Raw genomic sequence first — 115,343 nt, forward strand, 5'->3', positions numbered from 1 at the left:
CGCGTAGGCCCGCGGATTGTCGACGCTGCCGGTGTCGGTGCGGGCCCAGCGGATGTAACTCTCCTGCAGGACGTCCTCGCTGTCGGCGACACTGCCGGTGATCTCGTAGGCGATCGAGAACAGCAGTCCCCGATGCTCGGTGAAGACGTCGTCGCCGGTCATACGTGAGCCTTCTCGCGTGCGGCGGTGTCCGGTCCGCGTCGGGACGGCAGGGCACGTCCGCGCGCCTGGAGTTGCATGGTGTGGATGGTCCCACGAACGACGGCTTCCTTCACCGGTGCTGCGAGCCGACCGCGCAGGGCCCACCTCGACGGGGTGTCGTCGCGTGCCGACAACTGCACGACGCCGCGATCGCGGCCGAGAGAGATGCAGGTCGTGACGAAACCGAGCGAGAGCGGTGCCGGCTCGCGTCCCTGCAACAACTGCCACACCGTGTCGGCGCCGTGGATGCCGAGCGGCATCGCCGCCTGGCAGCTCATGCGCAGGTGGTCGTTGCCGTCCACCACCACTGCGTCGCCCACGCCGACGACCGGCATGACGTCGCCCACGCCGACGACCGGCATGCCGTCGCCCACGCCGACGATCGGCGAGCCGTCGACCGCCTGCAGGGTGTCGCGCACCCGGAGACGACCGTCGTCGTCGACCGGCAGGCCGCTGCGACGGGCCAGGTCGGGCACGGAGAAACCGGCCGTGCGGACCACGAGGGTCGCGGGGATCTCGGAGCCGTCGTCGAGGACGACCGAGCCGTCGTCGATGTGGGCGACCCGCGTTCCCGACCGGACCTGAACGCCCAGTTCGTCGAGCCGGTGGCGGATGTAACGCTGCGTGTTCACAGGAAGGGCCGCTCCCGGATCGCCGACGAGGACGAGGGTGTGCCGCGGATGCGACTGTGCGAGTTCGGTGACGGTCTCGAGACCGGTGAGCCCGCCACCGATCACGACGACGGAGGCGTGATCGTCCGCCTCGATGAGCGCGTCGCGCAGGGCAGTGGCGGAGTCGAGGTCGGCGACGGAGAACGCCTTCTCCGCACCGGGGATCGCGCCGGAGCCCGTGGTGCTGCCGACGGCGTAGACCACCGCGTCGCATGGCAGGACCGTGCCGTCGGCGAGGGACACCGCGTAGGGCTCGATCCGTACGGCCGTGCCGACGTGCAGCGTCACCCGCGGGTGCAGGAGATCGGACAGTTCGTGTGTGGCGGTTCCGGATCCGGCCGCCACCTGGTGGAGCCGGACGCGTTCGACGAAGACCGGTCGCGGGTTCACGACGGTGACCGCCACCTCGGGGTGTTCGGCGAGCAAGCGGTTCGCAGCCATCACTCCGGCGTAGCCCGCCCCTACGACCACCACATGGAATTGCGTCGTCATCGCTCTGTTCCCTTCGCTTGTCGGAAGTGGTGTCACCGATAGGACACCGCTCGTGGCAGGGATGTGACACGGCGCCACCGCGAATTCCTGTGACGCCCGTCTCCTGCTGTCGACCTCGTCGGTGATCGATCCGGTCAGCGACCGACCGTGCGGAATTCCGTTGTCAGCGAGGCGGTCTCGGCCGCATCCCGACCGGCGTGGAAGCCGTCGGCGTCGACCCCGCGGCTACGCGAGTCGCGGGTGACGGGGAACAACCGCCGGAACTCGGTGTCGACGGCGTCGGAGCGTCTGGCGAGGATGGGTGCGAGTTTCGTGATGGGCATCTGCGCGTCGGCGGCGGCGTGGGCGGTGGCCCGGACGTCCGCCTCGCGGAGACGTTCGCCGATCCGGTGCGCGTAGCCGGTGAGGAAGGCGCGGCGGAAGGAGGTCGCGGACGATCCGCGCCGCCCCGCCGTTCCGGCCGCCTGCACGGCCCGTCCGGCCTGCACGAGCAGCGAGGTGTACAGCATCTCGGCCTGCTGCAGGTCGGTGGCGGTACCGACGATCGTCGCGATCTGCACCCGGGTGAACCACACCGTGCGCACGCGGTTCGCGTCGCCGATGGCGGTGAGGAGCAGGACCTTCTCGCGGATGTACGGGCTGTCGAGGTGGATGCGCCGGCCGACGACCGGGTCTGTGCCGGAGTCGGGTCCGGCCAGCAGCGCCGCACCCACGGCGTGACGCGAGACGAGTTCCTGCGCCTTCGCGGTGAGCGCTTCGGCCTCGTCGGGGAAGTCGGTGGACTCGGCCTTCGACAGCAGTGCCCGGATGCGTTCGAGGATCCGGGTGTCGGGCGGGGCGGGCGCAGACGGGTCGCCGGACCGGACGGACGGCCATCGCGACGGCGGGGGTGTGAGGATCGCGAAGGACGGCAGGTACTTCCAGGTGAAGGCGAGCCCTTCGATCTCGAAGCGGGTGACGTCGGGGAACGCGCGGAACAGACCGTCGGCCAGGGTCGGGGCTCCGGCGGCGTGGGCCGGACGCGGGTGCCGGCGGGTGATCTCGTCGAGCTGCCGTACCCACTCGACGGGGGCGCGTTCGGCCGCGCGCCGGATCTGCGCGTCGAACAGCATCGTGGCCGCCGTCAGTGCGACATCGGAGGGACCACCCGAGCGGGCCGTCACGTGGAGCACGTCGGCGGGCTGCCATCCCCGCTCGTAGGCACCGCCCAGCTCGGCGAGCAGGGAGTGCTCGTTCAGGCCATCGGATCGAACATGTGTTCTATCGCTGCGCATGCGCCGCAGTGTGGCGCACGGCACCGACAGGTTTGCGCGGCGACGGAGAACACGCAGGTGAAGCTCTCCGTCGCCGGATCGGACGCTCAGTCCTCGTCGACGTAGCGCGGGAACACCGGTGCCGGGGCGGGCAGGGTCGTGCCCGGAGCCAGGCGGGTCGCGACGGCGTCGAACTGCCGTGCCTCGGGTGTCTGACCGAGGAGATCGAGGATGTTCGCGGCGGCATCGGGCATCACCGGCTGGACGAGCAGACCCACGATCCGAACGACCTCGAGCGTGACGTACAGGACCGTCGCCATCCGCTCGGGATCGGTCTTGCGCAGCACCCACGGCTGCTGCGCCGAGAAGTAACGGTTGGTCTCGCCGAGGACGTGCCAGATCGCTTCGAGACCGAGGTGCAGGGCCTGCGCGTCGAACTCGGCGCGCACCTTCGCGAGCAGCGCGTCGGCCTGGGCGAGCATCGCCTCGTCGTCGGCGGTGAACTCGCCCGGCGTGGGCACGGTGCCCTCGAGATTCTTCGCGACCATCGTCAGGGAGCGCTGCGCGAGGTTGCCGAGGTCGTTGGCGAGATCGGCGTTGATGCGGGTGACGATCGCCTCGTGGCTGTAGCTGCCGTCCTGGCCGTAGGAGATCTCGCGGAGCAGGAAGAAGCGCAGCTGGTCGAGGCCGTACCGGTCGACCATCTCGAGCGGGTCGACGACGTTGCCGACCGACTTCGACATCTTCTCGCCCTTGTTGAACAGGAAGCCGTGGACGAAGACCCGCTTCGGCAGTTCGAGCCCCGCCGACATGAGGAAGGCCGGCCAGTAGACGGTGTGGAACCGCGTGATGTCCTTGCCGATGATGTGCAGGTCGGCGGGCCAGTAGCGGCGGTAGGACTCCGATTCGGTGTCGGGGAAGCCGGCGCCGGTGAGGTAGTTGGTCAGCGCGTCGACCCACACGTACATGACGTGATCGGGGTGATCGGGGACCGGCACACCCCAGTCGAAGGTGGTGCGGGAGATCGACAGGTCCTTCAGGCCGCCGGAGACGAAGCTGACGATCTCGTTGCGGCGGGTGGCCGGGGCGATGAAGTCGGGCTGCTTCTCGTAGAGCTCGAGCAGCTTGTCCTGATAAGCCGACAGCCGGAAGAAGTAGGTGGACTCCTCGGTCCACTCCACGGGGGTGCCGGTGTCGGTGGAGATCCGCGAGCCGTCTTCGAGCAGGGTGGTCTCGCCGTCGGTGTAGAACGCCTCGTCGCGGACCGAGTACCACCCCGCGTAGGTGTCGAGGTAGATGTCGCCCGAGTCGACCATGCGCTGCCAGATCGCCTTGCTCGCCTCGAGGTGATCGGCGTCCGTGGTGCGGATGAACCGGTCGTACGAGATGTTCAGCCGCTTGTCCATGGCCTCGAACACGTCCGAGTTGCGGGACGCGAGTTCGGTGACCGGGATGCCTTCCTTCGCGGCGGTCTGCTGCATCTTCAGGCCGTGCTCGTCGGTGCCGGTCAGGAAGCGCACGTCGAAGCCGTCGAGTCGCTTGAACCGCGCGATCGCGTCGGTCGAGATGTACTCGTAGGCGTGCCCGATGTGCGGGGCGCCGTTCGGGTACGCGATCGCGGTCGTGACGTAGAACGGCGGGCGGGTGGGATCGCCGGCAGCCGGGCGGGAGGAATCAGGCGCAGTCATGGTGGCCAGTAGTTTATAGGGCGTGAGCGCAGCCCGTCCCGCCCCCGAAGCCCCGCAGCCGTTGAGTCCCCTCGTCGACGCCCACACGCACCTCGACGCGTGCGGTGCCGAGGACGCCGCGACGACCTCCGCGATCGTCGATCGTGCCGCCGCGGTGGGGGTCGGACGCATCGTCACCGTCGCCGACGATCTCGAGGCGGCGCGTTTCGCCGTGCGGGCTGCGCACTGGGACGACCGCGTCCACGCGGCCGTCGCCATCCATCCCACCCGCGCGAACAGTCTCGACGACGCTACCCGCGCCGAGATCGAGAAACTCGCCGCCGACCCGCGCTGCGTCGCGGTGGGGGAGACCGGCCTCGACCTCTACTGGCCCGGCAAGCTCGACGGGTGCGCCGAACCGGCCGAGCAGGAGGAGGGCTTCCGCTGGCACATCGACCTCGCGAAGCGACTCGGCAAGCCGCTGATGATCCACAACCGCGAGGCCGACGCCGACCTGCTGCGTGTCCTGCACGACGAGGGCGCACCCGAGAAGGTGATCTTCCACTGCTTCTCGTCGGATGCCGACATGGCCCGCCGCTGCGTCGACGCCGGATACCTGCTGAGCTTCTCGGGCACCGTGAGTTTCAAGAACGCGAAGGCCCTGCGTGAAGCGGCGCCGCTCGTGCCCCGCGAGCTGGTGCTGGTGGAGACCGACGCGCCGTTCCTGACCCCGCATCCCTTCCGGGGCGCGCCGAACGAGTCGTACTGCCTGCCGTACACCGTGCGCGCGCTCGCCGAGGTGCGGGGCGAGGACGCCGAGGAACTGGCGGCGGCCACCACCGCGAACGCCGAGCGGGTGTACGGACTTTCGTAAAGGGCACGCGCGTCCCCACTCCCGTCGTGAGAATACGGGCATGCGCTCCTTCGTCTACAACTCTCATCCGGTACGTGTGATCTTCGGCCCCGGTACCGCCTCGCGGGTCGCGGACGAAGTACGTCGACTCGATCGTTCCCGCGTTTTGCTGCTCGCCGGCGAGCACGTGCGGCACCAGGCGGAACTGGTCGAGAAGTATCTCGGCGATCTGCAGGTCGCGCGTATCGACGGCGCGGTGATGCACACGCCGGTCGAAGTGACCGAACGGGTCCTCGGCCGGGTCACCGAGCACGACGTCGATGCGGTCGTCGCGGTGGGTGGCGGCTCGACCACAGGACTGGCCAAGGCACTGGCACTCCGCACGGGGATCGATCAGGTGATCCTGCCGACGACCTACGCCGGGTCGGAGGTGACGCCCGTTCTCGGTGAGACCGCCGACGGGGTGAAAACCACGCGTTCGTCGCCCGACATCCTTCCCGAGACCGTGATCTACGACGTCGAGTTCACCACCTCGATGCCCATTCCGTTGGCGGTGACCAGCGCGATCAACGCGATGGCCCACGCGGTCGAGGCCCTCTACTCCGAACAGGCCAATCCGATCGTCGACGCCCTCGCGCTCGAGGCCGTGGCCGCGATCGCCCGGGGTATCCCGGCGCTCGGTGCGGATTCGGCCGATCCCGAGGGGCGTTCGGATCTGCTGCTCGCGGCGTGGCTCTCCGGAACCTGTCTCGCCTCGGCAGGAATGGGGCTGCACCACAAGCTCTGTCACGTGCTGGGCGGCTCGTTCGACCTGCCGCATGCCGCCACGCACACCGTCGTGCTGCCCCACGCGCTCGCCTACAACGAACCGTCGGTACCGCACGTCATGGTGCGGGTCGCGCAGGCGCTCGGCACGGATTCGGCGTCCGCGGGCGTCTACGACCTCGTGGCGGCGGCCGGTGGGCCGACGAGTCTCGAGGAACTGGGGTTCCGGGAGTCCGATCTGGACGAGGCGGCACGACTGGCGACGGCGAAGCCGTATCCGAATCCCCGGGAGGTCACGGAGGTGGGCGTGCGACGGTTGCTGGGGGAGGCGTTCGCCGGTACCCGTCCGGAACCGGCGCAGAAGTCTGGTTGAAGCTACAACCAAGGGTTGCTACCTTAGTTTTCGCTTCAACTAGGTGGGGCTCTCCGGCCTCCTACCCGAAAGGCTCGACATGAAGACCCCTCTCGTCCGCGACCTCGGCATCCTCGTGGCCCGACTCGTACTCGGCGTCATCTTCCTCGCGCACGGACTGCAGAAGTTCAATTCGTGGGGATACGAAGGCACCAAGGCCGGCTTCGAAGGAATGGGCGTGCCCGCCCCGGCCGTCTCGGCGTTCGTCGCCACCTGGATCGAGATCCTCGGCGGTCTCGCGCTCATCCTCGGTGTGCTCGTCCCCGTCTTCGGCGTCCTGCTGTTCCTGCTCATGCTCGGCGCGTTCTTCATCGTGCACGTGGAGAACGGAATCTACGTCGGCGACGGTGGTTTCGAGCTCGTGGCCGCGCTCGGCGCAGGGGCCCTCCTACTCGCCGCGGTCGGTGCGGGAGCGTTCAGCGTCGACCGATTCCTCGCGCGGAAGGTTCCGCTCCTGCGCACGGCCTGACCTGCGGTTCCGCGGCGCTGTGGACGATTTCCCCCGATCGTCCTCAGCGCCTCTTCCGTCCGATGACGCGCGCTCAACGCATATGTCTTGTTATTCTCCTGTACGACATACGCGTTCACGGATCTCTCCGACAGGACCGATATGACCGTGCAGCAGGCTGTTCCGCGTCGCGACACCACGTGGAATGTCAATCGACGGACCTTCCTCGTGGGCGCGGGTGCGCTCCTCGCTGCCGGCCTCGTGGGCGCCGGATCATCTGCGGCACAGCCTCGGACACCGCAGCGTCCCAACATCCTCATCATCATGACCGACCAGGAGCGCCAGCCGATGCACTGGCCGGCCGACTGGGCGCGCAACAACCTGCCCAACCGGCAGCGTCTGGCCGACACCGGGCTGACCTTCACGCGGTCGTTCTGCAACGCCGCGATGTGCTCGCCCAGTCGCAGCACGTTCTTCACCGGCCTCTATCCCGCCCAGCACGGGGTGGTGAGCACCCTCACCGAGGGTGGCACGCTCTCGCCCACCGAACCCGTGCTGCCGGTGGACGGCCAGAACATGGCGAAGATGCTGCTCTCCGCCGGATACGACGTCCACTACCGCGGCAAATGGCACATGAGCAAGGGCGCCGACGGCGGCGACCCGTCGCCCGACGACATCGCGCGGTACGGCTTCGCGGGGTGGGAGCCCCCGGAGGCGGGGCAGGACACAGCACCCGAGAACTTCGGGGGTGGCTGCGCCGACCGCGACGGCAAGATCGCCTCCGACGCCGCCGAATTCCTGCGGTCGCGCAGCGCCTCCGACGACAGGCCGTTCGCGCTCATCGTGTCGTTCGCCAATCCCCACGACATCCTCTCGTACCCGAAGACTTGGGATCAGGTCGACGGCGACTGCAACAACTACGGGGCCTTCGCACCCGAGGCCTTCGAGCAGGGAATCGACCTGCCGCCCACCATCGACGAGGACCTGCTCCGCAACTTCAAGCCCACCGCCCAGGCCGAACTGCTCCTGCTGCTCGCAGGTGCGCTCGGTCCGCTCGTCGGTCCCGAAGCGGCACGGCAGTACGTCAACCTGTACGCCTACATGCACAAGGTCGTCGACCAGCACATCGGGACGGTTCTCGATGCGCTGGAATCGGTTTCGGGCATGCGCGAACGCACCGTCGTCTTCCGGGTGGCCGACCACGGTGAGATGGGGCTCTCCCACGGCGGACTCCGCCAGAAGGCCTTCAACGCCTACGAGGAGACGCTCAATGTCCCTCTCGTGGTGAGCAATCCGGTGATGTTCCCGAGGCCGGTCTCCACCGACGCGCTCGCGTCGCTGATCGACGTCATGCCCACCCTCGCGACGATGGCCGCCGTGCCCGACCGTTCGGCGTGGACGTTCAAGGGCGTCGACCTCACGCCCGTCATCGAGGGCGCGTCGTCCGGTGGCACGCCGCCACAGGTGCAGGACACCGTCCTGTTCACCTTCGACGACGAGAACGCCGCCGCGGCCAACGGGCAGACGACGGTGAAGCAGCCCAACCACATTCGTGCCGTCCGGCAGGACAGGTGGAAGTACGCGATGTACTTCGATCCGTCGGGACGCGCGCTGCCGCAGTTCGAGCTCTACGACCTGCACGACGATCCGCTCGAGACGCGCAACCGCGCGAACCCGCTCGATCTCGCGAACTTCGACCCGGTGCAGGTCGCGGCCATGCACGCCGTCCTGATGGACGTGATGGCCCGCACGGGCACCACCCCGGCTGTGACGATTCCGCAGTTCCCCGTACCGAGCGGATCCGCCGATCTCCCGATTCCCAGCGGGTCGGCCGGACGCTGACGAAGCCGATCACCGGCAACCGCGACCATCGGTAGGCGGTCCCGGAAACCGCTGCGCCCGCGAAGCCGGCCGCTCCGTCCGAGCCTGTGGGCATCGGCACCTCGAACGCCCCCGCATGGGGCAGGGCACAGCTGCGCGCGCTCCTCGGCTACCTCACGGAATCCATGTCCTTGCCGCCCGAATCGCGAGGAAGTTCTTCTTCCGAGTGTCGATCGAAAATGGCGATTTCGGACACTCGAAAATGATCGAGCTAATATCGATCCGATATCTGTGACGTGCGTCGTGATCTGACAGAAATCATGATCTGTGCAGGTAAAGGCGATGAAGTTGCGATAACAATGCCGTCTCGTTACCGTGCTGTGATCACAGTTGTCGTCCGTCTGGAAATAATCGTGTCACCTTTCACCAAGATCAATCGCCTCAAGTCGCCGGTGTTCTACTCGGTGGTCGCCGCCGTCTTCGTCACCCTCGGTGCCGGTGGCGCCACTGCTGTGGTTCAGCACAAGGACGTCGTCCTCGACGTCGACGGTGAGCAGCGTGCCTTCGGCACGATGAACTCCAACGTCGGCGACATCCTGGCCGCAGCCGGCTACACCGTCGACGAGAACGACGTCGTGGCCCCGGCCGTGGACTCGTCCGTCTCCGACGGCGACACCATCGTCCTGCGACAGGCTCGCGAGCTGCGCCTCACCGTCGACGGTGAGGAGCGCTCGGTGTGGACCACCGCGCTGACCGTCGACGAGGCGCTCGACCAGTTCCGCCTCTCCGACGACGCCTACGTCTCCGCCTCCCGTTCGCACCGCCTCCCGCTCGACGGTGCCGATCTCGAGGTCGTCAACCCCAAGACGGTGCGCTTCGCCGACAACGGCGCGCCCGCCGCCGAGGTGCGCGTCGCAGCGCCGACGGTCGCCGAGTTCCTCGAGGCCCAGGGCGCGAAGCTCGAGCAGGCCGACAGCGTCACCCCTGCCCTCGACGCGGAACTCGCGGAGGGCATGGAGGTCGTGGTCACCCGCGACCGGACCGAGTCGCGGACCGAGAACCTGCCGATCGCCCCGCCGGAGAACCGCGTGGACGATCCGAACATGCTCGAGGGTGAGGCCGCCGTGAGCGACCCGGGTGCTCCGGGCGAGCGGTCGGTGACCTTCGACGTTCACACCGTCAACGGTGTCGAGGTCGGACGCGCCGAGACCGCTTCGAAGGTCCTCGTCGAGCCGCGGCCCGTCGTGGTCCGCGTCGGCACCAAGCCGAAGCCCGCCGTGCCGGCCTCCGGTCGCGGCTCCACCTGGGACGCTCTCGCGCAGTGCGAGGCGACCGGCAACTGGGCGATCAACACCGGCAACGGTTTCTACGGTGGCCTGCAGTTCACGCAGCAGACGTGGGCCGGCTTCGGCGGCACCCAGTACGCGCCGCGTGCCGATCTCGCGACGCGCGAGCAGCAGATCGCCGTCGCGGAGAAGGTCCAGGCGGCCCAGGGCTGGGGCGCCTGGCCATCCTGCACCAGCAAGCTCGGTCTGCGCTGACCGGCGCGGGTGTGCGCGGTGTGACCTGCTCCCGAGTGCGCTAGGTTCACCACGTGTCAGCAGACGATCCCGAAACCACTCCGAGGGCCACTCCGGCTTCTCCGCGCGGCCTCGCCGCGCTGCTCGGGCCCGCCGAGGTCCGCGCACTCGCGGAGGAGTTCGGGGTGCGCCCGACGAAGCAGCTCGGCCAGAACTTCGTGCACGACGCGAACACGGTGCGCCGCATCGTCAACGTCGCCGGGGTCGGCCCTGAGGATGTCGTGCTCGAGGTCGGGCCGGGCCTGGGTTCGCTCACCCTCGCCCTGCTCGACGTCGTCGACCGTGTGGTCGCTGTCGAGCTCGATCCCGTTCTCGCGCAGCGTATTCCCGTTACCGTGCGGGAGCGGGCCCCGCAGCTCGCCGACCGCTTCGACGTCGTGCACATGGACGCGATGAAGGTGCTGCCGAAGGATCTTCCCGTCACGCCCACCGCGCTGGTCGCGAACCTGCCCTACAACGTCGCGGTGCCGGTGCTGCTGCACCTTTTCTCTGAATTCCCTACTCTGCGAACCGCTCTCGTGATGGTGCAGGCCGAGGTCGCCGATCGGCTCGCAGCAGAACCGGGCGGTAAGATCTACGGCGTACCCAGCGTGAAGGCGCGGTTCTTCGGCGACGTCCGCAGGGCCGGCGCCGTCGGGCGTGCGGTCTTCTGGCCCGTTCCCCAGGTGGAATCGGGCCTCGTGCGTGTCGACCGCTATGCGGAGCCACCGTGGCCCACCGACGCCCGGACACGCGCCCGGGTCTTCGCCGTCGTCGACGCGGCCTTCGCTCAACGGCGAAAGACGTTGCGCGCAGCGTTGAGTGGATGGGCAGGTTCGCCCGCGGAGGCCGAGAGGCGCCTGCTGGCGGCCGGTATCGAGCCGTCGACCCGCGGGGAGAAGCTCGACGCCGCAGCCTTCGTGCGGCTCGTAGGGGTGGAGTGATCCCGGTCACTCGTCCTGGCGGTCGGATGCGATGTGTGGTTAAGTTGTCCTCGGTCGTTAGGTAGTGTGTTCGTGGTTTACCCCTCGCACATTTCTGGTTGCGAGCGGATGCGATAGCCACGATGGAATCGTTTCAGCCGTGTAGTGACAGACCCGGGGGCCGAAACCGACTCCCGACGAGACGGAACGTCTACATCCGTTCTGCCTGCAAGTGAAGGACAGCAACATGGCTGAAGGTACTGTGAAGTGGTTCAACGGCGAAAAGGGCTTCGGCTTCATCGCTCCCTCGGACGGCTCCGCTGACGTCTTCGTGCACTTCTCCGAGATCCAGGGCCGCGGCTTCCGCACCCTCGAGGAGAACCAGCGCGTGAGCTTCGAGATCGGCCAGGGCCAGAAGGGCCCGCAGGCCACCGGCGTGAACGTCATCGGCTGATACCGATAATTCTCCGAATCCGGGCCGGCACCTCAGGGTGCCGGCCCGGATTCGTTCGTCCGGTCAGCCGATCATTGCCCCGTAACCGGTGATGCCCAAGTTCGACGAACCGGTCGACGAGCCCGCCGAGTCGGCGGAGCCGGTCGCCATTCCGGCGGAGCCCGTGGGAGGGGTCACGCAGTCCACGAGATTCAGCGAGCGCAGGACCAGGTCGCCGAGCGAGCAGACGCGCGGCGGAGCCGGTTCGGCCGAGGCGACGCCGGCGGTTCCCATGGTGGCCGCCACGGCGACGGCGCAGACGGCGACCGCATTACGTACGGAACGAGTCACATTTCCTCCAGAGTGTTCAGAGTCGATCGATCGTAGAGCGTGGCCGCGGCGGTCGGGAAGCATCCGTATCCCGAGTAAGCTCTGTACTCGTGCTTTCCGTCGTGCCGACCCCCGTGACAGTGAGGGTCCCGTCCAAGGTCAACCTGCATCTCGCGGTGGGTGACCTCCGTCCTGACGGCTACCACGACCTGCACACCGTCTTCCAGGCTCTGTCCCTGTACGACGAGGTGTCGGTGGTCCCGGCCGACACCCTGAGCGTGACGGTGCGCGGCGCGGGCGCCGAGTCGGTACCTACCGATTCGACGAACCTGGCGTGGCGCGCCGCCGAGATGATGGCGGAACGGGCCGCACGTACACCCGACGTGGCGATCACGATCGACAAGGGCATCCCCGTGGCCGGCGGAATGGCCGGTGGCAGCGCCGACGCTGCCGCGACGCTGGTCGCGCTCGACACACTGTGGGGCATCGGGGCGCCCCGGGAGGACCTCGCGGATCTCGCCGTCCGCCTCGGCAGCGACGTGCCGTTCTGCCTCCACGGCGGAACGGCGATCGGAACAGGGCGGGGCGAGCGCCTCGTCCCCGTCCTCACCCGCGGCACCTTCCACTGGGTACTGGCCCTCGCGAAGGGGGGCCTGTCCACACCGGTCGTCTTCCGTGAACTCGACCGGCTGCGTGCCGAGGGAGAACCTCAGCGCATCGGCAGCGCGGATGCCGTGCTCTCCGCGCTCGGCTCCGGCGACGCCCACCAGCTCGCGCCGCTGCTCGGCAACGACCTGCAGGCCGCGGCCCTGTCCCTCGACCCGATGCTGCGACGCACGCTCCGGGCGGGTGTCGAGGCCGGGGCCCTGGCGGGCATCGTCTCCGGTTCCGGCCCCACCTGCGCGTTCCTCGTCGAGGACCAGCACGCCGCCGTCACCGTGAGTGCCGAACTCGCCGGTGCCGGTGTGTGCCGTACGGTGCGGGTCGCCTCCGGTCCGGTGCCCGGAGCCCGTGTCGTCGGCGACGCCGATCCCGCACACTCCTGATCCTGTAGTACATCTCCGCAATTCTCGGAAGGCGTTCCTCCACGTGGCGAATCTGATCAACCTCGAACAGGTCTCGAAGTCGTTCGGCATCAAGCCGTTACTCGACTCGGTGTCCCTCGGCGTGAACGAGGGGGAGCGGATCGGTGTCGTCGGCCTCAACGGCGGCGGCAAGACGACGATGCTCGAGGTGCTCGCCGGCATCGAGGAGCCCGATTCGGGCCGGGTGAGCCGCGTGAACGGTCTGCGCATGGCCGTCGTGACGCAGCGCGGCGGTCTGCCGGAGGGCTCGACCGTCGGCGAGGTGGTCCTCGGGCCGCTCGATGTGGCCGAGCACGAGTGGGCCGGTGATGCGCGCATCCGCTCGGTGCTCACCGGTATCGGCATCGACAATCTCGGTCTCGACGCGGTTGTCGACGGTCTGTCCGGTGGTGAGCGTCGCCGGGTCGCCCTCGCCGCAGCCCTCGTGCAGGATCTCGACCTGCTCGTCCTCGACGAGCCCACGAACCATCTCGACGTCGAAGGCGTGCAGTGGCTCGCCGAGCACCTGCTGTCGCGGCGCAGCGCGCTCGTCGTCGTCACCCACGACCGCTGGTTCCTCGATACCGTCGCGACGCGCACCTGGGAGGTCGTGAACGGCCGGGTCGAGAGCTACGAGGGCGGCTACAACGACTGGATCTTCGCGCGCGCCGAGCGTGCCCGCCAGGCCGACGCGATGGAGGAACGCCGCCGCAATCTCGCGCGCAAGGAACTCGCGTGGCTGCGTCGCGGAGCTCCGGCCCGCACGTCCAAGCCGAAGTACCGCATCGAGGCCGCCGAAGCGCTGATCGCGAACGTGCCGCCGCCGCGCGACTCGGTGGCGCTGGCATCGTTCGCGAAGCGCCGCCTGGGCCGCGTCGTCATCGAACTCGAGGACGCCACCCTCACCACCCCGGACGGGCGCGAACTGGTCCGCGACCTCACCTGGCGTCTCGGTCCGGGCGAGCGGATCGGTCTCGTCGGCGTCAACGGTTCGGGCAAGACGACCCTGCTGCGCACGCTCGCGGGCGAACTCGAACCGGCGCAGGGACGGCGCGTCCAGGGGCAGACCGTCGAGATCGGCTGGCTGCGGCAGGAACTCGACGACCTGCCCACCGACATGCGGGTGCTCGACGCCGTCAAGGACGTCGCCGAGCGGATCACACTGGGCGACAAGGAGATCTCCGCCGGTCAGCTCGCCGAACGTCTGGGCTTCACACCGGCGCGGCAGCGCACCCCCGTCGGCGACCTGTCCGGTGGTGAGCGTCGCCGGTTGCAGCTCACGCGCGTGCTCATGGCCGAACCGAACGTGCTGCTCCTCGACGAGCCCACCAACGACCTCGACATCGACACCCTCCAGCAGCTCGAGGACCTGCTCGACGGCTGGGCCGGAACCCTCGTGGTCATCAGCCACGACCGGTATCTCGTCGAACGCATCTGTGATTCGACGTGGGCCCTGTTCGGCGACGGCCGCCTGACGAACCTTCCCGGTGGCATCGAGGAGTACCTGCGCCGGCGCGCGGCCATGGGCGACGTCGACGTGCCGTCGGTGGCGTCGACCGTCTCGAAGACCGGTGACGCCGCCGAGCAGCCGAAGAAGCGCGACGGTGCCGCCGAACGCACCGCGCGCAAGGAACTGTCGCGCCTGGAGCGTCTCGTCGCGAAGCTGACCGAGAAGGAGGAGAAGCTGCACCACGACCTCGCGGAGGCGGCGACCGATCCTGACCGGCTGCAGAAACTCGACGCGCAGTTGCGTGAGGTGGTCGCGGAGAAGGAAGCGGCCGAGGAGCAATGGATGGAGCTCGCCGAAGATCTCGACTGAATCCTCTTGACCTCGAGTCGGCTCGAGGTCGCAGGATGGGCGTCGTCAGAAGGAACGCCCATCAGGAGGATCCATGTCCGTCACCGAAACATCCGGTACCTCTACGCATCTCCCGCAGTCCCGGCTCGCGCGTTCCGCCGTGGTGGTCGCCGTGTCCGTCGTGACCGCACTGGTGATCGACCTCGCGCTGTGGGCCGTCGGGCTCATCGCGGGTGGCTCGTTCGAACACACCGACGCCGGTGAGGTGGTGAGCGCGGCGCCCGGTGGCGTGGTGCTCATGTCCGTTGTCCCGCTCACCGTCGGTCTCGCCGTCGCGGCCCTGCTCACCCTGTGGTGGAACGGTTTCGCGCGGATCGCCCAGGTCGTCGGGGCGTTGCTGCCGCTGGCGACGATCCAGGGCACGATCTCCGCGGACTTCGACACGCCGAGCACCGTCGCCCTGACGCTGATGCACGTCGTGATCGCCGTGGTGGTCGTCGTGGCCCTGGAGATGCTCCGTGCGCGTGACTGACACGAGTAGGGGGAGGAAATATGCGCTTCCGCAAGGAAAGTCGCACATTTCCTCCCCCTGATTCGGGCAGAGGCCTACGGTCAGGTCGAAGCAGCGCTGAGCGCGGGACGCGCGAACCGCTCGATCAGGTCGAGTTGCCCGACGAGACGATGTGCGGGGTGGCGATGCCGTGGCTGAACAGCGCCGAGATCAGGCCCGACGAACCCCTTCGGTGGTGGTCATGCCTATTCGCCCTTCCAGACGGGTTCGCGCTTCTGTATGAAGGCCATGACGCCTTCGAGGGTGTCGGCGCTGGTGGTGAGACGTGCGAGGGCTTTGTCGGTGAGTTCCCAGGGCAGGTCCTCGGCGGGGACGTTGCCGTCGATGATGCCGCGGGCGACGGTCTTGCTGGCCTGCACGGCGAGCGGGGCGCCCTTCGCGATGTCGGCGGCGAGAGCGAGAGCGGTGTCGAGGACCTCGTCCTGTGGGACGACCCGGTTGACGAGGCCCCAGCGCAGCGCGTCGGCGGACGACATCGGCTTGCCCGTCAGGACGAGTTCCATCGCGACGGCGCGGGGGATGGCCTGGCCGATGCGGAACACGCCGCCGGCACCGGCGATCAGGCCGCGGTGCACCTCGGGCAGACCGAATTCGGCGGTTTCGGATGCGACGACGAGATCGCTCGCGAGGGCGAGTTCGGTGCCACCACCGAGCGCGGTGCCGTTGACCGCGGCGATGACGGGATTGGAGATGTGGTGCTTGACGACACCGGCGAAGCCCCAGTGGGCGGTTTCGGGCGGGGTGACGCCGTCCGGTCCTTTGGTGCCGAGGGCCTCGAGGTCGGCGCCGCCGCAGAAGACGGCGCCGCCTGCGCCGGTGAGCACCACGACGCGCACGTCGCGGTCCTCTTCGGCGCGGTCCCAGGCCTCACCGAGTGCCTGGTGCACGTCGGCGTTGATGCTGTTGGCCGCCTTGGGGCGGTTGATGGTGACGAGCAGGACGTGCTCGCGCTTCTCGACGTGAACGACGGGTTCGCTCACGACCGGTACTCCTCGGGGCACAGGTGTTCGATGCGGGTGACGGTGAGAATGCCGCCGTCGTCGGTGACGTGGACGGTCTCGCCGACGATGTCGGCTCCGGCGGCGAGGACTGCGGCGCCGGTGGCGTCGGTCTGGCCGGAGACACGCCGGCCGTCGGGGGTGAGGCCGACGAGGAAACCGATCGACGGGTTGCCGTCGCGACCGAATTCGGCCGTGGCGGTGACAATCTGGACCTCGCCGCTGTAATCGGTGGCTGTCTCCGGCGCGGACGGCTCGAGCAGCACGTGCTCGGGGTCGCCGACGTAACCGTCGGTGTGCGGCGCGCAGCCGAGGACCACGACGTGCTGGTAGGTCAGGTAGCCACCGTTGCCGTGCACGAGGGCGAGCTCGCCGTCCTGGCGCAGCCGCTTGGCCACCGACACCACCGAGTGCAGCGTGTAGCTGTTGAGCGGGCCGCCGAAGAAGGAGTGGCCGCCGGTCACCGACGGGACGGTGTCGCGGGGGAGGCCGAGCTGCTCGATGAGCAGCTTCGGGACCACGGGGAAGCAGCTGTAGGCGTCGATGATGTCGAAGTCGCCGGGACGCAGGTCGCTCGCCGACAGCGTGCGCCGCAGCGCATCGTCGAGTGCGGCGGAGCGTCCGAAGTCGCCGCGGGCGAGCACGTCCGAGGGCTCGGTCGCGCCGGCGCCGCCCCACACGTAGAGCAGGTGGTCGTCGGGGACACCGAATTCGCGGGCCACGGCGAGCGAGGTGACGACCACGGCAGCGGCCTGGTCGACGAACGGCATCGCGTTGACCATCAGCGGGTACGGGTCGGTGACGAGGCGGTTCTTGGCGGCGATGGTGCGGATGTCGTCGGCGGTGCGGCGCTCGGGGTTCCAGGACGCCGGGTTCTCGGCGGCGAACTCGGAGAAGGCGGCGTACAGCGTCGCCGACCAGTCGAGCGACTTCTCGCGCGAGTGCCCGAGATCGTGGCTGAGCCGATTCTCGAACAGCGGGTAGACCCGCGTGGGGACGATCATCCCGGCGCGCTGCATCGCGGGGCTGCCGAGGTCCTTGTTGCTGATAGGCGCGGGGCCGCCCGGGGCGGTGGTCCATCCCAGCGTGACCGGATCCGTTCCGGCCTTGTACGAGTTGGTCGCCGAGGCCTGCGCCTCGCCGCCGACGAGCAGCGCGACGGTGCTGGTGCCCGCGGCGATGTCGTGGCCGATGCGATCGAGCAGGGCTGCCGGCCAGTGGCCGCCGATCGGCGTGGTCGACGTGTGCTCGGGCGTCGCGCCGAGACGTTCGGCGAGCAGGCCCGGCAGGTCGTCGTAGTTCCAGCTCGCGGTCTTGATCGCGTGGATGGTGTCGATCCGCGTGGCGAGATCGGCGCCGGAGTCGGCGATCGCGGCGAGGGTGGCCTCGTGGATGAGGTCGAGCGGTTCACGCGGGTCGGCGGGCGCACCGGCACGGCCGGAGCGCAGGTCGCCGACCCCGATCACGACGGGAACCCGAGTGGGGTCGGTCATGGCGTTCCTTCGGTCTGCTCTTGGGGGAGGAGGACGCCGCCAGCCTAATGCGGACGATTTCAGTCTGTAAATCGAGGAGTGGTCTGGCACACTTTTCCGACGTGACCGAAGCACCCGCACCGCGCCGCCGCGGACGCCCCCGCGACGCCGACCTGGAGGACCGCGTGTTCGACGCCGTGCTCGAGGTGTACTCCGAGACGAGCTGGCGTGGTTTCACGCTCGACGCGGTCGCACGACGCGCGCGGGTGGGGCGCGCCGCCCTCTACCGCCGGTGGTCGAGCAAGGACGACCTGCTGGTCCAGGCCCTCGAAGCGCGCAGCCCGCTGCCCGTGCCGATCGACACCGGCGCGCTCCGATCCGATCTCGTCGAACTCGCCCGGCAGCTGTTGCGCGGTTACCGGACCACCCCCGGCCTGGCGAGCCTGCGCGTCGCGCTCGACGCCCGTGCCAACCCCGAACTGCTCGCCCGGCTGATCCACACCCTCAACCGCAGCCGCGTGCTCGCGGCGCGCACGATCGTGCACCGCGCCGTCGAGCGCGGCGAACTCCCCGCCGACACCTCGGCGACGCTGCTGCTCGAAATGGTCACCGGCACCGTGCTCAGTCATGCCCTGTTCGCGTTGGCCACCCCGGCCCAGAACGTCGACGACGACTACGCCGAACTCGTCGTCGACGCGACCATCCGCGCGCTGCGTCGTCCCGAGTCGTGACCGGCACGCCCTCCCGTGACCGAATCGCGATCGAATGCTGCCTGGTAACAGTGTGATTCCGGCCGTCTGCGCCGGTCGTCCGGGCTAGCCTGGAATGCGAATACTCGCAGGGGGGCGCCAATGGGAGGCCGACGATGGATGTGCAGGCGGTAGCGGAGATCACGCGGCTCAAATACCGCTATGCGCGAGCGCTCGATACGAAGGACTGGGACGAGCTGGCGAACACCCTCACCCCCGACGCACACGCCGTCTACGGGGAGCATCTCGTTTTCGACTCACGCGACGCCTTCATAGGTTTCCTCGAGAACACGCTGGGAACGCGCTTGATCACGGAGCACACCTGTTCCCATCCCGAGATCGACATCGCCGACGACGGCCGCAGCGCCACCGGGGTGTGGTTGCTGTCCGACACCGTGATCATCCCCGAGGACGGGATGATGTTGCGCGGCTCGGCCTACTATCACGATCGGTACAGCCTCGGCGACGACGGATGCTGGCGGATCAGCCGCACCGGATATCAACGCAACTGGGAGACGGTCACATGCATGGGCGACTCGCCTTCGGTCCGGTTGACGACCAATCGATGGGCGCTGCTGCAGCAACCGAAAGCGTCCTGAGCGGGAACGACGAGATGGTCTCGGAGGGTTCCGGCGATTTTCCCCGTCCGGGGGCGCTGCCCTATCTGACGGTGCCGCGGGCCCACGAGGCGATCGAGTGGTACACCCGGGTCTTCGGAGCCTCGCTGACCGCCGAACCGGTCGTCATGGACGACGGTCGCGTCGGGCACGCCGAACTGCGGTTCCCCAGCGGAATGATCTATCTCGCAGACGAGTTCCCCGAACTCGGACTCACGGCGCCGCAGGAGGGGGCGGTCTCGGTGAGCCTGATGCTCGAGGTGGCCGACACCGACACCGTGCTCACCCGCGCCCGTCTGGCCGGCGGTTCGGTCGAGAGGTGGATCAACGAGGCCCACGGTCATCGCAACGCCACCCTGCTCGACCCCTTCGGGCATCGCTGGATGCTCGTCGGCCCCCTGACCGGCAAGCTGCCGCCACCTCGGGAGTGAGCTCCCGAATCGGTACCATGCGGCGATGAGTGAGATCGCGCGTCGCAGTGAGTTTCCCGATACCCGCGGCTGGATCCGGGCCCTGCCCACCCTCACGGCGTCCGCGCCGCCGTTCGCACCGGCCGCGACGCCGCAGGAGACCTTCCTCCGCTGGCTCACCGAGGCGGCCGAGGCCGGCGTCGCCGAGCCGCACGCAGCGACCCTGTCGACCGTCGACCCGTCCGGGACGCCCGACGCGCGCATGCTGCTGATCAAGGACGTCACCGACGACGGCTGGTGGTTCTCCGGCGACGACCGTTCCCCGAAGGGCCGCCAGCTCGACGCGACACCGGCCGTCGCGCTCACCGTGTACTGGCGCGAACTCGGCCGGCAGGTACGCGTGCGCGGACCCGTCCTGGCCGGCCCACCCGAGGTGTGTGCCCGCGACTTCCGGGAACGGTCGGTCTTCGCCCGTGCCGTCGCATCCACGGGACACCAGAGCGAGGTCCTCACCGATTCCGCCGAGTACGACGACCTCGTACGGGAACGCCTGACCGCGCTCGAACACGATCCGGACCTCGTCTCGCCGCACTGGACGGCGTGGTGCGTCGCCGCTGAGGCCGTGGAGTTCTGGCAGGCGGATCCCGGCCGGCGGCACCTGCGGTATCGCTACCGGCGTGCGGGGGACCGGTGGGTCACCGAGGAACTTCATCCGTGACGTGTCGCGTGGCCGGGACGAGTCGCCCGCGACCGGTAGGCTCCCGCCCGTGAACGAGTCCTTCATCCGCACACGCGTCGCCAACGGAGTCGGCGAAGTGCAACTCGACCGTCCCGGTGCGCTCAACGCGCTCGACCGGTCGATGATCCGCGACATCCGCTCGTCGCTTCTCGCCTGGCGCGACGACCCGGCCGTCACGGCCGTGCTCGTCACCAGCACGTCCGACCGCGCGTTCTGCGCCGGTGGCGACGTCAAGCCGGTGCGCGAGCTGGCCCTCGAGGGGTGCTTCGACACCGTCCGCGAGTACTTCGCCGACGAGTACCGCCTCGACGAGCTGGTCGCCACCTACCCGAAGCCGTATCTCGCGGTCCTCGACGGCGTCACGATGGGCGGCGGGCTCGGTATCTCGGTGCACGGCGCGGTGCGCGTCACCACCGAGAAGACCACGATGGCCATGCCCGAGACGGCCATCGGGTTCGTTCCCGACATCGGGTCGAGCCACTTCCTCCCGCGCCTGCGCGGCACCACCGCGCGGTGCGATGCGGTGGGGATGTATCTCGGACTCACCGGCGCCCGCATCGATGCCGGCGACGCGCTGGCCGTCGGCCTGGCCACGCATTACGTGCCCAGTGCCCGCATCGACGACTTCGCCGACCGCATCCGCGCCGGGCAGTGGCGCGACGCCCTCGACGAGTTCGTCGAACCGACCCCCGAATCCTCCCTGGCGCAGCGTTTCCCCGACATCGAGACGGTGTTCGGCGACGGTACGGTGCTCGACATGGTGACCCGCCTCGACAGCCTCGCCGACATCGACGCCGAGTGGGCCGAGCAGACTCGCACGGCCCTGCGGTCGTTGTCGCCGACGAGCGTGTGGGCCACGGCCGAACTGATGCGACGCGGTGCCGAGAGCACGCTCGAGGAATGCTTCGCCCGCGAACTCGACGTCGCCGTGCGCGTCGCTGCGACGCCGGACTTCATCGAAGGTGTGCGCGCCGTGCTCGTCGACAAGACCCGCGACCCGCAGTGGTCGCCCGCGACGCTCGAGGACGTCGATCCGGCGGCGATCGCCGCACTGTTCGGCGACGGATAACCCGCGACCTGCCCGTCTCTACCGGGCGTGACCTCTACCGGGCGTGACGCTGCGGTACCTGCAGGTCGACGACGATCGGCTGCCCACCGAGGGTCGCGTGGATCTCGGGCTTCTCGAGTCCACCGGCCAGCAGGTACTCGCCGAGCAGCGTGAGCAGTTCATCGTTGTCCGCTATCGGGTCGCCGTGCGATCCGGTGCTACGCGGGTCGCCGTGCGCTCCGGTGCTGCGGGAGTCGCGGGAGGTCAGTTCGTTCTGTGCGAGTCGCGCGGCGATACGCACCGACGCCACGCCCATCGAATTGCGCCGTGACGGGACCGGACCCGGTGCGGTGATCGTGCCCAGGCTCTCGGTGGCCGTCGGGGTCGTCGTGGTGGTGGCGGGCCCACTCGCGGAGCCGTTCGTGCCGGTGCTGCTCACCAGGGTCGTTCCTTCCTCGGAATTGCCGGCGCCCACCCCGCCGGCCGGGTCACCTTCGAGCGACGATGCATCCCCCACGCTCATGCGGTGTGTTCCGGGATCCGGCGTGCTCGTCAGCGGGGTACTGCTCGGAAGAGGAGTGCTCGGCAGCGGGTAGACGAAGGTGCCCGAGCGCTTCGCGCGTCCGGATCGCCTGCTCGTATCCGCCGTCCCACCGGACGACAGGTCCTCACCGGCTGCGGCCGGTACGTCGTCGTTCATCGACACAACTCCTGATTCCACCCGAATACGTCGGATCGACGAAAGGGAAAGTATCAGTAAAATCCGCTGGACGCACTACCCGTCCGGCATTGCCGGGACGCTCAGTCGGTCGCCGCGACCAACGGTTCGAGAGTCAGCTCCGGCAACTCCTTGAGGATGTACTGCAGCCGCCACTTGTCGCTGACGAGAGCGAGGAGCACGCCGTCCGACCGGGTGAACACCTCCACGCCGCGCTGGCGGTTCAGTTCGTCGGCCGAAGCCACATCGGTGCGACGCGCGAGCGAGTAGCCGAGATGCTCGATCTTCGGGTCGACGTTGTACTCGGCCTTCATCCGCGCCGCGACCACCTCGAACTGCATCGGACCCACGGCCGCCATCACCGGCGACGCGTCGCCGCGGACGTCGTTGCGGAGGATCTGCACGACGCCCTCGGAATCCAGCTGGTCCACGGCCTTGCGGAACTGCTTGTACTTCGAGGCGCTCTCGGCCCGCAGGATCGCGAAGTGCTCGGGCGCGAACGACGGAATGGGCGGGAACTCCACCTTCTTGTCGATGTAGAGGGTATGCCCCGGCGCCAGCGCGGTGGCGTTGACCAGGCCGACGACGTCGCCGGGATAGGCGTTCTCCACCGTGGAACGTTCGCGGCCGAAGACCGTCAGCGCATACTTGGTGGCGAAGGGCTTACCGGTCTGCGCGTGCGTGACGACCATGCCGCGCTCGAACACACCCGAGACGACACGCATGAACGCGAGCCGGTCGCGGTGGGCGGTGTCCATGCCGGCCTGCACCTTGAACACGACGGCGCTGAACGGATCGTCGACCTCGCGAGCGGTCTCGTCGATGGCGAGACGGGCACGCGGTGGCGGTGCGAGCGTGACCAAGGTGTCGAGGATCTGCCGCACACCGAAGTTGAGCATCGCCGACGCGAAGATCACCGGCGAGGTCTGCCCGGCGAGGAACAATTCCTGATCGTGATCCTGGCCGTTGGACGACAGCAGTTCGGACTCCTCGGCGGCCTCGACCCAAGTGTCGCCCTCGAGGGCGAGCGCCTCGGCGGGGGACAGATGCTCCTCGGGCGCGATCTTGGCGCCACCGGCCGTGCGGGTGAACTTGATGTACTCGGCCGCGTCTCCGTCCTCGCCGCGACGCAGCAGACCGCGGAAGTCGCCGGCGATGCCCACGGGCCAGAACAGGGGAGTCGGCATCAGGCCGATGCGCTCGTCGATCTCGTCGAGCAGTTCCAGCGGCGTCCGGCCCGGTCGGTCCCACTTGTTGATGACGGTGACCACGGGGATGCCTCGGTGGCGGCACACCTGGAACAGCTTCAGGGTCTGCGGCTCGAGACCCTTCGCCGCGTCGATGAGCATGACGGCGGCGTCGACGGCGGTGAGGACGCGGTAGGTGTCCTCCGAGAAGTCGGAGTGACCGGGGGTGTCGACGAGATTGACGACGTTGACGACCTCGTCGTCGGTGCCCGCGACGTCCGAGCGGGTGTAGTTGAACTGCAGGGCCGTGGAGCTGACGGAGATGCCGCGGGCCTTCTCCATCTCCATCCAGTCGGAGACCGTCGACTTGCGGCCGGCCTTGCCGTGGACCGCGCCGGCCTCGGAGATGACCTTCGCGTGCAGGGCGAGCGCCTCGGTGAGCGTCGACTTACCGGCGTCGGGGTGGGAGATGACGGCGAAGGTGCGTCTGCGCTCGGCTTCGGCTCTGACCTCCTTCGCGGCCCCGGGCTTCGCTGTGCCGGAGGACTGCGCAGGCTCCGTCGTGCCGGTGGATTGACTGTCGGCCGAAGCGTGCGGGGTGCTCAACGGGAAAAACCTCTCGAAGGGGGCAGGGAGTAGGGGCGCTATCGCCGCCAACTCGTCCATGTTACTCGGCGATTCGGTGTCGATTTCCGCCAGATTCGATCACGTTTCCCCGAGGCCGCCCCATACCGACCACTCGACGGCGCACGCTGATGTGCAACTACCGGATCTTGATCGAGGTCGTGCACCACCGGACGAGGAGCGGGTCGTGAGCAGGTTCACCGAGGAGATGTACGCGACGGCGGAGTCGGACACCGGGGCTCTGGTCACCGGCGAACCGGATACGCCGTTGCGGCAGAACTGGGGAGAGATCCACCGGCAGGCCCGCCGCATGGCCGGCGCACTGGCCGCGGCGGGTATCGGACCCGGCGACGCGGTGGGTGTCCTCGCAGGACAACCGGTGGACATCGCACCGGTCTGCCAGGCCGTGTGGATGCGCGGCGGAAGCGTGACGATGCTGCACCAGCCCACGCCGCGCACCGACCTGCAGATGTGGTCGCGCGACACCGAGGTGGTCCTGCGGATGATCGACGCCCGCGCCGTCGTGCTCGGCGCACCCTTCGAGATCGCGGAGCCGCTGCTGCGCGAGCGGGGCGTCTCCGTCGTCACCGTGGAGCGGATGCGGGAGGGGAGGCCCGTCGATCCCGTCGACACGGCGGAGTCCGACATCGTGCTCCAGCAGCTGACGTCCGGGTCCACCGGCTCGCCGAAGGCGGTGCGGATCACGCACGGCAACTTCTACGCCAACGCGACGGCGATGATGGACCGCGTCAAGTTCTCGCTCGACGACGACGTCATGATCAGCTGGCTGCCGCTGTTCCACGACATGGGCATGGTGGCCTTCCTCAGCGTCCCCATGCAGGTGGGCGCCGAGGTCGTGTCGGTCACGCCGCTGGACTTCCTGCGCTCTCCGATCCTGTGGGCGGAGCTGATCAGCAAGTATCACGGAACGCTCACTGCAGCACCGAATTTCGCTTACTCGTTGCTGGCTCGGAAGTTGTCGCAGGCGCCGGACGGCGCGCTCGACCTGTCGTCGATGCGCTGGATGTGGAACGGCGCCGAGCCGGTCGATCCCGACACGATGGAGGCCCTCGCGGAGGCCGGGGAGCGCTTCGGTCTCGACCCGTCCGCCCTCGCGCCCTCCTACGGGATGGCCGAGACCACGCTCGCGGTGTCGGTCCCCGATCCGGGACGCGGGATGGTGCTCGACGTGGTGGACCCCGACCTGCTCGAGGCCGGCGGGATGGCCGTGCCGACCAACCGCACCCACACGCGCCGCATGCCCACCCTCGGCCGTCTCGTGGCCGGTCTCGAGGGCCGGGTCGTCGGCCGTGACGGACAGGTGCTGCCACCCCGCGGCGTGGGCATCATCCAGTTGCGCGGCGAGGCCGTCACGCACGGCTATCTCACCGTGGACGGACCCGTACCCGCGCAGGACGCCGACGGCTGGCTCGACACCGGCGACGTGGGTTACTTCACCGAGGAAGGTCTCGTCGTGGTGTGCGGCCGGGTGAAGGACGTCATCATCATGGGCGGCCGCAACATTTATCCCACCGACATCGAGCGAGCGGCGGGGACCGTCGACGGGGTGCGTCCCGGCAACGCCGTCGCCATCCGGCTCGACGCGGGGGACAAGCGCGAATCGTTCGCGGTGGCCGTGGAGACCAAACTCTTCGACCACCCCGACGAGGTGCGCCGCATCGAACACGACGTCGTGCACGCGGTGGTCGCCGAGGTGGGCGTGCGGCCCCGCACGGTCGCGGTACTCGGTCCCGGCAGCATCCCGAAGACCTCCTCGGGCAAGCTGCGTCGCGGCACCTCGCTGGCACTGCTGACGCGGGCCTGACCACCGCGCCACGCGACGCCGCTGCGACCGCGCCGGCCTCGGCGGAGGCGGGCGGTCAGTGGATGCGGTTCTGGGCGCCCTCGAGGCCGAGCCTCAGCAGCAGTTCGACGGCGTCGGCGCCTTCCTCGCACCACACGTCGAGTTCCTTGCGTTCGGTCGCCGAGAACGGCTTGAGCACGAAGTCGGCGGGATCCTGGCGGCCGGGAGGGCGGCCGATGCCCATCCGGACCCGCAGGTAGTCCTTGGTGCCGAGCGCCGACGAGGTCGACCGCAGGCCGTTGTGCCCGTTCTCGCCACCGCCGAGCTTGAGCCGAATCGTGCCGAAGTCCAGGTCGAGTTCGTCGTGTAGGACGATCACGTTCGAGGGATCGACCGAGAAGAACTTGGCCAGGGAGGCGACCGGACCGCCGGACAGGTTCATGTAGGTGCGCGGCTTCGCGATGATCACCTGCCGCCCGTCGAGCCGGGCCTGCACGATGTCGGCGTTGCTGCGCTTGTGCGCGGAGAACTTGCCGCCGACGCGTCCGGCCAGCACGTCGGCCACCATGAATCCGATGTTGTGCCGGGTGTTCTCGTACTTCGGGCCGGGGTTGCCGAGACCGACCACGAGCGCGGCGTCGTCGCCCACGAACTGATCCTTCCGTGCATTCGAACGACGTGCGGCGCGCCACCCCGAAGGGATGACGCGCCGCACGAGTGACTTCACAGGGAGCCGGTGAAGGCTCAGGCCTCCTCGGAGGCCTCTTCTGCGGTCTCTTCGCCCTCGGCGCCTTCCAGGGCGTCGGCGGAGGGAGCCTCGACGATGTTCACGAGCAGCAGCTCGGGATCGTCCTGCAGGGTCGCGCCGGCGGGCAGCTCGACGCCACCGGCCAGGATCTGGGTGCCGGCCTCGGCGCCCTCGATCGAGACGGTGATCTCCTCGGGGATGTTCAGGGCGTCGGCCTCGAGCTTGATCGTGTTGACCTCGTTGACCACCAGCGTGCCGGAGCCGGCCTCACCGGAGAGGACGACGGGCACCTCGACGGTGACCTTCTCGCCCTTCTTCACGACGAGCAGGTCGGCGTGCTCGATGTAGCGACGGATGGGGTGGACGACGACCGACTTGGTCAGCGCGAGCTGATCCTCGCCGTCGACGTCGAGGGTGAGGATGGCGTTGGTGCCGTGGTTACGCAGCACGGCTGCGAACTCGAGGTCGGGGAGGGCGAGGTGCCGGGGCTCGGTGCCGTGGCCGTAGAGGACGGCGGGGACCTGGCCGGCGCGACGGGCGCGGCGTGCGGCACCCTTGCCGAACTCGGTGCGGACGCTGGCTACGAGACGATTCTCGTCGGACATGATGTGACGGCTCCTACGCTGGTGGCACTTGGTGGTCGGGTGTTCTCGAACGAACGGATCCGACACGTGCGACCGGGGAGCACATTGCTTCCGTCGCAGCCGCGTCGATCACGGTGATCCAGCGATATTGCGGTTCACCCTCGCCGAGACAACTCGAACCACTTTACCGGACGACGTCGATCAGGGACAAACAGCCCTGTCGTCGACGCGCGTGAGCTTCACGACCGGGCGATGTCGTGCACCGAGGCGAGGAACCTGTCGACGTCGGCGGGGGAGACGAAGTAGTGCGGCGACGCCCGCACCACCGACTGCAGGTCGCGCGAGGTCATGTCCAGCAGCGTCGAACTGCGGCTGCTGACCGTGACCGTCACGGACCGCTCGGCCAGGGCGTCGCGGACCTCCCGCGGGTCGCGGCCGTCCACGGTGAACGAGACGATGCCGCTGCGCTGCTCGCCGAGGTCGGTGACGGTGACGCCGTCGATGCCCGCGAGCCCCTCGCGCACGTGCCCGGCCCGGTAGGCCACCGCCTCGGCCACGGCGTCGACACCCAGATCGAGGAGATAGTCCACGGCCGCGCCGAGCCCGAGCCGGGCCGCCACTCCGGCCTCCCACATCTCGAAGCGGGTGGCGTCCGGAGCGAGTTCGTAGCTGTCGGCCGAGGTCCACGAGGCGCTGTGCAGGTCGAGAACGGCCGGTTCGAGTTCGCTCACCAGGCGCGGCCGCACGTAGAGGAAACCGGTGCCGCGCGGCCCACGGAGCCACTTGCGCCCGGTGCCCGACAGTGCGTCGACGTCGAGTTCGGGCACGCTCACCGGCAGCTGCCCCACCGACTGGCACGCGTCGAGCAGCACGAGCGCCCCGACCGCGTGCGCGGCGTCGGCGATCTCCCGCACCGGGTTGACGAGCCCGCCGTTGGTGGGGGCGTGCACGACGGACACCAGCCGCACCCGTTCGTCGAGCATCCCCTCGAGCGCCTCGACGTCGACGCGGCCGGACGGATCGGACGGAACGACCTCGACGGTGGCGCCGGTCGCCCGCGCGCGCTGCAGCGCGGCGATCGCGTTTGCGGCGTATTCGGCCTGCGAGATCAGGATGCGGTCGCCGGGTCGCAGCGGCACCGCGTAGAAGAAGGACGTCCACGCCCGCGAGGCGCCGTCGGACAGTGCGAGGGAGGTCTCCGGCACGTCGAACAGGCGGCCGAGCGAGGTCTTCACGGCCGTCAGGTCGTCGAGCCGTTCGTCGGCCGCCACGTACCCGCCGATCTCGGCCTCGCGGCGCAGGTGCGCGAGCATCGTCTCGAGCACCGGTGCCGGGGGCAGCGACGAGCCGGCGCTGTCGAGGAAGACCCGGTCGAAGCATCCCGGTGTGTCGCGTCGGGCCGCCTGGAGGTCCAGCACGGGCCGCTCACCTCCTCCGTCGTCCGTATCGTCGGGGTCGAGCCTGCCCGGTGGAGTGCGTTCGCGCACGCACCGGTGCGTTATCCGCGCGTCGTGTCCCCCGGCGGGTTAGTCTCGACCGCAGACCTGGCGCACCGGCCGAGGGGGTGGACGAATGGCAATGGCAGTCGATGCCGCAGCCTCCCGTGCCCGCAAGGACCTCGGCTCCCGAGCAGCAGCGGAGGACCACGTCCGCAGCAGGGCATTCCGGCTGGGAATCCCCAGGCTGATCGGGGTCGAGCTCGAATGGCTCACCGCGCGGGCCGACGGCACCGAATCGCGTCCCGAACTCACGAGGCTCGTCGAGGCCCTCGGGCCCCACGCGCCGCGCACGGTAGCGCCGTCGTCGTCGGCCCGTCCCCTGCCGTCGGGCAGCGCGGTCAGCGTCGAGCCGGGTGGTCAGATCGAGCTGTCGAGCGTGCCGTGCACTTCGGCACGGCAGGTGTGCGATCGGCTCACGGCCGACCTCCGCATGCTCCGGGCGTTGCTGGCCCGCCGGTCGGTGACCATGCTCGACCGCGCCGCCGACGAGGTGCGGCCTCCCCACCGTCTGCTGCGCACCCCGCGCTACGGAGCGATGGAACTCCGCTACGACCGGATCGGCCCGATGGGCCGGTTGATGATGAACAGCACTGCGTCCATACAGGTTTCCGTCGACGCGGGACGCGACGAGGCAGAGGTGGTGCAGCGCTGGGAGTTGCTCCACGCCATCGGCCCGGCGATGATCGCGGCCTTCGCGTGCTCGCCCCGGCTGCGAGGTGCTCCGGAGGGCGACTGGGCGTCGCAGCGGATGCGCACGTGGCTCGAACTCGATCCCGCACTCGGTCACGTCGACCATCCCGCCGACTACCCCGCATGGGTGCTCGACGCACCGCTGACCTGCGTGCGTTCGGAAATGCCCGAATGGTACGCACCGCCCGGCGCCACCTTCGCGGCGTGGCTCGCGGGCGAGCTCGACGCCGACATCCACCGTCGACCCACCATCGACGACCTCGACTACCACATGACGACGCTGTTCCCGCCTGTTCGTCCGTGCGGGCATCTCGAGGTGCGTTATCTCGACGCCCAGCCGGCCGAGTCGTGGCAGGTGCCCGTCGCGGCTCTCGAGGCGTTGCTGTCGGCGCCCGAGGTCTCCGCGGAGGCGTGCGCGATCGCCGCGCCGGTGCGCGACCAGTGGTCCGAGGCGGCCCGCGTCGGTCTCGCCTCGCTCGAATTGCGTGCTGCCGCGGCGGGTTTGCTCTCGCTCGCGGCGGAGTCCTCCCGCGACATGCGGTTCACCGCGGCGCTCGACGCGGCCGCGGCACGGTGCCTGCGCGGTCTGGCGCCGGGTGAGGAGGTGCGGTGACACCTGCTCGTGTTGCGCTCAGGCGGCACCTCGAGCGGGCGCGTGCCCGCACCGAGGTACTCGCCTCCGTGCCGGAACAGGATCTCACCGCACAACATTCGCCGTTGATGAGCCCGCTGGTGTGGGATCTCGCGCACATCGCCAACCAGGAGGAGCGCTGGCTCGTGCGGGTCGCGGGCAGGCGCCCTGCGGTTCGCGGCGACATCGACGATCTCTACGACGCGTTCCGGCATCCGCGCGCGACCCGCACGGGGCTGCCGCTGCTCGACCCCGACGCCGCCCGCCGTTACGCGCGTGCCGTCCGCGAGCTCACCTGGGATGTGCTCGAAGACAGTGCATTCGACGACGATCTGACCCGCGAGGGTTTCGTCTTCGCGATGGTCGCGCAGCACGAACAGCAGCACGGCGAGACGATGCTCGCGACGCACCAGTTACGGCAGGGTCCACCCTTGCTCGACGCGCCGGAAGCGCCGCGCACCGGAACCGTCCGCGACACCGAACGTGTCCGGATCCCCGCCGGCGCATTCGAGATGGGCACGTCCACCGATCCGTGGGCCCTCGACAACGAGCGCCCGGCACACGTCGTCGAGGTGCCGGAGTTCGAACTCGACGCGGTGCCCGTCACCAACCGCCGTTACCTCGGGTTCGTCGAGGACGGCGGGTACGAGCGGCCCGAACTGTGGAGCGAGGCAGGTTGGCAGCACCGCCTCGACGCCCGTCTCGAGGCCCCGCAGTTCTGGAGTCGCGACGAAACCGAATGGAGCCGAACGGCCTTCGGCCGCACGATGCCGCTGCACCCGGACGAGCCGGTCGTGCACGTGTGCTTCCACGAGGCGGAGGCGTTCGCCCGCTGGGCCGGTGGACGTCTTCCGACCGAGGCCGAATGGGAGAAGGCGGCACGCTGGGATCCGGCCACCGGGCTCAGCCGCCGATTCCCGTGGGGCGACGAGGATCCCGGTCCCGACCACGCGAATCTCGGTCAGCGTCATCTCGGTCCCGCCGTCGTCGGCGCGTATCCGCAGGGAGTGTCACCGCTCGGGGTGCACCAGCTGATCGGCGACGTCTGGGAGTGGACGTCCACACCGTTCACCGGTTATCCGGGCTTCCGCGCGTTCCCGTACCGCGAGTACTCGGAGGTCTTCTTCGGCGACGGACACCGGGTTCTGCGCGGAGGCTCGTTCGGAACCGACGAGGTCGCGTGCCGCGGAACCTTCCGCAACTGGGATCTGCCGATCCGCCGTCAGATCTTCTCCGGGCTCCGCGTCGCGTACGGGACGGGCGATGTGTAGACATCTGGCGTACATCGGGCCGGAGACGAACGTCGCGGCACTGCTGTCCACCGGAACCAACTCGCTGCTCCGCCAGTCGTGGGCGCCCACCGACATGCGTGGGGGAGGCACGATCAACGCCGACGGATTCGGTGTCGGATGGTGGAGTGCCGAGGGCACCTTCGGGCGCTACCGGTCGGCGTTGCCGATCTGGTCCGATCCCTTCGTCGGTGAAGGCCTGACGTCGATACGGTCGCGCACCGTCGTCGCCGCGACCCGCTCGGCCACCGAGGGGATGCCCGTCGAACGGTCGGCGGCCGCGCCCTTCTCCGACGACCGGTGGGCGTTCAGTCTCAACGGTGTCGTCCGGGGCTGGCCGGGATCGCTCGTCACCCTCGCCGGCGCGCTTCCCGTCGCCGAACTGCTGCAGCTCGAATCACCGACCGATGCTGCCACGCTGTGGCTCCTGCTCCAGTCGCGCCTGCGCTCGGCCGATCCCGAGCCGGCGCTGATCTCACTCGTCCACGACGTGCTGGAACTCGCACCGGAATCACGGTTGAACATGTTGCTGTGCAACGAATCCGGGATCTGGGCCACCGCCTGGTACCACTCGCTGTGGACGTTCGTCGACGAGCAGGTCGCGATCGTGGCGTCCGAACCGTTCGACGACGACAGCCGCTGGAAACCCGTACCCGACCGGCATCTCGTCGCCGCGATGCCGGGCAAACTCATCGTCTCACCACTGGAGGTCGGTTCACCGTGATCGTCGACGTGCATCTGCGCCCCGAGGACCTCGACGCCAAACTGCGCGAGGACGCACGGCGCGGACTCACGTCCGATCCCAAGTACCTGTCGCCGACCTGGCTGTACGACGCGCGGGGCAGCGAACTGTTCGACGAGATCACGCGACTGCCCGAGTACTATCCGACACGCACCGAATTCGCACTGCTGCGACAGCACGCCGCCGACTTCGCCGATGCCGCCCGCCCCGAGATGCTCGTCGAACTCGGCTCCGGGTCGTCCGAGAAGACGCACGTGCTGCTCGACGCCCTCGAACCGTATCTCCACACCTACGTGCCGCAGGACGTCTCCGAACCGGCGTTGCGGTCGGCCGTCACCCGGCTGGCGGCGGAGTATCCGAACCTGACGGTGCACGGGGTTGTCGGCGACTTCACCGATTCGCTCACGCATCTGCCGGCCGGCGGGAAACGCGCGATCGCGTTCCTCGGCGGCACGATCGGCAATCTCGTCCCGAGCGAACGCGCACAGTTCCTCGCCGGGACGGCCGCGATCCTCCATCCCGGCGAGTGGCTGCTCCTCGGCGCCGGTCTCGTCATCGACCGCGACACCCTGATCGCCGCCTACAACGACGCGGCCGGCGTGACGGCGGAGTTCGACCGGAACGTCCTGCGGGTGCTCAACGACCGGCTCGGCGCCGACTTCGATCCCGCCCGGTTCGTGCACCGCGCCGTCTGGGACCCGGAGAACGAGTGGATCGAGATGCGCCTCGAGGCGACCGAGGCGATGGACGTGACGATCCCGGGTCTCGACCTGCAGATCTCCTTCGCCGAGGGTGAGCAGATCCGGACCGAGATCTCCGCGAAGTTCCGCCTCGTCGGAATCTCGCAGGAACTCGCCGACGCGGGATTCGTGGTCCGGCACGAATGGGTGGATCCGGACGGACGGTTCGTCCTGCTCGCCGCATCCCGGGAGTAGTCCTCGAAAGGCGGCCGACGAGCCGATTCGACTTCCGCCGCGCCCACACGGGACGCTGGAGGACATGGCGTCCTCCCGTCCCGTCCTGACGACCCCGGTCCTGTTGCTCATGGCCGTGGCGACGGGTCTGTGCGTGGGTGGCAACTACTTCAACCAGCCGCTGCTCGACTCGATCGCCGAAGCACTGGACACCTCCCGATCGGCCGCCGCCTCCACCGTGACGGTCGCGCAGGTCGCCTATGCTCTCGGCCTGCTGTTCCTCGTGCCGCTCGGCGACATGTTCCCGCAGCGGCGGCTGGCGGTGATGCTCATGCTGGCCGCGGCGGCGGGGCAGGGGCTGAGCGGATTCGCGCCGAACATCGGGGTGCTCGTGGTGGGCACCGCTGTCGCCGGTCTGTTCTCGGTGGCCGCGCAGGTGCTGGTGCCGTTCGCGGCGACCCTCGCGACGCCGGAATCGAGGGGTCGCGCGGTCGGCACCGTGATGAGCGGTCTGCTCGTCGGGATCCTCGTGGCCCGGAGCGTCGCGGGCATCCTCGCCGAACTCGGCGACAGTTGGACGACGGTCTACCGGGTGAGCGCGGTCGCGATGGTGATCGTGGCGCTCGCGTTGTGGCGGGTGCTGCCGGCGACGCCACCGGTGGTCCGTCAGGGTTACGGCAGCACGCTGCGATCACTCGGGACGTTGATCGTCACGCATCCTCGCCTGCGCACCCGGACCCTGCTCGGCGGGCTGGGTTTCGCGTCGGTGGGCGCGCTGTTCTCGACGATGGCGTTTCTGCTGTCCGACCCGCCCTTCGGCCTCGACGACCTGCAGATCGGGCTCGTCGGGCTGGCCGGGGTGGCCGGTGCGTTCGCCGCGACCGCGGCGGGCCGGCTCGTCGACCGCGGTTACGGACCGCCGACGACGGCGGTGGGCGTGTTCACGCTGATCGCGTCGTGGGCGGCGCTCGCGGCGGGTGCGAGTTCGCTGGTGTGGTTCGTCGTCGGGATGCTCGTCGTCGACCTCGCGCTCAACCTCGTGCACATCACCAACCAGAACATCGTGTACGCCCTCGACCCCGACGCCCGCTCGCGCGTCAATTCCGTCTACATGACGGGCTACTTCATCGGTGCGGCGTCCGGTTCGGCGCTCGGCACGATGGCGTGGAGCGCCGGCGGGTGGACCGCGGTGTGTGTGCTCGGTGTCGGACTGGCGGCGCTCGCGGGTGTCGTGTGGGCGCTCGATCTTCGGCTCACCGCCCGGATGCGTGCGCGTTCGGCTACAGCGAGCGGCGGACCGGCAGCAGCCTGAGATCGCGCGCCCGGCCGATGGCTTCCACCCGCGTGTGCACGCCGAGCTTGCGGTAGATACTGCGCAACTGGGTCTTGATCGTGTTGTGCGAGACGAACAACTTCTTCGCGATGTCGGCGTGCGTCGATCCCAGCGCCAGCAACTCCAGCACGTCTGTCTCCCGCCGGGACAGTTCGACATGGGTGACCGGTTCGGTGAAGACGGACCCGATCTCCTCGTCCGGGACGGTGAGACCGCCGGGCTCCGCGAGACGCCCGGCGACACCCTCGGCCAGAGTGGTGAAGGCGCGGCGGTTGCCGAGGGCCTCGGCGAGCGTGCAGGCCCGCTGCCAGCTGCGGACCGCGGCGTCCTTCTTGTCGAGATCGAGGTGGGCGCTCGCCTCGATGAGCAACGCCTCGACATGTGCGCGCGGGAAGCCGCACTCCGTCCACGGAACACGCTTGAGCTTCTTGAGCGCGATCTCCGGATGACCGGTGAACAGTTCGACACGCGCGTTCGTCACCACGAGCATCGGATGGGTCTGCGGCGACTCCTCGGCGAGGGCGCGCGCGAGGTTGCCGTTGCCGAGCGCCAGCTGCAGGTCGATCTCGGCGGCCCCGAGCAGGATGCGCGAGAACGCGCCGCGGTCGAACAGATCGTGGTGTGAAGCGATGAGCCGGTGCAGTTCGGTGAGTCCGTCGTAGGCGTTGCCCGCCGCCAGGTTGTAGTAGGCCCGGCCGTAGGCGACGAATCCCCAGAGTTCCTCCGAAACCCGCGGGACACCGAGCTCGTCGAGATATCCGACGGCACGGTCGAGCTCGAGCGAGTCGAGGTGGACGAGCGCGGACGCCACGCGACCACCCACCTTGACCATCTCGCCCCAGCGACCCTCGGTGGGCTCGGCGTTGCTCTCGATGCGCAGCCATTCCCGGGCGCGCGGATTGTCGCCCGTCACCGCCCAGTTCAGCGCCGAGCTGCCCGCGGCGTTCTGGATGACGAAGGCGATGTTCACGGCGTACGCACCGCGGTAGGCGCGGCGGAAGACGGTGGTGGACTCGGTCAGATATCCGGCGAGCTGGAGCGTGATCGCCCACTGCACGCGCAGCAGCGGCAGTTGCGGACCGAGATCGTCGGGCCGGTGTTCGAGGATCGAATCGACGAGCGGACGCAACAGCAGCGTCAACCGCGCGGCCTCACCGAATTCGCCCGAGACCCGCAGGGTCAGGGTCTGCACCGTCGCGACGTAGAGGGCCTGCGCGGCGCCGGGTGTCTTCCCGAGCTCGGTGAGTTCGTCGGGATCCGCGGGCAGGGAGGCGTGCAGGATCGAATGTTCGTCGAGCATCTGTGTGAACAGCGCGCGACCTGCCTGGACCGACGGATGGTCGCCGAGCTCCTGGTCGGGGATCTGCCGAAGCACCTTGACGAGAACGTCGAAAGAACTGTCGACCATGCGCGCCCAGGATTCCTCGACGATCGCCACGGCGGTCTCCCAGTCGCCGGCCTCGACGGCATAGATCGACGCCTCGGCGGGCCTGCCGGCGTCGCGATGGGCCCGGGCGAGTTCGACGAGCAGGGCGTCGACACGTCCGGGTTGCTCTCGGCGGGAGATGTCGAGCACGCACGAGCGGACGGCGTCGGGCCACCGCCATGTCCGGGGATCGTCGAAGGGCGAATCCATCAGGAGGCCGGCCGCGGCGAGCGTCGCGAGTGCGGCCTCGGGGTCCGCCGCGCCCGTCAGTTCGGCCGCCCGCTCGGCGGTGACGCTGTGGGCAGCGGCGACCGAGAACGCGAACTCGCGGTGCGCGTCGTCGAGTTCGTCGAGCAGGCTCTCCACATACGTCCGCACGAGGCGGGCCAAGGCCGGGGTCGGCAGTCCGCGGGAGTCGATCAGGCGCTGGGGCCGGCTCCGGGCGACGGCCGCGGCCGCCGAGACCAGGGTGGGCACACCACCGAGCACGCGACACACGACCTCGCACTCGCTGTCGGAGCGCTCCGGTCCGGCGTCGCGCAACAGCGTCGTCGTCTCCTCGATGGTGAACGCGAGATCGGCCGCCGGGACGTACGTGGAGTCGATCCCGCGGAGGACGACCTCGGTCATGTCGGTGCTGTTTCCCGGCAGGCAGACGATCGCATCGAGCAGGGGGCACCGGTCGAGCAGCCGAAGGGTTGCTTCGAGCACCTCGGCCGAGTTCTGCGGCGACACACAGGCGAGCACGAGCAGGCAGGGCGACCCCAGATCGCGGAAGGTACGGACCACGCGCTCGAACGGGGAATCGTCGGGACCGTCGTCGGCGACCTCGACGGCCGGGTGATCGGCGAGGACCGCGAGCACATGCTCGGGCAGGTCGCCGTCGCCGGACGTCGTGAGTTCGGGAACCCAGACGATCGTGTGGTCGGGTGCGCCGCCCCGATGGAGCCATCCCGCGACGAGCGTCCGCTTGCCGAAACCCGGGGGAGCGTCGATCACCGTCAGCGTGGAGCACCGGTCGAGACACGCGAACAATCGGGGTCGCGCCAGAGCCGAGGACAAGGAACGCCACGCGGGTGCACCGACGCGAGGGGAGTCGGAAACACTCACGCGCACTCCTTCGGAAGGCTTCAGCCCGGATCTGCACAGGCGGGAAGGCCCGAGCAGTGCCCCCGACAGGCTCTTGGTCGATCACAGACTACCTGGTCCGTAGTCGTGAGGTGCGGTAACGACAACCGTCGTGACGTGCGGTAACGACGGCAGCCCCGGCACCGGACCGTCGAGCGGACTCGACGGAGCGGGACGGGGCTGCGGTGGTGTGAGCCGGCGACTAGCTGCCGGATGCGCTCAGACGTGCCTTCTCGAGTGCGGCGAGGGTGCGCAGGATCGTCGCCTTCTGCTTCTCCAGATCGCTGCGGCGGGCGCGGGCGGCGAGGCCGTTCTGCTCGGCGACGAGCGCGAGCTGCGCGTCGATCGCGGAGAGCTGATCGAGCAGCGCGAGGGCCCGGGTCTGGATCTCCTCGACGTCCACGGCGCCCGTCCGGACCGGAGCCGCGGACTTCGCCGGCTTGGCCGAAGCGGACGAGCTGCGGGTCGCGGAGGCCGGACGCGTCGACGTCTGCGCGGAGGAACCGGTGTGGCCCTCCGTGATCGCGGCGGCGCGGGGACGCAAGGCCTTGCGCACGAGCGCCGGGTCGGGCTGCTCGGCGAGACGGATGTCGTTGAGGGCGCGGCGGGCCTCGCGGGCGGCGAGGCGGTGCTCGTATTCCTCCTCGTCGTCGGACTGCAGGGTGCCGCCGATGGGGCGCAGGCCGTACATGCCCATGAACTTGCGGGCCTCGTCGATGACGGCTTCGTGCTTACGGCATGTGGCACAGCGAGGTTCGTTGCGGAAGACCTCGACAGAGTCGGTGTCGCCGCACCAGACGCACGCACCCGGCGACCATCGTCGGACCGTTCGGATTGTCGCGTTTTCCGTAGGGGCTTCGAGAGTTTGCGCGTCGGTCACGAGGTGCCACTTTAGGTGAAAGCCGAGTTACGCAGGGGAGGGGGGTCTCGCACGACCTGCGACGATTTCACGCGGCGTGACGAAGATCATCCCCGTCCCGGCGCGTCCTTCAAACCATTGCGCCACACAGCATTTCCATACCACCCGGTCTGCCGGATCACGTTGTGGTAGCAGCGGTGAGCCAGCGCACCAGCGGCCGGAACTCACGCCACGCCGAACGCACCTCCTCGAGGGTGCGCGGACTGTCGATCCACGGCGGGGAGATCTCGGTGCGACCGGCCCACAGCGACCGGTGACGCATGAGTTCGATGCGGGGATGATCGGCGCCCACGCCGCGCGGCCGGGACTTCAACCGGTCGCCGCCGATCTCGTATCCCGCGCGTTCGAGCTTGCGCACGATCCTCCCGAGCTCGGGACCGCGACGGTCGTGATCGACCCCGGTCCGGTAACCGGCGATCTGATCGGACGAGCCGTGGAACAGGCCGGCGGCGACCCGCAATCCGGCGGCGTTGATCTCGACGTAGTAGCCGACGCTCTGCGCGACGGAGGCGAATCCGCCCTGGTGGGTCTTGTACGGCAGCTTGTCCTTGCTGAACCGCACGTCGCGGTACGGGCGGAAGGCCTTGCCCTCCCCGAACTCCTCCTCGAGTTCCGCAAGTAGGGCAAGCATCGGGCCGCGCACGCAGTCGTCGTAGACGGCCTTGTGCGCGGCCCAGAATGCTTTGCTGTTGTCGGCCTCGAGATCGTCGTAGAAGTCGAGGGCCGCGACGGGAAATCCGGTGAACACCCGGACAAGTCTGCCCCGTCGTCGAGCGGAAGGTCAGGCGACCCCGTTGAACAGCGAGGTGACCGAGCCGTTCTCGAAGACCTCGCGGATCGTCTGCGCGAGCAGCGGAGCGATCGACAGCACGGTGAGGCAGTCGAACTGCTTCTCCGGCGGGATCGGCAGCGTGTTGGTGACGATGACCTCCTTGGCGCCGCACGAAGCGAGGCGCTCGGCGGCCGGGTCGGAGAGCACACCGTGGGTGGCGGCGATGATGACGTCGCCCGCGCCGGCCTCCTTGAGGATCTTCACGGCGCCGGCGATGGTGCCACCGGTGTCGATCATGTCGTCGATCAGGATGCAGGTGCGGCCCTCGACCTCACCGACCACGCGGTTCGACTTGACCTGGTTGGGCACCAGCGGGTCGCGGGTCTTGTGGATGAACGCCAGCGGCGCGCCACCGAGGGTGTCGGCCCACTTCTCGGCCACCCGCACGCGACCGGAGTCGGGGGAGACCACGGCGATGTTCTCGACGCCGTACTTGCCGCGGATGTACTCGGCGAGCTGACCCTGTGCGTGCATGTGGTCGACCGGACCGTCGAAGAAGCCCTGGATCTGATCGGTGTGCAGGTCGACCGTGATGATGCGGTCGGCGCCGGCGGTCTTGAGCAGATCGGCGATCAGGCGGGCGGAGATGGGCTCGCGGCCGCGGTGCTTCTTGTCCTGACGGGCGTAGGGGTAGAACGGCAGGATCGCGGTGATGCGCTTGGCCGAACCACGCTTGAGCGCGTCGATCATGATGAGCTGCTCCATGACCCACTGGTTCAGCGGGAACGGATGGCTCTGCAGCACGAAGGCATCCGAACCGCGCACCGACTCCTCGAAACGCACGAACGTCTCACCGTTCGCGAAGTCCCGTGCCGTCTGCGGGGTGAGGGGGACGCCCAGTTCCTTCGCGACCTGCTCTGCCAGCTCGGGATGGGCCCGGCCGGAGAAGAGCATCAAGTTCTTCTGGTTGTCGATCCAATTGGTCACTGGTTCTGGCCGTCCTTCTGGCGATCGTGGTCGTGCGGCTGCTGTGCTCTCGATGCTGCCTCGGCAGCGGGGGTACCGGCGCGATTTCGCTGAACCCACCCGTCAATATTGCGCTGTGGCGTACCCGACACCGCCAGCGCCCCCGGAGGAACGTCGCGACGGAGTACTGTTCCGGCGCCCGTGTAGGCGCCGTCGCCCACCGTGAGGGGAGCGACGAACATAGTGTCCGACCCGGTCCGGACGTGCGATCCGACGACCGTGCGGTACTTCTTCACCCCGTCGTAGTTGACGAACACGCTCGATGCCCCGATGTTGGAGTGCTCGCCGATCTCCGCGTCGCCGACATAAGTGAGGTGGGGGACCTTCGAATGCGCTCCGATCTGCGCGTTCTTCGTCTCGACGAAGGCGCCGAGCTTGCCGCACGCGCCGAGTTCGGTGCCGGGGCGCAGGTAGGTGAACGGGCCGACGGTGGCCTCCGCGCCGATCACGGCGTCGGAGCCGTGGGTGCGCATCACGGTGGCGCCGGCGCCGACCTGCACGTCGGTCAGCGTCGTGTCGGGGCCGACCTCCGCGTCGTCGGCGATCACCGTGCGGCCGCGCAACTGCACACCCGGGTGGATGGTGACGTCGGCGCCGAGCACGACGTCGACGTCGATCCACGTCGAAGCCGGGTCGATCACCGTGACACCCTCGCGCATCCAGTGCTCGAGCAGGCGCCGGTTGAGTTCGGTGGTCAGTGCGGCGAGCTGGACGCGGTCGTTGACGCCGGAGACCTGCACCGCGTCGTCGGTGTGGAGTCCGCGGACGGTGTGGCCCTCGTTGCGGGCGATCTTCACGACGTCGGTCAGGTACAGCTCGCCCTGCGAGTTGTCGGCGCTCAGCTTGCCGAGCGCGGATCGCAGCGCGGCCGCGTCGAAGGCGTACACGCCCGTGTTGATCTCCTGGATCGCGCGCTGCGTCGGCGAGGCGTCCTTCTCCTCGACGATCCCGGCGACGTCGCCGTCGGTGGTGCGCACGATGCGTCCGTAGCCGGTCGGCTCGGACACCGTCGTGGTGAGGACGGTGACGGCGGCAGGTTCGGTGTCGAGGTGCGCGTCGAGCAGTTCCTGCAGGGTGTCGGAGCGGAGCAGCGGGACGTCGCCGGCGGTGACGACGACCGTGCCGTCGAAGTCGTCGGGGAGGGCACCGAGGCCGCACTCCACGGCGTGGCCGGTGCCGAGCTGTTCCTCCTGGACGGTCACCCGGATCTCGCGGTCGAGATCCGCGGCGACGGCGCTCACCTCGGCGGAGACCTCCTCGCGGCGGTGCCCGACGACGGTGACGAGATGGGCGGGTCCGAGTGCGGCGGCGGCGTACAGGGAGTGAGCGAGCATCGTGCGTCCACCGAGGGTGTGCAACACCTTCGGTGTCTTCGACCGCATCCTTGTTCCTGCTCCGGCTGCCAGCACGACGATCGCGGTCTGCACCTGCATGTAGCTCCCTCGACACGTTTCTGTACGCCGGTCCGTGCGTACACCGGGGAAGCGCTGAGGCTCCCCGGGACGGTTCCCGCTCCGCCGCCAGGACTCGAACCTGAACTATCTGAACCAAAATCAGAGGTGCTGCCGATTACACCACGGCGGATTGCCACACCCCCGCGGCGGAACCGGCGGGCGTGCGCCCCTGATCCTCGCACGAGACGGCGTCGACGTCGAACCTGGGGTGGCGCGATCGGGAATGGATAGGCTGTCGAACGTTCGAGTACGTCCCGCCGCCGAAGGAGGACCTGTGTCGCAGGCGTCGCAGAAGCGAACCGAGCGCACTCCGCGGATCCGGATGACGGGCACGCAGCGTCGGGAACAGCTCATCGAAATCGGTCGCGCCCTGTTCGCCGAGCGCGGCTACGAGGGCACCTCCATCGAGGAGATAGCCCAGCGGGCGCAGGTCTCCAAGCCGGTCGTCTACGAGCACTTCGGCGGTAAGGAAGGTCTCTACGCGGTGGTCGTGGACCGCGAGATGACCGTGCTGATGTCGATGGTCACCGAGAGCCTCACCCGCAACCGGTCGAGGATCCGCGTCGAGCGGGCCGCGCTCGCTCTGCTCACCTACATAGAGGAGCGCACCGACGGCTTCCGAATCCTCGTGCGCGACTCGCCGATGTCCGCCGAGGAAGGCACCTATTCGAGTCTGCTCAACGAGGCGATGCGTCAGGTGGGGAAGCTGTTGACCGGCGACTTCTCCCGGCGGGGGCTCAACCCGGAGTTCGCTCCGCTCTACGCCCAGGCTCTCGTCGGCATGGTCGCCACCACTGCGACGTGGTGGCTCGACCGCCGCACTCCGTCGAAGGAGGACGTCGCGGCCCACCTCGTGAACCTGTGCTGGAACGGCCTCATCGGTCTGGAAGCGGACCCGAAGCTCGGGGAACCCCCGGTTTCCGAATAGTCCTCTCGTTTCCGGGACCGTCTGCTCTCTACTTTCAGGTAAGTGGCGTTATCGTTGGGATACCCGTGAGAAGGCAGGCTGTGGTGGGACGACAAGTACGCGCAGAGGTGACACGCGAATCGGTGCTGCAGGGCGCAGCGACGATCTTCGTGCGCGACGGGTACGCGGACGCGAACCTGGGCGACATCATCGAGGAGGCCGGCGTCACCAAGGGTGCGCTGTACTTCCACTTCGGTTCGAAGGAAGAACTGGCGCGCGGGGTGATCGACTCCGGCTATCTCCGCTTCGAGGCCGCCGCCGAGTCCAAGATGGACCGCCGTTCCCCGGCGCTCGAGACACTGATCGACCTGTCGGTCCTGCACGTCGACATGTCCGAGACCGATTCCGTGGTGCGGGCGATGTTCCGGCTGCTGGTCGAGATCGGCGACTACCAGGGCACCGAGCACCGGCCCTACGAGATCTGGCAGAACAACCTGCAGGAGCTCGCGGCCCGGGCCGCCGACGAGGGCGACCTCGTCGAGGACGTCGACGTCCACGCGGTCTCCCTGCTGCTGCTCGAACAGGCGATGGGCGCCCGGATCATGGCGAACGCTCTCAAGGCGACCGAACGGCTCGCAGAGCAGACCGGTGCGATGTGGCAGATGATCCTGCCCGCGCTGGTGCCGGCGAACAAGCTCGAATACTTCCGGCAGTTCGTGGAGCGCCGTCTGCGGCTGCAGTCGTGACCTTCGGGCCGTTCTCCGCCGAGGAGGCCCCCGCGGCGCTGGCGGGTCTGCTCGACCGGTTCGGGTCCGACACCGCCGTGACGATCGGTGTCGTGCCGTCGTTGCTCACCATCGCCCAGGCCGCCGACGTCCTCGGCTGCTCCCGCCGGCACGTCGCGCGCCTGGTCGACACGGGCGCACTCTCCGCCGACTTCCACGGCCTGCACCGGCGGGTGTTGCGCTCCGACGTCCTCGACCTCGCGAAGCAGCAGGCGGAGGTGGTCACGACGGTCCTCGACGGACTCGCCGATCTCACGCGGCGCGAAGGACTGTACGACCCGTTCTGACAGCATGACGCGGCCCGCCGCGGCAGCACGGTACGGTCCGTTCCGACGGTTCGACGAAGGGTGACGATGCCGGTTCGAGTGGTGCTCGATGCGACGGTCCTCGCCCGCCCCCGCCTGCGCGATGTGGCGCTCGCCCTTACCGAAGACGGCCTCTACCAACCCTTCTGGAGCGACGGAATCATCGCGGAAGTGGACCGCCGACTGCCGCAGGAACTGCTGCGTCCCGCCCGCGACTTCCTCTTCGCCGAACTCGACCGCGCCTTCCCCGACGCCCGGGTGGTCTGGCCCACCACCGTGCTCCGCGAGGTGCCGCACGTGACGGGACCGAGGGAGGCACACGTGACCTCGGTGGCGCTGCTGTGCCACGCCGACGCCGTCGTCACCGCCGACCCCGAGCTCACCGGGGCACTGGAACGATCGGGTATCGAAGCGTGGACACCCGACGCTTTCGTCACCTTCGCGCTCGACGCCGATCCCGTCCGCACCCGCGCGGCACTGCTGAGAATGGTGCGCCGTCGCTGGCTCGCCGACGATGACACCCGGCGCGAGGCGGACGACGACGAACTGTTCGCACGGCTGGCCGAGTGGGCCGCGCGCGACCTCGGTGCAAACAGCGCCGACCTCCTCGCGCCCCCGGCGCGGTAGCGCGTTTCACGCCCCCGGCGCGGTAGCGCGTTTCACGCCCCGGCGCGGTGACGCGCGGGGAACAGCGGAATAGACTCGACAAGGTTCTCGTCCCACACTCAGGAGCGCCTTCCTTGTCTGCTGTGCCCCCGGCCGCTGTCCCACTGTCCGGATTGGCGCGGATCGCGCTGGCCGACGACAGACTGCGCAGGATCGGCGAGCTCGCCGGTTCCGCCGAACAGGAGATCGTCGCCCCACCCGCCGCGCGGCCGTTCGTCGCGGCGGCGCTGGCCGAGAAGACACCTCTGCTCGTGGTCACCGCCACCGGACGCGAGGCCGACGATCTCACCGCCGAACTCACCGAGATGTTCGGCGAGGGCGTCACGCAGTTCCCCTCGTGGGAGACCTTGCCGCACGAGCGCCTGTCGCCGAGCGCCGACACGGTCGGCCGTCGCCTGCACGTCCTGCGTCGCCTCGCGCGTCCCGACGATCGCGATCTCGGGCCCGCACTGCGGGTCGTCGTCGCCACCGTGCGGTCGCTGGTGCAGCCGATGGCTCCCGGACTCGGCGAGATCGACCCCGTCACGCTGCGGGTCGGCACCGAACACGACTTCGAGGAACTCGTCGAGCGGCTCGTCGAACTGGCGTACACCCGCGTCGACATGGTCGGCAAGCGCGGTGAGTTCGCGGTGCGCGGCGGCATCCTCGACGTCTTCCCGCCCACCGCCGACCATCCGGTCCGCGTCGAGTTCTGGGGCGACGAGGTCACCGAACTTCGCTGCTTCTCCGTCGCCGACCAGCGTTCGATCTCCGAGGTCGACGTGCCGGTGCTCGTCGCGCCGCCGTGCCGCGAACTGCTGCTCACCGACGAGGTCAAGGCCCGCGCCGCGCAGCTCGCCGAGGACAACCCGGCCGATGCGGCGCTCGTCGAGATGCTCGACAAGATGGCCGGCGGCATCCCCGTCGAGGGCATGGAAGCGTTGCTGCCGGTGCTGCAGCCCGGCGAGTTGCAGTTGCTCACCGACGTTCTGCCCGCCGGGGCGCACGTGCTGATCTGCGACCCGGAGAAGGTCCGCACCCGTGCGAGCGATCTCGCCCGCACCGGGCAGGAGTTCCTCGAGGCGTCGTGGACGGCCGCCTCGATCGGTGGTGCGGCGCCGCTCGACACCTCGAACCTCAACGGGGTGGACGGCCGGAAGCTCGATCTCGGCGCGTCGGCCTACCGGTCGCTGCGTCAGGTGCGCGAGGCCGCGCAGGCCGCGGGCAGACCGTGGTGGACGCTCAGCCCGCTCGCCTCCGGTGCCGACACCGAACTCGTCCTCGACGTGCAGCCGGCCCCCGAGGTCCGCGGCTCCGAGGACCTGCTGTCGATGCTGTTCGTGAACCTGCGCGCCCACGTCACCGCGGGGGGCCGCGCGGTGATCGTCGTCGCCGGTGCGGGCACCGGACAGCGCATCCTCGAGCGGCTGAAGGAGAACGAGGTCCCCGCCGCGAAGCTCGAACCGGGCACCGAACCGGTGCGCGGGCAGGTCGGCGTCATGCGCGGTTGCCTGCACGAGGGCGTCGTCCTCCCCGGCAACGACGACAACGTGGTGCCGGGGCTGGTGGTCGTCACCGAGGCCGACCTCACCGGTAACCGCGTGGTCACCGAGGGCCGCAAGACTCCAGTCAAGCGTCGCAACCAGGTCGACCCGCTCGCCCTGAACGCCGGTGACTTCGTCGTCCACGACCAGCACGGCATCGGCAAGTTCGTCGAGATGGTCGAGCGCACGGTCGGTGGTGCCCGCCGCGAGTATCTCGTCATCGAGTACGCGCCCGGCAAGCGGGGCCAGCCCGGCGACAAGCTGTTCGTGCCGATGGAGCAGCTCGACCAGCTCTCTCGGTACGTCGGCGGTGAGCTGCCGTCCGTCAGCAAGCTCGGCGGATCCGACTGGGCCAACACCAAGCGCAAGGCGCGCAAGGCGGTTCGCGAGATCGCCGGCGAGCTCGTGCGGCTGTACGCGGCGCGGCAGGCCTCGCCCGGCCATGCCTTCGCGCCCGACTCGCCGTGGCAGAAGGAGATGGAGGACGCCTTCCCCTTCACGGAGACACAGGACCAGCTCACGGTGATCTCCGAGGTCAAGGCCGACATGGAGAAGGCGGTGCCGATGGACCGCGTCGTGATCGGCGACGTCGGCTACGGCAAGACCGAGATCGCGGTGCGTGCGGCCTTCAAGGCCGTGCAGGACGGCAAGCAGGTCGCGGTGCTCGTCCCCACGACCCTGCTCGCGCAGCAGCACCTGCAGACCTTCACCGAGCGGATGGCGGCTTTCCCCGTGACGGTGAAGGGGCTGAGCCGGTTCACCGACGCATCCGATTCGCGCGCGATCACCGAGGGCATGGCCGACGGCACCGTCGACATCGTCGTCGGCACCCACCGCCTGCTCCAGACCGGGATCCGCTGGAAGGACCTCGGTCTCGTGATCGTCGACGAGGAGCAGCGTTTCGGCGTCGAGCACAAGGAACACATCAAGGCGCTGCGCACGCACGTCGACGTGCTCACGATGTCGGCCACACCGATCCCGCGAACCCTCGAGATGAGCATGGCCGGGATCCGCGAGATGTCGACCATCCTCACCCCGCCCGAGGAGCGGCACCCGATCCTCACCTATGTGGGTGCCTACAACGACAAGCAGGTCGCCGCGGCGATCCGTCGAGAGCTGCTGCGCGACGGCCAGGTCTTCTACGTCCACAACCGGGTGAGCTCGATCGACAAGGCCGCCAAGCGACTCCGCGATCTCGTCCCCGAGGCGCGGGTCGCGGTCGCGCACGGGCAGATGAACGAGGAGACGCTCGAGAAGACGGTGCAGGGCTTCTGGCAGCGCGAGTTCGACGTGCTGGTGTGCACGACGATCGTCGAGACCGGCCTCGACATCTCGAACGCCAACACGCTCATCGTCGAACGTGCGGATTCGCTCGGTCTGTCGCAGCTGCACCAGTTGCGCGGCCGCGTCGGGCGTTCGCGTGAGCGCGGCTACGCGTACTTCCTGTACCCGGCGGAGAAGCCGCTGACGGAGACCGCCTACGACCGACTCGCCACGATCTCGCAGAATTCCGATCTCGGCGCGGGTATGGCCGTGGCCATGAAGGACCTCGAGATCCGCGGCGCCGGTAACGTTCTCGGTGCCGAACAGTCCGGCCACGTCGCCGGGGTGGGCTTCGACCTGTACGTGCGGCTCGTCGGCGAGGCCGTCGAGGCGTACCGGGCCGCGGCCGACGGCCGCACGGTCACCACCGACGAAGCGCCCAAGGAGGTGCGGATCGACCTTCCCGTCGATGCGCACATCCCGGCCGACTACGTCGCATCCGACCGGCTGCGCCTCGAGGCGTACCGCAAGCTCGCCGCCGCGAACGACGACGCCGCGATCGCCACGGTCGTCGACGAACTCGTCGACCGTTACGGTCCGCTGCCCGATGAGGTGCAGCGGCTCGTGTCCGTCGGCCGGTTGCGGTTGCTGTGCCGCGAGTACGGCCTCGAGGAGGTCGCGGTCACCGGCACCCAGATCCGGATCTCGCCGATGGAGCTGCCCGACTCGAAGCAGATGCGGCTCAAGCGGTTGTACCCGGGAGCGCAGTACCGCGCGACGAGCGGTCTCGTGCAACTGCCGATCCCGCGGACCGGCGGGGTCGGATCGGATCGGGTGCGCGACGTGGCGCTGCTGCAGTACATCGCCGACTTCCTGCTCGCCCTCGACGGCAAGCCGCAGGGCTCGGTGGACCTGAACAGCGCGGCGACGGTGAATGCATGACCGACTACACCGCTCTCGCCGAGGCGGCGGCCGTGATGGACAGACTGTGGTCGTTCGGGGGATGGGAGGTCACCCAGACCCACGAGAGTCTGCGCCGCTATCTGATCGAGGAGACCTACGAGGTTCTCGACGCCGTCGAGTCGGGTGATCCGGACGAGCTCCGCGAAGAACTCGGCGACCTGCTGCTGCAGGTGCTGTTCCACTCCCGGATCGCCGAGGCGAACGGGCAGTTCACGGTCGACGACGTGGCGGCGACGCTCGTCGCCAAGCTGGCCGCGCGCAGCCCGCACCTGACCAACGGGCACACCGGTCCGCTCGACGTCGCGGAGCAGGAAGCGGCGTGGGAGATCGCGAAGAAGACGGAGAAGGCACGCACGTCGTGCCTCGACGGGATCGCGATGGCGCAGCCCGCACTCTCCCTGGCCGACAAGGTGATCGAACGCGCGATGCGAGCGGGTTTCCCGGAGGACCTGGTGCCCGAGACGTTGCGGGTCGTCCGGATCACAGGCACGGGCGACACGGAGTCGACGCTCCGATCGGCGATTCTCGCGTTCGCCGGATCGATCCGGGCGGCGGAGAAGGCCGCGCACACCGACGGAGTTCCGCACGGCGGGCTCGACGAGGATGCGTGGCGTCGCTACTGGGCACCCGCCGGCGAGCACCGCGGGGGACCCGCAGACGAGCACCGCGGGGGACCCGCAGACGAGCACCGCGCCTGAATGTGTCTCACCCGACCCACCGGCCCCCGTGCCGGCTGTCGGGTGGAATACACCAGCGGCCCTCGAACTCCGGGAACTGCGCCCGCACTTCGGGGAGCAGATCGGGGATGGTGAGCAGGATGCAATCGGGGGATGCATCGCGCAGAGCGGTGAGGTCGACGATCGGGACGTCCGTTCCCGGCATTCGCCGTCCGGCCTTCGCCGGTGAGCCGTCGGCGACGGCCTCCATGACGGAGCGGTCGACACCCGCACGAGCGAACAGTGCCACGGCCCGGGAAGCCGCGCCGTAGGCGAAGACCCGTCGGTGTTCGGCGGCCGACTTGCGCAGCCAGGAGACCAGTTCGTCCACCTGGCGGTCGGCCCGCCGTTGCAGGGTGCGGAGTGTCGCAGCGCTCGTGATGCCGGTCGCCCGTTCGGCGGCGAGGATCCGGCGTGCACTCAGTCCCGCATTCTACAGATCGGTGGTGACCGGCTTCGAGCTGTTGGTGCTCGTGATCGCCCACGTGGTCGTCACGGTCGGATACCACTGCTTCGACCAGATCGACTCGTGGCGTACCCCCGTTCTCATCGGCGCCTCGACGACTGCGGCGATCGTCTCCCTCGGAATCCAGAAGGCCTGGTACGAAAGAATTCTCGGAACCGGCACAGAGGAGTACCGGAGGGTCGCCCGCGGATACGTCTTCGCCGTCGCCGCCCTGGCCGTCGCCGGATACGGATGGGGGCACCTCGGCCGGTCAGTCCTGGACGTTCGGTTCGCTGCTGATCGCTCTCGTGCTCACCCTGTTGGGGCGGACGCTGCTCCGCCGTCACCTCTCGAAGGCCCGCACCGAGGGTCGATATCTGCACTCGGTGCTCGTGGCCGGAGACGTGGAGTAGGTGCACGAGGTGGTCGCCCGGGCCGACTGCCTCCGACGCGCCGGATGGCGGGTCGACGGCATCTGCCTCGCCGTCGACCGCGGCGCCGACTCCCTGCCGGTGGCCATCGACGACATCCCCGTCCTCGGCACCGACGAGATCGTCCTGGCCGTCGCCGAGCAGCACAACTTCGAGGCCGTCGCACTCCTGCCCTCCGGTTGGTGGCCGCACGCGCGGACACGCAGACTCGGCTGGGACCTCGAGAAGATCGGTGCCGAGCTCCTCATCGCCCCCGTGCTTATGGACGTCGTCGGCCCGCGCCTGCACATCTCCCCGCTCGAGGGGCTGCCCCTGTTGCAGATGAGCGCCCCCAGCTACAGTGGCCCGGCCTGGATCGTGAAGAACGTCTTCGATCGGGTCCTCGCGGTGCTGATCCTGATGGTGATCGCGCCGGCACTGCTCGCCGTCGCGGTCGCGATCAAGGTCGGCAGCAGAGGACCGATCCTCTTCCGTCAGCAACGGGTGGGACGCGGCGGAACCCCGTTCACGATGTACAAGTTCCGCAGCATGGTCGTCGGCGCCGACGAGCACAAGGACGACATCGCCGATCACGACATCGGTGCCGGAGTCGGCCCGCGCCCACCGCTCGAATGCGAGGTCGCCCGGTACGGAGAGGACGGCGCGGCGCGGCGGTTGTTCGTCAAACCGGGTGTGACGGGACTGTGGCAGGTCAACGGACGCAGCAATCTGTCCTGGGACGAGTCGGTACGGGCCGATCTGCGGTACGTCGAGAACTGGACCTTCATGCTCGACCTGTCGATCCTGCGTCGCACCATCCGGGCGGTCCTCAGCGGGGACGGCGCGTATCGAGGGACATCGCTGCCGAAACAGCGGTGGAGTCCGACCCCTCGCGGATTCCACCCTCCGAGGCCGGCGCCGACGATCAGGCGGGATCGTCGGCGCCGGTGCGTCTACATGGGGTTTTCGTCCCGTATGGAATATGGAGGGGTGCCGTCCGATCGAGAACCCCGACGCTGGCTGTGGCCGGTGGTCCTGCTCAGTGCACTCGTCGCCGTCGTCTTCGTGGCGGTCGAGTCCGCTCTGCACTCACCCCGGCGACCGTCCGTCGAGATCCCCGACGGCGTTCCACCGGCTCCCGGTCTGCCCGTTCCTCCCATCGACGTGAACGGTCCCGGCCGCACAGCGGCGCAGCTCGCCGACTGGGCCGAATCACAGTCCCGCGAACTGGGCATCCCCACCACCGCACTCGAGGCGTACGGGCACGCGGCGGCCGTCCTGGCCGTCGGCACCCCCGACTGCGGCCTGTCGTGGACGACCCTCGCCGGCATCGGCAACGTGGAGAGCAGCCACGGACGGTTCGGCGGCGCCTCCCTCGGATCCGACGGCAACGTCTCACCGCCCATCCGGGGTGTCCCGCTCGACGGCACCCGGGGCAACGCCGAGATCCGCGACACCGACGGTGGCCGCCTCGACGGCGACCCGGTGCTCGACCGGGCGGTCGGGCCGATGCAGTTCATCCCCGAGACCTGGGAACGATGGGGTGTCGACGCGAACGGCGACGGCATCGCCGACCCCGACAACATCGACGACGCGGCCCTGACCGCAGGCCGCTATCTGTGCGACCGCGGAGGCGACCTGACCACCGCGGAGGGCTGGACGAACGCCCTGATGGCTTACAACCGCTCCACCGAATACCTGATGCTCGTCCGCGACCGCGCCGCCGCCTACGGCGTGGGAGTGCGGCCGTAGACAGTACCGCGCCGGGCCTCGAGCGCGCCTGTACCTCACACGCAGGTCGCGACCGTTAGGCTGTCCCCAGCGTGCAGACACCGCAGCGTGACAGTCCATCGAAGGAGAATCAGCCAGTGGCCATCATTGAGCAGGTAGGAGCCCGCGAAATCCTCGACTCCCGTGGCAACCCCACGGTCGAGGTCGAAGTGCTGCTCGAGGACGGAAGTTTCGCCCGCGCTGCAGTGCCGTCGGGCGCCTCCACCGGCGAGCACGAGGCCGTCGAGCTGCGTGACGGCGGCGAGCGTTACCTCGGCAAGGGTGTCGAGAAGGCCGTCGAGGCGGTTCTCGCCGAGATCGGCCCGGCCATCATCGGCCTCGACGCCACCGAGCAGCGCACCGTCGACCAGGCACTCCTCGACGCCGACGGGACCCCCGACAAGGGCCGCCTCGGCGCGAACGCCCTGCTCGGCGCGTCGCTCGCCGTCGCGAAGGCCGGCGCGGAGTCGTCCGGACTCGAGCTGTTCCGCTACGTCGGCGGCCCGAACGCCCACATCCTTCCCGTTCCGATGATGAACATCCTCAACGGCGGCGCCCACGCCGACACGGGCGTCGACGTCCAGGAGTTCATGGTCGCCCCGATCGGCGCCCCGACCTTCAAGGAATCCCTCCGCTGGGGTGCCGAGGTCTACCACTCCCTCAAGTCCGTGCTCAAGAGCAAGGGCCTGGCCACCGGCCTCGGCGACGAGGGCGGCTTCGCTCCCGACGTCGCGGGCACCAAGGCCGCGCTCGACCTGATCAGCGAGGCGATCTCCAAGACCGGCCTGAAGCTGGGCAGCGATGTCGCGCTCGCGCTGGACGTCGCGGCCACCGAGTTCTACACCGAGGGCACCGGCTACAAGTTCGAGGGCCAGAACCGCACGGCCGCCGAGATGGGCGCCTTCTACGCCGAGCTGCTCGGCCAGTACCCGCTGGTCTCCATCGAGGATCCGCTCAGCGAGGACGACTGGGAGGGCTGGGTCGCGCTCACCGAGGAGATCGGCGACAGGATCCAGCTCGTCGGCGACGACCTGTTCGTCACCAACCCGGAGCGCCTCGAGGACGGCATCGTCAAGGGCGCCGCGAACGCGCTGCTCGTGAAGGTCAACCAGATCGGCACCCTCACCGAGACCCTCGACGCCGTCGACCTCGCACACCGCAACGGCTACAAGACGATGATGAGCCACCGGTCCGGCGAGACCGAGGACACCACCATCGCCGATCTCGCCGTCGCCGTCGGCAGCGGACAGATCAAGACCGGCGCGCCCGCCCGCTCCGAGCGTGTCGCCAAGTACAACCAGCTGCTGCGCATCGAGGAGTCCCTCGGTGACGTCGCTCGTTACGCCGGCGAGCTCGCCTTCCCGCGGTTCTCCGTCGAGGGCTGATCGCCGGCATGAGTCAACGCGGTAGATCCCGTCCCGGCGCGAGGCGCACCCGCACCGAGGGTGTGTCGGGCGTCCGGCGTCCGGGCCGGGTCCGGCCCACGGGATCTACCGCCCCGGCCGAACACTCGGCCGAGAACGCGGGTGCGCGGCCGGCCGGCCGCGAGGACCCCGTTCATTCGTCGCCCGGCCGCGGCCGGCCCGGTGGTTCGGGGCGAGCCCGCCCCACCCGGGTCGGCGCCCCCCGCGACTCCCGCCGCCCCCGCACCGAACGCACCGTCCTGGGCCTGTCCACCGGCCGCGCCGTGGTGCTCGCCCTCGTCGTGTGCGGTCTCGCCCTCACCCTCGCGGTGCCGCTGCGCACCTACGTGAGCCAGCGTTCCGAAGCCGAGCAGCTCGCCGCCGAACGCGTGCAGCTCGAACAGGAGATCGCGGCCCTCGAAGAGCAGAAGGCCCGCATGGAGGATCCGGCCTGGGTCCGCGCCCAGGCCCGCGAGCGACTGCGGTTCGTCGTCCCCGGCGACATTCCCTACCAGGTACAACTGCCGGGCGACGCCCCACCCGAACGCGAGCAACGCGAACCCGAGCGGCCGACGACCGGCGCCTGGTACAGCGACCTGTGGTTGTCGGTGTCCGAACCGGCACCCGAACCCGAGTCCGAACCCGTGCCCCAGCAGATGCCTGTGGCACCCCCAGAACCAGGAGATGTTCCCGGGTGACCGATCACGTCACGCAAGAAGACCTCGACGCCGTCGCCGCCCAGCTCGGGCGCGAACCCCGCGGCGTCCTGGCCATCGCCTACCGTTGCCCCGACGGTGCGCCCGGAGTGGTGAAGACCGCGCCCAAGCTGCCCGACGGCACGCCCTTCCCGACGCTGTACTACCTCACCGACCCGCGCCTCACAGCCGAAGCGAGCCGGCAGGAATCCGCCGGGGTCATGAAGGAGATGACCGAGCGCCTCGGCACCGACGAGGAACTTGCTGCGGGCTACCTGCGCGCCCACGAGTCGTACCTGGCCGAACGCGACGCGATCGAGTCGCTCGGCACCGACTTCACCGGCGGCGGCATGCCCGAACGCGTCAAGTGTCTGCACGTGCTGATCGCCCATTCGCTCGCGAAGGGACCGGGCGTCAACCCGCTCGGCGACGAATCCGTAGCCCTCGCCGCCGACGCCGGTCTGCGTGGCACGGCGATCCCCGCCGACTGGCCCACCTACGCCGAGCTGCGCGGAGAAGAACAGTGAGGGTCGCGGGAATCGACTGCGGCACCAACTCCATCCGCCTTCTGATCGCCGACATCGCGAAGGACGGCACCCTCACCGACGTCACCCGCCTCATGAAGGTCGTGCGGCTCGGGCAGGGCGTCGACGCCACCGGTCGTCTCGCACCCGAGGCGATCGAACGCACGCGGGTCGCGCTGGTGGAGTACGCCGACCTGATCCGCGAAACCGGCGCCACCGCCGTTCGCATGGTTGCCACCTCGGCCACGCGCGACGCGAGCAACCGTGAGGACTTCTTCGCGATGACCCGCGAGGTGCTCGGTGCCGTGATCCCCGGAGCCGAGGCAGAGGTCATCACCGGCGACGAGGAGGCGCGTCTGTCCTTCGCTGGTTCGGTCGGCGAACTCGACTCCGCGCGTGGGCCTTTCGTCGTCGTCGATCTCGGTGGCGGATCCACCGAGGTCGTGCTCGGCGACGCCGACGGTGTGCACGCCGCCTACTCCACCGACATCGGCTGCGTCCGGCTGACCGAACGGTGCCTGCACGACGACCCGCCGACCGCCGCGCAGGTCGCTGCGGCACGGGAGGTCGCGGCGGACAAGATCCGCGAAGCGCTCGAGCGGGTGCCGGTCGAGCAGGCCCACACCTGGGTGGGTGTCGCGGGCACCATGACCACCCTCGCCGCGATCGCCCTCGAACTCGACGAGTACGACTCCGAGAAGATCCACTTGTCGTCGGTGCCGTTCGACCGCCTGCGCGAGGTGTGCGACGGTCTCGTCGCCGCGACCCGCGAGAAGCGCGCGGCGCTCGGCCCGATGCATCCCGGCCGCGTCGACGTCATCGGCGGCGGCTCGATCATCACCACGGTCCTCGCCGAGGAACTCGGCCGCCGAGCCGGCATCACCGAGCTGGTCGTGAGCGAGCACGACATCCTCGACGGCATCGCCCTGTCCGTCGCCCGCTAGTTCTTTGATCCGCACTACTCGGAGATCCAGTCGGGCGGCTACCGCAGCCTCGACGAGAACCAGCGCGTGCGCTTCGAGATCGGCCAGGGTGCCAAGGGTCCCCAGGCCACCGGTATCACCGTGATCTGATTCGATCTCCCGTCCCCCCAGGGGATCCGAGACACCATCAGGCCCGCCTCGTCATTCGAGGCGGGCCTGATGCATGTCCTGGCCGGATCGAGCGGAAACGATTGTGACGACCGGAAATCCCGTCAGGGCACCGTGAAACGAGTGGTGAACCGGGCGGGGTCGAGATAGGTCGTGTTGAGGCCGTCCGTGGTCACTGTCATTCCCGCATCGCCGGAACCGATGTCGATACTGATCTGTCCGCTGGGAGCGTGTCCGGGTTCGCCGGGAGCCGACGTCAGCTCGAGGGCGCGTACGCCGTTCCTCTTGCTTCCCCAGTGGTTGACGAATGCGGTGATGGTGCACGAACCGCCCAAGAACGTCGACCAGGACAGATCGATGAGGATCGTTCCCGGTCGATGGTGCGGGGCGAACACGTGGCCGGTCAGCTGCCCGCTGCACGGTACCGAGTGGTCCCGCCCCAACGAGTATGTGGTCGGCAGGGGAACGAACTCCTGGTGGTGCGCGGACGCCGTGCCCGGAAGAACCGCGAGCAGGGCAAGCGACATGCCGCCGACCGCGAACGTCCGACGGAATTGTCGTCCAGTCACGCTCCGAGCGGTGTTCATACCGTCCCGCAGTCCGACGACGGCGCAACGCCGGCGAATCGGCCGTCGAGGAAGTCCAGCGCACCCGGCAAGCCGATCACGGCGGCAGTGATGTGATCCGGGCTCGGCACGAGTTCGGTCCGCACCGCCACCCCGGCGTCGCAGTACCTGCGCAGCGTCGTGGAGATCGCATCGAGAGGAATCAGCACGTCGGTCGGTGAATGCCACTCGTACACCGGGGCATTCGGCACCGTCGCGACCTTCTCGACGCTGTTCTCCATCAGCACCTCCTGCACGGTCGGGCTGTCGAGCAGGGCAAGGCCCGCCGCCGCGTCGGCGACGTCGGCCATGCTGCGACCGGCACCGGCGAGCAGGATTTCGTTGGTGCACGCGTTGGCGATGCGGTCGCGCAGTTCCCGCCCCGCACCGTTGAGCTGCTCGCTGACCGGCATGCGGTCCGGGTACTCACGTTCGAGGCCGAGGGCGGCCGCCATCGCCAATCCGAAGGCGGGATGAGCGGATTCGCCGAGTTCCCGGGCCATCTCGCCGATGTCCATCGGGACGCCACCGTAGGCGGAGCCGACGATCGGGATCTCGGGCGCGTAGGTCGGGGCGAGTGCTGCGGCCATCGCTGTCGCCATCCCGCCGCCGGAGTAGCCGGCGATGCCGACCGGACTGTCGGCGAGTTCGAGCGGTGCGTAGCGTTGCGCGGCCCGGATGCCGTCGAGGGTGATCTGCCCGCCGACCTTCGCGGCGCCGTAGGCGCTGTTCGGTCCGAGATGATCGGGAACGGCCAGCGACCAGCCGCGCTGGATCGCGATGAGCAGGCCGGGAGACTCCCGGATCCCTCGCAGCGGGTTCGGTGCGTACAGCGCCGTCGACGGCGCGCATTCGAGCCCGAGTGCGTTGATGATGGCTTGGTACGAGACGAGCGGACGACCCGGCGCCCCACCCTGAGGGGACAGCACGGTGGTCACTGCGGAGATCGGTTCGCCGGCGGAGTTCGTCGACCGGAACTTCAACTGGACGGCGTCGGTGCCGGGAAATCCGAGCGGCGGCGGAAGGACGCGCGCGGCGAGGGCGTCACCGGGCTGCCGATCGGCGATGTCGTCGGGGGTGCTGTAGAAGGAGTCGTTCACGGACGCGGGGTAGACGATGCCTTCGGCCTGTGCGGAGGGTGCGGCCACCAGGCTCGGCGTCGCTGCCAGGGCCATGACGGCTACTGCGGTGGCGAGTCGCCCGGTCAGTGGGCGTGCGGTCGTGAAGCGCATCCATGGTCCTTCTCTTCGTGCCCGGTTCACCACCCGGCTGTCCGCTGTGTACTTGTCTCCCCGCAGGATGTCGGCCGGAAATCGAGGTGCGTTACAGCCCGGGCGAGGAGCACATTCGAAGTCGGATCCGAGGAGGTCGAGGAGCAATGAGGATCGAACCTTGCACGGCCGAACGACGAAGTGACGTACTCGATCTCTCCCTCCGGGCGTGGCGTCCCGTCCTCGGGCTGTACCGGCCTCCGTCTACGAGGGGACAGGATACGAACGCCGTCCCCTCGCACGGTACTTCAAGAACCTCGCGCCCCGGCGCGGTGGTGGACAGTCGTGAACGCTAATGTGATCCCCACGCCCCTATAGCCCAATTGGCAGAGGCAGCGGACTTAAAATCCGCACAGTGTGGGTTCGAGTCCCACTGGGGGCACAGGTCCGGGGTCGTCCCCGATGCATCCGCTACCGCTCTCGCTATCCCCTACAGCAATTTGCCGTAGCGGATAGCGAATCTTGTAGCGGATGCACTGGTGGCGAACAGTTCGGCCGGCGACTATCCCGAGGGCAACCTCTGCTGCTCCTCGTGTCGTGACCGGTGCAGGACCTCCATGAGCTCGTGTTCGAGCGCCACGAACTCGCTCGACACGCACGTCTCCAGGGTTCGAGGTCGGGGCAGGTGCACACGCACCTCGTGCTGCACCCGCGTCGGTCGCGGACCGAGGACGACGACCCGATCGGACAGCAACACCGCCTCGCGGACGTCGTGCGTCACCATCAGCACCGTCCACCGATGCTGCTGCCACACCTGCTGCAACCACAGTTGCATCTCGGTGCGGGTCAGCGAATCGAGTGCGCCGAACGGCTCGTCGAGCAGGAGCACGTCGCGCCCCTGCAGCACCGTGCGTGCGAGCGACGCGCGTTGACGCATACCGCCCGACAGTTGGTGCGGGGCAGCGTCCTCGAAGCCGGCCAGGCCGAAGGTCGGCAGCAGTTCGCGGGCGCGGGCACGAGCGTCGGATCGCTGTACACCCTGCACCTCGAGCCCGAGTGTGCAGTTGTCGAGCACCGTCCGCCACGGGAACAGCAGGTCCTTCTGCGGCATCAGCGCGACCTGCCCGGGTGCCGCGGGGGAGTCGCCGACGAGAACCTCTCCGGTGTCGGGTTGCTCGAGTCCCGCGACGATCGAGAACAGCGTCGACTTGCCGCACCCACTCGGCCCGATGAGGGACACGAACTCGCCGGGCTCCACAGCACAGTCGATGCCGTCGATCACCGCCCGGTCGCCGTACGACTTGTGGACCGAGGCCACCGTCACCGCATTCATCTCTCACCCCTCGTGAGCGCCCACGGCGCGACCATCCGTTCGACGACGAACGTCAGCGCGTACAGCAGGAGTGACAGAGCAGCGGTCACCACTACGGCAGCGAGCACGAGATCGGTGCGGAACGAGTTCTTCTGCGTGCTCATGTAGATGCCCAGACCGGATGTCGCGCCGACGTATTCGGCGAACACCGCACCCACGACGGCGTAGGTGATGCCGATCCGCAGGGCGGTGAAGAAGCGGGGGAGCGCGGATGGCAGGCGCACGTAACGGAACTGCTGCCACCGCGACGCGCCCATACTGCGTAGCAACGCGCCCGCCTCCCGGTCGGCCGCCGCGAACCCTTCGAGCAGCCCGATCGCGACGGGGAAGAACGTCACCAGCGCGATGACGAGGATCTTCGGTAGCAGTCCGAAACCGAACCAGATGATCATCAACGGCGCGATCGCGATGATCGGCAGGGTCTGCGACACCACGAACAACGGCACGAGGGCCCGCCGCAACCAAGGCGAGAAGTCTACGACGATCGCGAGGGCCCACGCCAGTGCCAGCGACACGGCGAACCCGACCATCGTGACCTGCAGAGTGGACCAGGCGTGCCCGGCGATGTCGACGCGATGAGACCACCCCTGCGTGAGAACGCGTGCGGGGGAGGGCAACACCTGCGGGCGGACACCGCTCACCACGACGTACGACTGCCAGATCGCGACCAGAGCCCCGGCGATGAGCAGCGCGGGAAGGAGCCGACGTGCGCGGCCGATGCTATCGGTCTTCGAGGTAGTCATCGGTGACATAGGTCGACCAGTCCGGCTCGGTCGTCAACGGGCTGCCGTCGGGTCCGGACAGCACGCCGTTCTCGTACAGGAACCGGGCATAGCCCGACCATTTCCCGGCGTCGAGGACTCCGACGGCGCCGGAGGCGTCACGCATGTACTCGGCGGCGAGCATGCGCTGGCTCTCGTAGACGAGTTCCTCGTCGGGGAAGGCCCCGGGGTTCGCCTCGAGCAGAGCCCGGGCTCCACGATCGGGGTCGTCGGCGGCGATCCGGTAACCCTGGTGCAGCGCCTGCACGAAAGCGCGTGCCTGCTCCGGGTTCTCCGTCATCCAGTCCTCGTTGCCGTCGACGACGATCGCGTACGCGTCGGGGAAGCCGTAGTCGGTGAAGCCGAAGTACCGCATGGGCAGGCCGCGGTGCTCGGCCTCGAGACCCTCCCATGCCAGGTACGACACGGTGAAGTCGGCGGTCGACGAGTAGACGGCCTCGTACGACGACGTCCCGAGCGTCACGTTCTCGAACTCACCGCGACCACCGTCGTTGCGGATCACTTCGGCGAGCATCTCGTCCTCACCGGGGTTGGCGAAGCCCGCGAAGGTCTTGCCGTCGAGATCCGCCGGCCGCGTGATCTCGGCGTTGTCGGCCCGCACGGCGATCCCCGTCGCCCAGTGCTGCAGCGGTGCGAGGACCGCGACGGTCCGGGACCCGGCGGCTCTGGCGATGGTCGATGTGGCGTGCGTGGAGATTCCGAACTCGGCGCTACCCGCGTCGACGAGGGTGTCGGGGGTCGCGTTGTTGTACGGCAGGATCTCGACGTCGAGACCCGCATCGGCGAACAGACCTTCCTGCTGCGCCACGTACAGGCCGGTGTGATTGGTGTTGGGCGTCCAGTCCAACGCGAATCGGATGGTGTCGCTCCCGGAATCGGACGAGCACCCGACGACCGCGGAGAGTGCGGCGACGAGGGTGAGCAGTCCGGCGAGAGTCCGCCGCGCCTTCACTGCGCGGGCAGGGGACGGATCGATGTGGGTACAGGCGTGGTCATGTCGGGACATCCCTTCGTCAGCATTACCTGGTCAGGTTCGACGGGTGTGATCTCAGCCCCGCTCGTGCGGAGCACCCCGTGTCACGGGCGACCCTAGCACCATGCCCTCCTGGGGCCGCCGGGACGGGAGCAGAACGGAAGATGTGACCCGAAGTTACGGAAATGCCCAGGTCAGGATGTCACCCTCACATTTCACCCGCAACGGAAGGATCGAAGATCCCGACTCTTCGAGTGATGGTCCCTGCCACTTCCCCCGAACGGCAGGGACCGTCGCTCTGCGCATGTCTCTCCCTTGCGCGGACGATGAAGGGCCGTCGGTGAACTCCGACGGGTCCGTTCTTCTGTTGTTTCCGTAGACCCGACTCCCGCAACGGTGTTCAATACGCACGAACCGATCGGGGGATGGGATGCGCGCAATGATGGGCGCCGCGATGGCTGCGGCGGTGATGGGAAGTGTCCTGACGGCATCGGTGGTGTCGGCGGAGACGAGCGGACGCACCGAAATGCCGTATGACTCGTCGGCGCCGCTGGCCGGCGAGGTGCTCGGGTCCGTAGTGTCGATACCCGCGCCGCTGCCGGCGGAAGCGGGACTGCGACCCGCCGCGTGCGACCGGTTGTCGTATCTGCGGTGGCGGTCGGCCGACGGACCGGAGAGTTCGGCCGACGCCGACCGGATCCTCGTCGCCCAGCCCGGGATCTTCGAGGGAGCGGGCGCGTTCGAGAGCATCGCGCGCAACACCGTCGTCGCGGCCGCGGCCCGTGGTGCCCACGTCGAGTTCTGGGCACTCGACCGGCGATCGAACTGCCTCGAGGACCACACCGGTACCCGGGCGGCACTGCGGACGGGTTCGCTCGACACCGCGACCGACTACTACTTCCGCGGTGCCGAAGTGGACGGGCGACGATTCGCCGGCCACGCGAGCGGCGCCGACGTCGCGTGGCTCTCGCATGTCGGCATCGAGCAGACGCTGCGCGACCAGTACGACCTGCTGCGTCACGAACTCTCCGACCCGGAACTGCGGAAACGGAAAGTGTTGTGCGGCGGACATTCTCTCGGTGGTTTCATCACCGGCTACTTCGCGGAATGGGACTTCGACGGAGATCCCGCCACCACGGGCGACGCCGGTTACAACCAGTGCGGCGGGTACTTTGCGCTCGATACGGTGATCGAGGCGGGAGCGCCCTCCCCCGGGCAGAGTGCCCTCCCGGATCTGCCCGAAGCGGTCTGGGCGCCAGTCGATGCGTTCTTCGGCTCCATCTCGACGGCATCGCCGGTGCTGGCACTTCCCACGGTCATCAATCCCGAGACGACGAATCTGCTCGCACTCACCGGACTCGCCGCGCGACTGGACCCGGACAGCACCGACGGCATTGTCCCGCGCATGCCCGACAACCCGAACATCGACTGGACGTTGCGCACTCTGTTGTCGGGGGACTACGCGATGTTCGCGACGGGCGACCCGGATGTGCGGACGTTGAACGCGACCAACGAGGCGGTGCTCGGCGCGATCCTCGACGACAATTCGCAACCGCTGGGGTTCCTGCAGGTGAGCGTCGGATTCATTACCGGGGCGCCCGTGCGCGACAAGCTGTTTCCTGTTCCCGCCACGCCGGAGGTGCTCGGGTCGGGATTCTTCGGCGATGCGCTCAAGGCGTCGCCGGCGGTGTTCGCGGATCCGGGAGTCGTCTACCGGTGGCTCGACTACGACGAGGTGGGCACTGGGGCGTCGTCACCCGACGAGGCGCGGTACACCGATCGGGGGAGCGAGGTGACGTCGATCGCGGAGCTGGCGCGGAATCTGTCGGAGCCACCACTGGATTTCACCGAGTGGTACTTCCCGTCGAGGCTTCCGTTCGACCTCGTATCGGCGACCCGCTTCGAAGGGCATCTCCACCGCGACGGTGTCGCGCGCAATCCTGTGGTGACGCTGGTGGCGAGCGGCGGGATCCCGTTGCCGGAGAAGGATCATCCGAACGAACGCAGGTGGGTGCTGCCCGGATACAAGCACATCGATGTACTCACTGCGGCCGCCGATCAGAACGACGGGCGGCCCGAGCAGGTATCGCAGACGCTCGCCGACTTCGCAGCCGACCGAGTCGGTAGCTTCACAGTCGGGTGATGCGGATCAGGCGCCGCGCGCGGAGAAGATCGAGGTGTAGTCGTGGGGACCGCCCACTTCGGCGACAGCGGTGACGGGTTCGGTCTCGGCGTCGGTCTCCGGAGTGGTGGGCGCGAGGAAGAGGGGTCCGTCGAATTCTTTGTTCTGGCTCATGGCCGTCCTTTCGGGTGCGGCCGGGTAGTCCCCGGCCGTGGGGCAGTGCGAAGAAGAGGGGCCGCGGTACACGCGGCGGGGAACTCTCACGTCCGGTTCGGAACCTTCGGGCACTGTGGTGCGAGGTTGCTCATCATGTGCGAGCCGAACGATGTCTCCACCCTACACCAGAAGGTTCGCGCGACGTTTGACCGGCGAGTCGCGTGGGAAGACACTCGGCATGGCTACCTACAGAGTGATCGACCCGACCGGGAACGTCGTGGATACCAAGGAAATCGAGAGCGCGGACGACGCGCACGCCTGGTTCGTCGACCAGCGCGCCGACAACAGCGAACTCGGCTGGCGTATGGAGGCGCAGAACGAGCAGGACGGTACCTGGCACTTCTTCGACGACACCGAAGGCACCTCCTCGAAGTAGTCCCGGCAGCACCCCGTGAGAGCGGGGTGCTGCACGCACCGACACAGCGCGGTGCGTGCAGCACCTCAACAGCGCGGTGCCGAGCACCTCAACAGCGCGGTGCCGAGCACCTCAACAGCGCGGTGCCGGTAGTCGTAACTACCGGCACCGCGCAGTTCAAGGGCTACTTCTTGAAAGCGTCCTTGACGTTCTCGACGGCATCCGAGACCTTGTCGCCTGCCTGCTTCAGACCGCTGGAGGCCTGGTCACCGCGACCCTCGGCTTCGAGATCACGATCGCCGGTCGCCTGACCGGTGTTCTCCTTGATCTTGCCGCCCGCTTCTTCTGCCTTGTGCTTTGCCTTATCGACGAAGTCGGCCATGGGGTCCTCCTGTGTCATCGAACGTTGCTCTGACGGAGTACCCCACCCGAACAGCCTGAAACCGAACACGACCGGCTCGTCCGTGTCAGACTTCGACACAGACAGCCAGGAGGAGACCGATGTCGCATCCCACCAACTCCGGTCCCGAGAACGACGACCCGATCGGGGACGCGCCCGACGCCGATCCCGAACTCGTCCGCGACGGGCCGGTGCAGCGCCGGCGTTCGGCGGGTGCGGTGATCGCAGCCGTCGCGGTGGTCGTCGTGATCGTCGTGCTGCTCGTAGTTTTCCTCTGAACAGAGCCGTTCACCGAGCAACGCGGGGTTCACAACCAGTCGCGGCGCTTGAAGAGCACGTAGAGCACGATCGCCGACACGACCATGATCCCGACCCCACTCATCAGTCCCCAGGCCTCGCCTACCCCGGGATAGGGCACGTTCATGCCGTACCAACCGGTGACGGCCGTGGGGACGGCGATGATCGCGGCCCATCCCGTCAGTTTCTTCATGACGATGTTCAGGCGCGCGTCCTGCAGCGACAGGTTCGTCTCGAAGACGGTGTTCACCATCTCGCGCAGTGAATCGGTCCACTCCGCAGCACGCATCACGTGGTCGTAGAGGTCGTTGTAGGAACTGTCGAGTTCGGGGTGGTGGTTGCTCTCGGCGCGGGTCCGCAGGACGGCATTGACGACCTCGCGCATCGGCAGCACAACCCGCCGGAGCTGCACGAGTTCCTTGCGGAGCCGGTAGACGCGTCGCTGGATCTGCCGGGTGGAGGCGCCGTCCTCGAAGAGGCAGTCCTCGAGGTCCTCGGCGGCGTCGTCGAGTTCCTGGATGGTCTCGAACTGCCCGTCGACGACCGTGTCGAGCAGGCCGTGGATCAGCGCACCCGGTCCGTACTGCAGCAGGTCGGTGTTCTCGTCCCACCTGCGCACCGCCTCGTCGATGTCGAAGGGAGTGCCGCGGCGAACGGTGACGACGCCGCGGGGCAGGACGAAGGCGGAGATCCGGGTGGTGCGGAGCCGGGACTCGTGCGCCTGATTCTCGTCCTCGGAATCCGGAAACAGGTGTGTCGCGTAGACCGTGAGGAAGGTATGGGTGGCGTAGCGGGTGGCCTTCGTGCGCTCGCCGTGTGCGAGCGAATCCTCGACGGCGTGCGGGTCGAGGTTCCATTCCTCGGCGAGTTCGAGCAGAGCCGTGTGCTCGGGATTCCACAGATCCACCCAGACGAGGGCCTCGGGATCGGCGAGATGCTCCGAGACGGCTGAGAGCGGGAAACCTTCGTCGACGAGTTTCCCGTGGGCCCACCGCCGGGTCCGGATGGAGTTGTCGTATCGGTCCGTCACCTCGGCAGTGTCCCCGAAATCGGCGGGCTTCACACCACGTTCCCGTCACGACCGGGCTCACACGACAGGACGATGCTCGGTGTCCACCAATCGCAGCACCTCGTCGACGAACCCGAGGTCGATCCGTGGCCGATCGTCAGGCCGCAGACCCTGTTCGATCCGTACCCGCATCGAGGTGAGCGTGGCGATCACGTGTGGCCCGCCGTCGGTCAGATAGCGCACCATTCCGCGCGCCGCGCACGCGTCGACCACGACGGCCAGGGTCTCCTCGGCCTCCTCGATGCGTCCGGCCGCGTGCAGGCAGGAGGCGAGCAGACGGTGGGCCTGCAGGTGGGCGCGGGGACGCGAGGTGGTGCGCTGTACCCACATCCGCGCCCATCCGACGGCCTGTTCCGCCGCCTCGGGCTCCTCGTTCTCGCTGAGCAGCCGGATCGCGGTGGAGTCCTCGATCTGGAGGGTGATCTCGACGGTTCCGTCGGGGTGGGGTGTGGTGTTCTCCGGCATCGTGCGTGTCGAGGGGCCTGGAGTGGCGATTCCGAGCCGGACCCGTTCGTTCTCGATGCGTGCCCGCAGGCGCGGCAGGTCGTGCAGCGCCGCGACCCGCAGTCCTTCGGTGAGCAGGGCGACGGCTTCCTCCCGGTTGCCCTGCAACATCTTCAGGCGCGCAGCGGTACCGAAGCGAGCGATGAGGAAATCCGTTCCACCGCCTTCTATTCCGAGCAGGTTGCTCTCGTCGAGCAGTGCTTCGGCCTCGGCGGTCCGTCCCTGTTCGTAGAGCAGCTCTCCGAGCATGGCAGCGGCGAGACGCCCTCCGTGGGTGTGGATTCCGCCGTTTCGTCGCGCTCGGCGCAGCGCTGTGCGGAAGTACTTCTCGGCCGAGGCGACGTCGAGTCGTTCGTTCGCGGCGATGCCGCACAGGCACTGACCGTAGATCGACGCGAACGGTCCGCGGGTCTCGCGGTGGTAGGGCTCCGCCCATTCCTGCCGCCGGATCGCTGAGGTGAAGTCGAAGCGGAAGATGTCGGCGTACGAGGCGAAGTCGGCTGCGGCCGCCACCACCCACGGGTGCACGGAGGTCGGATTCTCCAGGCACGGCGCGATGAGTTCGTAGATGCCGTCGATGCGGTCGGAGTTCATCAGGATCGACGCCTCGACGGCATCCGCCTCGATGCGGAGTGCTTCGACGTCGTAGCTGTCCGTCACCCCACGGTCGAGCAATTCCCGTACTGCCGCGAGGGTTCTGCGGCATCGGTCCAACCGCAGCAGCGCACTGTTCGCCCAGGCCTGCGTGAGCAGCAGGCGCGGATCGTTTGCGCCGGCCCGCGGCGGCAGTTTGTCGATCAGGGCGAGCAGCGTGGCGATGTGCCCGTGCTCCATCAGGTACATGCCGTCGTCGGCGAGCAGGTCGACGGCGAAGTCGGTGTCGTTGGCGGCGAGGGCGTGGTCGACGGCCTCCTGCAGCATGCGGTTGCGGGCGAACCAGTCGGCGGCGGTGCGATTCAGGTCCGCGACCTTCTCGGGATGGTCGCGTTCGAGACGTCGACGCAGGAAGTCGAGGAACAGGTGGTGATAGCGGAACCACACGCGTTCGTCGTCGACGTGCCGCAGGAACAGGTCGCGTTCCTCCGCCTCCTCGAGCATCGCCTGGCTGCGCGGATCGCCCGTGAGCGCCGCGGCGAGGCTGCCGCTGATCGATTCGGTGATGCTCGTCGCGAGGAGGAATTCGTACATCCGGGGTTCGAGACCGGCCAGCACGTTGTCGGCGAGGAACTCACCGATCGCGTGGTGCCGACCGGTGATGTTCTCGATGAGCCACGACGGATCGTCGCTGTCGCGCAACGACAACGACGCGAGCTGCAGGGCTGCGGCCCAGCCCTCCGTGGTGCGGGTGAGATCCTCCACGTCCTCGGGGCCGAGGTCTATCCCGCCGATGTCGCGCAAGAAGGCGTTCGATTCGTCCACCCCGAACCGCAATGCCGTCGAATCGACCTCGACCAGCTCGTCGCGAACACGCATGCGGCTGAGCGGAAGTCCGGATCGGTTGCGGCTCGTCACCACGAGCTGCAGGTGATGGCATCCGCGGTCGAGCAGGAACTCGAGGGCAGCGACGGTCTCCGTCGACGTGACGCGGTGCCAGTCGTCGATCACCAGCGTCGCCGCGGTGTCGGTGCGGTGCAACTCGTCGATGAGCGTGCACAGTACGTACCGTTCGGCCTCGTCGCCGTGCGCGTCGAGGATCTGGCCCAGTTCGCGCGCGAGGACCGGCCGGATCTGCTTCATGGCCTCGACGAGGTGCGCGAGGAACCACAGGACGTTGTTGTCGTCGCTGTCCACCGTCAACCACGCGACCGGCACTCCCTCGGCGGCGAGTACGTTGCGCCACTGCGTCGCGAGGGTGGACTTACCGAAGCCGGTGGGGGCGTGGATGGCGACGAGACGGCGTCGTCCGCCTGCCCGCAGGAACGAGATCAGACGGCTGCGTTCGATCAGAGGACGTGAGGTCGAGGGCGGCCGGAACCTGGTCGACGGTGCGGTGGACGGACCGGTGCGTCCCGAGACCGTGGACGACCGGCCGGAGACCGTCGAGGCCGGTCCGGTGAGCGGTGGCGCCGAACGCGGCGGGAGCGGGCCGGACGGCGGTGACCCGGGCAGCGCCATCTCGTCGATGGGCAGGTTGTGGGCGCGCTGGACGTCGCGGAGCAGATCGCCGAACTCGGCGGCCGTCTGCGGCCGGTCCTCGGCATCGGTCGCCATGCCGCGCTCGAGGGCCTCGCACACGTCGTCGGGGATGCCCTCGCCGCGCAGGTCGGGGACGGGCTCGGAGGTGATGCGCACGAACTGCGCGACGATCTTCTCGCCCTCCTTCCGCTCGAAGGCGGCGTGACCGGTGATCGCCGCGAACAGGGTCGCGGAGAGGCCGTAGACGTCGGCGGCCGGAGTCGGGGCATGACCGCGCAGCACCTCCGGTGCCGTGAACGCGGGGGAACCGGTGATCTCACCGGCAGTGGTGCGGAAGCCGCCGCCGACGCGGGCGATACCGAAATCCGTCAGCTGCGGTTCGCCGTACTCGGTGAGCAGGATGTTGCCGGGCTTGATGTCGCGGTGCAGGACGTCGGAACGATGCGCCGTCTCGAGTGCACCGGCGACCTTCACTCCGATCCGGACCGCCTCCGGCCAGGCGATCGGTCCGTGCCGCCGGATGCGGGTGTCGAGAGAGTCGTGCGGGTGATAGTGCATCACCAGATAGGGCAGGCCCGTGTCCGTCGCGCCGGCCTGCAGCACGGTGACGATGTTGGGGTGGCCGGAGAGCCGCCCCATCGCGCGTTGCTCGCGTAGGAAGCGTTCGAGATCGGCGGGTTCGGGGGAGCGGCGCAGCACTTTCACCGCGACGTCGCGGTCGAGTTCGGCCTGCCGGCAGCGGTAGACCACACCGAAGCCGCCGCGGCCGATCTCCACGGCGTCGGTGAAACCGGCATCGTGCAGCGCGCGCACGATGTCCGTCTCTGCGACGTCGACAATCGGCGCGCGCTCAGTGGCGGCCGGATCGTTCTCGGTCATCGGCGCAATCACCTCGGGAAGCCGTTTCCCCAGGATAGTCTCGAAATGTGCACGCCCGCCGCAGATCGTGCGTCGCCCCTGTTCTAACGTGGTCCGGCCGGACCACGGTGCCTCACCGGGAACGGACGAAACGACACTGCGACCAGAAGTGGGACATAGATGAAGAAGACTCTCGCGGCGCTGTTCGGTGCAGGTGTGGTCCTGCTTGCGGCGGCGTGTGGATCCTCGGACGGATCCGACTCGGCCGAGGAGACCACCACCACCACGAGCACCTCGGCTTCGGCGGAGGCCGGCACCTCGGGCACCAGCGTCGAACTCGGTAAGAGCTACGAGGAGAACTGCGAGGCTCTGCTGCCCTACCTCGACGAGCTCGAGGAGTGGGGCCAGGACCGCGTGGCAGCGGCCCAGGCCGTCGCCGACGCCCAGCAGCAGCTCCCGGCCTGGCAGGATCTCAGCGAAGAGGAGCAGGCCGACACCCTGCGTGCCATCGAGAACGCCGGAAAGGGCGAGTGCTGACGGTCGAGTGGTGATCGACGAGTTGTACGACAGGTTGAGGCGCTTCCCGGATGTGGAAGCGCCCAACCTGTTCGCCGTCGACGGGGCCGATCGCCTGCTCCTCGACGAAGCCGCGCCCGCACTGGAATCCGCAGCGCCGGGCACGATCGTGGTCGTCGACGACCAGTACGGCGCCCTGACCCTGGGTGCGGCCGTCCGGTTCGGCGCGGAGCGGATCCGGGTGCATCAGGACTCGGTGGTGGCCGAACGCGCCTTGGCTGCGAACGCCGAGCGTGAGGATCTCACCGACCGCTACCGTTCCTGCGGACTCGACGCGGACCTGCTCGCCGGTGCCCGAGTGGTACTGCTGCGTCTTCCCCGTTCGCTGTCGGCGCTCACCGAGATCGCCGAGATCGTGGCCCGCCACGCCGACCCCGAGGTCGTCGTGTTCGCCGGTGGCCGCGACAAGCACATCAGCCTTGCGATGAACGACGTCCTCGCTGCGTCCTTCGCAGAGGTCCGCGCGTCGCGGGGACGGCAGAAGTCGCGTGTGCTCACCGCGCGCCGAGCAACGCCCGGACCGGCCTCGTATCCCGTCCGTGAGAGGCTCGACGAACTCGGCCTCACCGTGGTCGCGCACGGGGCCGCCTTCGCCGGCCCGCGCCTCGACATCGGTACCCGTTTCCTCCTCGACTTCTTCCCCCGTCTCGACTTCCCCCGTAACGACACGGACGAGCAGATCGCGGTGGACCTCGGCTGCGGCACCGGCATCCTCGCCGCGATGCTCGCCCGGCAACTGCCCGACGTTCGCGTGATCGCGACCGATCACTCCGCCGCCGCCGTCGCCTCCGCCGCGGAGACGGCCGCCGCGAACGGGCTCGCCGACCGGATCGACACGCTCCGCGACGACGCCGCGAGTTCGATCGCCGCCGGGTCGGTCGACCTCGTGGTGTGTAATCCGCCCTTCCACATCGGCGCCGCCGTGCACACCGGCGCGGCCCACAAGATGTTCGACGCCGCAGCCCGGATCCTCCGCTCGGGAGGACAGATGTGGACGGTCTACAACCGTCACCTCGACTACCGCCCCGCGCTGTCGGGCATCGTCGGGCCGACCCGCGTCGAGGGCCGCAACCGCAAGTTCACGGTGACCAGGTCGGTACGGAGCCGGTAGAGTCCGATTAGTCCGAGCTTTCTCGACGAAACGGGAACTCGTGAGGTCACTGCCTCGTTGAACGGACAGAAGCGACCACGAGAAGGGAAGTGCACGGTGCGCACCACCAGTAACCCGGTGTTCCGCAACCTGCCCAAGCAAGAGGGCGGCGGATACGCCACGTTCGGCTCTGCGACGGCGGGCGCCGCGCAGGCCACCCAGCAATTCGGTCAGCCGCAGACGGATCCGTGGGCACGTCCCACCGACCAGCGGACCATGACGATCGACGATGTCGTCACCAAGACCGGCATCACGCTCGGCGTGCTCGCCGTCTCGGCACTCATCTCCTATGTCCTGGTCAACTCCAACGTCGGCCTGGCAGCTCCGTTCGTCATCGGCGGCGGTCTGATCGGCCTCGTCCTGGTGCTGGTCGCGACGTTCGGCCGCAAGATGGACAACCCGGCGATCGTCCTCGCCTACGCGGTGGCGGAAGGCTTCTTCCTCGGCGCGCTGTCGTTCATGTTCACCGACATCACGTTCGGTGGCGCCGGCGGCGCGACCCTGATCGCGCAGGCCGTCCTCGGCACCTTCGGCGTGTTCTTCGGCATGCTCGTCGTGTACCGCACCGGCGCCATCCGCGTCACGCCGCGCCTGACCCGCATGATCGTCGGCGCCCTCGTCGGTGTCCTGGTCCTGGCGCTGGGCAACCTCATCGCCGGCTTCTTCATCGACGGTGGCCTGGGCCTGCGCGACGGCGGCCCGATCGCCATCATCTTCAGCCTCGTGTGCATCGGCATCGCGGCGTTCAGCTTCCTGCTGGACTTCGACTCCGCCGATCAGCTGATCCGCGCACAGGCCCCCGAGAAGGCTGCTTGGGGCGTCGCCCTCGGCCTGACCGTTACCCTGGTGTGGCTGTACGTCGAGATCCTGCGACTGCTCAGCTACTTCCAGAACGACTAGCAGTACGCCACGAAGACCCCGGACCACGGTCCGGGGTCTTCGTCGTTTCGCAGGGGTCGTTTCGCAGAGGTCGTTTCCCAGGGGGGTGTTTTCCCGGGGGGTGTACACCGTCACCCTGCCGGAAAGCCACGACGTGGGAACATGGAGTCATGCGCATTGCGGATTCCGTCATCGACCTCATCGGAAACACCCCCCTCGTCAAGCTCAACACGGTGGTGAAACCCGGATCGGGGCTCGTAGCGGCGAAGATCGAATACCTCAATCCCGGCGGCAGCTCCAAGGACCGTATCGCGGTGAAGATGATCGATGCGGCCGAAGCGTCGGGCGAACTGAAGCCGGGCGGGACGATCGTCGAGCCCACCTCCGGCAACACCGGCATCGGCCTGGCCCTGGTCGCGCAGCAGCGCGGCTACAAGTGCGTGTTCGTGTGCCCCGACAAGGTCGGCGAGGACAAGCGCAACGTGCTGCGGGCCTACGGTGCCGAGGTGGTCGTGTGCCCGACCGCGGTCCCGCCGGAGCACCCCGACAGCTACTACAGCGTCTCCGACCGTCTCGCCCGTGAGCTCCCCGGTGGCTGGAAGCCCAACCAGTACTCCAACCCGGGGGGCCCGGCGAGCCACTACGAGACCACCGGCCCGGAGATCTGGAACGACACCGACGGCAAGATCACGCACTTCGTTGCTGGCGTCGGCACCGGCGGCACCATCTCGGGTACCGGCCGGTACCTCAAGGAGGTCTCCAACGGTGCGGTGAAGGTCGTCGGCGTCGACCCCGAGGGCTCGGTGTACTCGGGCGGCACCGGCCGGCCGTACCTCGTCGAAGGTGTCGGTGAGGACTTCTGGCCCTCGGCCTACGACCCGTCGATCCCCGACGAGATCATCGCCGTCTCCGACGCCGACTCGTTCGAGATGACCCGTCGCCTCGCCCGCGAGGAAGGCCTGCTCGTCGGTGGCTCCTGCGGCATGGCCGTCGTCGCCGCACTGCAGGTTGCCGAGCGCGAGGGCCCCGACGCGGTCGTTGTCGTGCTGCTGCCCGACGGTGGTCGCGGCTACATGTCGAAGATCTTCAACGACAAGTGGATGGCCAGCTACGGCTTCCTCCGCGCGCCGCTCGACGGCAAGCCCGACGACTCCACCGTCGGCGACGTGCTGCGCGGCAAGAGCGGCGACCTGCCCGACCTCGTGCACACCCACCCGTCCGAGACGGTGCGCGACGCCATCGAGATCCTTCGGGAGTACGGCGTCTCGCAGATGCCGGTCGTGGGTGCCGAACCGCCCGTCACCGCAGGTGAGGTGGCTGGTTCGGTCAGCGAGCGCGAACTGCTCAGCGCCGTCTTCGAAGGTCGCGCGAATCTCGCCGATCCGGTCGAGAAGCACATGAGCCCGCCGCTGCCGAACATCGGCGTGGGCGAGTCGATCGACTCCGCCACGAAGGCGTTCGGCGATACCGACGCGCTCATGGTGATCGACGACGGCAAGCCCGTCGGTGTCATCACCCGCCACGACCTGCTCGGATTCATCTCTCAAGGCCGATAGGACACAGATCTTCATGACAGACCAGAACCAGCACGGTTTCGCGACCCGCGCCATCCACGCCGGGTACGAGCCCGACCCCCAGACCGGTGCCGTCAACGTGCCGATCTACGCGTCGTCGACCTTCGCCCAGGACGGCGTCGGCGAGATGCGCAACGGCTTCGAGTACGCCCGCACCGGCAACCCCACCCGTCGTCCCCTCGAGGCGAACCTCGCCGCGCTCGAGAACGGCACCTACGGCCGGGCGTTCGGCTCGGGCATGGCCGCTACCGACTGCCTGCTCCGTTCGGTGCTGCGTCCGGGCGACCACCTCGTCATCCCCAACGACGCGTACGGCGGCACCTTCCGTCTCATCGACAAGGTGTTCACGCAGTGGGGGATCGAGTACACCCCGGCCGCGATCAACGACGCCGACGAGGTGCGCGCGGCCGTGCGCCCGAACACCAAGCTCGTGTGGGTGGAGACGCCCACCAACCCGCTGCTCAACATCGGCGACATCTCGGCGCTCGCCGACATCGCGCACGAGGGTGGTGCCAAGCTCGTCGTCGACAACACCTTCGCGTCGCCGTACCTGCAGCAGCCGCTCACCTTCGGTGCCGACGTCGTGCTGCATTCGACCACCAAGTACATCGGTGGTCACTCCGACGTCGTCGGTGGCGCGCTGGTGACGAACGACGAGGAGCTCGACGCCGCCTTCGCGTTCCTGCAGAACGGTGCGGGCGCCGTGCCGGGCCCGTTCGACGCCTTCCTCACGCTGCGCGGCATCAAGACGCTCGCGGTGCGGATGGAGAAGCACTCCGACAACGCCGAGAAGCTCGTCGACTTCCTGTCGGGACATTCCGCCGTGACCAAGGTGCTGTACCCGGGTCTCGAATCGCATCCGGGCCACGAGTACGCGGCCAAGCAGATGCGTCGCTTCGGTGGCATGATTTCCGTGCGCCTCGCCGGTGGCCGCCAGGCCGCGCTGGACTTCTGCAAGCGCACCGAGATCTTCACCCTCGCCGAGTCGCTCGGTGGTGTGGAGTCGCTCATCGAGCATCCGGGTGCGATGACCCACGCCTCCACCGCCGGGTCGCTGCTCGAGGTCCCCGAGGATCTCGTCCGGCTGTCGGTGGGTATCGAGGATGCCGCCGACCTGCTCGCCGACGTCGAACAGGCGCTCGGCTGACACACCGGTCGTAGAAGACAGGAGAAGAAGGCGTCCCGAAGGACGCCTTCTTCTCCTGTCGATCGGGAAAACATCGACGGCGACGTGCGGAAGGAACCGCATAGCCCCCGGAAGCATTGCCGGGCGCCGTACGATCACGTGGTGACGGACAGTGAACATCCCGAATCCGCCCTGTGGGACACCGTGCTCGACACGGTACGGCGCCATGGACCCATGACGATCGACGAGGTGGCCGATCATCTCGAGGAGCACGGATTCGGCTCGGCCGAGCAAGTGATGATCGATCTCGAACAGTCGGAACCGCATCCGCTGTTGATGTGGTTGTCCGACGACCGTGTCGCGGCGACGGATGCGCTGTTCGAGGGCAGGATGCTCACACACCGCCTCACCGCGGACGAACTCGACCGGCACGCGATCCCGGTCGACGACATCGAACCGCTCCTGCTGCTCGTCTCCGAGGACGACGAGTTCGATCTCGTGCAGCCCGGTGGATTCGAAGCTGCTGCCACGCAAAACGATCCGGATTCGGATGAGATCGTCCGCAAGGAGACGATCGTCTTTCCCGAAGGAGCCCTGGCGGGTCACGAGGCGGGAGACCTGCTCGCACTCACCGTGCGGGACGGTCGCTTGTCGTTCGCTCCGGTCGACGACGAAGTCCGAAGTAGTGAGGCCGAATTCGTGCACGCGCTCGAACAGACCATCGCCCGTCAGCAGGTGGCGAGCCTCGGGGGCGCCTTCCTCGACGTGCTCGCCGATGTACCGGACGCGTTCTCCGCGCCGTCCCTGCCGCTCGGGGACTTGCTCGCCGGAGCCGGTCTGGCCCGCAGCGGAGACCTGGTGGCACCGAACGGTTTCGACTTCGACGGATACTCCGACCGGGCGATGTTCGAGATCTATGCCGAACAGCTCGGGATCCCCGTCGACGCCGTGCCCGGCGTGGCCCTGTTCGCGTCGCTGGTCGAAGCCCTCGAACGCGGCGACGACGCCGAACTCGACGAGCGTTTCGCCGTGGGAAAATCCGGTCTGTACTCGGTGCTGTCCGATCCCGAGATCGCCGAGACCGTCTACGACGAACTGGTGGGGGAGAAGCTCGCGCCCGAGGCGATCGAACAGGCCGCGCTGTGGCTGCTCGACCATGCGCCGCGACGTGCGGCGGGGGCAGCGCACTGGATCGCCGGTCGCGCGGCCGAATCGACCGGACGCCTCACGGAAGCCGAACGGCACTACGAGCGCTCGGCCGACCTCGACTCCGCCTTCGACCTCCCGTTGTTCGACCTCGCGCGCTTCGCTTCCGATCGCGGGGACGCGATACGGGGGCTGTCTCTGCTCGCCCGGGTGCCGGGCGGCGACGAACATCCCCTCCACGAAGTGCTCGAACGGTACCGGCCGAAGGAGGTCCCGGGGCTCGGCCGCAACGACCGCTGCTGGTGCGGGTCGGGCCGCAAGTACAAGGCGTGCCATCTCGGGCGCGCCGAGCACTCGCTCGAGGAACGCTCCGACTGGCTGTACATGAAGGCGGCCATGCACGCCCTCGAACCCGGATGGGCCGAACAGCGGGTCGCGCTGGCGGAGGCGCGTTCCGGCTACGGGGACGACGACGCGGTGGCCGAGGCCGTCGCCGATCCTCTCGTCGAGGACGTCCTGCTCTTCGACGCCGGCGCCTTCGCGGATTTCGTCGAGCGTCGCGGTGAGTTGCTGCCCGAGGACGAGGCCGAGCTCGCCCGCTCGTGGCTGGCGGTCGAGCGTTCGGTCTTCGAGGTCGAGGCGAGTGCGCCGGAGGAGTCGCTCACGCTGCGCAACGTCCGTAGCGATCGGGTGGTGGAGGTGTCCGTGCCCTGGCTCGCGGGTGAGGTGCCCGCCGGGACGTTGCTGTGCGCCCGTGTGATGCCGGTGGGGGAGGACCGGTGGGTGATGCCCGGCGGCTGCGAACCGGTGACGAAGGATCAGCGGGACACGCTCGTCACGCTGCTGGACGAGGACGCGGTCGATCCGGTGGACATCATGGACGTCCTGACCCAGCCGGACGCCGCAGACTTCTATCCGGAACCGTAACTCCGGACCCTCAGGAAGCACCGGTCCCACTGGTCCCAGTACTAGAACGTGTTCCTGAATATATGTGATAAGAACATCCGGAAGCCGCACTGGTGATCGACCTCACAGCTACGGTGAGAGCGGTTGATGGATGGATGTGGGGGTAGCGGATGTCGGTGGACCCGTCTGCGGTCATCGTGGCAGTGGCTACGGCAGCAAGTGCGCTCGTTCAGGGCGTGGACCTACCAGCAGAGATCAAGGATCAGATCAACGGGGCGATCGAGTCGTTCGAGGCAACTGCCGAGAACGCCGACACGGATGCGGCGAATCTCGTCGCGTCCTTGCCGGAACCGATGCAGCAGGGAGCACAACAGGCGGTCGCGGATGCGACGACGGCGGTCGCGGGAGCGATCGAGCCGCATCTGCCCGAGGATGCGGCCGCGGCCCTGCACCCCGCCGATCCGCAAGCAGCTCCGCCCGCTCTGGCGCCCGAACCGCCGGCCGCGCGTCCCGGGCCCTTCGGAATACCGGTCCAACCCCCGGCGACCGGTGTGGTCGGGAACCCGCAACCGGGTCCCACGATCCCGGGCACCGGGATCACGTTGCCGTCGATCCCGGCCATCCTTCCCGGAACGCGACTCGCACCCATCGGTGCGATCGCAGTGTTCGCGCCGTGGCTGAAGAAGGCCGGCGAACTGTGCGAAGGGGTCTCCGCGCCGGTCCTCGCGGCCCTCTACTCCGCCGAGAACGGTTTCCGGTACGGCCCGACCGCGCCGGTCTCGCCGGTCGGCGCCCGCGGCCCGGGACAGTTCATGCCCGGCACCTGGGACCAGTACGGCAAGGACGCCGACGGTGACGGCAAGGCCGACGTCCTCGGCATCGCCGACCCGGTCATGGCGTCGGGCAACCTCCTGTGCGACAACTACAAGCTCATCGACGACTGGAAGAAGCGCGGACTGGTCGAGGGCGACACCCTCGATCTGACCCTCGCGGCCTACAACGCCGGCGTCGGCGCGGTGAAGCGCTCGGGTGGCATGCCGTCCGGTCATCCCGACTACGAGAACCAGACGAAGCCCTACGTCGCGAAGATCCGCGCGACCGAGCACGTCTTCGCCCGCATGCTCTCGCCGTTCCTGGGTCTGGGCATCGGAGGCGGAGCCGGCGACGTCGGTAATCGCATCGTCGACCTTGCCTTCAAGTACCTCGGCCTGCCGTACGTCTGGGGTGGCGGCAATATCAACGGGCCGTCCGGCGGCGGTTTCGACTGCTCCGGCCTGACGTCGTACGCGGTCTTCGCCGCGACGGGCATCACGCTGCCGCGCACGTCCGAGACACAGTGGCACATCGGCACCGAGGTGCCGCTGTACGCGGCGCGCCCCGGCGACCTGCTGTTCGGCAACTGGCAGGCCGGCGGACCCGGTCACGTCGCCATCTACATCGGTGGCGGGCAGATGGTGCACGCACCCACCACCGGCGACGTCGTGCGGGTGGGGCCGGTCTTCCCCGACATGAAGGCGCGGCGCATCTTCTGACACCTGCCGTGAACACGCGAAAGGCCCGACCGAGAGAATCCGGTCGGGCCTTTCGGCTGCAGAGGGGACTGCCGCGGTGCGGCACTCGGCGATCAGCCGCGGTAAGGTTCCGCGCTCACCAGTGTCACCTTCATGGTGTTGCCGTTGGGCAGCGTGTACTCGCGGGTCTCGCCGACCTTCGCGTCGATCAGGGCGCCACCGAGGGGCGAGCTGGGGGAGTAGGTCTCGAGCTCGCTGTTGCGGGCACCTTCTTCGCGGGTCGCGATCAAGAACGTCTCCGTGTCGGACTCGTCGCCGGCGTAGTAGACGGTGACGACGGAACCGGGGAGGGCCACGCCCGACTCGGTCGGAGCAACGCCGACCTTGGCGGTGCCCAGCAGCTCCTGGAGCTGACGGATACGGGCTTCCTGCTGGCCCTGCTCCTCGCGGGCCGCGTGGTAGCCGCCGTTCTCCTTGAGGTCGCCTTCCTCGCGACGCTCGTTGATCTCGGCGGCGATGACAGGACGATTCGCGATGAGCTGGTCCAGCTCGGCCTTGAGTCGGTCGTACGACTCCTGCGTCAGCCAGGTCACCTGGGTCTCGGTCATCCTCGATCACTTCCTTCGGGTTGGAGCCCCCGGCTCCGTGGACAAGTCGTGCACATGCAACGACCGCGACAGCACGACCCCCGTCGTCCCCCCTGGTTGTCAGGCTGAACGGAAGTCGTACTGTCTGTTGATGCTCTTATGCAGCAATACACGGCCCCAAAGGGTGGAACCGTGTATCCGGCTATTTTAGCATCACTATCGTCGCTGCTCCGGAAAAGCGCAGGAAGCCGCTGGTCGCGGTAGATTCCTAGGGTGCGCGGAGGTAGTCGGGAGCCTCGGTGCTGCAGCCGTAGGTATCGCCCATTCCGGGGCGTTGTGACGTCTTGACCGTGGATGTCAGCACGACCGTCTGCGAATCGGACGCCGGGATGAGGACCTCGCGCCGTCCGGTCTCGCTGCCGTCCTTCGACCGCGCCCGGATGATGCAGACAGCATCCTCGGACGGATCGTCCCGCGTGACCTTGAGCTGGATGTCGATGGTGCTGTCGTCGATGATCTCGAAGGCGAGGACCTCCGACTCGATCGGAGCCGAGTTGTTCTGGAACAGCACGAACGCCACGACGAGCCCGGCGAGCAGACCGGCGATGGTGAAACCCCAGCGCTTGCCGCGTGTCGACACGCGGGGCCCGGGGTACCGGGAGGAGGGGTACCGGTCGGTGGGCAGGGTGTTGCTCATCACTTTGCTTTCACAGCGGAACGATGGATCGGGCGTCGCCGCAGGGTCACGGCTGACGTCGGAATTATCAGGTGGAACTATAGAGGACGGATCCGTAGCGACCGCGACGCGGGCGCAGGGTCGGTTCCGGCGAAGCAGACGACGTGAGGTGGAGGAATACACGTGAGCGGACTACGGCTCATGGCCGTGCACGCCCATCCCGACGACGAGTCGAGCAAGGGCGCGGCCACGATGGCCCGGTACTCGGCCGAGGGACACGAGGTCCTGGTGGTCACGCTCACGGGCGGAGAGCGCGGCGACATCCTGAACCCCGCCATGGACGTGCCCGGCATTCGCGAACGCATGAGCGAGGTGCGTCAGGAGGAGATGGCCGAGGCCGCCCGCATCCTCGGGGTGCGGCACCAGTGGCTCGGCTTCGTCGACTCCGGACTGCCCGAGGGCGACCCCAAGCCTCCGCTGCCGGAGGGCTGCTTCGCTGCGATCCCGCTCGACGAACCGGTCCGCCGGCTCGTGCAGTCGGTGCGCGAGTTCCGCCCCCACGTCATGACCACCTACGACGAGAACGGTGGCTACCCGCATCCCGACCACATCCGGTGCCACGAGGTGTCGGTCGCGGCCTACGAAGCGGCCGCGGATCCGGATTTCCATCCCGAGCTGGGCGAGCCCTGGGCGGTGAGCAAGCTCTACTACTCGCACGGTTTCATCCGTAAGCGGCTCGAGCTGTTCCGCGAGGAGTACGAGCGTCGCGGGGAGCCGTTCCCGATGGAGCAGTGGCTCAACAAGTGGCGCACCGAGCAGGGCGACATCATGGGGCGCGTGACCACCCAGATCACCTGTGGCGACTACTTCCCGAAGCGCGACGACGCGCTGCGGGCCCACGCCACCCAGATCGACCCCAACGGATCCTTCTTCGCGGTGCCGTTGGACATCCAGCAGAAGGTGTGGCCGACCGAGGAGTTCGAGTTGGCCAAGACCCGCGTGAGCACGGTACTTCCCGAGACGGATCTGTTCGCGGGCATCGAGGACGGACAGGGCAAATGACGATAGGCACGCTCGCGGTCGATGTTCTGGCCGTCGAGATTCTGGCCCAGGAGCCGACCGGCCCCGAGTTCGGCAAGGCGTCTCCGCTCGGACTGGCCATCGTGGTGGTCCTGCTGGTCGCGACCGCTCTGCTGATCTGGAACATGAACAAGCGGCTGAAGAAGCTGCCCGAGAACTTCCAGCCGGAGCATCCCGAACCCGACCAGGCCGTGGACGACGGCACGCTGCCGGGTGCGATGCCCGGCGGAGCCGAGGAGAAGGCCGGCGGCACGAAGGCCACCGGTCCGGAACGTCCGGAACCCACCAAGGGAAGCTGACGACCGGCCGTCACCGGCGGTGCTCCTTCCGTAGCGTGGGGGCATGGCGAACCGACTGGCCGACGCCCTGAGCCCTTATCTGAGGCAGCACGCCGACAATCCGGTCCACTGGCAGGAATGGGGCGACGACGCGCTCGCGGAGGCGCGCGAGCGCGACGTGCCGATCCTGCTGTCGATCGGGTACGCGGCCTGCCACTGGTGTCACGTCATGGCACACGAGTCGTTCGAGGACGAGGCCACGGCCGCTGTCATGAACGAGAACTTCGTGTGCATCAAGGTCGACCGTGAGGAACGGCCGGACATCGACGCGGTCTACATGAACGCGACCGTCGCCATGGCCGGTCAGGGCGGATGGCCGATGACCTGCTTCCTCACCCCCGACGGCTCGCCTTTCTACTGCGGCACGTATTACCCGAACACGCCGCGCGGCGGCATGCCGTCCTTCGTCCAACTTCTCGAGGCCATCACCCAGACCTGGCACAACCGGCGCGATGAGGTCTCGCAGGCCGCCGACGCCGTGGCCACCGAACTCCGTCGCAGCAGCGGGGGACTGCCCGTCGGGGAGGCCGCTGTCGAGGCGGTCCTGCTCGACGCGGCGGCCGCTGCGATCGCCACCGACGAGGATCGCGAACACGGCGGCTTCGGGGGCGCACCCAAGTTCCCGCCGTCCAACCTGCTCGAGGGCCTGCTGCGCGGATACGAGCGCACGCGCTCCGCCGACACGCTCGGTCTCGTCGAGCGCACGACCGACGCGATGGCGCGAGGTGGGATCTACGACCAGCTCGGTGGCGGTTTCGCCCGCTACAGCGTCGACTCCGCCTGGACGGTGCCGCACTTCGAGAAGATGCTCTACGACAACGCGCTGCTCCTACGGCTGTACGCGCACCTCGCGCGGGTGACCGGCGCGGAACTGCCGACGCGGGTCACCCGGGAGACCGCCGAATTCCTGCTGCGCGACCTGCTCACCACCGACGGCGGATTCGCCTCGGCGCTCGACGCCGACACGGACGGGGTCGAGGGCCTGACCTACGTGTGGACCCCCGATCAGCTCGTCGATGTGCTCGGCGCGGACGACGGCCGGTGGGCCGCGGAGGCCTTCACCGTCACTCCCGGCGGCACCTTCGAACACGGCACCTCGGTGTTGCAGCTGCTCGACGAGCCCGACGATCCGGCCCGTCTCGCCGACGTGCGGGCACGCCTGTTCGCGGCCCGGCAGGATCGCGCGCAACCCGGACGCGACGACAAGGTCGTCACCGCGTGGAACGGCTTCGCGATCACCGCACTGGCAGAGGCCGGCATCGCACTGGGCGAACCCGCCTGGATCGACGCGGCGGCGAGGTGCGCGCGGTTCCTGCTCGACCGGCACCTCGTCGATGGACGACTGCGCCGCGCGTCGCTCGGAGGTGTCGTCGGATCTCCGGTGGGCGTGCTCGAGGACTACGGAGCACTCGTCACCGCGCTGCTCGCCGTCCATCAGGGGACCGGGGATCGGAGCTGGGTCGAGCGCGCGCGAGAACTCGCCGACGTCGCGCTCACGCAGTTCGCGGATCCGGAACGTCCCGGGAGCTGGTTCGACACCGCGCACGACGCCGAATCGCTGGTCGCCCGGCCGCGCGATCCGGTCGACGGGGCGACGCCGTCGGGGGCGTCGCTGATCGCCGAGGCGTTGCTCGGTCTGTCCGCGCTGGTGCACGACGACCCCCGCTACGCCGATGCCGCCGCGCTGTCGCTGTCGGCGGCCTCGATCCTGCTCGAGAAAGCGCCGCGTGCCGGAGGGCACTGGCTGACCGTGGCCGAGGCGTCGGTGCGCGGTCCGCTGCAGGTCGCCGTCGCGGGTGGCGGCGCACTCCTCGACCTCGCGCGCCGGCTCGCACCGGGGGGAGCGATCGTGGTGGGCGGCGAACCCGACTCGTCGCCGCTGCTCGATGGTCGGCCGCTCGTCGACGGAGCATCCGCGGCCTACGTGTGCCGGGGCTTCGTGTGCGATCGGCCGGTGACGACGGAGACGGATCTGCGCGAGGTGCTCGCCGCGCTCTGACTCGTCGGGGCCAGGCGGTGCCAGGGGCGGTGAATCGGTGCGCTCGGTCCTCTACTTCGAGGGTCTAGCTGCTCACGGCGGCTGCGACCGCGACGTTCGGCGACTCGATGCCGTTCTGATCGAACGCCTCGAGCACCGCGCGGGTGAGACTGCGGCGGATCGCCCACTGCTTGCCGGCGCGCACGCGCACGGTCAGCCGCAGCGTCACCGCACCCGCCGTCACGGAGTTGACCCCGAGCAGTTCGGGCTTCTCCAGGACGTCGGGTGCGATGTCCTCGCGTTCGACGCCGTCGAGTACGGCCCGCAGGGCGATCTGGCAGGCGCGGTCGACATTGGAGGTCGGTGCGATGGGTACGTCGATCACGGAGACCGCGTGGCCCTGGCTCATGTTGCCGACGCGCAGGATCTCGCCGTTGCGGCAGAACCACAGGGTGCCGTCGATGTCGCGGACGGTCGTCACGCGCAGGCCGACCGACTCGACGGTGCCCACCGCGTCGCCGAGGTCCACCACGTCGCCCACACCGTACTGGTCCTCGAGCAGCATGAACATGCCCGAGATGAAGTCCCGCACGAGGTTCTGCGCACCGAAACCAAGAGCAACACCGGCGATACCGGCCGAGGCGATGAACGGCGCGACGTTGAAGCCGAGCGTGTCGAGCGTCTGCAGCACCACCCAGACGAGCACGACGACCGACACACCGGACTTGAATACCGAGCCGATCGTCTGGGCACGCTGGATCCGGCGTTCGCGCGCGTAGGGATCACCGATGGCGCGTTCGGCGCGTTCCTGCAGCGGTGCGAGGAACGATCGGCGGGGCTTGCCGGATTTCTCACGCGGCTTCGTCATGCGGTCGATCAGTCGGTGGAGGACGAAGCGGAGCACGATCGCGACGACGATGTAACTCACGATCGCGAGCGGCCGGTGGATCAGCCAGTCCCTGTTGGTCTCGGTCAGTTCGAAGGCGAGCAACGGAATAGACATCCCCCGCGAGTTTACAAACGGGTGCCGGAGGCTTCAGGTGGTGTGAGAAGTTGCACGAAGCGGTCGGTGAGGTTTCAACCGAGAATCACGAGCCACACCGCTATCGCGTGACACAGTGCCGCGATGACCGTGGCCGCGTGAAAGAACTCGTGGTGCCCGAACGTCGCGGGCCACGGATCGGGCCAGCGGGTCGCGTAGAGGATCGCTCCTCCGCTGTAGAACAGCCCTCCGACCAGCAGGAGCAGCATGGGAGCGAGACCGACCTCGGCGACCAGCTGTCCGGCAACGGGCACGATGGCCCATCCGAGCAGCAGATACAGCGGCACACCGACCCAGCGCGGCGCCGTAGGCCACAGCATCTTCAGGGCCACGCCCGCCAGCGCGCCCGCCCACACGACGATCAGCAGCGGTCGCCCGGACTCCGGGGGCAGGGCGAGTGTCGCGAACGGGGTGTAGCTGCCGGCGATGAACACGAAGATCATCGAATGGTCGGCGCGCTTCATCCACACGCGGGACCGGGGCCCCCAGTTCAGGCGGTGGTAGAGCGCGCTGACGCCGAACACACCGCACACGGTGAGGCTGTAGATCGTCGCGGGGAGTACGGCGTCCGGGCGGTCGGCGAGGAAGGCGGCGGCCGAGACGAGGGCGACGCCGGCGATGACGGCCACACCGAAGGCCCAGGCGTGGATCCATCCGCGCATCCGCGGTTTGACGGGTAGTTCCTCGAGGCCGAATGCCGTCATGCGTGCGCTCCTCTCGGTACCGATCAGTAACCTACGCAACCGTAGGTTTGTTCCGTCGTCACGTTACAGCCCGTGAGGGCGCTCCGGGAGACTCTGTGACCACCGACGCGACCGTCCGTACGCCTGGGCGTAATGTGACTCGCGTGGTGATGACGGGGTGAGCGTCCGCGGACTGCTGTACCGGCTCTACGAGCGCAGGCTGCTGAAGGAACTCGACGGAGCACGGCATCCGCGACACGTCGCGGTCATGTGCGACGGCAATCGGCGTTGGGCGCGCGAGAACGGCTTCACCGACGTCAGTCACGGCCACCGCGAAGGTGCCAAGAAGATCGCCGAGCTGCTGAGCTGGTGCGACGCGGCCGGTATCGAGACGGCGACGATCTACCTGCTGTCCACCGAGAACCTCCGGCGCGACCCGGAGGAGCTCGATGCTCTGCTCGAGATCATCTCCGACGTGGTGGAGGAGATCTCCGCGCCCGGCCAGAACTGGGGCGTGAAGATCGTCGGCACCACCGACCTGCTCCCGGCCGACCACGCCAAGCGGCTGCACGAGGCCGCGGCCGGCACCGCGGGCCGGACGGGCACGCACGTCAACGTCGCCGTCGGGTACGGCGGTCGCCAGGAGATCGTCGACGCGGTGCAGTCGCTCCTGCGGGTGCGCTACGCGCAGGGGTTGCGTGGCGAAGAGCTCGTCGAGTCCGTGACGGTCGACGGTGTCGACAGCCACCTCTACACGTCCGGTCAACCCGATCCGGACCTCGTGATCCGTACCTCCGGCGAGCAGCGACTGTCCGGATTCCTGCTCTGGCAGTCCGCCTACTCGGAGATCTGGTTCACCGAGGCGTACTGGCCCGAGTTCCGCCGGGTCGACTTCCTGCGCGCGCTGCGCGACTACGCCGCCCGGCACCGCCGGTTCGGCGCCTGACGGCACCCGCCGGTTCGGCGCCTGACGGCGCCCGCCGGTTCGGCGCCTGGAACAGGGCCGAGCGGCGGGGCGCGTCAGAGCTTGCGCAACCGGAGCCGGTTGATGGCGTGATCCGAGTCCTTGCGCAGGACCAGGGTCGCGCGCGGTCGCGTGGGCAGGATGTTCTCCACCAGGTTCGGCAGGTTGATCGAGTGCCAGATCTCCTTCGCGGCACTCATCGCGTCCCGGTCCGACAGGTTCGCGTAGTGGTGGAAGTGCGCCTCGGGATCCGCGAAGGACGTCTTACGCAGCGCGAGAAAGCGTTCCACGTACCACTTCTCGATGTCCTCGATACGCGCGTCGACGTAGATCGAGAAGTCGAACAGGTCGGAGACCATCAACCGCGGACCGGTCTGCAGCACGTTCAGGCCCTCGATGATGAGGATGTCCGGCTGCCGCACGATGTGGTACTGACCCGGGATGATGTCGTACGAGATGTGGGAGTAGATCGGCGCCGCAACCTCTTTCGCTCCCGACTTGACCTCGGTGACGAACCGCAGCAGTTTGCGCCGGTCGTAGCTCTCGGGAAAACCCTTGCGGTGCATGATGTTGCGCCGCACCAGTTCCTTGGTGGAGTAGAGGAACCCGTCGGTGGTCACGAGATCCACCCGCGGGTGGTGATCCCAGCGTGCCAGCAACGCCTGCAGCACACGTGCCGTGGTGGACTTGCCGACCGCCACCGAACCGGCCACACCGATCACGAACGGCACCTGCTGGTCGGGATGCTTCTCCCCGAGGAAGGTCGCGGTCGCGGCGAACAACCGCTGCTTCGCTGCGACCTGCAGGTGGATCAACCGGGCGAGGGGGAGGTACACCTCCGCGACCTCCGCGAGGTCGATCTGCTCGCCCAGGCCCCGAAGCCCGATGAGTTCGTCCTCGGTGAGGACGAGGGGAGTCGACTTCCGCAGCGTCCGCCACTGCTTGCGGTCGAACTCGACATACGGGCTCGGTTCGTTCAGACGAGCCATCGGCACGGCTTCCCGGTGGCGCGGCGGATGCGGCGTTGCATGTCCATGTAACGGATTGTGCTCGCTGACACAGGCGGATGCCTCCCCGGGGTCCCCACTCCGGCGGGTTCTCCTGTGTCGGCTCGCCGACGAGCGACTAGGCTCGGCCGGTATGGGAGCCGACGACTTCGTGAACGAATATCTGCTGCTGGGCCTGGCTTTCGACCGGCTCGAGGAAGGGTTCGTCGACGCCTACACGGGCGATCCCGCGCTGCGGCGGAAGGTCGAGAACGCCCCGACTCCCGATCCCCGTGATCTATCACACACCGCGCGACGGCTGCGGGACGAACTGCCCGGTGCGGGACTGTCCGACGAGCGCACCCGTTTCCTCGACGTGCATCTGCGCGCCCTCGACTGCTCGGCCCGCAAGTTCGCGGGGGAGGAGATCGGTTTCGTCGACGAGGTCGAGGCGTACTTCGACGTCCGCATCGAGCCCGGCGACGAGGACGCCTACCGCGACGCGCACCGTCGCCTCGACGCTTTGCTGCCCGGCACCGGATCGCTCACCGAACGGATGCAGGCCCACCGCAAGTCCGAGGTGATCCCCGCCGATCGTCTCGCCGAATGCGTCGAGGCGTTCTCGAGCGCTCTGCGGGAGAAGGTGCGGGCGGTCCACCCGCTGCCCGACACCGAGCGTGTCGAGTACGAGGTCGTCGGCGACAAGCCGTGGTCGGGCTTCAACTACTACCTCGGCGACTACCGGTCGCGGGTCGCGATCAACTCCGATCTCGAACAGACGATGGCGCACCTGCCCCGGCTGATCGCGCACGAGGCGTATCCCGGTCACCACACCGAGCACTGCCGCAAGGAGGCCGGTCTCGTCGCCGGCGGTCAGGCCGAGCAGACGCTGTTCCTCGTCAACACCCCGCAGTGCCTCATGGCCGAAGGGCTCGCCGATCTCGCACTCGACGCGATCGTCGGCCCGGGCTGGGGGACGTGGGCGCAGGAGATCTACGCCGATCTCGGGCTCCGGTTCGACGGCGAACTCGCCGAACAACTGTCCGAGGCGTCCGAGCAGTTGCTGTCGGTGCGGCAGGACGCCGCGCTGCTGCTCCACGACCGCGGGCGCAGCCACGACGAGGTCGTCGAATTCCTGCAGCGCTGGTCGCTGTCGAGCCCCGAACGTGCCCGGCAGTCGCTGCGCTTTCTGTCGTCGCCGTTGTGGCGTGCCTACATCAGCACCTACGTCGAGGGCTACCGGCTCCTCGGCGGCTGGCTCGAGCAGGTTCCGGCCGGAGCCGAGCGCGCCGACCGTTTCCGGCGCCTGCTCGACGAACCCCTGGTGCCCAGCAGCCTGCGGTGAACCGCAGGTTGCTCGGGGACCGGCTTCCGCAGCGGTGGACGGCCTTCGTAGACTGGAGGTCGTATCCCTGACGCCCTCTGCTTGGAGAAACCTCGATGACCGCTGCGCCCGGCGCCGACGTGAACACTGCCGCACTGAACGACCTCGATCCCGAGGTCGCCGAGGCCATGGCCGGCGAGCTGTCGCGTCAGCGCGACACGCTCGAGATGATCGCGTCGGAGAACTTCGTGCCGCGCGCCGTCCTCCAGGCCCAGGGCAGCGTCCTGACCAACAAGTACGCCGAGGGTTACCCCGGCCGTCGCTACTACGGCGGCTGCGAGAACGTCGACGTCGTCGAGGACCTCGCCCGTAACCGCGCCAAGGAGCTCTTCGGCGCCGATTTCGCGAACGTCCAGCCGCACTCGGGTGCGCAGGCGAACGCGGCGGTGCTCATGGCGCTGATGACGCCCGGCGAGAAGCTGCTCGGTCTCGACCTCGCGCACGGCGGCCACCTCACGCACGGCATGAAGCTCAACTTCTCCGGCAAGCTGTACGACGTCGCGTCCTACGGGGTCAGCAAGGACGACCACCGCATCGACATGGACGAGGTCCGCGACATCGCCCTGCGCGAGAAGCCGAAGGTCATCGTCGCCGGCTGGTCCGCCTACCCGCGTCACGAGGACTTCGCCGCCTTCCGCTCCATCGCCGACGAGGTCGGTGCCTACCTGTGGGTCGACATGGCGCACTTCGCCGGTCTGGTCGCCGCGGGTCTGCACCCGTCGCCGGTGCCGTACGCCGACGTCGTCTCCACCACCGTGCACAAGACGCTCGGTGGCCCGCGTTCCGGCCTGATCCTCGCCAAGCAGGAATGGGCGAAGAAGATCAACTCGGCCGTCTTCCCCGGCCAGCAGGGCGGCCCGCTCATGCACGCGATCGCCGCGAAGGCCGTTGCACTGAAGATCGCCGCGAGCGACGAGTTCAAGGACCGTCAGCAGCGCACCCTCTCCGGTGCCCGGATCATCGCCGATCGCCTGTCGCAGTCCGACGTCGCCGACAAGGGCATCTCGGTGCTCACCGGCGGCACCGACGTGCACCTGGTCCTGGTCGACCTGCGCAACTCGCAGCTCGACGGCCAGCAGGGTGAGGACGCCCTCCACGAGGTCGGCATCACCGTCAACCGCAACGCCGTGCCGTTCGACCCGCGTCCCCCGATGGTCACCTCGGGTCTGCGCATCGGCACCCCGGCGCTCGCGACCCGCGGTTTCGGCGACGAGCAGTTCACCGAGGTCGCCGAGATCATCGCGCAGACGCTCATCGGTGGCGCCGACGCCGAGTCGCTGCGCACCCGCGTGAGCGCCCTGGCGCAGTCCGTGCCGCTGTACGAGGGTCTCGAGGACTGGCGTCTGATCTGACGGCTTCCTACTGTCGCCGACCGGCCCGCACCGAACTCCGGTGCGGGCCGGTCGCGTATCCGGGGGACGAGACATCCCACCGCAGGGTTGGTTAGGGTAGCCTACGCACGCCGACACTGTCGGTGCCCGCACGCGTACCCCCGAACAGCAGAAGGAAGTCGCATGGCCATCCCGAGCATCGATCCGTACGAGTTGCCCACCGGCGACGAGATTCCCGATGCTCGGGTGGACTGGACGCTCGACGCGTCCCGCTGCGCCCTGCTGATCCACGACATGCAGAAGTACTTCATCGACGCCTACCAGCGCGACGCCGAACCGCTCGCGACCGTGGTGCCCAACATCGTCCGCCTCCGCGAGGCGTGCCTGGCCGCCGGTATCCCCGTCGTCTACACGATGCAGCCCGGCGACCAGCATCCGTCGCGTCGCGGCATCCTCGCCGACTTCTGGGGCGTGGGGCTGAGCACGGGCCGCGACACCGAGGTCATCGACGAACTCACCCCCGGCCCGGACGACATCCAGGTCACCAAGTGGCGCTACTCGGCGTTCCAGCGCACCGACTTCCGTCAGCTGCTCGCGCACAACGGCCGCGACCAGCTCATCGTCACCGGCGTCTACGCGCACATGGGCTGCATGCTCAGCGCCGCCGACGCCTTCATGAGCGACGTCGCGCCGTTCATGGCCCTCGACGCCACCGCCGATTTCTCCCGCGACGAGCACCTCATGGCGCTCCAGTACGTCGCCAAGCGGGTCGGCCGGGTCGAGACCACGGACGCGCTGATCGAGTCGATTACCGCGTCAGCGCGTCGCCGCGACCGCGAGACCGAAGAACTCACCGCATCGCTGCGCTGACCGACACGGTCCGAGAATCGGGAACTTCAGCACATGCAGCGAATTCTTCTGTCCGGCAAGATCCATCGCGCGACCGTCACCCACGCGGATCTGCACTACGTCGGATCGGTGACGATCGACCGCGACCAACTCTCACCGCGCTGACGCGGGAAGCGATTTCGGTGCTCTCGACGTCGCCAGGCGCGGTCGAGAACACCGAAACAGAGCACACAGGAATCGTCTAGGTGGTGCCGCGACGACGCGCCTCGAGCGTCTCGACGGCCTGCTCGCGCAGCAGCCGCAGGCGGGCCAGCGGACGATCGGACTCGGGGCTGCGCCAGTAGCCCGACGCGTCGAGCATCGGCTTGGCGATGCCGAGTCGCTTCGACACGGCGCGCAGTTCCTTCACGATCGATGCCTCGCCGGCGATCCACATCCAGCCCTCACCGCCGCGCGGCGCACCCGACTCGACGGCCTCGGCGAGCACGGTGGCGTCGGAGACTCCGGGACGACGGTGCACCCACCTCACGCCTGCGAGATCGGACTGTTCCTCCTGCGGACCGTCGACCAGCGCGAAGACGTGCATCGGCACCGTGCCACCGTAGGTCTCGACGAAGCGCCCCAGTGCGGGTAGTGCGGTCTCGTCGCCGGCGAGCAGCCACCAGTCGGCGCCCTGCGGCGGGATGATCGCGACCTTGGGTCCCGCGAGGTGGAGCACGCTGCCGGGTTCGGCGGTGCGGGCCCAGTTACCGGCGGGGCCGTGTCCGTGCAGGACGAAGTCCAGATCGAGCTCCCCGGCCACGGGATCGAAGCGACGCACCGTGTAGGCGCGGGCCACGGGTGCGGGCTTGCGGGGCCAGTGCAGGTGCCCGTCGTGCTGTTCGGGCAGGACAGGGGTCTCGCTGCCGGGTTCGGGCAGGAAGATCTTGACGTAGTCGTCGGCACCCTCGGTGGTGAACGCCGGGGCATCGTAGTCGCCGCTGCGGAAGGCACCGAGCTGCTCGCCGCCCAGGGTGATCCGACGCATCCGCGGTGTCACGTCCACCGCGCGGAGTACGGTCAGGCGCCGCAGGACGATGGGCAGGGAGACGCGGGTCGGGGGCGTCGTCACCGGCATGGTGAGCTCCTTCCGGACGGGACCGGCCGGACAATTCGGGCGGGCGCGTCGCTGCTGGTATGGTTAGGCGGCCCTAACTATATCCGGACGGAGGGGCGGATCCGAGGGGGCGGGTCCAGGAATGCCGAGGAGTACCCGTGGAATCGATCGTGCCTCTGCCGTTGACCGCTGCCCAGGCGGGAATGTGGTTCGCGCAGACGATCGACCCCTCGAACGCGACACTCGTCACCGGGCACTTCCTCGAGATCGACGGCGCCATGGATCCGGACGTGCTCGCCCGCGCCGTCCACACGGTCTTCGACGAATCCGCCGGACTGCGCGCCCGGATCGCCGTCGTCGACGAGGTGCCCGTCCAGTTCCCCGGTGCCCATCCGTCGCCGGAGATCGAGGTCACCGACCTCACCGCCGACGCCGATCCGCGGCGGACGGCCGTCGACACGATGCGCGCGATCCTGCGCGTGCCGATGGATCCGACGGCCGAAGCCGGCATCGGCGCCCGGGTGTTCGTCCTCGGACCGGACCGTGTCCTGCTGTTCCTGCGCGCCCACCACGCCTTGCTCGATGTCTACGGCTACAGCCTGGTCGAACGCCGCATCGTCGTCGTGTACACCGCACTCGTGCGCGGCGAGGACGTCCCGCCCGCGACCTTCGGCTCCGTCGAGCAGGTCGTCGCCGAGGACGAGGAGTACCGCAGCGGCGAGCGCATCGTCGCCGACCGCGACTTCTGGACCGAGACGCTGCATGGTGCACCCGACGCGCTCGGCCTCGCGGAGACCGCGGTGCCGGCCGCGTCCTCGCTCGCCCGCGCGGTGGTCACCGAATCGGTGCAGGTCCCCGGGGACGTCGCCGAGGCGCTCGACGTAGCGGCACGCCGCGCCGGGGTGGGCTGGCCCGACCTCGTCACCGCCGCGACCGCCGCCTATCTCGGCCGGGTCACCGCGGTCCGCGACGTGGTGCTCGGCTTCCCGGCCATGAACCGGATGGGCAGCGTCGCCGCGAAGGTGCTCACCACCGCCGTCAATGTCGTGCCCCTCCGCATCGAGGTCGCTCCGGAGGCGAGTCTCGCGGCGCTCGCCGCCGACGTGCGCGCCACCGTCGCTGCGCAGGGACGCCACAGTCGCTACCGGGGCGAGGACATCCACCGCGACCTGCGTCTGCCCGCGACCAGTCCCGGTCCGGTGGGCCCGACGGTCAACATCAAGCCGTTCGGCGACACCGTGCGATTCGGCGACGCGACCGCCACCGTGCACTCGCTCGCGCGCGGTCCCGTCCACGACCTCGCGGTGGTCGCCCGTCGTGTCGACAGCACCCGCGCACTCGAACTGACCCTCGACGCCGACGCCGACCGGTACACCGCCGACGAGGTCGCCGGTCACGCCGCGGCCATCGCGCGACTGCTCACCTTCGCCGCCCGGGAGGACGCGGACGAACGTCCTCTCGCCCATGCCGACCTGCTGAACCCGGATTTCCGCGCCGATCTCGAATCCCGTTGGCACGGAGTCGTATCCGAGTCTGTCGCGCCCGACGCGATGGATCTGTTCGACGCGCAGGTGGCCGCCGCCGGTGCCGCACCCGCGCTCGTCGCCGGCGCCGACCGTCTCACCTACGCCGAGCTCGACGCGCGCATCGATGCCGTCGCAGGCGAACTCGCACGGGCTGGTGCGCGGTGCGAGGTGACGGTCGCGCTCGCCCTGCCACGCACCGCCGACATGGTGGTCGCGCTCCTCGCCGTGCTGCGGACGGGCGCGGCGTACCTGCCGCTCGATCCCGCCTTCCCCGCCGAGCGACTCGAGTACATGCTCGACGACGCGCGACCGGCGATCCTGCTCACCACCGACGACTTCGCCGACCGTCTCGGCGCATCGACCCCGGACGCCACGGCGGTCTTCCGTGACGGCGTCCTGCACTGGCGCGGCGACGTCCCCGTCGGCACCACGCCTTCCGAGCGAGTTGTGCCCGACCAGTCGGCATATGTCATCTACACCTCGGGTTCGACCGGCCGGCCGAAGGGTGTCGTGCTCTCGCGCGGCGCACTCGCCCGCTTCGTCGACGCCGCGACCGATCTCGCCGGAATCGGCACGCACACTCGGCTTCTCGCCCTGACCACCCTGTCGTTCGACATCTCGGTGCTCGAACTGATCGTGCCGCTGTGCCGCGGCGGGGCCGTCGTGCTCGCGGGCGACGACGAGGCGCGCGATCCGGCAGCCCTCGCCGCGCTCGCCGCCACCGAGTCGGTGGACTGCATCCAGGCCACCCCGTCGCTGTGGGGCGCGATCGTCGAACACGACGGTCTGGATCTCGCCGGTACGGGCGTGCTTGTGGGCGGCGAGGGCCTGCCCGCCGTCCTGGCCGGAACCCTCGCTGCGCGAGCGTGTTCGGTCGCCAACATGTACGGCCCCACCGAGGCGACGGTGTGGTGCACCTCCGCTCCGGTCGCGCCGGATCTGCCGTGGACCGGGTCGGTGGGCCGCCCCTATCCGGGAACCGGTGTGCGCGTGCTCGACCGGCAGTTGCAGCCCGTGCCGGTCGGCGCGGCCGGTGAGCTGTACGTCGTGGGGCAGCAGCTCGCGCGCGGCTACCGCGGCCGCCCCGACCTCACCGCGGCCCGCTTCGTCGCCGATCCCTTCGGCGCCGGCCGGATGTACCGCACGGGCGATCTCGTGCGCTGGACCGCCGACGGCACCCTGCAGTATCTCGGACGCGGCGACGACCAGGTCAAGGTCCGCGGACACCGCATCGAACTCGGTGAGATCGAGACCGCCGCAGCGCAATTCGCCGGCGTGGCGCAGGCCGTCGTGGTCGCCCGGCCCGACGCCACCGGTGCGGCCCGCCTCGTGGGCTACGTGACCGGCACCGACGTCGACACCGCAGCACTGCACGACTTCCTCCGCACACGTCTGCCCGAGTACATGGTGCCGTCGCTGACGGTCGTGCTCGACGAGTTCCCGCTCACCGCGAACCTCAAGGTCGACCGCAAGGCACTGCCCACCCCGGAGATCGGCGCCCCCGACACCGGTCGCGATCCCGAGACCGCCACCGAACACACCCTCGCCGGTGTCTTCGCCGACCTGCTCGGACTCCCGGCCGTCGGTGTCGACGCCGACTTCTTCACCCTCGGCGGAACGTCGCTGTCCGCCACCCGTCTCGTCGCCCGGATCCGCTCGGCGCTGGACGTCGAGGTGTCGCTGCGCGACGTCTTCGACGCTCCCACCGTGGCCGAATTGGCCGTGGTGGTCGACGGCGCGAGCCCGGCACGTCCCCGCTTCGTCGCAGGACCGCGAACGGCGCGGATCCCGCTGTCGTCGGCCCAGCAGCGCCTGTGGTTCCTCGACCGTGCCCAGGGACCGTCGCCGACCTACAACATCCCCTTCGCCCTCGAACTGCGCGGCCGGCTCGACGCCGGCCTGCTCGACCGTGCGCTGGTGCACGTCGTCGCCCGGCACGAGGTGCTGCGCACCGTCGTCGACGTCGTCGACGGTGAGCCCGTGCAGGTCGTCACCGACACGCCGTCGACGGTCCTGCAGGTCGCGGAGGCGCGCGACGGGAATGCCACGGCACTTCTCGACGCGGCCGCGCGGGCATCCTTCGACCTCGGACAAGACCGTCCGTTCCGTGCGCATCTCGTGCGACGCGCACCGGATGACGCGGTGCTGCTGCTCGTCGTGCACCACATCGCCGGCGACGAGTGGTCGGCCGAGACGGTCTTCGCCGACCTCGCCGCCGCCTACGCCGATCTCTCGGCGGGTCGTGTGCCCGACGACGCGCCGCGTCCCCAATACGCGGACTTCGCGGTGTGGCAGCGCGGTCTCGCCGACGACCCCGCCGCCGCCGCGCTCCGCAACCGCGACCTCGCGTTCTGGTGCTCCACTCTTGCCGGAGCACCGGAGGAACTCGCCCTGCCACACGACCGTCCGCGACCCGCGGTGCCGAACCACCGCGGTGGCGAGGTGCACGTGCAGGTGGATTCGGAACTGTCTGCGGCCCTTCGGGATACGTGTGCCCGTTCCGGGACGAGCATGTTCATGCTCACCCACGCCGCCGTGGCCGTCCTGTTCACCGCGCTCGGTGCGGGCGACGACATCGTGCTCGGCGCGCCCGTCGCGGGTCGCGCCGACAGCGGACTCGAGGACATCGTCGGCTTCTTCGTCGACACCATCGCCCTGCGCACCGATCTGTCCGGCGATCCCGACACCGCCGAGATCCTGACACGCGTACGGCGCGCCGACCTCGCCGCCCTGGCCCACCAGGAGGTGCCCTTCGACGAGGTGGTCGACGCCGTCGGTGTCACCCCGTCGCTCGCGCGGCACCCGCTCTTCCAGACGGTGGTGCAGTACCGCACCGAACCGGTCGTCCCGCAGATCGGCGACACCACCGCGACCGTGTCGTATCTGTCCACCGGCACGTCGAAGTTCGATCTCACCGTCGACTTCGTCGACGCGGCCGACGGCCTGTCGATCCGCTTCGAGTACGCCGAGGACCTCTACGACCGTACGAGCGTACGGACCCTCGGGCAGCGTCTGCTGTCGGTGCTCGCGGCCTTCGCCGACCCCGAACCGCGACACCTCTCATCGATCGACGTGCGCACCGACGAAGAGCGCGCCGCCGACACCGCCGCGACGGTGCCCGCCACCACGCAGCTGCTGCCGGACCTGCTCGCGGCGGCCTTCGCCGCCCGCCCGGATCACCCGGCGCTCGTGTTCGGCACCGAGACGTCGAGCTATCGGGAATTCGGGGCGCGCGTGCACCGTTCGGCTCGCGCGCTCGCCGAACGGGGTGTCGGGCCCGGCAGTGTCGTCGCGGTCGCGGCGGCACGCTCCGACGCCGCCGTGGTGGCCCTGGCCGCCGTCGTCGTCGCCGGTGCCGCCTACCTGCCCGTCGACCTGTCGTACCCGCCGGCACGCATCGAGTTCATGCTCACCGACGCCGCACCCGATCTCGTGCTCGTCGATACGGACGGCGCCGTGCCCGGAGAGGCACCGGAGCTGACCCTCGCCGCACTGGCCGAAGCGGCGCAAGGCTACTCGGACGCACCGATCACCGACCTCGACCGCAGCCGCCCGCTGCATCCGGAGGACGGATCGTACGTCGTCTACACCTCCGGTTCGACGGGTGTGCCCAAGGGGGTCGTCGGAACCGCTGCGGCGCTGGCGAACCGGCTGGTCTGGCAGGCGGCACGCGTCCGCCCGGCCGGCGACGACGTGCGCCTGGCCAAGAGCTCGCTGAGCTTCATCGACGGATCCACCGAACTGTTCGCCGGTCTGCTCTCCGGTGCGACGATGGTCCTCGCCGACGACGCGGCCTCCCGTGACGCCGAGACCCTCGCCGATCTCGTCGCCCGGCACCGCGTCCGGATGCTCACCGCGGTGCCGAGCCTCGCCGAGACCCTCGCCGCCCTGCGCCCCGAGGCCGCGGAACTCGTCGACACGTGGTTCCTCAGCGGAGAACCCCTCGGCACGAGCGTGATCGCGGCACTGCCGGGCGCACGGGTGATCAACTCGTACGGTTCATCGGAGGTCGCCGGCGACGTCACGACCTGGACGGCGCCGGGCTCCGACGTCGACCGCGTCCGCATCGGTGCCCCCGTCGACGGCGTGACCGCACGCATCCTCGACCGGCACCTGCGTCCCGTCCCGGACGGGGTGACCGGCGAACTCTACGTCGGGGGAGTGCAGTCCGCCCGCGGCTATCTCGGCCGCCCGGACCTGACCGCGGCGCGGTTCGTCGCCGACCCCACCGGCAGCGGCACCCGGCTCTTCCGCACCGGGGACCTGGTGCGGCGCAACGCCTCCGGAGAACTCGAGTTCGTCTCGCGCGCCGACCACCAGCTGAGCCTGCGCGGTTTCCGCATCGAACCCGGCGAGGTCGAAGCCACATTGCTGCGGCACCCGGCGGTGACCGCGGCCCTCGTCACCGTGCGCCCGTCGGCGTCCGGGACCGATCTGCTCGTCGGTTACGTCGTCGCCGATCCGGCCGCGCCGCGTCCGGCGGCCATCGACCTGCAGGACCATCTGCGGACCGTGGTGCCGGACTACATGATTCCCGCGGTCTTCGCCGTGCTCGACGCCATGCCGACCCTGCCCAACGGTAAGGTCGACCGCGCGGCTCTGCCCGATCCTGCACAGAGCCACAGCACGCGCGAGGCGACCGACGACGAACGCGCCGTGTGCGAGGTGCTCGCCGAACTCCTCGGTGTCCGCCAGGTGGGCCCCGACGACGATTTCTTCGCCCTCGGCGGCAATTCGCTCCTCGCGACACGTCTGTCCGCGGCGCTGCGCATGCGCACCGGCCGGAACCCGTCGATCCGCGACATCTTCGATCTGCGCACCCCCGCGCGACTCGTGGCGACGGTCCCGGCCACCGCCGTCGGACCCGAACTCGTGCGCCGCGACCACGCCGATCTCGTCCCGATGTCGGCGGCGCAGCGCCGGCTGTGGTTCCTCTTCCGCCTCGAGGGCGCGTCGGCGACCTACAACATCCCGTACACGATGCGGCTGCGCGGCGCGCTCGAGGTCGACGCTCTGCGGGGTGCCCTGCAGCACCTGATCGCCGGGCACGACACGCTGCGCACGGTGTTCACCGAGCCGGACGAGGGCGACGTCGAGCAGATCGGCTACCAGCGGGTGCTGCCCGCCGAGGACTGCACCGTCGACCTGCGGATCGTCGACACCGCCCCGGCGGATCTCGACGCGCTGCTCACCGAGGAGGCGGGCCGCCCGTTCGATCTCGCCCACGACCTGCCGATCCGCGCGACGCTCGTGCGCACCGCTCCCGACGACGCGCACCTGATGGTGCTCGTGCACCACATCGCCGCCGACGAGTGGTCCGCCACGCCGCTCGTCGCCGACCTGTCCGCCTGGTACGCGCACCTGACCACCGGGGCACCCGCGCCTGCGCCGCTGCCGGTGCAGTACCGGGACTTCACTCTCTGGCAGGACGAACGTCTCGGTACCGGGGAAGAGTCTCTGCGTGAGGTCCAGACCGAGTACTGGGCACGCGTCCTCGACGGCGCACCCGAAGAACTCGCCGTGCCGCACGACCGGCCGCGCGGTGCCGTCAGCAGCTACCGCGGCGGCGCGGTCCCGTTCACCGTCGACCCGCGCACCCGGGAAGCACTCGCCGACGTCGCCGCCGAATCCGGCGCGACGATGTTCATGCTCACCCACGCCGTCGTCGCAGTACTGCTGCGCGCGCACGGCGCCGGGGACGACATCGTCCTCGGCACTCCCGTCGCGGGGCGCCCCGACGCCGCCCTCGACCGGATCGTCGGCTTCTTCGTCAACACGCTCGTGCTGCGCACCGATCTGTCCGGCGACCCCACCCTCCGCGACCTGCTCACGCGGGTCCGGGAGGTGGACCTCGACGCCTATGCTCACCAGGACCTGCCGTTCGAGGTGCTCGTCGAACGACTCGCCCCGGCACGGTCGCTCGCACGCCAGCCGCTGTTCCAGATCATGGTGCAGTACCGCGACCGCCTCGACGAGATCCGCATGCCCGGACTCGACGCCGAACCGGTCTTCGTCGAGACCGGCACGTCGAAGTTCGACCTGACCTTCGACCTCGCCGAGACCGACGACGGCGGGATCCGCGGTCGCATCGAGTACGCGACCGACCTGTTCGACCGCGGCACCGTAGACGGATTCGTGCAGCGACTCACGGCTCTGCTGGCGGAGATCGCGGCGAATCCGGACGCCTCGCTGTCGCAGTTGAGCGTGCTCACCGTCGACGACCGGAAGGCATTGGTGGCAGCGGAGATCGGCACGGTCCGAGACGACGGTCCCGATCGCACGGTCCCCGAGCTGTTCTCGCAGCAGGTCGCTGCGACACCGGATGCCCTCGCGCTCGTCGACGACGCCACCGGACGGCGGTGGACCTACGCCGAACTCGACCGTGCCGTCGCCGCGCTGGCCGGGCATCTGCGTGCCGTTCCCGGAGTAGGAATGGATGCCGTCGTGGCCGTGGCGATTCCGCGCAGCACCGCTCTCGTGATCGCCCTCCTTGCGATCCACCGCGTCGGTGCGGCCTATCTGCCGCTCGACGAGAACTATCCCGCCGAGCGACTCGCGTACATGCTCTCCGACGCGCAGCCCGTCGCGGTCGTGGCGGCCGCCGGTGTGGCGATGACCTTCGACTCCGGTGTGCCGGTGCTCGAGGTCGACGAATCCGGTTCCGTCGGAACCGATCCCGCAGATCCGGTCGCAGCACCGACTGTGATGCCCCTCGACTGCGCGGCGTACGTGCTCTACACCTCCGGATCCACCGGAACCCCGAAGGGTGTCGTCGTCGGCCATCGCGCCGTGGCCAACCGGCTGCGGTGGATGCAGGACGAATACGGTCTCACCGCCGAGGATCGGGTGCTGCAGAAGACCCCGTCCGGATTCGACGTGTCGGTGTGGGAGTTCTTCTGGCCGCTGATCACCGGCGCCACGCTCGTCGTCGCGACCGCCGACGGTCACCGCGACCCGCATTATCTGCGCGATGTGATCGCCCGGCAGTCGATCACCACGGCGCACTTCGTGCCGTCGATGCTCGCGGCGTTGCTCGACGTGCTCGCCGCCGAGCAGGACCGGGCACTGCGCCTGACCCGGGTGATCTGCAGTGGTGAGGCGCTGACCGCCGACCATCGCGACCGCTTCCACACCCTCGTCGACGCCGAACTGCACAACCTCTACGGCCCCACCGAGGCCGCCGTCGACGTCACCGCGGCACCGATTCCGGCGCAGGACATTCCGTGGGTCCCGATCGGACGGCCGATCGACAACACCCGCACCCTCGTCCTCGACGAGCGGCTCCGGCCCGTGGCGCCGGGCGTCGTCGGCGAGTTGTATCTCGGCGGTGTCCAGCTCGCCCGCGGCTACCACCGGCGCGCGGGCCTGACGGCGGGCCGGTTCGTCGCCGACCCCTACAGCGACGCGGGGGAGCGGCTCTACCGCACCGGCGACCTCGTGCGGTGGCGCGACCGGGGCGCGGGCCTCGAACTCGACTACATCGGCCGCGCCGACGGGCAGGTCAAACTCCGCGGCCTGCGCATCGAACTCGGGGAGATCGAGGCGACGCTGGTCGCGCATCCGAACGTCGCGCAGAGCGCCGTCGTGGTGCGCGACGGCATGCTCGCCGGCTACGTGGTGCCCCTGTCCGGGCGCACCGTCGAACCGGCCGATCTACTCGCGCACGCCGCGACCTCCCTGCCCGATCACATGGTCCCGGTGACCGTGACCGTGCTCGAGGTACTGCCGCTCGGACCGAACGGCAAACTCGATCGCAGGGCACTCCCCGATCCGCAACCGACCGCGACGACGCGCCGCGACCCGGAGACCCCCGCCGAGGCCACACTGTGCGAATTGTTCGAGGAGGCACTGCGTCTCGACGTCGTCGGACCGGACGACGACTTCTTCGCGCTCGGTGGCGACAGCATCGTCTCGATGCAGGTCGTCACGGCCGCGCGCCGCAAGGGCATCGAATTCGGCCCGCGCGAGATCTTCCGGTGGCGCACCCCGGCCGGTCTCGCCGCCGTCGCGCAGTTCGCCGAGACGGAGGAACAGCCGACGGGCCCCGTGGACGACCGGGAACCGGGCCCGGTGCCCGTGCCGCCGGCCGTGCACGCACTGCGAGAGATCGGTGCAGAGCCGGCCGGAGCCGCACTCGTGTTCGCCGTCGACACCCCGGCGGACGAGGAGAAGGCGACGGGTGCCGTGCGCACGGTGGTCGCCGCTCACGATGCGCTGCGCATGCGGCTCACCCGCGTGTCCTCGGTGCTGTGGTCGCTCGACACCCACCCCGCCGGCGACGAGGTACCGGTACGGGTCGTCGAGACCACCGACCTCGCAACAGCGCAGCAGCAGGCCCGCACCGAGGCCGCCGAGGCTCTCGACCCCGAGGCCGGACCGGTGCTCTCGGCCGTGTGGCTGACCACCGGGCAGACCGGTCGACTCGTGGTGGCGGTCCACCCGATCGTCGCCGACGGTGTCTCCGTCGGCGTGCTCGCCGCCGACCTGGCTGCGGCGGTCACCGGGGGACCGGTTGCCGTTCCCGCAGCCACCGCGCAGGGACTCGCGACCCGCATCAACGAGCGCGCGCAGGACCCGGCGCTGCTCGGGGAACTGGCGCACTGGGTGCAGGTCCTCGCCCCGGGCGCCGCGCTGAGCACCGCGGTGCTCCCCGTCGGCGATCCGGTCGAGATCGCCGCAGTCGAGGTCAACGCCGGTCCGTCCGGTGGGCAGGACCTCGCTGTCGCGGCAGTGACCGCGTTGGCAGTCGCCGTCGGACGCGTCCGCGAGGCCGCGCCGGCACATTTGCTCGTCGAGATCGAACGCGACGCACGTGAATTCTCCGACGGCGAGCCGGACTGCACCCGGACCGTGGGTCCGTTCGCCGTCGGTGTGCCCGTGCGGGTTCCCGTCGCCGACGATCCGGACGCGGTGTCGACCGGTGTGGCCGCCGCCGTGGACGCGGTGCCCGGGGACGGGTCCGGTTACGCGCTGCTGCGGCACCTCAACGCCCAGGCCGCACCGGCCTTCATGGCACTGGCCCGGCCCGACGTTCTCGTCCGGATCGACACGGTGCCGACGGAGCGGCGGACCCCGTGCGGGCGCGCCCTCGAGCTGTCGGTGCGGATCGAGGAGAAAGCGGGCGGTCGTATATTCACAGCCACGATGCGGTCGGACGGACGAATTTCCTGCGAGGAGATCCGAGGGCTGTCCGAGGCCTGGACGACGGCGATGAACGCGCCGGTGGGAGCAGGTTTCAGTACCCCCTCGGGCGCCTAGTATGGTTAGCCTAACCATTAGCTAGTCGGTATGCGCCCGCGGTTCGTCGCGGCATCCGTGGGAGAGAGAAGTTCGATGCAGTCGGTGTATCCCGTCACGCGCGCGCAGCGGACCATCTATTTCGGTCATCAGCTCGACGCCACCGGGCACCTCTACAACACCGGCATGTACACCGAGACCATCGGTGACGACATCGACATCGACCGGATGATCACGGCGATCCACTCGGTCCTCGACGCCGCCGAGACCCTGCACGTCAACTTCGACGTCGACGCCGACGGCAATGTCGTCCAGATCCCGCGCGCGACCCGCGAGTGGGACCTGCCGGTCATCGACTTCCGCGGCGAGGACGACCCGGCCGCGGCGTCCGACCGCTGGATGCGCGCCACGATGAACGAACCGCAGGATCTAGCCCGCGACCTGCTGTTCCGATTCGCCATCCACCGCCTCTCCGACAACACGATGCGGCTGTACCAGCAGTACCACCACATCGTGAATGACGGCTACGGCATCGGTCTCGCGACCACCGCGATGACCAGGGCGTACGTCGAGGGCAAGGGTCCCGACCGCGCCACGGAGTGGACCCTGGAACGGTACGTGCGCGTCGACGAGGAGTACGTCGCGAGCGAACAACGCGAACTCGACCGCCGCTACTGGCTCGACGAACTCGCCGACCTCCCGCAGGTGACGCGCCTGCTCGGCTCTGGTCGCCTGTCGAGCCCCGGAGAACTCGTCGCCTGGTCGCACATCGACGCCGACGGACGCGGCCGGCTCGAGCGGTACGCCAAGGCCCACGGCACCCGGCCCGCCACCGTGCTCATCGCCCTCCTCGGCGCCTATCTGGCCCGGGCCACCCGTCGCCGTGACGTGGTGATCAGCCTGCCCACGACCGCGCGCGGCACCCGCGAACTGCGCACCGTGCCCGCGATGGTCGCCAGCGTCCTGCCCCTGCGCTTCGACGTTCCCGACGACGCGCGCCTGGCCGACGTCGCCGAGGTGATCGACGGCAAACTGCTCGGCCTGCTCAAACACGGCCGGTACCGCGGTGAGGATCTCGGTCGCGAACTCGCCGAGATCGACCCGGACTGGCGGCCCCCGACCGTCGGCGTGAACATCATGCCCGCAGCTGCCTCGCGGTACTCGGTCGGGCGGGAATCGCAGGCGCACATGCTGTCCTCCGGGCCGGTCGGCGAACTGGAATTCATCCTCGTGCTCGAGAAGGCCGGGCACCCGATCGAGATCGGACTGCGCGGTCATGCCGACGACGCACCGCTCGCGCAGCGCTGCGCCGCCGATCTCGACGACTTCCTCGCCGCGATCCTCGACGACCTCGACGCGCCGCTCGGCACCTTCGACGTCGCCCCGGCGCCGGCCCTCGGCGACAGCTCCGAGGCCGACCACGAGGACACCGCCGCCGGACCGCTCGCGCTGCTGCCGGCCACCGCGCGACGCCGCGACGCCGGACTCTCCGTGGACGCCGACCTGCGCGAATACCGCGTCCCGGCTCCGGAGGATCTCACCGACGACGCCGTGCTCGCCGCGGTCGCCGCCGTGGTCGAGCACCACCCGGCGCTGCGGACGACCCTCACCGCACCGGCCCCGGTGCTGTGGCTGCTGTCGGTGAACGATACCGCCGCCGTCGACGCCCGGACCCTCGTCGCGAACGCCGCCCTGCCGGTGGGAACCGCGACCGCCGACCTGCCCCTGCGCCCCGACGCCACCGCCGGCCGGGTCCTGACCGCGGTGCGGCTCACCGCTGCGGACGAGAGCGCCGGGGAACTGGTCTTCCTCGCCCCCGCCGGGCTCGTCGACGAGACGTCCTGGTCGATCGTCACCGCCGACCTGCACCGTGCCCTGCGCGCCGCCCGGCGCGGCACGCAGATCGTGCTGCCGCCCGTGCCCACCTCGCCCGCGACCCACGCCCGCGTCTTCACCGAGCAGGCCGCCTCCCCGCAGCGACTCGCCGAGCTTCCCGACTGGATGACCACCGTCGCACCCGGTGCCGAGTTCGCCGCAGCGGTGGCCACCGGCCGCACACGGACGCCTGTGACCCTCACCCTGACCGACGACGAATTCTCCATGGCGACCACCGCAGTGGCCGGTCTCGTCTCGGGCGTCTCGACCGATGTGTGGACCGCGGTGACCGCAGCCGCGGTCGCGAACACCCGCGAGAGCGGCGACGGTGAACTGCTCGTCGACATCGTCCGCGACGGCCGCATCGCACTGGCCCCCGACGCCGACCTCACCCGCACCGTCGGCGCGCTCGACTGGACGACGCCGGTGCGGCTGGCGCTCGCCACCGATCCGCTCGACGCCCTGCGCACCGCGAAGGAACGCCTGCGCGCAGCCCCCGACCGGGGCATCGGCTGGCCGATGCTGCGTTACGCCAACGTCCAGGCCGGACCGGCCCTCGCGCCGCTCGGACAGCCGCAGGTGCTCGTGCGGAGCGGCGGAGACCGCATCGGCAACTACCTGCTCGATATCCACGTCGAACGGGGAACCGGCGGCGCCACGGTGCATCTGACCGCCGACGAGGCGCTCGACCCCGATCTCGTGGCCCGGCTCGCCGAGGCATGGCGCGCGGCATTCGACGATCTCCTCGGCCGCGCCGACGCAGCTTTGGGGCGGACCTGTCTCACTCCGTCCGATCTCGGGCACGTCACGCTCACGCAGACCGAGATCGACCGCGTCGCACGGATCGCGCCCGTGCGGATCGAGGACATCTGGCCGCTGTCGCCGCTGCAGCGCGGCCTGTACTTCCAGTCGGTCTTCGACTCGTCGAAGGACATCTACACCGCCCAGTTCTCGCTCGACTTCGGCCACCGCCTCGACGTCGAGCGCCTGCGCCGCGCCGCCGCACGTCTGCTCGCCGAGAACCCCACCGTGCGTGCCGGTTTCACCGACGACGGTCTGGCCGATCCGGTGCAGTTCATCGGCGCGGCGGATCTCGAGGTGCCGTTCACCGAGGTCGACCTCACCGACCTCGACCCCGCCGAGCAGCAGGCCCGCGCCGAGAAACTCATCGAGGAGGATCGGCTGCAGCCGTTCGACCTCGCGTCCCCGCCGCTGTGGCGCATGCTGCTGCTGCACCTCGACGGCATCGACCGTCTCGTCGTCAACCGCGAATTCATCCTGTGGGACGGCTGGTCCGGTGCGCTGTTCGTCGACGAACTGCTCGCCCGCTACGCCGGTGACGAAATCGCGGCGCCCGAAGCGGGTTTCACCGACTACCTGCAGTGGCTCGCCGCCCGCGACCGCGCCGCCGCCGAGCAGGCCTGGCGCGACGAGTTCGCCGGTTTCGACAAGCCCACGCTGCTCGCCGGATCCACCCGCGACCGCGCCGCCATCGTGCCGCTGCGCATCGAGTCGTACATCGACGAGACGCTCACCGCGACACTGCGCGATCGGGCCCGCAGCACGGGCGTCACCCTCAACGCGTTGATGAACGCCGTCGTCGGCCTGCTGCTCGCCGCCGAATCCGGCAGCACCGACGTCGTGTTCGGCTCCACCGTCGCCGGGCGGCCCACCGAGATCGTCGGACTCGACCGCGTGGTCGGCATGTTCCTCAACACCGTCCCGGTGCGGGTGCGCCTGTCCGGCGCCGAGACCGTCGCGGACCTGCTGCGCCGCATGCAGGACGAGTACGCCGACCGCATGGAGTTCGAGTATCTCGGACTCGGCGACATCCTCCGTGCCGTCGGTCATTCCGAACTGTTCGACACCCTGTTCGTACTGCAGAACTTCAAGGACGCCGACGAGATGGCCCGGCAGTCCGCGCGGCACGACATCCTCGCCGAGGACAGCCTCGACCACACGCACTATCCCCTCGCGATCGTCGTGTCGCCGGGGCGGACCATGCACGTCAAGATCGACTACCGGCCCGACGTCGTCGATGGTGCGCGTGCCCGGGCCCTGCACGACCGCTTCGTGGCGCTGCTCGACTTCGTCGCCCGCGGAGTCGATCTGCCGGTCGCGTCCGTGCCCGCACTGACGGCCGCCGAACACACCGTCACCGACGCCCGGCTGCGCGCCGAGATCCCCGAGGTCGAGGACGTCACCGTCGCCGAGATGCTCATCGCCCGCGCCGCGACCGACGCCGACCGCATCGCCCTCGTCTCCGGTGAACAGAGCAGCACCTACGGCGAACTCGCCGGCCGCGTCGAAGCGCTCGCCCGCACCCTCATCGCCGGGGGAGCGGGACCCGAGACCATCGTGTGCCTCGGCCTGCCCCGCAGCATCGACACCGTCGTCGCGCTCTTCGCGATCCTGCGCACCGGTGCCGCCTACCTGCCGCTCGAACTCGACCAGCCCGACGAGCGTCTGCGCACCGTCATCGACGACGCGCTGCCGGCGCTGTTCCTCACCACGACCGCGGTGCAGAACCGTCTCGGCCTGCCCGCCGACCGCAGCATCCGCCTGGACGGGCCCCTCGCCGCGAGTACCGCGCCGTTGACCGACGCCGAACTCGGTGCCTTCGCCCCGGGTCGCCCGGGCCGGCTCGAGCACCCCGCCTACGTCATCTACACCTCGGGGTCCACCGGCAAGCCGAAGGGCGTGGTCACCCCCTATCGGGGCCTGACCAACATGCAGCGCAACCACCAGGACGAGATCTTCGATCCGGTGGTCTCGTCGGTGGACGGACGCCGGATGCGGGTCGCGCACACCGTGTCGTTCGCTTTCGACATGTCGTGGGAGGAACTGCTCTGGCTCGTCGAGGGCCACGAGGTGCACGTCTGCGACGAGGACCTGCGTCGCGACGCCACCGCGCTCGTCGAGTACTGCAACACCCACGCCATCGACGTCGTCAACGTCACCCCTACCTACGCGACGCAGCTGATCGCGGACGGCATGCTCGACGAGGGTCCGGGACAGCACCGCCCGCCGCTCGTTCTGCTCGGCGGTGAGGCCGTGTCGGATTCGGTGTGGACGCGCCTGCGCGAGACCGATGGCACCCTCGGGTACAACCTGTACGGCCCCACCGAGTACACCATCAACACCCTCGGTGGCGGCACCGACGACAGCGCGACCCCCACGGTCGGCGTCCCCATCCGCGCGACCCGCGCCTACATCCTCGATCCGTGGCTGCGACCCGTCGTCGACGGTGTCGTCGGCGAGTTGTACATCGCGGGTGTGGGTCTCGCGCGCGGCTATCTGAACCGTTTCGGGCTCACCTCCGACCGCTTCGTCGCCGATCCGTGGTCGGCCGGTGGCCGCATGTACCGCACCGGCGACCTCATGCGCCGCCGCACCGACGGCAACCTCGACTATCTCGGCCGCGTCGACGACCAGGTCAAGATCCGCGGTTACCGCGTCGAACTGCACGAGATCGCGGCTGTGCTCGAGGAGCACCCCGAGGTCGGTACCGCGGCGGTGATCGCCGTCGACGACCCGCTCGTGCCCGGCACGAAACGACTTGCTGCCTACGCCGTTCCGGTCGGAGACGGCGATCCGCCCGACCTGTCGTCGCGGCTCGTCGCCCACCTGCGCGCCCAGTTGCCCGACTACATGGTCCCGGCCGGGGTACAGCTCATCGATTCCGTGCCGATGACCGTCAACGGCAAGCTCGACACCCGCGCCCTGCCCGAACCGCAGGCCGCCACGGGCCTCGGTGGACGCGCCCCGCGCACCGAGACCGAGAAGGTCCTGTGCGAGGTCTTCGCCGACGTCCTCGGGGTCGACGAGGTCGGCGCCGACGACGACTTCTTCGAACTCGGCGGGCACTCGATGATCGCCATGCGGATCGTCGGCCGCATCCGCTCCGAACTCGGTGTGGACGTCACCATCCGCGACCTGTTCGAGGCTCGCAGCGTCGAGGAACTCGCCCGCCGCATCCCCGGCGCCGCAGCGGCGCTCCCGCCGATCACCGCGCGGACGCGCCCCGACCGGGTGCCGCTGTCGGCCGCCCAGGAACGCCTGTGGCTGCTCCAGCAGTTGCAGGACGACAGCCTCGCCTACCACTACGCGCACGTCGCCCGCCTCGACGGCGCGGTGGACGCCGATGCCCTCGTCGCGGCGGTCGCCGACGTCGTGGAACGTCATGAGAGCCTGCGCACCGTCGTCGATTCCGAGGACGGCACGCCCTACCAGCGGATCCTGGACACGCCCGAGGCCGTGCGCTTCGAACTGCACGAGACAGAGTCCGAGGATGCCGTCCGGGCGCTGCTCACCGAGCGGCTCACCGCGTCGTTCGATCTGCACACCGACCCGCCGCTGCGCGTGGTGCTGGTGCGCGTCGCGCCCGACCGGCACGTCCTCGCAGTGGTGCTGCACCACATCGCGACCGACGAATGGTCGGATGCGCCGCTGCTCGGCGACCTCACCCGCGCCTACCAAGCCCGGTCGGCCGGCGCGACACCCGAATGGTCTCCGCTGCCCGTCCAGTACGCCGACTACACGCTGTGGCAGCGCGAACTGATCGAGGCCGGCCGGATCGACACCCAGATCGACTACTGGACCGACACTCTCGCGCAATTGCCCGACGAGATCGTCCTGCCCACCGACCGGCCCCGCCCCGCGCGGCCGACCGGAGCGGCGGGCAACACCACCGCGACGGTCCCCGCCGACATCGCCGCCCGCCTGCGCGCGGTCGCGGATGCCCGCGGCGGCACGATGTTCATGGCGCTGCACGCGGCCGTCGCGGCACTGCTCTCCCGGCTCGGCGCGGGCGACGACATCGTCGTCGGCACCCCCGTCTCGGGCCGTTCCGACACCGCACTCGACGAACTCGTCGGTTTCTTCGTCAACACCCTGGTGCTGCGCACCGATCTGTCCGGCGAGCCCACCTTCGCCGAACTCCTCGACCGGGTGCGCGAGACCGATCTCGCGGCGATGGCGCACCAGGAGGTGCCCTTCCAGCAGCTCGTCGAGCGACTCGCACCGCCGCGCGTCGAGGGACGGAACCCGCTGTTCCAGGTGATGATGAGCTACCTGCAGCGCCCCGCGCAGCTGCCCGACCTGCTCGGTGTGCCCACCCGCTGGGAACCGCTGAGCAACGTCCGCGCCAAGTTCGACCTCAACCTCACCTTCGTCGACGCCCCGGACACCGGCGAGGTCGCCGTATCGGTCGAGTACGCGACCGACCTGTTCGACGCCACCATGGCCGACACGCTTCTCGCCGCGCTGCTCACTCTGCTCGATCAGGTCGCGAGCGCACCCGCGGCCCGGATCGGCGACGTCGCGATCCTCGACGCCGACGAGGCCGCGGGACAACTCGCCGTCGGCACCGGCGAGCGCGTCGACTTCGCTCTCGCCCCGCTGAGCGAGGTGCTCGCCCGCAGCGCCGCCGAGCACGCCGAACGGCCGGCTCTCGTCGCGGCCGACCACACCCTCACCCATGCCGCCCTCGACGCCGCCTCGAACCGCCTCGCCCGCGAACTCGTCGCGCTCGGCGCCGGTCCGGGTGCGATCGTCGCGGTCGCGGTGCCCCGCTCCGTGGGGCAGGTCGTCGCGATCCACGCCGTCGTGAAGTCCGGTGCGGCCTACCAGCCGATCGACACCACGCTGCCCGAAACGCGCATCGAGTACCTGCTCGGCGATGCGCATCCGCGAGTCGTGCTGACGCGCAGCGACATCGAACTGCCCGGCGAGCATCCGCGACTCGACCTCGACGACACCGAGGTGCGTGCCCGCATCGACGCCCGCAGCCCGGAGTCGGTCACCGACACCGACCGGATCGCGCCGCTCACCCTCGACCACCCGCTCTACGTCATCTACACCTCGGGGTCGACGGGTCTGCCCAAGGGCGTCGCCGTGTCGCACCGCGCCGTGGCGAACCGGCTCGAATGGGTGCGCCGCGAACTGCCCGCCTCGCCCGACGACCGGGTGCTGCTGCGCACACCCGCGACCTTCGACGTGTCGGTGTGGGAGTTGTTCGCGCCGTTCGTCGACGGTGCGAGCGTCGTCGTCGGCGGACCCGACGCGCACCGCGATCCCGTCGAATCGGCGACCCTGCTGCGCGACGGGAACATCACCGTCGCCCACTTCGTGCCGTCGATGCTCGAGGAGACCCTCGCCGTGCCCGCCACCGCGGACGCCGCGAGCCTGCGCCGCATCGTGTGCAGCGGTGAAGCACTGTCGCCGCGCACCGTCGCACGCGCGGCGACGGTGCTCCCGCAGGTGAAGGTCCACAACCTGTACGGCCCGACCGAAGCCGCGGTGGAGGTGACCCTCGACGCCGACCCGGGTGCCCGGATCGGTTCGCCTACCCGCGGTTCCGTCATCGGGCGGCCGGGCGCGAACGTGTGCCTGTACGTGCTCGACCGGTATCTGCGCCCCGTGCCGGCCGGCACCCCCGGTGAGCTGTACATCGGGGGAGTACAGGTTGCGCAGGGCTACCTGCGGCGCCCGGCGCTCACCGCCCAGCGGTTCGTCGCCGACCCCTACGGCGATCCCGGCGACCGGCTCTACCGCACCGGCGACCTCGCACGCTGGGACGCCCACGGCGACCTCGAATATCTCGGCCGCGGCGACGACCAGATCAAGCTGCGCGGTCTGCGCATCGAACTCGGCGAACTCGAGGCGGCTCTCGATGCCGTCGACGGTGTCGCCCGTGCTGTGGCCGCGATCAAACCCCGTCCCGCAGGCGATTCGGTGCTCGTCGGATATATCGTTCCCGCAGCGGAAGTCGCGGTGGATCCGGTGGCGGTCCGTGACGCACTCGTCGGACGTGTGCCCGACTATCTGCTGCCCGCACGGGTTTTCGTGATCGACGCGGTCCCGACGACCTTCAACGGCAAACTCGATCGCGGTGCCCTTCCGGCACCGGAGTTCGACACCGGATCCGGACGGCAGCCGCGTACCGAACTCGAGGCGACGATCGCGACACTGTTCGCCGATGCGCTGGGACTCGACGAGGTCGGTATCGACGTCGACTTCTTCGCGCTCGGTGGGCATTCCCTCGCTGCGATCCGGCTCGTGAACGCGATCCGTTCGGAGCTCGGCGCGGATCTGGCCCTGCGCACGGTCTTCGACGCCCCGACGGTGGAGTCGCTCGCGCAGCGGTGCGCGGCCGCCGGGCAGGCGTCGCCGCGACCCGCGCTGGTGGCGGCCGACCCGCGACCTGCGATGGTGCCGCTGTCGTACGCGCAGCAACGCCTCTGGATTCTCGACCAGCTCGGGGCCCGCGGCGGCGTGTACAACGTGCCTGTCACGTGGCGGGTGCACGGGCGCGTCGACGTCCCGGCACTCGAAGCGGCCGTGCGCGACGTCGTCCTGCGTCACGAGTCGCTGCGCACGGTCTTCCCGAGCGCGGACGGACAGGCCTACCAGCAGGTGCTCGCGCCGGACGAGGTCCGCGTGGTCGTCGACCACCGCTCGGTCGCCGCGGCCGATGTCCACGATGCGCTGGCCGAGGCGATCGATCACCGCTTCGATCTGTCGGCCGAACTGCCGGTGCGGCTGTCGGTCCTCGACGCCGGGGACGGCACCGTGGTGGCGCTGGTGATTCACCACATCGCCGTCGACGAGTGGTCGACCAAGGCGCTGCTCACCGATCTGGCGACCGCCTACGCGCTGCGGGAGGTGGGGCAGGCACCGGAGTGGATGCAGCCCGCCGTGCAGTACGCCGACTTCACGCTGTGGCAGCGCGACCTGCTCGGCGACCCGGCGGATGCGGAGTCGCTCGCCGCGCGTCAGCGCGCCTACTGGCGCGACGCCCTCGCCGGCCTGCCCGAGGAACTGCCGCTGCCGACCGACCGGACCCGTCCGGCCCGCACCTCCTATCGCGGTGGCGCGGTGCCATTCGCGCTCGACGCGGAGGTCGTGCGCGCACTGCGGGAACTCGCACGCGCACAAGACGTCTCGATGTTCATGGTCGTGCAGGCCGCCGTCGCGGTGCTGCTCGCCGCCTACGGCGGCGGCGAGGACATCCCCCTCGGCACCCCGGTCTCCGGACGCGGCGACGCGCAACTCGAGGATCTCGTCGGTTTCTTCCTCAACACCCTCGTGCTGCGCACCGACCTGTCCGGCGACCCCACCGTCGCCGAACTGCTCGACCGGATCCGCCGCACCGACCTCGAGGCGTTCGACCACCAGGACCTGCCCTTCGAGCAGGTCGTCGACGCGGTGCTCGGCTCCGACCGATCCGTCTCGCGCGCCCTGCACCCGCTGTTCCAGGTGATGATCGTCTATCTCGTCGAACCCGATCCGCGCAGTGCGGGTGGGCTCACGGCGGGTGTCACCCCCGAACCGCACCCGATGGAGACCTCGAAGTTCGACCTGTCGTTCGACCTCGTCGAGTATGTGGGCACCGACACCCTCGTCGGCGTCGTCGAGTACAGCTCCGACCTGTACGACCGCGGCACCGTCGAACGTCTCGTCGCCGGACTCGACCGGGTGCTGCGCACGCTGGCCGGGGGAGAGGCGCACCGGCGCCTGTCCGCCATCGACGTCCTGCCGGCCGACGAACGCGCCCGGCTCGAACAGTGGCGGGCCACACCGGCACCGGTCGCCGAAGCCGTCACCGTCGCGGACCTGTTCGACGACGCGGTCGCCCGTCACCCGCACGAGACCGCGCTCGTGGCAGTCGATCTCGAATGGAGTTTCGCCGACCTCGCGTCCCTGGTCCGCCGGTGGGCGCGACTGCTCGTCGACCACGGTGTCGCTCCCGAGACCCGCGTGGCGCTCGTGCTGCCCCGCACGGCCGACACGATCGCGGCGATGCTCGCGGTGCTCGTCTCCGGCGGTGCCTACGTCGCGCTCGAACCGCGCACTCCCACCGAGCGTCTCGCGACGATCCTCGGCACCGCGGAGCCGGCCGTCGTGCTCACCACCCGAGAACTCGCGTCGTCGCTGCCCGCGGTGGACGCGCCGGTGCTCGCGCTCGACGACGAGACGCTCGCGGCGCGGGTCGCCGGCTACGACGACGCCCCGCTGACCGACGCCGACCGGCTCGCACCGCTGCGCGCCGACCACCCGGCCTACGTCGTGTACACCTCCGGCTCCACCGGCACACCCAAGGCGGTCCTCGCCCTGCACCGCGGCCTGACCGCGCTGTTCCACAGCCACCGCGCCGACCTCTACGCGCCGACGCAGGCACGGACCGGACGCGACCGGCTCCGGGTCGGCCACGCGTGGTCGTTCGCCTTCGACGCGTCCTGGCAACCGCAGCTGTGGCTCTTCGACGGGCACGCGGTGCACGTCGTCGACGAGAAGGTCCAGCGCGATCCGGCCGAGATGGTCCGCGTCGCCCACGAATCCCGCTGGGACTTCGTCGAGGTCACCCCGTCGCACCTCGCGCAGCTGCTCGATCACGGACTCGCGGACGACGGACGGTGCCCGGCCTCGCTCGGCTTCGGCGGCGAGGCGGTCTCCCAACCGATGTGGGACCGGTTGCGCGGGCTGGACGGCGTGAGCGCCTACAACCTCTACGGGCCGAGCGAGAGCACCGTCGACGCGCTCGTCGCACGGGCTTCGGACGCCGAGGCGCCCGTTGCGGGCCGACCGGTCGCCGGCACCCGGGCCTACATCGTCGACCGGTGGATGCGTCCCGCGCCGATCGGTGTGGAGGGCGAGCTCTACCTCGCCGGTCGTGGACTGGCCCGCGGCTATCTCGCCGACCCGGGTCGCACCGCCGACCGTTTCGTCGCGGACACGATCGATCCGGAATTCCCCGGAGACCGCATGTACCGCACGGGTGACCGGGCCCTGTGGACGCCCGACGGACACATCCGCTACCGCGGACGCGGCGACGACCAGGTCAAGATCCGCGGATACCGGATCGAACCGGCCGAGATCGAGACCGTGCTCTCGTCGCGACCGGACGTCGCGACCGCAGTGGTGCTCGCCCGCACCGATCTCGGTGCGACGGCACGTCTCGTCGCCTACGTCGTCCCGGCCGCCGGGCACACACTCGACGCCGAGACGCTGCGACGCGCGGTCGCGCGGGTGCTGCCCGACTACATGGTGCCGTCGGCGACGGTCGTGCTCGACGCCCTGCCCACGCTCGCCAACGGCAAGATCGACCGCGCAACGCTGCCGCGACCGGAACTCGCCCCGCGAACGCACCGGGCACCGTCCACACCGGCCGAAGAGCTGCTGTGCGCCCTCGCCTCCGAGGTCACCGGCGTCGAGCAGGTCGGCGTCGACGACGATCTGCTCGAACTCGGATGCGACAGCATCTCGGTGATGCGGATCCTCGGCGGACTGCGGGCGGCCGGATACGTGATCGACGCCGAGTCGATCTTCACCGCCGGGTCGATCGGCGAACTCGCCGCGACCCTCCACGAGGACGAGATCCGCGGCGCCGGGAACGGACACCCGGACGACGGACCTACGAAGTGTTCTACAGCAGAGGAGAATCGATGAGGATCCACAAGCGACTGCGCCGGATCGGCGTCGCCCTCGCCGCCACCGCCATGCTGGTCGGTGTCACGGCGTGCGGCTCGGACACCGACAGCGGCAGCTCGTCCGGCAGCGCGACGGCGGCGAACGGCGAGTTCCCGGTCACCGTCTCCGGCAAGTTCGGCGACACGACCGTCGAGTCGGCCCCGACCCGCGCCCTGCCGCTGTCGCCGCAGGACGCCGACATCCTGCTGTCGTTGGGCGTCACCCCGCTCGCGCTCCCCGTCGATGCCCAGAACCTCGCGGCGACCGGCGGCACCGGCGTGTGGCCGTGGGAGGCCGAAGCACTCGGCGCCGACGTCCCGCCGCTGCTGAACATGGACGGCGGTGCCACGGTGATCGCCGAGCAGATCGCCGCGCTGCAGCCCGACATCATCGTCTCCACCGGCTTCTGGGGACTCGAACAGAACACCTACGACCAGCTCGCCGAACAGTTCCCCGTCGTCCACTTCGACTACCGCGCCAACGGTGAGCCGTGGCAGGACTCCACCCGCAAGATCGCCTCGGCCCTCGGCATCCCCGAGAAGGCCGAGGAGGTCATCGAGCAGGCCGAGGTCGATCTCGACGCCGCCAAGGAGCAGTACCCCGCACTCGAGGGCGCGACCTACAACGCGATCATCGGCGACACCGGTGGCCAGCTGTCGGTGCTCGCCGCCGACGACCGCGGCATCGGGCAGTTCCTGAACTCGCTCGGCCTCGAGCTCAGCCAGTACGCGAACACACTGCAGGTCGATGCGGACGGACGCGGTGTGCTGTCCTACGAGGAGATCTCGCAGCTCGACGCCGACCTGCTCGTGGTCGTCTCGCCCACCGGCGATCTCGGATACCTGACCAAGTTCGAGGCGTGGAACCGTCTTCCGGCCGTCGAGCGCGGCGCGGTCGTCTCGCTCGCCCGCAACACCGGCATGCCGAACGCCGTGGGCTTCCCGTCGGCGTTGTCGCTGAAGTGGGCCACCGACGAGATCGCTCCGATGCTCGCCGACGCCGCCGCGAAGTCCGAGTGACGGCCCGGCAATGAGCAACGGCGCCCTCTTCGATCTGCGGCCGCTGCGCGAGAGCGCGGCCTTCCGCCGGATCTTCATCGCTCGCACCATCTCGATCTTCGGTATCGGGATGCTCATGGTCGGCGTACCGATCCAGGTCTACGACCTGACCGGATCGTCGCCGATGGTGGGTCTGGTCTCCGCGCTCGAAGGGGGCGCTGCGATCGGCGGCATGCTGCTCGGCGGCATGCTCGCCGACCGCTACAACCGCAAGTTCCTGATCCTGTTCGCCCGCACCGTCTCCGGTCTCACCTTCGTCGGACTGGCCGTCAACGCCGGTCTGTCGTCGCCCTCGGTGCCGGCGATCATCGCCCTGACGGTCGTCAACGGCCTGATCGGGTCGATCAGCATCGCGGCTCTGCTGGCAGTCGTGCCCACGCTCGTCCCCAAGGACCAGCTCGTTGCCGTCGGTGCGCTCAACGTGCTCAGCGCCCGCGCGGGAGCCGTCCTGTCCCCGGCGATCGGCGGACTCGTGATCGCGACGTTCTCGGTGGCGTGGAACTACTGGGTGGCCGCGATCGGCACCGCCGTGACCGTCACCCTGCTCTCGGGCCTGCCGGCGCTGAACCCACCGACGGCGGACGCCGGGCACGACGCCGACGCACCCGCGGAGACGGTGACCGGCTTCCTGCGCCGCGAACGCGTCGTCGGCGGGGTGATGATCGCCGGCGTCGTCGCGATGCTCGGCGGCGGTGTGCTCGTGCTCGTGCCGGCCTTTGCCGACGCGCGTTTCGAGGGCAATGCGGTCGCCATCGGCGTCATGTACGCGGCGATCGCGCTCGGCGCCGCCGCGGCCACGGTCACCAGTGGATGGCTCGGCCGTTCGGTGCGGCCCGGCCGCGTGCTGCTCACCGCCCTGGTCCTCGGATTCGTCGTCCAGGCACTGGTCGGCTTCACGTCCGTCCTGGCGCTCACCGTCGTGCTGCTCGTGATCGTCGGTGTGTTCGGGGCCGTGCAGGAGGTGCTGCGCTACTCGCTGATCCAGACGCACACGCCGCACACGCTGCTGGGCCGGGTGAACGGTCTGTGGTCCGCCCAGGAGGTCGCGGGCATGTCGGTCGGTGCGCTCGTCGCGGGTCTGTTCGGCGGCATCTTCGACGCCCCGGACGCGGTCGTCTGGTACAGCGCCGCGATGGCCGTCCTCGCGCTGCTCGTGACCCTGGTACTGCGAAGACTGCGCGGTGCGACGGTGGAACCGAGCGCGCATCCGGTGACGGTCGAGTGACCGTACGCCGCGCGATCCACGGGTTCGCGTTCCTGACGCAGCGGAGCCGACCGTGTTTGCTGGGGTTCAGGGGTACTTATGAGGTGTCGTTAACGCGATCTTCACCGACACGCTTCCTCCGCCATCGAGCGAATCGCCCGTATCGGGGTTAGCGTCGGGGGTGTAGGCGGCGCAGGTGCCGTCTACACGGGAGGTCCCTGATCGTGTGGCTGACACAGTCCGAGCGAGGGGGCCGGCACCGGGCCTCCGTGGTCGTGACGACACCGGGGACCCACCGGCCCACCGAATACGTCCGGGCGGTGCCGTCCGGGCCGAGGAGCCCCACGTGAACGCAACACGCTCCGTCCCCACCCGCTCCGGCCACGCCTCCGGTACCGCCGCTGCGAAAGAATCCGCTGTACGCACCTACGTGCTGGACACTTCAGTGTTGCTCTCCGACCCTTGGGCGGTCACCAGGTTCGCCGAGCACGAAGTCGTCCTTCCGCTGGTCGTGATCGGCGAACTCGAAGGGAAACGGCACCACCACGAACTCGGCTGGTTCGCTCGCGAATCGCTGCGCCTGCTCGACGACCTGCGGCAGCGGCACGGACGCCTCGACCAGCCCATCCCTATCGGGGACGAGGGTGGCACCCTCCACGTGGAGCTCAATCACACCGACCCCATGGTCCTGCCCGCGGGATTCCGCACCGACACCAACGACTCCCGCATCCTCGCGTGCGCCCTGAACCTGGCCACCGAGGGACGCGACGTGGTGCTCGTCAGCAAGGACATCCCGTTGCGCGTCAAGGCCGGTGCCGTCGGCCTCGACGCCGACGAGTACCACGCCCAGGACGTGGTGATCTCGGGATGGACGGGCATGACCGAACTCGAGGTCGACCGGACCCTCATCGACGAGATGTTCACCGAGGGCATCGTCGACATCGACGATGCGCGGGATCTGCC

At 69.3% G+C, this 115,343-nt stretch carries 87 protein-coding genes, 2 tRNA genes, 3 pseudogenes and 1 riboswitch (2 of these 93 cut by a window edge); of the genes and pseudogenes, 58 read left to right on the forward strand and 34 right to left on the reverse strand.

Annotated elements, in window-relative coordinates; all coding sequences use genetic code 11:
* The 4 genes from KXC42_RS05240 to metG form a co-directional block, all read right to left on the reverse strand.
* Window positions 1–162: the beginning of an RNA polymerase sigma-70 factor gene (locus KXC42_RS05240; RefSeq protein ID WP_024103206.1), read on the reverse strand. Its footprint begins 720 nt before the window's first position; 162 of the gene's 882 nt are visible here — the first part of the coding sequence; the start codon lies at window positions 160–162; its stop codon lies beyond the left edge, outside the window.
* On the reverse strand, window positions 159–1,364 hold the full coding sequence (locus tag KXC42_RS05245; protein ID WP_083543564.1) for an NAD(P)/FAD-dependent oxidoreductase: 1,206 nt from the start codon (window positions 1,362–1,364) through the stop codon (window positions 159–161). Before KXC42_RS05245 ends, KXC42_RS05240 begins: the two co-directional genes overlap by 4 nt.
* A 134-nt stretch (window positions 1,365–1,498) precedes the next feature.
* On the reverse strand, window positions 1,499–2,638 hold the full coding sequence (locus KXC42_RS05250; RefSeq protein ID WP_051121661.1) for a DUF2786 domain-containing protein: 1,140 nt from the start codon (window positions 2,636–2,638) through the stop codon (window positions 1,499–1,501).
* A gap of 86 nt (window positions 2,639–2,724) precedes the next feature.
* Window positions 2,725–4,305 carry a methionine--tRNA ligase gene (gene metG, locus KXC42_RS05255; RefSeq protein ID WP_006553813.1) on the reverse strand — a complete coding sequence of 527 codons (1,581 nt, stop codon included), beginning with the start codon at window positions 4,303–4,305 and terminating at the stop codon, window positions 2,725–2,727.
* Window positions 4,306–4,327: 22 nt separating this feature from the next.
* Between metG and KXC42_RS05260 the strand changes: the two genes are divergently transcribed.
* The 7 genes from KXC42_RS05260 to KXC42_RS05290 all read left to right on the forward strand — a co-directional run bounded on the left by KXC42_RS05260 (window position 4,328) and on the right by KXC42_RS05290 (window position 11,519).
* Window positions 4,328–5,158, forward strand: coding sequence for a TatD family hydrolase (locus KXC42_RS05260; RefSeq protein WP_060652139.1), 831 nt, complete (start codon window positions 4,328–4,330; stop codon window positions 5,156–5,158).
* Between the two features lie 40 nt (window positions 5,159–5,198).
* The gene (locus tag KXC42_RS05265) at window positions 5,199–6,275 is read left to right on the forward strand and encodes a maleylacetate reductase (protein WP_071934494.1); all 1,077 of its coding nucleotides are present in this window, start codon (window positions 5,199–5,201) and stop codon (window positions 6,273–6,275) included.
* Window positions 6,276–6,354: 79 nt separating this feature from the next.
* Window positions 6,355–6,783 (forward strand): DoxX family protein, encoded by a 429-nt coding sequence (locus KXC42_RS05270; protein ID WP_019288774.1) that lies wholly within the window; start codon window positions 6,355–6,357, stop codon window positions 6,781–6,783.
* A gap of 141 nt (window positions 6,784–6,924) precedes the next feature.
* A complete protein-coding gene (locus tag KXC42_RS05275) occupies window positions 6,925–8,604 on the forward strand; it encodes a sulfatase-like hydrolase/transferase (protein WP_033098246.1) in 1,680 nt (559 codons plus the stop codon).
* 392 nt (window positions 8,605–8,996) lie between these two features.
* Window positions 8,997–10,124 carry a resuscitation-promoting factor gene (locus KXC42_RS05280; protein WP_006553818.1) on the forward strand — a complete coding sequence of 376 codons (1,128 nt, stop codon included), beginning with the start codon at window positions 8,997–8,999 and terminating at the stop codon, window positions 10,122–10,124.
* A 53-nt stretch (window positions 10,125–10,177) separates the two neighbouring features.
* Window positions 10,178–11,086 carry a 16S rRNA (adenine(1518)-N(6)/adenine(1519)-N(6))-dimethyltransferase RsmA gene (gene rsmA / locus KXC42_RS05285; protein WP_071934495.1) on the forward strand — a complete coding sequence of 303 codons (909 nt, stop codon included), beginning with the start codon at window positions 10,178–10,180 and terminating at the stop codon, window positions 11,084–11,086.
* 226 nt (window positions 11,087–11,312) lie between these two features.
* Window positions 11,313–11,519 (forward strand): cold-shock protein, encoded by a 207-nt coding sequence (locus tag KXC42_RS05290; protein ID WP_006553820.1) that lies wholly within the window; start codon window positions 11,313–11,315, stop codon window positions 11,517–11,519.
* A gap of 63 nt (window positions 11,520–11,582) precedes the next feature.
* On the opposite strand, the gene KXC42_RS05295 is transcribed toward KXC42_RS05290, so the two are convergent.
* Window positions 11,583–11,849, reverse strand: coding sequence for a hypothetical protein (locus KXC42_RS05295; RefSeq protein WP_006553821.1), 267 nt, complete (start codon window positions 11,847–11,849; stop codon window positions 11,583–11,585).
* A gap of 89 nt (window positions 11,850–11,938) precedes the next feature.
* Here KXC42_RS05295 and KXC42_RS05300 point away from each other — a divergent pair, with 89 nt between their 5' ends.
* From KXC42_RS05300 to KXC42_RS05310, 3 genes are all read left to right on the forward strand, one after another.
* Window positions 11,939–12,874 carry a 4-(cytidine 5'-diphospho)-2-C-methyl-D-erythritol kinase gene (locus tag KXC42_RS05300; protein ID WP_037216304.1) on the forward strand — a complete coding sequence of 312 codons (936 nt, stop codon included), beginning with the start codon at window positions 11,939–11,941 and terminating at the stop codon, window positions 12,872–12,874.
* Window positions 12,875–12,917: 43 nt separating this feature from the next.
* Window positions 12,918–14,711: an ABC-F family ATP-binding cassette domain-containing protein gene (locus KXC42_RS05305; protein WP_071934496.1), complete on the forward strand. Its 1,794-nt coding sequence runs from the start codon at window positions 12,918–12,920 to the stop codon at window positions 14,709–14,711.
* 73 nt (window positions 14,712–14,784) lie between these two features.
* On the forward strand, window positions 14,785–15,222 hold the full coding sequence (locus KXC42_RS05310) for a DUF6069 family protein (protein WP_071934497.1): 438 nt from the start codon (window positions 14,785–14,787) through the stop codon (window positions 15,220–15,222).
* Between the two features lie 224 nt (window positions 15,223–15,446).
* On the opposite strand, the gene KXC42_RS05315 is transcribed toward KXC42_RS05310, so the two are convergent.
* Both KXC42_RS05315 and KXC42_RS05320 read right to left on the reverse strand, forming a co-directional pair.
* Window positions 15,447–16,241: an enoyl-CoA hydratase/isomerase family protein gene (locus KXC42_RS05315; RefSeq protein ID WP_071934498.1), complete on the reverse strand. Its 795-nt coding sequence runs from the start codon at window positions 16,239–16,241 to the stop codon at window positions 15,447–15,449.
* Entirely contained in the window at window positions 16,238–17,752 is a 1,515-nt protein-coding gene (locus KXC42_RS05320; RefSeq protein ID WP_071934499.1) for an acetyl-CoA acetyltransferase, read from the reverse strand. Before KXC42_RS05320 ends, KXC42_RS05315 begins: the two co-directional genes overlap by 4 nt.
* Window positions 17,753–17,853: 101 nt before the next feature.
* Here KXC42_RS05320 and KXC42_RS05325 point away from each other — a divergent pair, with 101 nt between their 5' ends.
* The 5 genes from KXC42_RS05325 (at window position 17,854) to KXC42_RS05345 (ending at window position 21,315) form a co-directional block, all read left to right on the forward strand.
* The gene (locus KXC42_RS05325) at window positions 17,854–18,462 is read left to right on the forward strand and encodes a TetR-like C-terminal domain-containing protein (RefSeq protein WP_006553828.1); all 609 of its coding nucleotides are present in this window, start codon (window positions 17,854–17,856) and stop codon (window positions 18,460–18,462) included.
* A 134-nt stretch (window positions 18,463–18,596) separates the two neighbouring features.
* Window positions 18,597–19,079, forward strand: a complete 483-nt coding sequence (locus KXC42_RS05330; RefSeq protein ID WP_024103220.1) for a nuclear transport factor 2 family protein — start codon at window positions 18,597–18,599, stop codon at window positions 19,077–19,079.
* Between the two features lie 14 nt (window positions 19,080–19,093).
* Window positions 19,094–19,528, forward strand: a complete 435-nt coding sequence (locus KXC42_RS05335) for a glyoxalase/bleomycin resistance/extradiol dioxygenase family protein (RefSeq protein WP_024103221.1) — start codon at window positions 19,094–19,096, stop codon at window positions 19,526–19,528.
* Window positions 19,529–19,553: 25 nt separating this feature from the next.
* Window positions 19,554–20,225, forward strand: a complete 672-nt coding sequence (locus tag KXC42_RS05340; protein ID WP_039584567.1) for a pyridoxal 5'-phosphate synthase — start codon at window positions 19,554–19,556, stop codon at window positions 20,223–20,225.
* A 49-nt stretch (window positions 20,226–20,274) separates the two neighbouring features.
* Complete coding sequence (locus KXC42_RS05345; RefSeq protein WP_064852187.1) at window positions 20,275–21,315, forward strand: enoyl-CoA hydratase/isomerase family protein; 1,041 nt, start codon at window positions 20,275–20,277, stop codon at window positions 21,313–21,315.
* Between the two features lie 34 nt (window positions 21,316–21,349).
* Here the strand turns inward: KXC42_RS05345 and KXC42_RS05350 are convergent, their stop codons facing one another.
* Window positions 21,350–22,000: a hypothetical protein gene (locus KXC42_RS05350; protein WP_033098253.1), complete on the reverse strand. Its 651-nt coding sequence runs from the start codon at window positions 21,998–22,000 to the stop codon at window positions 21,350–21,352.
* A 95-nt stretch (window positions 22,001–22,095) separates the two neighbouring features.
* A complete protein-coding gene (locus KXC42_RS05355; protein ID WP_071934500.1) occupies window positions 22,096–23,805 on the reverse strand; it encodes a peptide chain release factor 3 in 1,710 nt (569 codons plus the stop codon).
* Window positions 23,806–24,010: 205 nt separating this feature from the next.
* Here KXC42_RS05355 and KXC42_RS05360 point away from each other — a divergent pair, with 205 nt between their 5' ends.
* On the forward strand, window positions 24,011–25,648 hold the full coding sequence (locus KXC42_RS05360) for a fatty acyl-AMP ligase (RefSeq protein ID WP_071934501.1): 1,638 nt from the start codon (window positions 24,011–24,013) through the stop codon (window positions 25,646–25,648).
* Window positions 25,649–25,703: 55 nt separating this feature from the next.
* Here KXC42_RS05360 and pth read toward each other — a convergent pair whose 3' ends face one another.
* The 3 genes from pth to KXC42_RS05375 all read right to left on the reverse strand — a co-directional run bounded on the left by pth (window position 25,704) and on the right by KXC42_RS05375 (window position 28,377).
* Window positions 25,704–26,276 (reverse strand): aminoacyl-tRNA hydrolase, encoded by a 573-nt coding sequence (pth, locus tag KXC42_RS05365; RefSeq protein ID WP_006553836.1) that lies wholly within the window; start codon window positions 26,274–26,276, stop codon window positions 25,704–25,706.
* Window positions 26,277–26,371: 95 nt separating this feature from the next.
* A complete protein-coding gene (locus tag KXC42_RS05370) occupies window positions 26,372–26,980 on the reverse strand; it encodes a 50S ribosomal protein L25/general stress protein Ctc (protein WP_006553837.1) in 609 nt (202 codons plus the stop codon).
* 218 nt (window positions 26,981–27,198) lie between these two features.
* Complete coding sequence (locus KXC42_RS05375) at window positions 27,199–28,377, reverse strand: aminotransferase class V-fold PLP-dependent enzyme (protein WP_006553838.1); 1,179 nt, start codon at window positions 28,375–28,377, stop codon at window positions 27,199–27,201.
* 154 nt (window positions 28,378–28,531) lie between these two features.
* Between KXC42_RS05375 and egtA the strand changes: the two genes are divergently transcribed.
* The 5 genes from egtA to KXC42_RS05400 all read left to right on the forward strand — a co-directional run bounded on the left by egtA (window position 28,532) and on the right by KXC42_RS05400 (window position 34,036).
* Window positions 28,532–29,761 (forward strand): ergothioneine biosynthesis glutamate--cysteine ligase EgtA, encoded by a 1,230-nt coding sequence (gene egtA / locus KXC42_RS05380; RefSeq protein WP_037216302.1) that lies wholly within the window; start codon window positions 28,532–28,534, stop codon window positions 29,759–29,761.
* Window positions 29,758–31,050 (forward strand): ergothioneine biosynthesis protein EgtB, encoded by a 1,293-nt coding sequence (gene egtB, locus KXC42_RS05385; RefSeq protein ID WP_071934502.1) that lies wholly within the window; start codon window positions 29,758–29,760, stop codon window positions 31,048–31,050. The genes egtA and egtB overlap by 4 nt, the downstream gene beginning before the upstream one ends.
* Window positions 31,043–31,792, forward strand: a complete 750-nt coding sequence (gene egtC / locus KXC42_RS05390) for an ergothioneine biosynthesis protein EgtC (protein WP_006553841.1) — start codon at window positions 31,043–31,045, stop codon at window positions 31,790–31,792. Before egtB ends, egtC begins: the two co-directional genes overlap by 8 nt.
* Entirely contained in the window at window positions 31,789–32,745 is a 957-nt protein-coding gene (gene egtD, locus KXC42_RS05395; protein ID WP_071934503.1) for an L-histidine N(alpha)-methyltransferase, read from the forward strand. Before egtC ends, egtD begins: the two co-directional genes overlap by 4 nt.
* A 64-nt stretch (window positions 32,746–32,809) precedes the next feature.
* Entirely contained in the window at window positions 32,810–34,036 is a 1,227-nt protein-coding gene (locus KXC42_RS05400; protein ID WP_071934504.1) for an MFS transporter, read from the forward strand.
* On the opposite strand, the gene KXC42_RS05405 is transcribed toward KXC42_RS05400, so the two are convergent.
* From KXC42_RS05405 to KXC42_RS05430, 6 genes are all read right to left on the reverse strand, one after another.
* Window positions 34,005–36,593, reverse strand: a complete 2,589-nt coding sequence (locus KXC42_RS05405; protein ID WP_071936323.1) for a LuxR C-terminal-related transcriptional regulator — start codon at window positions 36,591–36,593, stop codon at window positions 34,005–34,007. The genes KXC42_RS05400 and KXC42_RS05405 overlap by 32 nt on opposite strands.
* A gap of 220 nt (window positions 36,594–36,813) precedes the next feature.
* Window positions 36,814–37,491: a hypothetical protein gene (locus KXC42_RS05410; RefSeq protein ID WP_006553845.1), complete on the reverse strand. Its 678-nt coding sequence runs from the start codon at window positions 37,489–37,491 to the stop codon at window positions 36,814–36,816.
* A gap of 157 nt (window positions 37,492–37,648) precedes the next feature.
* Window positions 37,649–38,278, reverse strand: coding sequence for a DUF2461 domain-containing protein (locus KXC42_RS05415; protein WP_033098259.1), 630 nt, complete (start codon window positions 38,276–38,278; stop codon window positions 37,649–37,651).
* Window positions 38,279–38,311: 33 nt separating this feature from the next.
* On the reverse strand, window positions 38,312–39,289 hold the full coding sequence (locus KXC42_RS05420) for a ribose-phosphate diphosphokinase (RefSeq protein ID WP_039584577.1): 978 nt from the start codon (window positions 39,287–39,289) through the stop codon (window positions 38,312–38,314).
* Entirely contained in the window at window positions 39,286–40,761 is a 1,476-nt protein-coding gene (gene glmU / locus KXC42_RS05425; RefSeq protein ID WP_006553848.1) for a bifunctional UDP-N-acetylglucosamine diphosphorylase/glucosamine-1-phosphate N-acetyltransferase GlmU, read from the reverse strand. The genes KXC42_RS05420 and glmU overlap by 4 nt, the downstream gene beginning before the upstream one ends.
* A gap of 79 nt (window positions 40,762–40,840) precedes the next feature.
* Window positions 40,841–40,912, reverse strand: a tRNA-Gln gene (locus tag KXC42_RS05430).
* A gap of 192 nt (window positions 40,913–41,104) precedes the next feature.
* Here KXC42_RS05430 and KXC42_RS05435 point away from each other — a divergent pair.
* From KXC42_RS05435 to KXC42_RS05460, 6 genes are all read left to right on the forward strand, one after another.
* Window positions 41,105–41,710, forward strand: a complete 606-nt coding sequence (locus KXC42_RS05435; RefSeq protein WP_024103232.1) for a TetR/AcrR family transcriptional regulator — start codon at window positions 41,105–41,107, stop codon at window positions 41,708–41,710.
* A gap of 83 nt (window positions 41,711–41,793) precedes the next feature.
* Window positions 41,794–42,435, forward strand: a complete 642-nt coding sequence (locus KXC42_RS05440) for a ScbR family autoregulator-binding transcription factor (protein WP_033098277.1) — start codon at window positions 41,794–41,796, stop codon at window positions 42,433–42,435.
* Window positions 42,432–42,761, forward strand: a complete 330-nt coding sequence (locus tag KXC42_RS05445) for a helix-turn-helix domain-containing protein (RefSeq protein WP_006553851.1) — start codon at window positions 42,432–42,434, stop codon at window positions 42,759–42,761. Before KXC42_RS05440 ends, KXC42_RS05445 begins: the two co-directional genes overlap by 4 nt.
* Window positions 42,762–42,827: 66 nt before the next feature.
* Window positions 42,828–43,406, forward strand: coding sequence for a PIN domain-containing protein (locus tag KXC42_RS05450; RefSeq protein ID WP_039584602.1), 579 nt, complete (start codon window positions 42,828–42,830; stop codon window positions 43,404–43,406).
* 113 nt (window positions 43,407–43,519) lie between these two features.
* Window positions 43,520–47,173 (forward strand): transcription-repair coupling factor, encoded by a 3,654-nt coding sequence (gene mfd, locus KXC42_RS05455; protein WP_039584578.1) that lies wholly within the window; start codon window positions 43,520–43,522, stop codon window positions 47,171–47,173.
* On the forward strand, window positions 47,170–47,892 hold the full coding sequence (locus KXC42_RS05460) for a MazG family protein (protein WP_006553854.1): 723 nt from the start codon (window positions 47,170–47,172) through the stop codon (window positions 47,890–47,892). Before mfd ends, KXC42_RS05460 begins: the two co-directional genes overlap by 4 nt.
* 7 nt (window positions 47,893–47,899) lie before the next feature.
* On the opposite strand, the gene KXC42_RS05465 is transcribed toward KXC42_RS05460, so the two are convergent.
* Window positions 47,900–48,334: a hypothetical protein gene (locus KXC42_RS05465; protein ID WP_306839277.1), complete on the reverse strand. Its 435-nt coding sequence runs from the start codon at window positions 48,332–48,334 to the stop codon at window positions 47,900–47,902.
* Between the two features lie 851 nt (window positions 48,335–49,185).
* Between KXC42_RS05465 and KXC42_RS27085 the strand changes: the two are divergent.
* The 7 genes and pseudogenes from KXC42_RS27085 to KXC42_RS05500 all read left to right on the forward strand — a co-directional run.
* A pseudogene (locus KXC42_RS27085) lies at window positions 49,186–49,536 on the forward strand (sugar transferase); the annotation flags it as partial.
* Window positions 49,537–49,740: 204 nt separating this feature from the next.
* Window positions 49,741–50,517: a lytic murein transglycosylase gene (locus KXC42_RS05475; RefSeq protein WP_232238154.1), complete on the forward strand. Its 777-nt coding sequence runs from the start codon at window positions 49,741–49,743 to the stop codon at window positions 50,515–50,517.
* Between the two features lie 116 nt (window positions 50,518–50,633).
* Window positions 50,634–51,920 carry a phosphopyruvate hydratase gene (gene eno / locus KXC42_RS05480; protein ID WP_006553858.1) on the forward strand — a complete coding sequence of 429 codons (1,287 nt, stop codon included), beginning with the start codon at window positions 50,634–50,636 and terminating at the stop codon, window positions 51,918–51,920.
* Between the two features lie 8 nt (window positions 51,921–51,928).
* Entirely contained in the window at window positions 51,929–52,636 is a 708-nt protein-coding gene (locus KXC42_RS05485) for a septum formation initiator family protein (protein ID WP_071934506.1), read from the forward strand.
* Window positions 52,633–53,160 carry a DUF501 domain-containing protein gene (locus KXC42_RS05490; protein WP_006553860.1) on the forward strand — a complete coding sequence of 176 codons (528 nt, stop codon included), beginning with the start codon at window positions 52,633–52,635 and terminating at the stop codon, window positions 53,158–53,160. Before KXC42_RS05485 ends, KXC42_RS05490 begins: the two co-directional genes overlap by 4 nt.
* Window positions 53,157–54,101 (forward strand): Ppx/GppA phosphatase family protein, encoded by a 945-nt coding sequence (locus tag KXC42_RS05495; protein WP_006553861.1) that lies wholly within the window; start codon window positions 53,157–53,159, stop codon window positions 54,099–54,101. The genes KXC42_RS05490 and KXC42_RS05495 overlap by 4 nt, the downstream gene beginning before the upstream one ends.
* A gap of 12 nt (window positions 54,102–54,113) precedes the next feature.
* Window positions 54,114–54,230 (forward strand): annotated as a pseudogene (locus KXC42_RS05500) (cold shock domain-containing protein); the annotation flags it as partial.
* Window positions 54,231–54,352: 122 nt separating this feature from the next.
* On the opposite strand, the gene KXC42_RS05505 reads toward KXC42_RS05500, so the two are convergent.
* Both KXC42_RS05505 and KXC42_RS05510 read right to left on the reverse strand, forming a co-directional pair.
* Window positions 54,353–54,817 (reverse strand): hypothetical protein, encoded by a 465-nt coding sequence (locus KXC42_RS05505; protein ID WP_033098280.1) that lies wholly within the window; start codon window positions 54,815–54,817, stop codon window positions 54,353–54,355.
* Window positions 54,818–54,831: 14 nt separating this feature from the next.
* Window positions 54,832–56,085 carry a lipase family protein gene (locus tag KXC42_RS05510; RefSeq protein WP_071934507.1) on the reverse strand — a complete coding sequence of 418 codons (1,254 nt, stop codon included), beginning with the start codon at window positions 56,083–56,085 and terminating at the stop codon, window positions 54,832–54,834.
* A gap of 347 nt (window positions 56,086–56,432) precedes the next feature.
* Between KXC42_RS05510 and KXC42_RS05515 the strand changes: the two genes are divergently transcribed.
* Window positions 56,433–56,506 (forward strand) — tRNA-Leu (locus KXC42_RS05515).
* Between the two features lie 120 nt (window positions 56,507–56,626).
* Here KXC42_RS05515 and KXC42_RS05520 read toward each other — a convergent pair.
* From KXC42_RS05520 to KXC42_RS05530, 3 genes are all read right to left on the reverse strand, one after another.
* Window positions 56,627–57,397 (reverse strand): ABC transporter ATP-binding protein, encoded by a 771-nt coding sequence (locus KXC42_RS05520; protein ID WP_006553864.1) that lies wholly within the window; start codon window positions 57,395–57,397, stop codon window positions 56,627–56,629.
* The gene (locus tag KXC42_RS05525) at window positions 57,394–58,179 is read right to left on the reverse strand and encodes an ABC transporter permease (protein ID WP_019288745.1); all 786 of its coding nucleotides are present in this window, start codon (window positions 58,177–58,179) and stop codon (window positions 57,394–57,396) included. Before KXC42_RS05525 ends, KXC42_RS05520 begins: the two co-directional genes overlap by 4 nt.
* Window positions 58,157–59,224, reverse strand: coding sequence for an ABC transporter substrate-binding protein (locus KXC42_RS05530; protein WP_259443599.1), 1,068 nt, complete (start codon window positions 59,222–59,224; stop codon window positions 58,157–58,159). The genes KXC42_RS05525 and KXC42_RS05530 overlap by 23 nt, the downstream gene beginning before the upstream one ends.
* A riboswitch (TPP riboswitch) is annotated at window positions 59,207–59,303 on the reverse strand. (Overlaps the previous gene by 18 nt.)
* 318 nt (window positions 59,304–59,621) lie before the next feature.
* Between KXC42_RS05530 and KXC42_RS05535 the strand changes: the two genes are divergently transcribed.
* A complete protein-coding gene (locus tag KXC42_RS05535; RefSeq protein ID WP_232238031.1) occupies window positions 59,622–61,334 on the forward strand; it encodes a hypothetical protein in 1,713 nt (570 codons plus the stop codon).
* 6 nt (window positions 61,335–61,340) lie between these two features.
* Here the strand turns inward: KXC42_RS05535 and KXC42_RS05540 are convergent, their stop codons facing one another.
* Window positions 61,341–61,487 (reverse strand): hypothetical protein, encoded by a 147-nt coding sequence (locus KXC42_RS05540; protein ID WP_162836409.1) that lies wholly within the window; start codon window positions 61,485–61,487, stop codon window positions 61,341–61,343.
* A 220-nt stretch (window positions 61,488–61,707) separates the two neighbouring features.
* Here KXC42_RS05540 and KXC42_RS05545 point away from each other — a divergent pair, with 220 nt between their 5' ends.
* The gene (locus tag KXC42_RS05545) at window positions 61,708–61,905 is read left to right on the forward strand and encodes a hypothetical protein (protein WP_006553868.1); all 198 of its coding nucleotides are present in this window, start codon (window positions 61,708–61,710) and stop codon (window positions 61,903–61,905) included.
* Window positions 61,906–62,068: 163 nt separating this feature from the next.
* Here KXC42_RS05545 and KXC42_RS05550 read toward each other — a convergent pair whose 3' ends face one another.
* A complete protein-coding gene (locus tag KXC42_RS05550; protein WP_019288742.1) occupies window positions 62,069–62,266 on the reverse strand; it encodes a CsbD family protein in 198 nt (65 codons plus the stop codon).
* Window positions 62,267–62,385: 119 nt separating this feature from the next.
* Here KXC42_RS05550 and KXC42_RS05555 point away from each other — a divergent pair, with 119 nt between their 5' ends.
* A complete protein-coding gene (locus tag KXC42_RS05555) occupies window positions 62,386–62,562 on the forward strand; it encodes a hypothetical protein (RefSeq protein ID WP_170318559.1) in 177 nt (58 codons plus the stop codon).
* A 29-nt stretch (window positions 62,563–62,591) separates the two neighbouring features.
* Here the strand turns inward: KXC42_RS05555 and KXC42_RS05560 are convergent, their stop codons facing one another.
* Together KXC42_RS05560 and KXC42_RS05565 are read right to left on the reverse strand one after the other, a co-directional pair.
* The gene (locus KXC42_RS05560; protein ID WP_037216292.1) at window positions 62,592–63,611 is read right to left on the reverse strand and encodes a magnesium transporter CorA family protein; all 1,020 of its coding nucleotides are present in this window, start codon (window positions 63,609–63,611) and stop codon (window positions 62,592–62,594) included.
* 57 nt (window positions 63,612–63,668) lie between these two features.
* Complete coding sequence (locus tag KXC42_RS05565; RefSeq protein WP_219130005.1) at window positions 63,669–67,169, reverse strand: serine/threonine-protein kinase; 3,501 nt, start codon at window positions 67,167–67,169, stop codon at window positions 63,669–63,671.
* Window positions 67,170–67,328: 159 nt separating this feature from the next.
* Here KXC42_RS05565 and KXC42_RS05570 point away from each other — a divergent pair, with 159 nt between their 5' ends.
* From KXC42_RS05570 to KXC42_RS05600, 7 genes are all read left to right on the forward strand, one after another.
* On the forward strand, window positions 67,329–67,685 hold the full coding sequence (locus KXC42_RS05570) for a hypothetical protein (RefSeq protein WP_006553871.1): 357 nt from the start codon (window positions 67,329–67,331) through the stop codon (window positions 67,683–67,685).
* A 7-nt stretch (window positions 67,686–67,692) separates the two neighbouring features.
* Window positions 67,693–68,835 (forward strand): class I SAM-dependent methyltransferase, encoded by a 1,143-nt coding sequence (locus KXC42_RS05575; RefSeq protein WP_071934510.1) that lies wholly within the window; start codon window positions 67,693–67,695, stop codon window positions 68,833–68,835.
* Between the two features lie 96 nt (window positions 68,836–68,931).
* The gene (locus KXC42_RS05580; protein ID WP_071934511.1) at window positions 68,932–69,774 is read left to right on the forward strand and encodes a Bax inhibitor-1/YccA family protein; all 843 of its coding nucleotides are present in this window, start codon (window positions 68,932–68,934) and stop codon (window positions 69,772–69,774) included.
* A 149-nt stretch (window positions 69,775–69,923) separates the two neighbouring features.
* Entirely contained in the window at window positions 69,924–71,309 is a 1,386-nt protein-coding gene (locus KXC42_RS05585) for a cystathionine beta-synthase (protein WP_006553874.1), read from the forward strand.
* Between the two features lie 13 nt (window positions 71,310–71,322).
* Window positions 71,323–72,474, forward strand: coding sequence for a cystathionine gamma-synthase (locus KXC42_RS05590; RefSeq protein ID WP_019288736.1), 1,152 nt, complete (start codon window positions 71,323–71,325; stop codon window positions 72,472–72,474).
* A gap of 141 nt (window positions 72,475–72,615) precedes the next feature.
* Window positions 72,616–74,526 (forward strand): SEC-C domain-containing protein, encoded by a 1,911-nt coding sequence (locus KXC42_RS05595; protein WP_232238032.1) that lies wholly within the window; start codon window positions 72,616–72,618, stop codon window positions 74,524–74,526.
* Window positions 74,527–74,675: 149 nt separating this feature from the next.
* Complete coding sequence (locus KXC42_RS05600) at window positions 74,676–76,037, forward strand: bifunctional lytic transglycosylase/C40 family peptidase (RefSeq protein WP_006553877.1); 1,362 nt, start codon at window positions 74,676–74,678, stop codon at window positions 76,035–76,037.
* A gap of 92 nt (window positions 76,038–76,129) precedes the next feature.
* Here KXC42_RS05600 and greA read toward each other — a convergent pair whose 3' ends face one another.
* Both greA and KXC42_RS05610 read right to left on the reverse strand, forming a co-directional pair.
* Window positions 76,130–76,624, reverse strand: coding sequence for a transcription elongation factor GreA (greA, locus tag KXC42_RS05605; RefSeq protein WP_033097234.1), 495 nt, complete (start codon window positions 76,622–76,624; stop codon window positions 76,130–76,132).
* Between the two features lie 247 nt (window positions 76,625–76,871).
* A complete protein-coding gene (locus KXC42_RS05610) occupies window positions 76,872–77,300 on the reverse strand; it encodes a DUF4307 domain-containing protein (protein ID WP_039584586.1) in 429 nt (142 codons plus the stop codon).
* A gap of 162 nt (window positions 77,301–77,462) precedes the next feature.
* Here KXC42_RS05610 and mca point away from each other — a divergent pair, with 162 nt between their 5' ends.
* The 3 genes from mca to KXC42_RS05625 are packed head-to-tail and all read left to right on the forward strand — an operon-like array spanning window position 77,463 to window position 80,696.
* Window positions 77,463–78,341: a mycothiol conjugate amidase Mca gene (gene mca, locus KXC42_RS05615; protein WP_006553880.1), complete on the forward strand. Its 879-nt coding sequence runs from the start codon at window positions 77,463–77,465 to the stop codon at window positions 78,339–78,341.
* Entirely contained in the window at window positions 78,338–78,658 is a 321-nt protein-coding gene (locus KXC42_RS05620; protein ID WP_006553881.1) for a hypothetical protein, read from the forward strand. Before mca ends, KXC42_RS05620 begins: the two co-directional genes overlap by 4 nt.
* A gap of 43 nt (window positions 78,659–78,701) precedes the next feature.
* Window positions 78,702–80,696: a thioredoxin domain-containing protein gene (locus KXC42_RS05625; RefSeq protein WP_071934513.1), complete on the forward strand. Its 1,995-nt coding sequence runs from the start codon at window positions 78,702–78,704 to the stop codon at window positions 80,694–80,696.
* A 64-nt stretch (window positions 80,697–80,760) separates the two neighbouring features.
* Here the strand turns inward: KXC42_RS05625 and KXC42_RS05630 are convergent, their stop codons facing one another.
* Both KXC42_RS05630 and KXC42_RS05635 read right to left on the reverse strand, forming a co-directional pair.
* The gene (locus KXC42_RS05630; RefSeq protein WP_033097237.1) at window positions 80,761–81,678 is read right to left on the reverse strand and encodes a mechanosensitive ion channel family protein; all 918 of its coding nucleotides are present in this window, start codon (window positions 81,676–81,678) and stop codon (window positions 80,761–80,763) included.
* Window positions 81,679–81,752: 74 nt separating this feature from the next.
* Entirely contained in the window at window positions 81,753–82,421 is a 669-nt protein-coding gene (locus KXC42_RS05635; RefSeq protein WP_024103272.1) for a hemolysin III family protein, read from the reverse strand.
* A 157-nt stretch (window positions 82,422–82,578) separates the two neighbouring features.
* Here KXC42_RS05635 and KXC42_RS05640 point away from each other — a divergent pair, with 157 nt between their 5' ends.
* Complete coding sequence (locus tag KXC42_RS05640; protein WP_006553884.1) at window positions 82,579–83,346, forward strand: isoprenyl transferase; 768 nt, start codon at window positions 82,579–82,581, stop codon at window positions 83,344–83,346.
* A 74-nt stretch (window positions 83,347–83,420) separates the two neighbouring features.
* On the opposite strand, the gene coaA is transcribed toward KXC42_RS05640, so the two are convergent.
* Window positions 83,421–84,353, reverse strand: coding sequence for a type I pantothenate kinase (coaA, locus tag KXC42_RS05645; protein ID WP_016691280.1), 933 nt, complete (start codon window positions 84,351–84,353; stop codon window positions 83,421–83,423).
* A gap of 151 nt (window positions 84,354–84,504) precedes the next feature.
* On the opposite strand from coaA, the gene KXC42_RS05650 reads away from it, so the two are divergent.
* From KXC42_RS05650 to KXC42_RS05665, 4 genes and pseudogenes are all read left to right on the forward strand, one after another.
* Window positions 84,505–85,695 (forward strand): hypothetical protein, encoded by a 1,191-nt coding sequence (locus tag KXC42_RS05650; protein WP_016691281.1) that lies wholly within the window; start codon window positions 84,505–84,507, stop codon window positions 85,693–85,695.
* Window positions 85,696–85,790: 95 nt separating this feature from the next.
* Complete coding sequence (gene glyA, locus KXC42_RS05655; protein ID WP_071934514.1) at window positions 85,791–87,086, forward strand: serine hydroxymethyltransferase; 1,296 nt, start codon at window positions 85,791–85,793, stop codon at window positions 87,084–87,086.
* Window positions 87,087–87,248: 162 nt separating this feature from the next.
* Complete coding sequence (locus tag KXC42_RS05660; protein WP_071934515.1) at window positions 87,249–87,935, forward strand: isochorismatase family protein; 687 nt, start codon at window positions 87,249–87,251, stop codon at window positions 87,933–87,935.
* 33 nt (window positions 87,936–87,968) lie between these two features.
* Window positions 87,969–88,070: pseudogene (locus KXC42_RS05665) on the forward strand (aspartate 1-decarboxylase); the annotation flags it as partial.
* Between the two features lie 85 nt (window positions 88,071–88,155).
* Here KXC42_RS05665 and KXC42_RS05670 read toward each other — a convergent pair.
* Window positions 88,156–89,031, reverse strand: coding sequence for a siderophore-interacting protein (locus KXC42_RS05670; RefSeq protein ID WP_071934516.1), 876 nt, complete (start codon window positions 89,029–89,031; stop codon window positions 88,156–88,158).
* A gap of 137 nt (window positions 89,032–89,168) precedes the next feature.
* Here KXC42_RS05670 and KXC42_RS05675 point away from each other — a divergent pair, with 137 nt between their 5' ends.
* From KXC42_RS05675 to KXC42_RS05695, 5 genes are all read left to right on the forward strand, one after another.
* Entirely contained in the window at window positions 89,169–99,794 is a 10,626-nt protein-coding gene (locus KXC42_RS05675) for a non-ribosomal peptide synthetase (RefSeq protein ID WP_219130006.1), read from the forward strand.
* Window positions 99,795–99,869: 75 nt separating this feature from the next.
* On the forward strand, window positions 99,870–112,097 hold the full coding sequence (locus KXC42_RS05680) for a non-ribosomal peptide synthetase (protein ID WP_219130007.1): 12,228 nt from the start codon (window positions 99,870–99,872) through the stop codon (window positions 112,095–112,097).
* Complete coding sequence (locus KXC42_RS05685; RefSeq protein ID WP_219130008.1) at window positions 112,094–113,137, forward strand: ABC transporter substrate-binding protein; 1,044 nt, start codon at window positions 112,094–112,096, stop codon at window positions 113,135–113,137. Before KXC42_RS05680 ends, KXC42_RS05685 begins: the two co-directional genes overlap by 4 nt.
* Before the next feature lie 10 nt (window positions 113,138–113,147).
* Window positions 113,148–114,401, forward strand: a complete 1,254-nt coding sequence (gene entS, locus KXC42_RS05690) for an enterobactin transporter EntS (RefSeq protein ID WP_094980836.1) — start codon at window positions 113,148–113,150, stop codon at window positions 114,399–114,401.
* A gap of 325 nt (window positions 114,402–114,726) precedes the next feature.
* Window positions 114,727–115,343, forward strand: partial view of a PhoH family protein gene (locus tag KXC42_RS05695; RefSeq protein WP_198162483.1) — the start only. The gene runs 748 nt beyond the window's last position; 617 of the gene's 1,365 nt are visible here — the first part of the coding sequence; it begins with the start codon at window positions 114,727–114,729; the stop codon falls past the right edge of the window.

The sequence above is a fragment of the Rhodococcus sp. LW-XY12 genome (genome assembly GCF_019317345.1).
In the GTDB taxonomy this organism is placed as follows: Bacteria; Actinomycetota; Actinomycetes; order Mycobacteriales; family Mycobacteriaceae; genus Rhodococcus; species Rhodococcus pyridinivorans.

What these genes read in the sequence shown, in the direction of transcription:
- KXC42_RS05245 (WP_083543564.1), bottom strand. Translation starts at nt 1,364, where the DNA reads ATGACGACGCAATTCCATGTGGTGGTCGTAGGGGCGGGCTACGCCGGA.
- KXC42_RS05250 (WP_051121661.1), bottom strand. Translation starts at nt 2,638, where the DNA reads ATGCGCAGCGATAGAACACATGTTCGATCCGATGGCCTGAACGAGCAC.
- metG (WP_006553813.1), bottom strand. Translation starts at nt 4,305, where the DNA reads ATGACTGCGCCTGATTCCTCCCGCCCGGCTGCCGGCGATCCCACCCGC.
- KXC42_RS05265 (WP_071934494.1), top strand. Translation starts at nt 5,199, where the DNA reads ATGCGCTCCTTCGTCTACAACTCTCATCCGGTACGTGTGATCTTCGGC.
- KXC42_RS05270 (WP_019288774.1), top strand. Translation starts at nt 6,355, where the DNA reads ATGAAGACCCCTCTCGTCCGCGACCTCGGCATCCTCGTGGCCCGACTC.
- KXC42_RS05275 (WP_033098246.1), top strand. Translation starts at nt 6,925, where the DNA reads ATGACCGTGCAGCAGGCTGTTCCGCGTCGCGACACCACGTGGAATGTC.
- KXC42_RS05290 (WP_006553820.1), top strand. Translation starts at nt 11,313, where the DNA reads ATGGCTGAAGGTACTGTGAAGTGGTTCAACGGCGAAAAGGGCTTCGGC.
- KXC42_RS05310 (WP_071934497.1), top strand. Translation starts at nt 14,785, where the DNA reads ATGTCCGTCACCGAAACATCCGGTACCTCTACGCATCTCCCGCAGTCC.
- KXC42_RS05320 (WP_071934499.1), bottom strand. Translation starts at nt 17,752, where the DNA reads ATGACCGACCCCACTCGGGTTCCCGTCGTGATCGGGGTCGGCGACCTG.
- KXC42_RS05330 (WP_024103220.1), top strand. Translation starts at nt 18,597, where the DNA reads ATGGATGTGCAGGCGGTAGCGGAGATCACGCGGCTCAAATACCGCTAT.
- KXC42_RS05335 (WP_024103221.1), top strand. Translation starts at nt 19,094, where the DNA reads ATGGTCTCGGAGGGTTCCGGCGATTTTCCCCGTCCGGGGGCGCTGCCC.
- KXC42_RS05340 (WP_039584567.1), top strand. Translation starts at nt 19,554, where the DNA reads ATGAGTGAGATCGCGCGTCGCAGTGAGTTTCCCGATACCCGCGGCTGG.
- KXC42_RS05370 (WP_006553837.1), bottom strand. Translation starts at nt 26,980, where the DNA reads ATGTCCGACGAGAATCGTCTCGTAGCCAGCGTCCGCACCGAGTTCGGC.
- egtA (WP_037216302.1), top strand. Translation starts at nt 28,532, where the DNA reads ATGGCAATGGCAGTCGATGCCGCAGCCTCCCGTGCCCGCAAGGACCTC.
- egtC (WP_006553841.1), top strand. Translation starts at nt 31,043, where the DNA reads ATGTGTAGACATCTGGCGTACATCGGGCCGGAGACGAACGTCGCGGCA.
- KXC42_RS05400 (WP_071934504.1), top strand. Translation starts at nt 32,810, where the DNA reads ATGGCGTCCTCCCGTCCCGTCCTGACGACCCCGGTCCTGTTGCTCATG.
- glmU (WP_006553848.1), bottom strand. Translation starts at nt 40,761, where the DNA reads ATGCAGGTGCAGACCGCGATCGTCGTGCTGGCAGCCGGAGCAGGAACA.
- KXC42_RS05435 (WP_024103232.1), top strand. Translation starts at nt 41,105, where the DNA reads ATGACGGGCACGCAGCGTCGGGAACAGCTCATCGAAATCGGTCGCGCC.
- KXC42_RS05450 (WP_039584602.1), top strand. Translation starts at nt 42,828, where the DNA reads ATGCCGGTTCGAGTGGTGCTCGATGCGACGGTCCTCGCCCGCCCCCGC.
- KXC42_RS05460 (WP_006553854.1), top strand. Translation starts at nt 47,170, where the DNA reads ATGACCGACTACACCGCTCTCGCCGAGGCGGCGGCCGTGATGGACAGA.
- KXC42_RS05475 (WP_232238154.1), top strand. Translation starts at nt 49,741, where the DNA reads ATGGAATATGGAGGGGTGCCGTCCGATCGAGAACCCCGACGCTGGCTG.
- KXC42_RS05485 (WP_071934506.1), top strand. Translation starts at nt 51,929, where the DNA reads ATGAGTCAACGCGGTAGATCCCGTCCCGGCGCGAGGCGCACCCGCACC.
- KXC42_RS05510 (WP_071934507.1), bottom strand. Translation starts at nt 56,085, where the DNA reads ATGCGCTTCACGACCGCACGCCCACTGACCGGGCGACTCGCCACCGCA.
- KXC42_RS05520 (WP_006553864.1), bottom strand. Translation starts at nt 57,397, where the DNA reads ATGAATGCGGTGACGGTGGCCTCGGTCCACAAGTCGTACGGCGACCGG.
- KXC42_RS05525 (WP_019288745.1), bottom strand. Translation starts at nt 58,179, where the DNA reads ATGACTACCTCGAAGACCGATAGCATCGGCCGCGCACGTCGGCTCCTT.
- KXC42_RS05530 (WP_259443599.1), bottom strand. Translation starts at nt 59,224, where the DNA reads ATGTCCCGACATGACCACGCCTGTACCCACATCGATCCGTCCCCTGCC.
- KXC42_RS05535 (WP_232238031.1), top strand. Translation starts at nt 59,622, where the DNA reads ATGCGCGCAATGATGGGCGCCGCGATGGCTGCGGCGGTGATGGGAAGT.
- KXC42_RS05540 (WP_162836409.1), bottom strand. Translation starts at nt 61,487, where the DNA reads ATGAGCCAGAACAAAGAATTCGACGGACCCCTCTTCCTCGCGCCCACC.
- KXC42_RS05545 (WP_006553868.1), top strand. Translation starts at nt 61,708, where the DNA reads ATGGCTACCTACAGAGTGATCGACCCGACCGGGAACGTCGTGGATACC.
- KXC42_RS05550 (WP_019288742.1), bottom strand. Translation starts at nt 62,266, where the DNA reads ATGGCCGACTTCGTCGATAAGGCAAAGCACAAGGCAGAAGAAGCGGGC.
- KXC42_RS05555 (WP_170318559.1), top strand. Translation starts at nt 62,386, where the DNA reads ATGTCGCATCCCACCAACTCCGGTCCCGAGAACGACGACCCGATCGGG.
- KXC42_RS05565 (WP_219130005.1), bottom strand. Translation starts at nt 67,169, where the DNA reads ATGACCGAGAACGATCCGGCCGCCACTGAGCGCGCGCCGATTGTCGAC.
- KXC42_RS05570 (WP_006553871.1), top strand. Translation starts at nt 67,329, where the DNA reads ATGAAGAAGACTCTCGCGGCGCTGTTCGGTGCAGGTGTGGTCCTGCTT.
- KXC42_RS05585 (WP_006553874.1), top strand. Translation starts at nt 69,924, where the DNA reads ATGCGCATTGCGGATTCCGTCATCGACCTCATCGGAAACACCCCCCTC.
- KXC42_RS05590 (WP_019288736.1), top strand. Translation starts at nt 71,323, where the DNA reads ATGACAGACCAGAACCAGCACGGTTTCGCGACCCGCGCCATCCACGCC.
- KXC42_RS05600 (WP_006553877.1), top strand. Translation starts at nt 74,676, where the DNA reads ATGTCGGTGGACCCGTCTGCGGTCATCGTGGCAGTGGCTACGGCAGCA.
- greA (WP_033097234.1), bottom strand. Translation starts at nt 76,624, where the DNA reads ATGACCGAGACCCAGGTGACCTGGCTGACGCAGGAGTCGTACGACCGA.
- KXC42_RS05610 (WP_039584586.1), bottom strand. Translation starts at nt 77,300, where the DNA reads ATGAGCAACACCCTGCCCACCGACCGGTACCCCTCCTCCCGGTACCCC.
- KXC42_RS05620 (WP_006553881.1), top strand. Translation starts at nt 78,338, where the DNA reads ATGACGATAGGCACGCTCGCGGTCGATGTTCTGGCCGTCGAGATTCTG.
- KXC42_RS05625 (WP_071934513.1), top strand. Translation starts at nt 78,702, where the DNA reads ATGGCGAACCGACTGGCCGACGCCCTGAGCCCTTATCTGAGGCAGCAC.
- KXC42_RS05630 (WP_033097237.1), bottom strand. Translation starts at nt 81,678, where the DNA reads ATGTCTATTCCGTTGCTCGCCTTCGAACTGACCGAGACCAACAGGGAC.
- KXC42_RS05635 (WP_024103272.1), bottom strand. Translation starts at nt 82,421, where the DNA reads ATGACGGCATTCGGCCTCGAGGAACTACCCGTCAAACCGCGGATGCGC.
- coaA (WP_016691280.1), bottom strand. Translation starts at nt 84,353, where the DNA reads ATGGCTCGTCTGAACGAACCGAGCCCGTATGTCGAGTTCGACCGCAAG.
- KXC42_RS05650 (WP_016691281.1), top strand. Translation starts at nt 84,505, where the DNA reads ATGGGAGCCGACGACTTCGTGAACGAATATCTGCTGCTGGGCCTGGCT.
- glyA (WP_071934514.1), top strand. Translation starts at nt 85,791, where the DNA reads ATGACCGCTGCGCCCGGCGCCGACGTGAACACTGCCGCACTGAACGAC.
- KXC42_RS05660 (WP_071934515.1), top strand. Translation starts at nt 87,249, where the DNA reads ATGGCCATCCCGAGCATCGATCCGTACGAGTTGCCCACCGGCGACGAG.
- KXC42_RS05670 (WP_071934516.1), bottom strand. Translation starts at nt 89,031, where the DNA reads ATGCCGGTGACGACGCCCCCGACCCGCGTCTCCCTGCCCATCGTCCTG.
- KXC42_RS05680 (WP_219130007.1), top strand. Translation starts at nt 99,870, where the DNA reads ATGCAGTCGGTGTATCCCGTCACGCGCGCGCAGCGGACCATCTATTTC.
- KXC42_RS05685 (WP_219130008.1), top strand. Translation starts at nt 112,094, where the DNA reads ATGAGGATCCACAAGCGACTGCGCCGGATCGGCGTCGCCCTCGCCGCC.
- entS (WP_094980836.1), top strand. Translation starts at nt 113,148, where the DNA reads ATGAGCAACGGCGCCCTCTTCGATCTGCGGCCGCTGCGCGAGAGCGCG.